This is a genomic window from Burkholderia sp. A2, assembly GCF_001729305.1.
Classification (GTDB): Bacteria; Pseudomonadota; Gammaproteobacteria; order Burkholderiales; family Burkholderiaceae; genus Burkholderia; species Burkholderia sola.
Map to the genome: position 1 here is coordinate 8,366 of NZ_LZXX01000138.1, position 113,640 is coordinate 122,005.

At 67.4% G+C, this 113,640-nt stretch carries 101 protein-coding genes, 2 tRNA genes and 1 pseudogene (1 of these 104 running past the window's edge); 72 read left to right on the forward strand and 32 right to left on the reverse strand.

The genetic code is table 11. From position 1 onward, the window contains the following. Positions 1-67: 67 nt before the first annotated feature. Positions 68-1,777: a glutamine--tRNA ligase/YqeY domain fusion protein gene (locus A9Z05_RS30265; RefSeq protein ID WP_069621293.1), complete on the reverse strand. Its 1,710-nt coding sequence runs from the start codon at positions 1,775-1,777 to the stop codon at positions 68-70. A gap of 252 nt (positions 1,778-2,029) precedes the next feature. On the opposite strand from A9Z05_RS30265, the gene A9Z05_RS30270 reads away from it, so the two are divergent. The 5 genes from A9Z05_RS30270 to A9Z05_RS30280 all read left to right on the forward strand — a co-directional run bounded on the left by A9Z05_RS30270 (position 2,030) and on the right by A9Z05_RS30280 (position 4,195). Next, a complete protein-coding gene (locus tag A9Z05_RS30270) occupies positions 2,030-2,239 on the forward strand; it encodes an ornithine acetyltransferase (protein WP_006497729.1) in 210 nt (69 codons plus the stop codon). A gap of 196 nt (positions 2,240-2,435) precedes the next feature. Beyond that, complete coding sequence (locus tag A9Z05_RS30275) at positions 2,436-2,990, forward strand: alpha/beta hydrolase (protein ID WP_069621294.1); 555 nt, start codon at positions 2,436-2,438, stop codon at positions 2,988-2,990. A 334-nt stretch (positions 2,991-3,324) separates the two neighbouring features. Beyond that, positions 3,325-3,495, forward strand: coding sequence for a L,D-transpeptidase (locus A9Z05_RS38135; protein WP_256122134.1), 171 nt, complete (start codon positions 3,325-3,327; stop codon positions 3,493-3,495). Between the two features lie 2 nt (positions 3,496-3,497). Beyond that, positions 3,498-3,617: a L,D-transpeptidase gene (locus A9Z05_RS38140; RefSeq protein ID WP_256122135.1), complete on the forward strand. Its 120-nt coding sequence runs from the start codon at positions 3,498-3,500 to the stop codon at positions 3,615-3,617. Positions 3,618-3,631: 14 nt separating this feature from the next. Further along, on the forward strand, positions 3,632-4,195 hold the full coding sequence (locus A9Z05_RS30280) for a hypothetical protein (RefSeq protein ID WP_249190328.1): 564 nt from the start codon (positions 3,632-3,634) through the stop codon (positions 4,193-4,195). A gap of 41 nt (positions 4,196-4,236) precedes the next feature. Here the strand turns inward: A9Z05_RS30280 and A9Z05_RS30285 are convergent, their stop codons facing one another. Next, entirely contained in the window at positions 4,237-5,457 is a 1,221-nt protein-coding gene (locus tag A9Z05_RS30285) for a CaiB/BaiF CoA-transferase family protein (protein ID WP_069621295.1), read from the reverse strand. Positions 5,458-5,710: 253 nt separating this feature from the next. Between A9Z05_RS30285 and alaS the strand changes: the two genes are divergently transcribed. Next, on the forward strand, positions 5,711-8,335 hold the full coding sequence (alaS, locus tag A9Z05_RS30290) for an alanine--tRNA ligase (protein WP_069621296.1): 2,625 nt from the start codon (positions 5,711-5,713) through the stop codon (positions 8,333-8,335). Positions 8,336-8,485: 150 nt separating this feature from the next. Here alaS and A9Z05_RS30295 read toward each other — a convergent pair whose 3' ends face one another. Next, positions 8,486-9,400 (reverse strand): LysR family transcriptional regulator, encoded by a 915-nt coding sequence (locus A9Z05_RS30295; RefSeq protein WP_069621297.1) that lies wholly within the window; start codon positions 9,398-9,400, stop codon positions 8,486-8,488. 125 nt (positions 9,401-9,525) lie between these two features. Between A9Z05_RS30295 and A9Z05_RS30300 the strand changes: the two genes are divergently transcribed. The 10 genes from A9Z05_RS30300 (at position 9,526) to A9Z05_RS30345 (ending at position 22,260) form a co-directional block, all read left to right on the forward strand. After that, positions 9,526-10,815: a YbfB/YjiJ family MFS transporter gene (locus tag A9Z05_RS30300; RefSeq protein WP_069621462.1), complete on the forward strand. Its 1,290-nt coding sequence runs from the start codon at positions 9,526-9,528 to the stop codon at positions 10,813-10,815. A gap of 281 nt (positions 10,816-11,096) precedes the next feature. Next, complete coding sequence (locus tag A9Z05_RS30305) at positions 11,097-12,788, forward strand: ShlB/FhaC/HecB family hemolysin secretion/activation protein (RefSeq protein WP_371090926.1); 1,692 nt, start codon at positions 11,097-11,099, stop codon at positions 12,786-12,788. Between the two features lie 61 nt (positions 12,789-12,849). Next, entirely contained in the window at positions 12,850-16,209 is a 3,360-nt protein-coding gene (locus tag A9Z05_RS30310) for a filamentous hemagglutinin N-terminal domain-containing protein (protein ID WP_069621298.1), read from the forward strand. A gap of 386 nt (positions 16,210-16,595) precedes the next feature. Beyond that, entirely contained in the window at positions 16,596-17,132 is a 537-nt protein-coding gene (locus tag A9Z05_RS30315) for an NUDIX domain-containing protein (RefSeq protein ID WP_069621299.1), read from the forward strand. A gap of 160 nt (positions 17,133-17,292) precedes the next feature. Beyond that, positions 17,293-17,730, forward strand: coding sequence for a thioesterase family protein (locus A9Z05_RS30320; protein ID WP_069621300.1), 438 nt, complete (start codon positions 17,293-17,295; stop codon positions 17,728-17,730). 9 nt (positions 17,731-17,739) lie between these two features. Further along, positions 17,740-18,675, forward strand: coding sequence for a branched-chain amino acid ABC transporter permease (locus A9Z05_RS30325; RefSeq protein WP_069621301.1), 936 nt, complete (start codon positions 17,740-17,742; stop codon positions 18,673-18,675). Next, on the forward strand, positions 18,668-19,897 hold the full coding sequence (locus A9Z05_RS30330; protein WP_069621302.1) for a branched-chain amino acid ABC transporter permease: 1,230 nt from the start codon (positions 18,668-18,670) through the stop codon (positions 19,895-19,897). Before A9Z05_RS30325 ends, A9Z05_RS30330 begins: the two co-directional genes overlap by 8 nt. Next, positions 19,894-20,646: an ABC transporter ATP-binding protein gene (locus A9Z05_RS30335; RefSeq protein WP_069621303.1), complete on the forward strand. Its 753-nt coding sequence runs from the start codon at positions 19,894-19,896 to the stop codon at positions 20,644-20,646. Before A9Z05_RS30330 ends, A9Z05_RS30335 begins: the two co-directional genes overlap by 4 nt. Beyond that, positions 20,643-21,347 (forward strand): ABC transporter ATP-binding protein, encoded by a 705-nt coding sequence (locus A9Z05_RS30340; RefSeq protein ID WP_069621304.1) that lies wholly within the window; start codon positions 20,643-20,645, stop codon positions 21,345-21,347. Before A9Z05_RS30335 ends, A9Z05_RS30340 begins: the two co-directional genes overlap by 4 nt. Positions 21,348-21,513: 166 nt before the next feature. Continuing rightward, positions 21,514-22,260, forward strand: a complete 747-nt coding sequence (locus A9Z05_RS30345; protein ID WP_069621305.1) for a glucose 1-dehydrogenase — start codon at positions 21,514-21,516, stop codon at positions 22,258-22,260. Positions 22,261-22,307: 47 nt separating this feature from the next. On the opposite strand, the gene A9Z05_RS30350 is transcribed toward A9Z05_RS30345, so the two are convergent. From A9Z05_RS30350 to iolC, 5 genes are all read right to left on the reverse strand, one after another. Beyond that, complete coding sequence (locus tag A9Z05_RS30350) at positions 22,308-22,802, reverse strand: heme-degrading domain-containing protein (protein ID WP_069621306.1); 495 nt, start codon at positions 22,800-22,802, stop codon at positions 22,308-22,310. A 114-nt stretch (positions 22,803-22,916) separates the two neighbouring features. Further along, positions 22,917-23,735 carry a 5-deoxy-glucuronate isomerase gene (gene iolB, locus A9Z05_RS30355; protein ID WP_069621307.1) on the reverse strand — a complete coding sequence of 273 codons (819 nt, stop codon included), beginning with the start codon at positions 23,733-23,735 and terminating at the stop codon, positions 22,917-22,919. Between the two features lie 56 nt (positions 23,736-23,791). After that, positions 23,792-24,721: a myo-inosose-2 dehydratase gene (gene iolE / locus A9Z05_RS30360; RefSeq protein ID WP_069621308.1), complete on the reverse strand. Its 930-nt coding sequence runs from the start codon at positions 24,719-24,721 to the stop codon at positions 23,792-23,794. Between the two features lie 60 nt (positions 24,722-24,781). Further along, a complete protein-coding gene (iolD, locus tag A9Z05_RS30365) occupies positions 24,782-26,665 on the reverse strand; it encodes a 3D-(3,5/4)-trihydroxycyclohexane-1,2-dione acylhydrolase (decyclizing) (protein WP_069621309.1) in 1,884 nt (627 codons plus the stop codon). A gap of 46 nt (positions 26,666-26,711) precedes the next feature. Beyond that, positions 26,712-28,667: a 5-dehydro-2-deoxygluconokinase gene (gene iolC / locus A9Z05_RS30370; protein ID WP_069621310.1), complete on the reverse strand. Its 1,956-nt coding sequence runs from the start codon at positions 28,665-28,667 to the stop codon at positions 26,712-26,714. Positions 28,668-28,982: 315 nt separating this feature from the next. Here iolC and A9Z05_RS30375 point away from each other — a divergent pair, with 315 nt between their 5' ends. From A9Z05_RS30375 to A9Z05_RS30410, 8 genes are all read left to right on the forward strand, one after another. Continuing rightward, positions 28,983-29,909, forward strand: coding sequence for a sugar ABC transporter substrate-binding protein (locus A9Z05_RS30375; protein ID WP_069621464.1), 927 nt, complete (start codon positions 28,983-28,985; stop codon positions 29,907-29,909). A 68-nt stretch (positions 29,910-29,977) separates the two neighbouring features. Continuing rightward, the gene (locus tag A9Z05_RS30380; protein ID WP_069621311.1) at positions 29,978-31,552 is read left to right on the forward strand and encodes a sugar ABC transporter ATP-binding protein; all 1,575 of its coding nucleotides are present in this window, start codon (positions 29,978-29,980) and stop codon (positions 31,550-31,552) included. 27 nt (positions 31,553-31,579) lie between these two features. Further along, positions 31,580-32,605 (forward strand): ABC transporter permease, encoded by a 1,026-nt coding sequence (locus tag A9Z05_RS30385; protein ID WP_069621312.1) that lies wholly within the window; start codon positions 31,580-31,582, stop codon positions 32,603-32,605. A gap of 43 nt (positions 32,606-32,648) precedes the next feature. Beyond that, positions 32,649-33,560, forward strand: a complete 912-nt coding sequence (locus tag A9Z05_RS30390; protein WP_069621313.1) for a sugar phosphate isomerase/epimerase family protein — start codon at positions 32,649-32,651, stop codon at positions 33,558-33,560. A 70-nt stretch (positions 33,561-33,630) separates the two neighbouring features. Next, positions 33,631-34,644 (forward strand): Gfo/Idh/MocA family protein, encoded by a 1,014-nt coding sequence (locus A9Z05_RS30395; RefSeq protein WP_069621314.1) that lies wholly within the window; start codon positions 33,631-33,633, stop codon positions 34,642-34,644. Between the two features lie 35 nt (positions 34,645-34,679). Continuing rightward, the gene (locus tag A9Z05_RS30400) at positions 34,680-35,606 is read left to right on the forward strand and encodes a TIM barrel protein (RefSeq protein ID WP_069621315.1); all 927 of its coding nucleotides are present in this window, start codon (positions 34,680-34,682) and stop codon (positions 35,604-35,606) included. A gap of 31 nt (positions 35,607-35,637) precedes the next feature. Next, the gene (locus tag A9Z05_RS30405) at positions 35,638-36,810 is read left to right on the forward strand and encodes a Gfo/Idh/MocA family protein (protein WP_069621316.1); all 1,173 of its coding nucleotides are present in this window, start codon (positions 35,638-35,640) and stop codon (positions 36,808-36,810) included. Between the two features lie 274 nt (positions 36,811-37,084). Then, positions 37,085-37,969, forward strand: a complete 885-nt coding sequence (locus A9Z05_RS30410; RefSeq protein WP_069621317.1) for a MurR/RpiR family transcriptional regulator — start codon at positions 37,085-37,087, stop codon at positions 37,967-37,969. Positions 37,970-38,026: 57 nt separating this feature from the next. Here A9Z05_RS30410 and A9Z05_RS30415 read toward each other — a convergent pair whose 3' ends face one another. Continuing rightward, entirely contained in the window at positions 38,027-39,547 is a 1,521-nt protein-coding gene (locus tag A9Z05_RS30415; RefSeq protein WP_069621318.1) for a CoA-acylating methylmalonate-semialdehyde dehydrogenase, read from the reverse strand. 110 nt (positions 39,548-39,657) lie between these two features. Between A9Z05_RS30415 and A9Z05_RS30420 the strand changes: the two genes are divergently transcribed. From A9Z05_RS30420 to A9Z05_RS30450, 7 genes are all read left to right on the forward strand, one after another. Next, on the forward strand, positions 39,658-40,593 hold the full coding sequence (locus A9Z05_RS30420) for a LysR family transcriptional regulator (protein WP_069621319.1): 936 nt from the start codon (positions 39,658-39,660) through the stop codon (positions 40,591-40,593). Between the two features lie 117 nt (positions 40,594-40,710). Continuing rightward, positions 40,711-40,938, forward strand: coding sequence for a sulfurtransferase TusA family protein (locus tag A9Z05_RS30425; RefSeq protein ID WP_006402122.1), 228 nt, complete (start codon positions 40,711-40,713; stop codon positions 40,936-40,938). 227 nt (positions 40,939-41,165) lie between these two features. Then, complete coding sequence (locus tag A9Z05_RS30430) at positions 41,166-41,591, forward strand: peptidase (RefSeq protein ID WP_069621320.1); 426 nt, start codon at positions 41,166-41,168, stop codon at positions 41,589-41,591. Between the two features lie 264 nt (positions 41,592-41,855). Beyond that, on the forward strand, positions 41,856-42,560 hold the full coding sequence (locus tag A9Z05_RS30435; RefSeq protein WP_006490421.1) for a response regulator transcription factor: 705 nt from the start codon (positions 41,856-41,858) through the stop codon (positions 42,558-42,560). Beyond that, positions 42,557-43,918 carry a FecR domain-containing protein gene (locus tag A9Z05_RS30440; protein ID WP_069621321.1) on the forward strand — a complete coding sequence of 454 codons (1,362 nt, stop codon included), beginning with the start codon at positions 42,557-42,559 and terminating at the stop codon, positions 43,916-43,918. The genes A9Z05_RS30435 and A9Z05_RS30440 overlap by 4 nt, the downstream gene beginning before the upstream one ends. Before the next feature lie 10 nt (positions 43,919-43,928). Further along, positions 43,929-46,316: a CHASE2 domain-containing protein gene (locus tag A9Z05_RS30445; RefSeq protein WP_069621322.1), complete on the forward strand. Its 2,388-nt coding sequence runs from the start codon at positions 43,929-43,931 to the stop codon at positions 46,314-46,316. A 37-nt stretch (positions 46,317-46,353) separates the two neighbouring features. After that, a complete protein-coding gene (locus A9Z05_RS30450; protein WP_069621323.1) occupies positions 46,354-46,968 on the forward strand; it encodes a DUF4136 domain-containing protein in 615 nt (204 codons plus the stop codon). Between the two features lie 53 nt (positions 46,969-47,021). On the opposite strand, the gene galU is transcribed toward A9Z05_RS30450, so the two are convergent. Beyond that, positions 47,022-47,906 (reverse strand): UTP--glucose-1-phosphate uridylyltransferase GalU, encoded by an 885-nt coding sequence (gene galU / locus A9Z05_RS30455; RefSeq protein ID WP_050017561.1) that lies wholly within the window; start codon positions 47,904-47,906, stop codon positions 47,022-47,024. Positions 47,907-47,993: 87 nt separating this feature from the next. Then, on the reverse strand, positions 47,994-50,861 hold the full coding sequence (locus A9Z05_RS30460; protein ID WP_069621324.1) for a valine--tRNA ligase: 2,868 nt from the start codon (positions 50,859-50,861) through the stop codon (positions 47,994-47,996). A gap of 299 nt (positions 50,862-51,160) precedes the next feature. On the opposite strand from A9Z05_RS30460, the gene A9Z05_RS35555 reads away from it, so the two are divergent. The 5 genes from A9Z05_RS35555 to A9Z05_RS30480 all read left to right on the forward strand — a co-directional run bounded on the left by A9Z05_RS35555 (position 51,161) and on the right by A9Z05_RS30480 (position 55,864). Beyond that, positions 51,161-51,571, forward strand: coding sequence for a type VI secretion system amidase effector protein Tae4 (locus A9Z05_RS35555; RefSeq protein WP_256122136.1), 411 nt, complete (start codon positions 51,161-51,163; stop codon positions 51,569-51,571). Then, positions 51,568-51,993, forward strand: a complete 426-nt coding sequence (locus A9Z05_RS35560) for a type VI secretion system amidase immunity protein Tai4 (RefSeq protein ID WP_141723516.1) — start codon at positions 51,568-51,570, stop codon at positions 51,991-51,993. Before A9Z05_RS35555 ends, A9Z05_RS35560 begins: the two co-directional genes overlap by 4 nt. A 26-nt stretch (positions 51,994-52,019) precedes the next feature. Further along, entirely contained in the window at positions 52,020-52,427 is a 408-nt protein-coding gene (locus A9Z05_RS30470; RefSeq protein ID WP_218077831.1) for a T6SS amidase immunity protein Tai4 family protein, read from the forward strand. Positions 52,428-52,706: 279 nt separating this feature from the next. After that, positions 52,707-55,070, forward strand: coding sequence for a UvrD-helicase domain-containing protein (locus tag A9Z05_RS30475; RefSeq protein WP_069621326.1), 2,364 nt, complete (start codon positions 52,707-52,709; stop codon positions 55,068-55,070). After that, positions 55,067-55,864: a 5'-methylthioadenosine/adenosylhomocysteine nucleosidase gene (locus A9Z05_RS30480; RefSeq protein ID WP_069621327.1), complete on the forward strand. Its 798-nt coding sequence runs from the start codon at positions 55,067-55,069 to the stop codon at positions 55,862-55,864. The genes A9Z05_RS30475 and A9Z05_RS30480 overlap by 4 nt, the downstream gene beginning before the upstream one ends. Before the next feature lie 81 nt (positions 55,865-55,945). Here the strand turns inward: A9Z05_RS30480 and A9Z05_RS30485 are convergent, their stop codons facing one another. After that, on the reverse strand, positions 55,946-57,181 hold the full coding sequence (locus A9Z05_RS30485) for an MFS transporter (RefSeq protein ID WP_069621328.1): 1,236 nt from the start codon (positions 57,179-57,181) through the stop codon (positions 55,946-55,948). A 407-nt stretch (positions 57,182-57,588) separates the two neighbouring features. Here A9Z05_RS30485 and A9Z05_RS30490 point away from each other — a divergent pair, with 407 nt between their 5' ends. Next, positions 57,589-59,262: a methyl-accepting chemotaxis protein gene (locus tag A9Z05_RS30490; RefSeq protein WP_069621329.1), complete on the forward strand. Its 1,674-nt coding sequence runs from the start codon at positions 57,589-57,591 to the stop codon at positions 59,260-59,262. Between the two features lie 21 nt (positions 59,263-59,283). On the opposite strand, the gene A9Z05_RS30495 is transcribed toward A9Z05_RS30490, so the two are convergent. The 4 genes from A9Z05_RS30495 to A9Z05_RS30510 are packed head-to-tail and all read right to left on the reverse strand — an operon-like array spanning position 59,284 to position 64,156. Then, positions 59,284-60,159, reverse strand: coding sequence for an HlyD family secretion protein (locus tag A9Z05_RS30495; protein WP_069621330.1), 876 nt, complete (start codon positions 60,157-60,159; stop codon positions 59,284-59,286). A gap of 12 nt (positions 60,160-60,171) precedes the next feature. Continuing rightward, positions 60,172-60,375, reverse strand: coding sequence for a DUF1656 domain-containing protein (locus A9Z05_RS30500; protein WP_006476212.1), 204 nt, complete (start codon positions 60,373-60,375; stop codon positions 60,172-60,174). Continuing rightward, on the reverse strand, positions 60,372-62,576 hold the full coding sequence (locus A9Z05_RS30505) for an FUSC family protein (protein WP_069621331.1): 2,205 nt from the start codon (positions 62,574-62,576) through the stop codon (positions 60,372-60,374). Before A9Z05_RS30505 ends, A9Z05_RS30500 begins: the two co-directional genes overlap by 4 nt. Positions 62,577-62,590: 14 nt before the next feature. Beyond that, positions 62,591-64,156 (reverse strand): efflux transporter outer membrane subunit, encoded by a 1,566-nt coding sequence (locus tag A9Z05_RS30510; protein WP_084044507.1) that lies wholly within the window; start codon positions 64,154-64,156, stop codon positions 62,591-62,593. Between the two features lie 157 nt (positions 64,157-64,313). Here A9Z05_RS30510 and A9Z05_RS30515 point away from each other — a divergent pair, with 157 nt between their 5' ends. Both A9Z05_RS30515 and A9Z05_RS37085 read left to right on the forward strand, forming a co-directional pair. After that, positions 64,314-65,255 carry a LysR family transcriptional regulator gene (locus tag A9Z05_RS30515; RefSeq protein ID WP_069621333.1) on the forward strand — a complete coding sequence of 314 codons (942 nt, stop codon included), beginning with the start codon at positions 64,314-64,316 and terminating at the stop codon, positions 65,253-65,255. A gap of 117 nt (positions 65,256-65,372) precedes the next feature. Further along, positions 65,373-65,525 carry a hypothetical protein gene (locus tag A9Z05_RS37085; RefSeq protein ID WP_162838134.1) on the forward strand — a complete coding sequence of 51 codons (153 nt, stop codon included), beginning with the start codon at positions 65,373-65,375 and terminating at the stop codon, positions 65,523-65,525. Positions 65,526-65,586: 61 nt separating this feature from the next. Here A9Z05_RS37085 and A9Z05_RS30520 read toward each other — a convergent pair whose 3' ends face one another. From A9Z05_RS30520 to wrbA, 4 genes are read right to left on the reverse strand one after another with little or no spacing between them, the layout of a single operon-like run. Then, a complete protein-coding gene (locus A9Z05_RS30520) occupies positions 65,587-66,417 on the reverse strand; it encodes a metallophosphoesterase (RefSeq protein ID WP_069621334.1) in 831 nt (276 codons plus the stop codon). Between the two features lie 25 nt (positions 66,418-66,442). Beyond that, positions 66,443-67,864, reverse strand: coding sequence for an FAD-binding oxidoreductase (locus tag A9Z05_RS30525; protein ID WP_069621335.1), 1,422 nt, complete (start codon positions 67,862-67,864; stop codon positions 66,443-66,445). 18 nt (positions 67,865-67,882) lie between these two features. Then, positions 67,883-68,275 carry a DUF2069 domain-containing protein gene (locus A9Z05_RS30530; RefSeq protein ID WP_069621336.1) on the reverse strand — a complete coding sequence of 131 codons (393 nt, stop codon included), beginning with the start codon at positions 68,273-68,275 and terminating at the stop codon, positions 67,883-67,885. Continuing rightward, positions 68,272-68,892, reverse strand: coding sequence for an NAD(P)H:quinone oxidoreductase (wrbA, locus tag A9Z05_RS30535; RefSeq protein WP_069621337.1), 621 nt, complete (start codon positions 68,890-68,892; stop codon positions 68,272-68,274). The genes A9Z05_RS30530 and wrbA overlap by 4 nt, the downstream gene beginning before the upstream one ends. 145 nt (positions 68,893-69,037) lie before the next feature. Between wrbA and A9Z05_RS30540 the strand changes: the two genes are divergently transcribed. Further along, positions 69,038-70,366, forward strand: coding sequence for a YihY family inner membrane protein (locus A9Z05_RS30540; protein WP_069621338.1), 1,329 nt, complete (start codon positions 69,038-69,040; stop codon positions 70,364-70,366). 18 nt (positions 70,367-70,384) lie between these two features. On the opposite strand, the gene A9Z05_RS30545 is transcribed toward A9Z05_RS30540, so the two are convergent. Then, complete coding sequence (locus tag A9Z05_RS30545; RefSeq protein WP_069621339.1) at positions 70,385-70,702, reverse strand: Mpo1-like protein; 318 nt, start codon at positions 70,700-70,702, stop codon at positions 70,385-70,387. Between the two features lie 157 nt (positions 70,703-70,859). On the opposite strand from A9Z05_RS30545, the gene A9Z05_RS30550 reads away from it, so the two are divergent. From A9Z05_RS30550 to aroC, 3 genes are all read left to right on the forward strand, one after another. Further along, complete coding sequence (locus tag A9Z05_RS30550; protein ID WP_006488504.1) at positions 70,860-71,315, forward strand: CBS domain-containing protein; 456 nt, start codon at positions 70,860-70,862, stop codon at positions 71,313-71,315. A gap of 139 nt (positions 71,316-71,454) precedes the next feature. Beyond that, positions 71,455-73,389, forward strand: a complete 1,935-nt coding sequence (locus A9Z05_RS30555; RefSeq protein WP_069621340.1) for an MFS transporter — start codon at positions 71,455-71,457, stop codon at positions 73,387-73,389. A gap of 292 nt (positions 73,390-73,681) precedes the next feature. After that, positions 73,682-74,782: a chorismate synthase gene (gene aroC, locus A9Z05_RS30560; RefSeq protein ID WP_069621341.1), complete on the forward strand. Its 1,101-nt coding sequence runs from the start codon at positions 73,682-73,684 to the stop codon at positions 74,780-74,782. A gap of 144 nt (positions 74,783-74,926) precedes the next feature. Here the strand turns inward: aroC and A9Z05_RS30565 are convergent, their stop codons facing one another. Continuing rightward, positions 74,927-76,600: an electron transfer flavoprotein-ubiquinone oxidoreductase gene (locus A9Z05_RS30565; RefSeq protein WP_069621342.1), complete on the reverse strand. Its 1,674-nt coding sequence runs from the start codon at positions 76,598-76,600 to the stop codon at positions 74,927-74,929. Between the two features lie 178 nt (positions 76,601-76,778). Between A9Z05_RS30565 and A9Z05_RS30570 the strand changes: the two genes are divergently transcribed. Together A9Z05_RS30570 and A9Z05_RS30575 are read left to right on the forward strand one after the other, a co-directional pair. Beyond that, positions 76,779-77,561, forward strand: coding sequence for an SDR family oxidoreductase (locus tag A9Z05_RS30570; protein WP_050012456.1), 783 nt, complete (start codon positions 76,779-76,781; stop codon positions 77,559-77,561). A 32-nt stretch (positions 77,562-77,593) separates the two neighbouring features. Further along, positions 77,594-78,034, forward strand: coding sequence for a thioesterase family protein (locus A9Z05_RS30575; protein WP_069621343.1), 441 nt, complete (start codon positions 77,594-77,596; stop codon positions 78,032-78,034). A gap of 120 nt (positions 78,035-78,154) precedes the next feature. On the opposite strand, the gene A9Z05_RS30580 is transcribed toward A9Z05_RS30575, so the two are convergent. Then, on the reverse strand, positions 78,155-78,700 hold the full coding sequence (locus A9Z05_RS30580; RefSeq protein ID WP_069621344.1) for a LuxR C-terminal-related transcriptional regulator: 546 nt from the start codon (positions 78,698-78,700) through the stop codon (positions 78,155-78,157). A 215-nt stretch (positions 78,701-78,915) separates the two neighbouring features. Here A9Z05_RS30580 and A9Z05_RS30585 point away from each other — a divergent pair, with 215 nt between their 5' ends. Further along, positions 78,916-79,620 (forward strand): CoA transferase subunit A, encoded by a 705-nt coding sequence (locus A9Z05_RS30585; RefSeq protein ID WP_069621345.1) that lies wholly within the window; start codon positions 78,916-78,918, stop codon positions 79,618-79,620. Between the two features lies 1 nt (position 79,621). Next, positions 79,622-80,263, forward strand: a complete 642-nt coding sequence (locus tag A9Z05_RS30590) for a CoA transferase subunit B (RefSeq protein ID WP_069621346.1) — start codon at positions 79,622-79,624, stop codon at positions 80,261-80,263. A 76-nt stretch (positions 80,264-80,339) separates the two neighbouring features. On the opposite strand, the gene A9Z05_RS30595 is transcribed toward A9Z05_RS30590, so the two are convergent. The 3 genes from A9Z05_RS30595 to A9Z05_RS30605 are packed head-to-tail and all read right to left on the reverse strand — an operon-like array spanning position 80,340 to position 82,671. Further along, a complete protein-coding gene (locus A9Z05_RS30595) occupies positions 80,340-81,053 on the reverse strand; it encodes an SDR family oxidoreductase (RefSeq protein WP_069621347.1) in 714 nt (237 codons plus the stop codon). A gap of 38 nt (positions 81,054-81,091) precedes the next feature. Then, positions 81,092-82,102, reverse strand: coding sequence for a polysaccharide deacetylase family protein (locus tag A9Z05_RS30600; RefSeq protein ID WP_069621348.1), 1,011 nt, complete (start codon positions 82,100-82,102; stop codon positions 81,092-81,094). Between the two features lie 11 nt (positions 82,103-82,113). Continuing rightward, positions 82,114-82,671, reverse strand: a complete 558-nt coding sequence (locus tag A9Z05_RS30605; protein WP_069621349.1) for an ester cyclase — start codon at positions 82,669-82,671, stop codon at positions 82,114-82,116. Positions 82,672-82,805: 134 nt separating this feature from the next. On the opposite strand from A9Z05_RS30605, the gene A9Z05_RS30610 reads away from it, so the two are divergent. The 13 genes from A9Z05_RS30610 to A9Z05_RS30670 all read left to right on the forward strand — a co-directional run bounded on the left by A9Z05_RS30610 (position 82,806) and on the right by A9Z05_RS30670 (position 95,746). Then, on the forward strand, positions 82,806-83,714 hold the full coding sequence (locus tag A9Z05_RS30610; RefSeq protein ID WP_069621350.1) for a LysR family transcriptional regulator: 909 nt from the start codon (positions 82,806-82,808) through the stop codon (positions 83,712-83,714). Between the two features lie 124 nt (positions 83,715-83,838). After that, on the forward strand, positions 83,839-84,735 hold the full coding sequence (locus tag A9Z05_RS30615) for an alpha/beta fold hydrolase (RefSeq protein WP_069621351.1): 897 nt from the start codon (positions 83,839-83,841) through the stop codon (positions 84,733-84,735). A gap of 79 nt (positions 84,736-84,814) precedes the next feature. Then, the gene (locus A9Z05_RS30620) at positions 84,815-85,168 is read left to right on the forward strand and encodes a RidA family protein (protein WP_069621352.1); all 354 of its coding nucleotides are present in this window, start codon (positions 84,815-84,817) and stop codon (positions 85,166-85,168) included. A gap of 39 nt (positions 85,169-85,207) precedes the next feature. Beyond that, the gene (locus tag A9Z05_RS30625; RefSeq protein WP_069621353.1) at positions 85,208-87,442 is read left to right on the forward strand and encodes a bifunctional (p)ppGpp synthetase/guanosine-3',5'-bis(diphosphate) 3'-pyrophosphohydrolase; all 2,235 of its coding nucleotides are present in this window, start codon (positions 85,208-85,210) and stop codon (positions 87,440-87,442) included. A gap of 84 nt (positions 87,443-87,526) precedes the next feature. Further along, positions 87,527-87,603, forward strand: a tRNA-Val gene (locus tag A9Z05_RS30630). 271 nt (positions 87,604-87,874) lie between these two features. Next, the gene (gene thrS / locus A9Z05_RS30635; protein ID WP_069621354.1) at positions 87,875-89,782 is read left to right on the forward strand and encodes a threonine--tRNA ligase; all 1,908 of its coding nucleotides are present in this window, start codon (positions 87,875-87,877) and stop codon (positions 89,780-89,782) included. Positions 89,783-89,831: 49 nt separating this feature from the next. Beyond that, positions 89,832-90,356 (forward strand): translation initiation factor IF-3, encoded by a 525-nt coding sequence (gene infC / locus A9Z05_RS30640; RefSeq protein ID WP_071734130.1) that lies wholly within the window; start codon positions 89,832-89,834, stop codon positions 90,354-90,356. 190 nt (positions 90,357-90,546) lie between these two features. Then, the gene (gene rpmI / locus A9Z05_RS30645) at positions 90,547-90,744 is read left to right on the forward strand and encodes a 50S ribosomal protein L35 (RefSeq protein ID WP_004191477.1); all 198 of its coding nucleotides are present in this window, start codon (positions 90,547-90,549) and stop codon (positions 90,742-90,744) included. Between the two features lie 30 nt (positions 90,745-90,774). Beyond that, positions 90,775-91,134: a 50S ribosomal protein L20 gene (gene rplT, locus A9Z05_RS30650; RefSeq protein ID WP_004192938.1), complete on the forward strand. Its 360-nt coding sequence runs from the start codon at positions 90,775-90,777 to the stop codon at positions 91,132-91,134. Between the two features lie 149 nt (positions 91,135-91,283). Then, positions 91,284-92,297, forward strand: coding sequence for a phenylalanine--tRNA ligase subunit alpha (gene pheS / locus A9Z05_RS30655; protein WP_006486107.1), 1,014 nt, complete (start codon positions 91,284-91,286; stop codon positions 92,295-92,297). A gap of 95 nt (positions 92,298-92,392) precedes the next feature. Further along, positions 92,393-94,822 carry a phenylalanine--tRNA ligase subunit beta gene (pheT, locus tag A9Z05_RS30660; RefSeq protein WP_069621355.1) on the forward strand — a complete coding sequence of 810 codons (2,430 nt, stop codon included), beginning with the start codon at positions 92,393-92,395 and terminating at the stop codon, positions 94,820-94,822. A 71-nt stretch (positions 94,823-94,893) separates the two neighbouring features. Continuing rightward, positions 94,894-95,280 (forward strand): integration host factor subunit alpha, encoded by a 387-nt coding sequence (locus tag A9Z05_RS30665; RefSeq protein ID WP_006486093.1) that lies wholly within the window; start codon positions 94,894-94,896, stop codon positions 95,278-95,280. Between the two features lie 52 nt (positions 95,281-95,332). Further along, positions 95,333-95,746, forward strand: coding sequence for a MerR family transcriptional regulator (locus A9Z05_RS30670; protein WP_069621356.1), 414 nt, complete (start codon positions 95,333-95,335; stop codon positions 95,744-95,746). Between the two features lie 83 nt (positions 95,747-95,829). On the opposite strand, the gene A9Z05_RS30675 is transcribed toward A9Z05_RS30670, so the two are convergent. After that, positions 95,830-98,040, reverse strand: a complete 2,211-nt coding sequence (locus A9Z05_RS30675) for a hypothetical protein (protein ID WP_069621357.1) — start codon at positions 98,038-98,040, stop codon at positions 95,830-95,832. Between the two features lie 392 nt (positions 98,041-98,432). Here A9Z05_RS30675 and A9Z05_RS30680 point away from each other — a divergent pair, with 392 nt between their 5' ends. From A9Z05_RS30680 to A9Z05_RS30695, 4 genes are all read left to right on the forward strand, one after another. Beyond that, a complete protein-coding gene (locus A9Z05_RS30680; RefSeq protein ID WP_069621358.1) occupies positions 98,433-99,146 on the forward strand; it encodes a bifunctional 2-polyprenyl-6-hydroxyphenol methylase/3-demethylubiquinol 3-O-methyltransferase UbiG in 714 nt (237 codons plus the stop codon). A 135-nt stretch (positions 99,147-99,281) separates the two neighbouring features. Next, positions 99,282-99,358: transfer RNA gene (locus A9Z05_RS30685), tRNA-Pro, on the forward strand. Between the two features lie 140 nt (positions 99,359-99,498). Further along, the gene (gene bamC, locus A9Z05_RS30690; RefSeq protein WP_069621359.1) at positions 99,499-100,707 is read left to right on the forward strand and encodes an outer membrane protein assembly factor BamC; all 1,209 of its coding nucleotides are present in this window, start codon (positions 99,499-99,501) and stop codon (positions 100,705-100,707) included. A 535-nt stretch (positions 100,708-101,242) separates the two neighbouring features. After that, positions 101,243-101,533 (forward strand): putative quinol monooxygenase, encoded by a 291-nt coding sequence (locus A9Z05_RS30695; RefSeq protein ID WP_069621360.1) that lies wholly within the window; start codon positions 101,243-101,245, stop codon positions 101,531-101,533. 47 nt (positions 101,534-101,580) lie between these two features. On the opposite strand, the gene A9Z05_RS30700 is transcribed toward A9Z05_RS30695, so the two are convergent. From A9Z05_RS30700 to A9Z05_RS30710, 3 genes are all read right to left on the reverse strand, one after another. Continuing rightward, positions 101,581-101,838, reverse strand: a complete 258-nt coding sequence (locus A9Z05_RS30700) for a hypothetical protein (protein ID WP_006476176.1) — start codon at positions 101,836-101,838, stop codon at positions 101,581-101,583. 139 nt (positions 101,839-101,977) lie between these two features. Beyond that, positions 101,978-102,250: a hypothetical protein gene (locus A9Z05_RS30705; protein ID WP_069621361.1), complete on the reverse strand. Its 273-nt coding sequence runs from the start codon at positions 102,248-102,250 to the stop codon at positions 101,978-101,980. Positions 102,251-102,471: 221 nt separating this feature from the next. Continuing rightward, the gene (locus A9Z05_RS30710; protein WP_069621362.1) at positions 102,472-103,188 is read right to left on the reverse strand and encodes a YdcF family protein; all 717 of its coding nucleotides are present in this window, start codon (positions 103,186-103,188) and stop codon (positions 102,472-102,474) included. Between the two features lie 160 nt (positions 103,189-103,348). On the opposite strand from A9Z05_RS30710, the gene A9Z05_RS30715 reads away from it, so the two are divergent. Beyond that, on the forward strand, positions 103,349-103,666 hold the full coding sequence (locus tag A9Z05_RS30715; RefSeq protein ID WP_069621363.1) for a hypothetical protein: 318 nt from the start codon (positions 103,349-103,351) through the stop codon (positions 103,664-103,666). Between the two features lie 193 nt (positions 103,667-103,859). Here the strand turns inward: A9Z05_RS30715 and A9Z05_RS38145 are convergent, their stop codons facing one another. Both A9Z05_RS38145 and A9Z05_RS30725 read right to left on the reverse strand, forming a co-directional pair. After that, the gene (locus tag A9Z05_RS38145; protein ID WP_069621364.1) at positions 103,860-104,111 is read right to left on the reverse strand and encodes a hypothetical protein; all 252 of its coding nucleotides are present in this window, start codon (positions 104,109-104,111) and stop codon (positions 103,860-103,862) included. Between the two features lie 202 nt (positions 104,112-104,313). Continuing rightward, a pseudogene (locus A9Z05_RS30725) lies at positions 104,314-104,709 on the reverse strand (transposase); the annotation flags it as partial. Positions 104,710-105,140: 431 nt separating this feature from the next. On the opposite strand from A9Z05_RS30725, the gene A9Z05_RS30730 reads away from it, so the two are divergent. The 7 genes from A9Z05_RS30730 to infB all read left to right on the forward strand — a co-directional run. Next, positions 105,141-106,043: a LysR family transcriptional regulator gene (locus tag A9Z05_RS30730; protein WP_069621365.1), complete on the forward strand. Its 903-nt coding sequence runs from the start codon at positions 105,141-105,143 to the stop codon at positions 106,041-106,043. Between the two features lie 74 nt (positions 106,044-106,117). Further along, positions 106,118-107,320, forward strand: a complete 1,203-nt coding sequence (locus A9Z05_RS30735; protein ID WP_069621466.1) for a pyridoxal phosphate-dependent aminotransferase — start codon at positions 106,118-106,120, stop codon at positions 107,318-107,320. Between the two features lie 272 nt (positions 107,321-107,592). Beyond that, on the forward strand, positions 107,593-108,606 hold the full coding sequence (gene scpB, locus A9Z05_RS30740; RefSeq protein ID WP_069621366.1) for an SMC-Scp complex subunit ScpB: 1,014 nt from the start codon (positions 107,593-107,595) through the stop codon (positions 108,604-108,606). A 60-nt stretch (positions 108,607-108,666) separates the two neighbouring features. Beyond that, entirely contained in the window at positions 108,667-110,418 is a 1,752-nt protein-coding gene (gene rluB / locus A9Z05_RS30745) for a 23S rRNA pseudouridine(2605) synthase RluB (RefSeq protein ID WP_069621367.1), read from the forward strand. A 435-nt stretch (positions 110,419-110,853) separates the two neighbouring features. Next, positions 110,854-111,312, forward strand: coding sequence for a ribosome maturation factor RimP (gene rimP, locus A9Z05_RS30750; RefSeq protein WP_011351796.1), 459 nt, complete (start codon positions 110,854-110,856; stop codon positions 111,310-111,312). Then, on the forward strand, positions 111,312-112,787 hold the full coding sequence (nusA, locus tag A9Z05_RS30755; protein ID WP_006476166.1) for a transcription termination factor NusA: 1,476 nt from the start codon (positions 111,312-111,314) through the stop codon (positions 112,785-112,787). Before rimP ends, nusA begins: the two co-directional genes overlap by 1 nt. 91 nt (positions 112,788-112,878) lie before the next feature. Next, positions 112,879-113,640, forward strand: the 5' portion of a protein-coding gene (gene infB, locus A9Z05_RS30760; RefSeq protein WP_069621368.1) for a translation initiation factor IF-2. The gene runs 2,160 nt beyond the window's last position; the window shows 762 of its 2,922 coding nt (coding positions 1-762); the start codon lies at positions 112,879-112,881; the stop codon falls past the right edge of the window.

Consider the following 113,640-nt stretch of genomic DNA (forward strand, 5'->3'; position numbering starts at 1 on the left):
CGGTTTTTTCATGGGCAGGCAGCGGGGGCGGCTTGCGAAGCCGCCCGCCGCCGCGCGGAGCCGGCCGTCAGGCAGGCTTGCCCCAGCTGTCGCGCAGCCCGACGATCCGGTTGAACACCGGCTTGCCCGGCTTCGAATCGACACGGTCTGCAACGAAGTAGCCGTGGCGCTCGAACTGCAGGCGCGTTTCCGGCGCGACGTCGCCGTTGCCCGGCTCGACGTACGCCTGCACGATCTTCTTCGAATCGGGGTTCAGCGCCTCGAGGAAGTTCGCGCCGCCCGCGTCCGGGTGCGGCTCCTTGAACAGGCGATCGTAGATCCGCACTTCGGCCGGCTGCGCGTGCTTCGCGCTGACCCAGTGGATGTTGCCCTTCACCTTGTACGTGTTCGCGCCTTCGGTGCCCGACTTGCTGTCCGGGAAGTAGTTGCAGTGCACGGCCGTCACGTTGCCGTCGGCGTCCTTGTCGAAGCCCGTGCACTCGATCACGTAGCCGTAGCGCAGGCGCACCTTGTTGCCCGGGAACAGCCGGAAATAGCCCTTCGGCGGATTCTCGACGAAATCCTCGCGCTCGATCCACAGTTCGCGCGAGATCGGGAACGTGCGCACGCCGCGGTCCGGATGGTGCGGATGCACGGGCGCCGTGCACGCTTCCTCGAGGTCTTCCGGATAGTTGTCGATCACGAGCTTCAGCGGATCGAGCACCGCGACCGTACGCGCGGCCTTGTCGTCGAGGTCGTCGCGCAGCGCGCCTTCGAAGATGCTCATGTCGATCCACGAATCGATCTTCGTCACGCCGATCCGCTCGCAGAACAGGTGGATGCTCTCCGGCGTGAAGCCGCGGCGGCGCACGCCGACGATCGTCGGCATCCGCGGGTCGTCCCAGCCGTCGACGTGGCCTTCGGTGACGAGCTGCAGCAGCTTGCGCTTGCTGGTAATCGCGTACGTGAGGTTCAGCCGCGAGAATTCGATCTGTTGCGGCAGCGGGCGCGTGAACACGCCGGCTTCCGCGAGTTCGTTCAGCACCCAGTCGTACAGCGGGCGGTGATCCTCGAACTCGAGCGTGCACAGCGAGTGCGTGATGCCTTCGAGCGCATCCGAGATGCAGTGCGTATAGTCGTACATCGGATACACGCACCAGGCGTCGCCGGTGCGGTAGTGGTGCGCATAGCGGATCCGGTAGATCACCGGGTCGCGCATGTTCATGTTCGGCGACGCCATGTCGATCTTCGCGCGCAGCACGTGCTCGCCTTCCTTGAACTCGCCGGCCTTCATGCGGCGGAACAGGTCGAGGTTTTCCTCGGGCGTGCGGTCGCGGAACGGCGACGGCTTGCCGCCTTCGGTCAGCGAGCCGCGGTTCGCGCGCATTTCGTCGGCGCTCTGGCTGTCGACGTATGCCTTGCCGCGCTGGATCAGCAGCTCGGCGAATTCGTACAGCTTGTCGTAGTAGTCGCTCGCGAAATACTGATGATCGACCGCGTCCTTGCGCCAGTCGAAACCGAGCCAGCGCACCGCGTCGACGATCGAGTCGACGTATTCGACGCTTTCCTTTTCCGGGTTCGTGTCGTCGAAGCGCAGGTGGCACACGCCGCCGTAGTCGCGCGCGATGCTGAAATTCAGGCAGATGCTCTTCGCGTGGCCGATGTGCAGATAGCCGTTCGGCTCGGGCGGGAAGCGCGTCTCGACGCGGCCGCCCCATTTGCCGGTGCGGTTGTCGTCGTCGATGATGTTGCGGATGAAATTGGAAGCCGCGGGGGCGTCGTTGCGTTCGGTGCTCATGCGGTTGGCGTCAGGGTTGTGTCGGCGCGTCGCGCCGGTTTAATCCTGTAATTCTACCTGACCGGGGTCCGTCCCGCGCGGCCTGCGGGTCGGGCGCCGTCCACTGGCATGCGTATCGCAATATATCGAGTGTGTGTCGGCTGTAACACGACGTAAATCGGATTGCGGGCGTCGTTCGGCTTTTCCTATGATGGCTTCACCGATTCAATGCCGCCGTTCGCGATTTTGCGGGGCGGGAGGAAGCCAACAATCATGATGAAGAAGACCACTTTTCTCGTTCGTACCGCGGTGATCGTCGCGGCCCTGTCGCAACTCGGCGCATGCGCGATGACGCATACGCAGCGTAACGCCGGTATCGGCGCGGCCGCGGGCGGTGCGCTCGGCTACCTGATCACGGGCGGCCCGGTCGGCACGGTGGCCGGCGCGGCGGCAGGCGGCCTGGTCGGCGCCGGCGTACGCTGATTCACGCCGGCGGGCGCCCGCGTCGCGGGCGCACCCGACCGCCGGCCCCCGGGTCGTGACGCCTGGCTGAGTGCGTCACCACCCGCTCGAAGGTCACGCACATCCCCCGGATTTTGACAGGCACCATCAGGGAGAGGCGGGTGTGCGACACTGCGTCGACGCTACAACACGACTCCATTCGTCGACGAACCCTTCCATGACCGACCCCGTCGTTTTCGTCTTGCCGGGCTACGCCAATTCGGGCCCGCTTCACTGGCAGAGCCGCTGGGAGCGCGCCGATGCGCGTTTCGTGCGGATCGCGATGCCGGACTGGGACCACGCGTTCCGCAACGGCTGGTGTCGCGCGCTCGACCGGGCGGTCGAAGCCGCGCGTGGGCCCGTGCTGATCGCCGGCCACAGCCTCGGTACGCTGACCACCGCATGGTGGGCGACCCGCTACGCGCGGCCGGCCGCGCTCGCGAAAGTGCGCGGTGCGCTGCTCGTCGCATTGCCCGATCCGGCCGGGCCGGCGTTTCCGGCCGACGCGCACGGCTTCGGCCCGGTCCCACGCGAACGGCTGCCGTTTCCGACCTGCGTGGTCGCGAGCAGCGACGATCCGTACGGTTCGCTCGCCTTCGCACGCGGCTGCGCGAACGCGTGGGGCAGCACGTTCCATGACCTCGGCCCGCGCGGCCACATCAACGCGGACAGCGGGCTCGGCGACTGGCCGCAAGCGCGTGGCTGGCTCGATGCGATGGGGACCACGGACTGACTGCCGGTCGTGGTTCACCGAATCGGACACCTTTTTTAACAAAGCGCGAATCTCATGCGATGCGTCGCGGCGCGCTGTGAGCCTTGCTGCCCGTGATTGGTTTGGGCGCGACGTGCATCGTGTGACGAACCCCATGACTTTGTGATCGGCCGGGCCGGTAACGTGACGGTCTATTCAATTCGATCGGAAGGAGCGGGCATGTCGAGCGGCGCAACGCGGAATCAGCAGACCGGCGGAAAAAAATCGTCGGCGGCGAAACGAATCGTCGTCGATCTCTCGAGTCAGAGCGTGGAGGCGTTTGAGGGGGGCAGCGAGGGTGTTCCGCTTCGACTGTGTGACGGGAGACAGCGAGCATCCGACCGATCGGGGTGCCTTCCGCATCATGCGGAAATACCCGACCTATCGCAGTCGTGCCTATAACGTGCAAATGGATTACGCGATGTTCTTCACGGGAGACGGCAAAGCGCTTCACCAGTACCACGGCCGATGCCGCTGTCGCTGGTGAGAATGGCGCGCAATACCGTCAGCGACTGGTTCGGATCGCACGGCTGCGTACGCCTGGCCGAGGCCGATGCGAAACGACTGTACGAGTGGGCTCCGAGGGGAACCGTGGTGCAGGTATCGTGAAGAGCGCATCGGCAATGCGATTCGCGATCCCGGGTCTGGCGATGCTGGTCGGTCTGCTCGCCGGTTTCGGCTGGCGCAGCGTCGCCGACTGGACCGACAGCCGCATACGGATCGATCCCGGCACTGAGCTGTTCGGCGTGCTGCCCGACGAGGTGATGTCGCTGACCTATACGACCGCCGCGCTGACGCTGACCGCGCAGCGCTCACAGCCCGCGGCGCGGTTCGCCGTGCAGGTGACTTATGCAGACGGCCGTGCCCCCCGGCAATGCATGGCGTCGGCGGATCTGGCCGCGCATCTTGGGCCCCTTTCGACGATCGTCGCGCAACGACAGGTCGATCTGGCCGACCTTGCGCGCGAATTTCCACGGCAGATCGGGCGGCTGGACATCCGTGATCGCATCGCGTCCGAGCCGCCGCCGTCGCTCGTCTTCCTGGCCGCGGCGGATTCGGACGCGGTCGCCGTTACCGTCGACAGTCTGTCCGCCGGGCACGGCGGTTACGCAGCCGTCGTGCGTTCGCCATTGCCCGCAGCGCTTGCGGCGCTGGCCGGCGGCTGCGATACGCTGGCCCGGCGCTGACCGGCCGGGGTGCCCCCCGTTCCGGCCCGCCGCCGCGCCGCTCAGATCGCCTGCTTCGCCTTCAACGCGGCGATCCGCACATCGTCGTAGCCGAGCATGTCGCGCAGCACGTCTTCCGTCTGCGCGCCGAGCAGCGGCGGGGCCGTGCGCGCGTCCGGCGGCGTCGCGCTCATCCGGATCGGGTTGCGCACGAGCTTCACGTCCGCGCCGCACGGATGCGGCAGCGAGACCTGCATCCCGCGCGCGATAACCTGCTCGTTGTCGAACACCTCGTCGAGATCGTTGATCGGCCCGCACGGCACGCCGGCCGCTTCGAGCGCGCCGATCCAGTCGGCCTTGTCGCGCGCCTTCACCATCTCCGCGAGGATCGGCACCAGCGTGTCGCGGTGACGCACGCGCGACGGGTTCGTCGCGAAGCGCTCGTCATCGGCCAGCCCGGGCCGGCCGCCCGCCTCGACGAACTTGCGGAACTGCCCGTCGTTGCCGACCGCGACGATGATCCAGCCGTCGCGCGTCTGGAACGTCTGGTACGGCACGATGTTCGGATGCGCGTTGCCCCACCGCACCGGCGGCTTGCCGCTCGCGAGGAAGTTGGTGTTCATGTTCGCGAGCAGCGCGACCTGCACGTCGAGCAGCGCCATGTCGATGTACTGGCCTTCGCCCGTGCGGTCGCGGTGCGCGAGCGCGGCGAGCACGGCGATCGTCGAATAGAGGCCGGTCGCGAGATCGGCGATCGCCACGCCGGCCTTCTGCGGGCCGCCGCCCGGCTCGCCGTCGCGTTCGCCGGTGATGCTCATGAAGCCGCCGATCCCCTGCACGATGAAGTCGTAGCCCGCGCGGTGCGCGTACGGGCCGGTCTGGCCGAAGCCGGTGACCGAGCAGTAGACGAGATCGGGCTTCACTGCGCGCAGCGAGTCGTAATCGAGCCCGTACTTCTTCAATTGCCCGACCTTGTAGTTCTCGAGCACGACGTCGCTCTGCGCGGCGAGCTCGCGCACGATCTGCTGGCCCTCGGGCGTGGCGATGTCGACCGTCACCGAGCGCTTGTTGCGGTTCGCCGCGAGGTAGTACGCGGCCTCGGCGGTATCCGCGCCGTCCGCGTCCTTCAGGTACGGCGGCCCCCAGTGGCGCGTGTCGTCGCCGGCGCCCGGGCGCTCGACCTTGATCACGTCCGCGCCGAAATCGGCAAGGGTCTGCGCGCACCACGGGCCCGCGAGCACGCGGGTCAGGTCCAGCACGCGGATATGGCTGAGGGCACCCATCGTCGAATCGTCTCCTTTCATGGCGGGCCTGCCGTGCCGGGCAAGGCCGATTGGCATGCCGAGCATCTTAAGGCGAATCGGCCATCCGGGTGGCCCAGCCGGGCCGTCCGGATGGCCGAGCCGCTTTGCCGGCGCTTTGCCCGGAAGCCGGCCCCGATCCCGTATAATCGATCGTTTCCGAATCCATGCCGCCGCGCGCCGCCCAAGGGCGCCGGCGTTTGAAGCCGTCTTTGCCAGACTGTCCCCGCACGCCATGAAAGCTGCCGAAATCCGCGAGAAATTCCTCAAATTCTTCGAATCGAAGGGCCACACGATCGTCCGCTCGTCGAGCCTCGTGCCCGGTAACGACCCCACGCTGATGTTCACGAACTCGGGCATGGTCCAGTTCAAGGACGTCTTCCTCGGCACGGACCCGCGCCCGTACTCGCGCGCCACGACGGCGCAGCGCAGCGTGCGCGCGGGCGGCAAGCACAACGACCTCGAGAACGTCGGCTACACGGCGCGCCACCACACGTTCTTCGAGATGCTCGGCAACTTCTCGTTCGGCGACTACTTCAAGCACGACGCGATCAAGTTCGCGTGGGAGCTGCTGACCACGGTCTACCAGCTGCCGAAGGACAAGTTGTGGGTGACCGTCTACCAGGAAGACGACGAGGCGTACGACATCTGGGCGAAGGAAGTCGGCGTGCCGACCGAGCGGATCATCCGGATCGGCGACAACAAGGGCGCGCGCTACGCGTCGGACAACTTCTGGACGATGGGCGACACCGGCCCGTGCGGCCCGTGTACCGAAATCTTCTACGACCACGGCCCGGACGTGTGGGGCGGCCCGCCGGGATCGCCCGAAGAAGACGGCGACCGCTACATCGAGATCTGGAACCTCGTGTTCATGCAGTTCAACCGCGATGCGCAGGGCAACATGACGCGCCTGCCGAAGCAGTCGGTCGACACCGGCATGGGCCTCGAGCGTCTCGCCGCGGTGCTGCAGCACGTGCACAGCAACTACGAGATCGACCTGTTCCAGAACCTGATCAAGGCCGCCGCGCGCGTGACCGAGATCAGCGACCTCACGAACAACTCGCTGAAGGTGATCGCCGATCACATCCGCGCGTGCTCGTTCCTGATCGTCGACGGCGTGATCCCCGGCAACGAAGGTCGCGGCTACGTGCTGCGCCGGATCGTGCGCCGCGCGATCCGCCACGGCTACAAGCTGGGCCGCAAGGGCGCGTTCTTCCACAAGCTGGTGGCCGACCTCGTCGCCGAGATGGGCACCGCCTATCCGGAGCTGAAGGAATCCGAACAGCGCGTGACGGACGTGCTGCGCCAGGAAGAAGAGCGCTTCTTCGAGACGATCGAGCACGGGATGTCGATCCTCGAAGCCGCGCTGGCCGACGTGGAGGCGAAGGGCGGCAAGGTGCTCGACGGCGAGCTCGCATTCAAGCTGCACGATACGTACGGCTTCCCGCTGGACCTGACGGCCGACGTGTGCCGCGAGCGCGGGATGACGGTCGACGAGCCGGCATTCGACGACGCGATGGCGCGCCAGCGCGAGCAGGCGCGCGCGGCCGGCAAGTTCAAGGCCACGCAGGGCCTCGAATACTCGGGCGCGAAAACCACGTTCCACGGTTACGAGGAAATCGCGTTCGACGACGCGAAGGTCGTCGCGCTGTACGTCGACGGTTCGGCCGTCAACGAAGTGAAGGCCGGCCAGGATGCGGTCGTCGTGCTCGACCATACGCCGTTCTATGCGGAATCGGGCGGCCAGGTCGGCGACCAGGGCGTGCTCGCGAACGCCGCGACGCGCTTCACGGTGGCCGACACGCTGAAGGTGCAGGCCGACGTGATCGGCCATCACGGCACGCTCGAGCAGGGCCTGCTTAAGGTCGGCGACGTGCTGCGCGCGGAGATCGACGCGCATCGCCGCGCGCGCACGCAGCGCAACCACTCGGCCACCCACTTGATGCACAAGGCGCTGCGCGAAGTGCTCGGCGCGCACGTGCAGCAGAAGGGTTCGCTCGTCGACGCGGAGAAAACCCGCTTCGACTTCGCGCACAACGCACCGATGACCGACGAAGAAATCCGTCGCGTCGAGCAGATCGTCAACAACGAAATCCTCGCGAACGCGCCGGGCATCGTGCGCGTGATGCCGTACGACGAAGCGGTGAAGGGCGGCGCGATGGCGCTGTTCGGCGAGAAGTACGGCGACGAAGTGCGCGTGCTCGACCTCGGTTTCTCGCGCGAACTCTGCGGCGGCACGCACGTGCACCGCACCGGCGACATCGGCCTGTTCAAGATCGTCGTCGAAGGCGGCGTCGCGGCCGGCATCCGCCGCGTCGAGGCGATCACCGGCGACAACGCGGTGCGCTACGTGCAGGAGCTCGACGCACGCGTGAACGAAGCCGCGGCCGCGCTGAAGGCGCAGCCGTCGGAACTCACGCAACGGATCGTGCAGGTGCAGGAGCAGGTGAAGTCGCTCGAGAAGGAGCTGGGCGCGCTGAAGTCGAAGCTCGCGTCGAGCCAGGGCGACGAGCTCGCGCAGCAGGCCGTCGAAATCGGCGGCGTGTACGTGCTGGCCGCGACGCTCGACGGCGCGGACGCGAAGACGCTGCGCGAAACGGTCGACAAGCTGAAGGACAAGCTGAAGAGCGCGGCGATCGTGCTGGCGGCCGTCGAAGGCGGCAAGGTCAGCCTGATCGCGGGCGTCACGCCGGACGCGAGCAAGAAGGTCAAGGCCGGCGAGCTCGTGAACTTCGTCGCGCAGCAGGTCGGCGGCAAGGGCGGTGGCCGTCCGGACATGGCGCAGGCGGGCGGCACCGAACCGGCGAACCTGCCGGGCGCGCTGGCCGGCGTGAAGGGCTGGGTCGAAGAACGGCTCTGATCCGTTGCACGACCGACGCGATGCCGTCGCATTGACGGCATCGCGTGAATCGAAAAACGACCCGATCGGCAGGCGCCGGTCGGGTCGTTTTGTTTGTGCAGGCTGTGCAGATCGTGCGCGTCGATCGCCACGGCGGCGCGCGAACCAGGGTCAGGCCGGCACGGTTGCGGCCGGCTTCGCCGCGTCGCCAGGCTGCCGCGTGGCTTCGGTGAGCGCATCGCGGAGGGCGGCGAGCGCCGCCGACGCATAACCGCGCCGCCACCCGAGCAGCGTGTCGATGCCTGCGAGTTCGGGAATCGTGTGCGCGGCGATGTTGCCGGTCTCGGGCTGCAGATCGAGCACCGAGCGCGGCGCGACCGCGATGCCCGCGCCGGCCGCGACGCACGCGACGATCGCGTGATACGAGCCGAGTTCGAGCACGCGCGCCGGCTTGACGCCGTGCGCGGCGTACCACTGCTCGACGTACTTGCGATACGCGCAGCCGCGCTCGAACGCGATCAGCGTCGGCAGGATCACGTCGCGCGGCGTGTGCACCGGCGGATGGCCGCGCGGCGTGAGCAGCACGAGATCCTCGCGGAAGATCGGCACCGTCTCGAACGTGTCGGGCAGCGCGTCCGGCTCGGGCGGGCGCGCGAACAACGCGGCGTCGATCTCGAAGTCGCGCACGCGGTCGATCAGGCAGCCCGTCGTGCCCGTCAGCAGTTCGAGCGACACGTCAGGCCATGCATGGTGGTAGCGCGCGAGGAGGGCCGGCAGCCGGCTCGCGGCCGTGCTTTCCATCGTGCCGAGCCGCAGCCGGCCGCGCGGCGTGTCCTCGCGCATCGCGTCGCGCGCCTCGTCGGCGAGCGCGAGCAGGCGCTCCGCATACGGCAGCAGCGTATGCCCGGCCGGCGTCAGCACGAGCCGGCGGCCGTCGCGCACGAACAGCGCCGCGCCGAGTTCTTCCTCCAGCTGCTTGATGCGCGTCGTGACGTTCGACTGCACGCGATTGAGCTTGGCCGCCGCGCGCGTCACGCCGTTCTCGCGCACGACCGCCCGGAAGATCGCCAGCGCCGCCAGATCCATGATTCTCTCCGAGGGATGGGTTGATTCTCAATTATTCATTTTTAGAGAACGGTTGGTCAAGCTAGAATCAACCCATTCCGATTTCCGATCCGGCCGGCATGCGCGAAGCGCCGGCCTTTGCCGCCATGTCCCGCTTCGATGCCCTGACCGCAGCCGCCCGCGTCCTTTCGTCCGACCAGGCCGACCGCCGTGCCCGCGCGGCCGCGCTCGCCTGCATGGTGGGCCTGGCCGTCGTGCTCGGCGTCGGTCGTTTCGCGTTCACGCCGCTGCTGCCGCTGATGCTCGCGGACGGCTCGATCGGCCTGAAAGCCGGCAGTTGGCTCGCGTCGGCGAACTATGCGGGGTACTTCGTCGGCGCGGTCAGTTGCGCGGCGCTGCGCGTCGCACCGGCGCGGATCGTGCGCTTCGGGCTCGCGGCGACCGTGCTGCTGACCGCCGCGATGGGCGTCGGTCACTGGCTGTCGGTGTGGCTCGTCGTGCGTTTCGTCGCGGGCGTCGTCAGCGCATGGACGTTCGTGTTCATGTCGCAATGGGGGCTGCGGCGGCTGGCCGAGCTGCATGCGCCCGAATGGAGCGGGGTGATCTACGCGGGGCCGGGCGTCGGCATCGTGGCGACCGGGCTGATCGGCAGTGCGCTGGCCGGCCAGCGTGCGGCGGTAGGCTGGCTGGGCTTCGCGGCGTTGTCGGCCGTGCTGTCGCTCGCGATCTGGCGCACGTTCGGTGCGGCGCAGGCCTCGATCCCGGCCCCGCGCGCGCAGGCAATGCCGCCGGCCGCCGTGCCGCATACGGCGGCTGGCGGGTCGGCCCCCCCGGCAGCACGGGCCGGCACGCGAGGCCACCGCGCGGACGCCGCGTGGCTCGTCGCGCTGTACGGCGCACCGGGCTTCGGCTACATCATCACCGCGACGTTCCTGCCGGTGATCGCACGGGCCGCGCTGCCGGCCGGTTCGCCGTGGCCCGACCTGTTCTGGCCGATGTTCGGCGCGGCGCTGATCGTCGGCGCGATCACCGCCGCGCGGCTGCCCGGGCACTGGGACAACCGGCTGCTGCTGGCGGCCGGCTGCGCGACGCAGGCGCTCGGCATCGCGGCGGGGATCGTGTGGCCGAACGCGGCCGGCTTTTCGATCGGCAGCGCGCTCCTCGGCCTGCCGTTTACCGCGATCACGCTGTTCGCGATGCGCGAGGCGCGGCGGTTGCAAGGCGAACGCGCGGCCGGGCTGATGGGCTATGCGACCGCGTCGTACGGGGTCGGGCAGATTCTCGGCCCGCTCGTCGCGGCGCCGCTGGTCGCGGCGCCGCTGGTCGCGCGGTACGCGTCGTTCACGCCGGTACTCTGGCTCGCGGCCGCGGTGCTGCTGGCCGGGGCGGCGGGCTTTGCGGCGATCGCCGTCGCACGCCGGCATCGAACGGGATAAATAAATAGGATTGCGATATTTATGTCCGCACCGGTTGATACGCGACTCTATTTGAACGAAAAATACTGCGCGAATTTCGTACCTGCTCTACATACATACGGACTCACGATCTGTAGGATGCCCCGGATTATTTGATTGTCGGAGCGTATCCGGCAGTTCGACTCGGGGTGCCGTGACGCATGTGGGTGTGGGTAGAACCAATCAGAATCGTCGTCCGTTGTCGTGACGACATCGGCCGTTTCCGGGTGGCAGGTCCTCGCGCTGCCGGCGAGTGTGCCACGGTGATCGAAGCCCGCGGCATGCGGCGGGCGGCCGTGGGCGCCGGTCGCGCGATGTGCCTGTCGCTGCTGTGGGGAACGGGCGCCGCGATTCTCTTCGGGCACGCGTATGCGCAGGTGCCGAACGCTGGCGCTGCGATGCGCGACATCGAAACGTCCCGGCCGGACCTGCCGCCGGAAGCCGCGCCCGACCTCGAGATCGCGCCGTCGGGCAGCGGCGCGCAGACGCCTGCTGAAACCGGGGCGCGTGTTTTTGTGCGCGGCTTCGAGATCGGCGGCAATACGGTATTCGACAGCGCGATGCTGGAGGCGCTCGTCTCCGATCTGGCCGGCGATGCGTTGAGCTTCGCCGATCTTCAGCGTGCGACCGAGCGGATCTCCGCCTTCTATCGCGCACGCGGCTACGTGCTCGCACGGGCCTATCTGCCGAAGCAGGAGATCGACGACGGCGTCGTGCGCATCGAAATCGCCGAAGGGCGCTACGGCCGCATCGAGATCCAGAACCATTCCCGCGTATTCGACGCCGTGGTGCGCCAGCCGCTCGCGGCACTGCGTGCGGGCGATGTCGTTCATGGCCCCGGTCTCGAGCGCAGCCTGCTGCTGCTCGACGATCTGGCCGGCGTCGGCGCGCGCGGCACGTTGCGTCCCGGCGACGCGCCCGGCACCACCGATCTCGTCGTCGAGGCCCGGCGAGTGTCGCCTGTTTCCGGGGCGCTCGAATTCGACAACTTCGGCGACACGTCGACGGGGCGTTACCGCGTCGGCGGCAGCGTCGATGTCAATGCGCCGCTGCGGCTCGGCGATCGCCTGAGCCTGCGCGGCCTCGTCACCCATGAACGGCAACGCTATTACCGCGCAGCCTATCAGGTACCGGTCGGACCGGCATCGACGCGGGTCGGGGTGGGGTATTCGTCGCTGCGCTACCGGCTCGCAGGCGGCTTTTCCGATCTCGACGCGAGCGGGCGCGCGAGCGTGCAGACCGTGTACGTCGCGCAGCCGATCGTGCGCACGCGCCACGCGGGCCTTACGGCCCAGATTCAGTACGAGAACAAGAACCTGCATGACAAATACGGCGTCTTTTCGTTGCACAACGACAAGAATGTCGGCCTGTGGACGTTCGGGCTCAGCGGGAACAGCCAGGACGGCTGGCTGGGCGGCGGCCGGAACGGCTTCTCGCTGATGTTCGGCGTCGGGCGCTTGCGCAGTACCGATGCGCTGGGAGCGAACGAGCTGACGCATGCGACCGGCAGCTTCACGAAGCTGAACCTGAACCTGCAGCGCGTTCAGGCTGTGGGCAGCCGGTTCCAGGTGTACGCGCAGGTGGGCGCCCAGCTTGCGTCGCGCAATCTCGATTCGTCGGAGAAATTCAGCCTGGGTGGCCCGTACGGCGTGCGCGCATATGCGCTCGGCGAAGGCAGCGGCGATCAGGGCTGGCAGGCAAGCGCGGAACTGCGTTATCTCGCCGCGCCCGGATGGCAGGTCAGCACGTTCGTCGATGCGGGCGCCGTCCAGCTCAACCGGCATCCGTGGACGCGCGAACGGAATACGCAGCACATGCAGTCGGTGGGCTTCGGCGCGAGCTGGTACGGCTCGACCCGACAGGTGTCGTTGACTGCCGCATTGCCGCTCGGCAGGGGGGGCGACTCGCCGAACCGCGCGCCGAGCGTATGGGTTCAGGCCGCTCAGTATTTCTGAGCGAGCGTGATCGTCGCCCGTCTCGTGCGGGCATTCAAAAACCAAATGAAGAGGATGCCGAATGAATAAGGCCTATTCACTCGTATGGAACGAAGTGCAACGGAGTTGGTGCCCGGTCGGGGAAACCGCGCGCCGACGCAGTAAATCGAGCGGAGGCGCGCGCCTGCTCGCCGCAGCCGGGGTATCGTTGCTCGGGCTGGCCGCGTCGAGTGCGTTTGCACTGCCGACGGGCGGCGTGATCGCGTCGGGGCAGGCGGACATCTCGACGTCGACGGATGGCAAGACGATGTCGATCAACCAGCACACGGACAAGCTGATCACGAACTGGCAGGACTTCAGCGTGGGCGGCGGCGAACGCGTGTCGTTCCACCAGCCGACGAATCGGTCGATCGCGCTGAACCGCGTGATCGGCGAAAACGGCAGCCAGATTCATGGCCAGCTCGACGCGAACGGCCGCGTGTTCCTGGTGAACCCGAACGGCGTGATGTTCGGCGCGGGGGCACAGGTGAACGTGGGTGGGCTGGTCGCGTCGACGCAGAACCTGTCGGACGCGGATTTCCTCGCGGGTCGCTATCGGTTCGCGGGCGCATCGGGGCAGTCGGTGGAGAACGCAGGGACGATCACGGCAGCGGACGAAGGCAGCGTGGCGCTGCTGGGTGCGCAGGTGTCGAACACGGGCGTGATCCGCGCGCGGATGGGCCGCGTGGCGCTGGGCGCGGGCAATGCGTTCAACGTGAACTTCGACGGCCAGGGGCTGCTGAGCCTGCAGGTGGAAGGCGGCGCGGTGGACGCGCAGGCGCACAACGGCGGGCTGCTGAAGGCGGACGGCGGTGAAGTGCTGATGACGGCGCGCGCGGCGGGCGATCTGCTGGGCTCGGTGGTGAAGAACAGCGGCACGATCGAGGCGAGGGGCCTGAGCAGCCGCGACGGGAAGATCACGCTGGATGGCGGCCAGGTTCATGTCGGCGGCAAGCTGGACGCGAGTGCGCAGGACGCATCGACGGCAGGCGGCACGGTGACGACGCGCGGCGAGCGGGTGACGGTGGCGCGCGATACGCAGGTGGATACGCGCGCGGCATCGGGCCGCGCGGGCCGGTGGGCGATCGAGGCGGCCAACGCGGGCGTCGGTTCCGGGGGCAGCGCGGTCGACGGACAGACGCTGTCGCGCAACCTCGACACGACGAACGTCGCGTTGACCAATACGTCGGGCGATCTGACGGTGGGCGACGCCGTGACCTGGACGAGCGACAACGCGCTGACGCTGACGTCGCAAAAGGGCGACGTCGACCTGAAGCAGTCGGTGACGGCGAGTGGTGCGAACGCCGGCGTGGCCGTGAATGCGGCGAAGCGCATCCGTATCGGCAACAAGTTGACGCTGACGGGTGAAAACGCGCACCTCGAGCTGAATTCGGGCAGCGGGCATACGCTGACAAACGACGATGCGGTGGTCACGCTGTCGGGGCGCCACGCATCGTTCTCGGCAAACGGCGAAGCATATCGCGTGATTCACGATCTCGCGGGGCTGCGTAGCGTCGACGGCAACCTGAACGGCCGTTACGTACTGGGCAATGCGATCAACGGCAACGGCGCGCAGTTCCGCAGCCTCGGCGGCAACAGCGCATTCGGCGGCGTGTTCGACGGCCTCGGCAATACCATCGGCAACCTGTCGGTCGTGAATCCCGGCGTAGCGGTCGTCGGGCTGTTTGCGTCCAACGCCGGCCGCATCGCCAACCTCACGCTGGAGAAAATCACGGCACGAACGTCGGGTCAGGCCTACGGCAGCCCCGTCAGCGTCGGCGCATTGGCCGGCTACAACACGGGCGACATCACGAACGTGAAGGCGAGGGACGTCATGGTGCGCGGCGACGGCCGGGCGATTGTCGGTGGTCTGGTCGGCAGCAACCTGAGCGGCCGGATCGATCGCGCATCCGTTTCGGGGCGTGTCGAAGGAGGCAAGGACGCGTTGGCGGTCGGCGGCCTGGCCGGCGAGAACATCACCGTCATCTGGCCGGATCGCGGTCAGGCGACCATCAGCAACAGCCATGCCGACGTACAGGTCAGCAGCCAGTCGGTCGGCGGCACCGGCGGTCTGGTCGGTGTCAACCGCGGCGTCATCACGGCCGCGACGGCCGCGGGCAGTGTCAGCTCGACCGCGACGGCCGACGGCAACGCCAACGGACTGTATGTCGGCGGCCTCGTTGGCGGCCTCGTCGGCTCCAACGAAGGCGGCAGCATCCGGGCGTCCTCGTCGTCCGCGAGCGTGCGCGGCGGTCGTTACGCGACGGCGGGCGGCCTCGTCGGCCGCAACAGTGCGTCGATCGAAGCGTCCGGCGCGACGGGCAGCGTGACCGTGGGCGACAACGCCAAGGCAGGCGGCCTGGTCGGGGAAAACCTCGGCGAGATCGCGTCGTCGACGGCCGGCGGCGACGTCGTGGCCGGCAAGTCGGCCATCGTCGGCGCGCTTGCCGGCGTCAACCGGCGGACGATCCTGGCGTCGACGGCGAACGGCAACGTCCGGGCCGGCAACCGCGCGGTGGCGGGCGGGCTCGTCGGGTATAACGCGGGCACGGTGAACGCATCCACGGCGAACGGCAACGTGTCGGCGGGCGACGACAGCGAACTCGGCGGCCTCGTCGGCCGCAACGGCGCCATCGGCCAGGTGATTGCATCGGACGCGCATGGCAAGGTGGAAGGGCGCGACGACGCGAAGGCCGGTGGCCTCGTCGGCTGGAACGACGGCACGGTCGACGGGTCGTCTGCCTATGGGGCGGTCAAGGTCGGTGTGCGGAGCAAGGCGGGCGGCCTGGTCGGTGTCAATACCGAGAGCGTGAGCGCATCTGATGCCTACGGGGCGGTCGTCGCCGACGCATCGAGCATCGCGGGCGGTGTCGTGGGCGAGAACCACGGCGACGTGGCAGGGTCCTCGGCGGCCGGCGACGTATCGGCTGGCGAGACCAGCATCGCAGGCGGGGCCGTCGGCCGGAACGCGGGCACGCTGACGGGCACCCGCGCGAGCGGCAACGTCGTCGCGGGCGCCGATAGCTACGTCGGCGGCCTGGTCGGCCTGAACTTCATGGGCGCATCGATCGTCGCGTCCAGCGCTTCCGGTTCGGCGAAGGGCGGCGATGACAGTTCGGTCGGCGGTCTCGTCGGCGAAAACGACGGCGGGATCGCGTCGTCGTCGTCGTCGGGTACGGTGTCCGGCGGGCGCAATGCATGGCTGGGCGGCATCGCGGGCGAGAACTTCGGCGACATCGAACATTCGAGTTCGAGCAGCCTCATCGCGCACATGGCCGGCTACGGGCAGCGCTACGGCGGGCTGGCCGGTCTCAACTTCGGCTCGATGCGTGGCAACAGCGTGACCGGAAGCGCCGCGGCGGTGCCGCTTGCGGGCCTCGACTTCGGCGTCATCGGCGAGTAACCGGCCGGTCTCGGTCCGGGAGGCGGCGTTCATTGCGGTGGCGCTTGCTTCCCGGGCACGTCGTGGCGCTTCGCGACCTTGACCCGGCGCCCGTCCGGCATCCGAGCCGGATAGGTCGGCCGGCCGGCGATGGCGGCACGCTTGCCCGTCGCCGGCTCGCCTTCGCCGCAACAGTGCTGTTCGCGGGGGCTTCGCGTGGCTACGCGATGCCCCTGTTTCTTTTGGCGGTCTGTCGGGCATGACCGGGCAATCGGCGCGGATCGGCGTGCATCGTGGGTGGGGGACGCCTGTCGTCGGCAAACTCGCTAAAATGAGGCCTTTCCCGCGCCGAGCGGGCGCGCGGGCCGCCCTGCGGGCGTCCGTCCGGCGTCCGCCATGTTCATTCGATGATCACCGCCGACTACCGTTTTTGCCCGCGCTGCGCGAGCCCGCTGACCGAGCGTGCCGATCCCGACCACGAGGGCGGCCGCATCCGCCGGGCCTGCCCCGACGACACCTGCGGCTACGTGCACTGGAACAACCCGCTGCCTGTCGTCGCCGCGATCGTCGAACTCGACGGCAAGATCCTGCTCGCGCGCAACGCCGCGTGGCCCGAAGGGATGTTCGCGCTGATCACCGGCTTCCTCGAAAACGGCGAAACGCCCGAGGACGGCATCGCGCGCGAGGTGTTCGAGGAAACCGCGCTGAAGGCCGAGCAGGTGTCGCTCGTCGGCGTGTATGAATTCATCCGCAAGAACGAACTGATCATCGCGTACCACGTGCGGGCGTCGGGGACGGTGTCGTTATCGCCGGAACTGCTCGAATACAAGCTCGTCGATCCGCCGCTGCTGCGCCCGTGGCGCGCCGGCACGGGCGTCGCGCTCGCCGACTGGATGCGCGCGCGCGGCCTCGATTTCGAATTCGTCGACCGGCCGGGCCAGTGACGGGCCGGTCTGCCCGCGGGGTATCGTCCGCCGTGCTGCGCATGATCGCGGCGCGGGGCTGCGTTGCCGGCCGCGCATCGCGTCATGCGGCCGCCGCGCGTCGTTCCGATCGTCTCCTTCGTACCCTTCGCCTCCATCGTCCTGAGTGAGCGCCATCGCCATGTCCGACAAGCCGCAGCCGCGTCCGCGCGACGCCTATCGCCACTTCCTGCCGATCACGACCCGCTGGATGGACAACGACGTCTACGGGCACGTGAACAACGTCGTCTACTACAGCTACTTCGACACCGTCGTGAACGCGTACCTGATCCGCGCGGGCGTGCTCGACGTCGAGCACGGGCAGACGATCGGGCTGGTCGTCGAGACGCAGTGCAACTACTTCGCGCCGCTCGTGTTCCCGCAATCGGTCGACGCGGGGCTGCGCGTCGTGAAGCTCGGCACGTCGAGCGTGCGCTATGAGGTCGGGCTGTTCGCGCAAGGCGATGCGTCGCCCGCCGCGCAGGGGCATTTCGTGCACGTGTACGTCGATCGCGGCACGCGCCGCCCGGTGCCGCTGCCCGACGCGCTGCGCGCCGCGCTCGAACCGCTCGCCGCCTGACGCGACGCGGTGCACGCGTTCGCGCTCCAGGCCTTCAACGGCCTCAGCTACGGCTTGTTGCTGTTCATGCTGTCGGCCGGCCTCACGTTGATCTTCAGCGTGCAAGGCGTGCTCAACTTCGCGCATGCGAGTTTCTACATGCTCGGTGCGTACGTCGGCTACAGCATCGCGGCTCATGCGGGCTTCGGCCTCGCGCTCGTGCTCGCGCCGCTCGCGGTCGGGCTGCTCGGCGCCGGCTGCGAACGCGCGCTGCTGCGCCGCGTGCAGGCGCGCGGCCATACGAGCGAGCTGCTGCTGACCTTCGGGCTCGCGTATCTGATCGGCGAGGGCGCGAAGCTCGTGTGGGGTCTCGCGCCGCTGCCGGCGCCCGTGCCGCCGCTGTTCGACGGCGCGCCCGCGACCGTGTTCGGTCTCGCGTTGCCGCGTTACCGGCTGTTCATGATGGCGATGTCCGCAACGATGCTGGTCGCGCTCGGCGTGCTGTTGCGTGCATCGCGCATCGGGCTCGTCGTGCGCGCGGCGCTCACGCATCGCGCGGCGGTCGAGGCGCTCGGCTACGACGTGCCGCGCATGATGACGGCGCTGTTCGGCGCGGGCACCGCGCTCGTGGCGCTGGCCGGCGTGATCGGTGCGCCGCTCGCGGTGATCGAACCGGCGCTGGCCGAAACCGTCGGGTCGATCGTGTTCGCGGTCGTTGTGATCGGCGGGCTCGGCTCGCTCGGCGGCGCGTTCGTCGCGTCGCTCGCGGTCGGCTTCGCGCAGACCTTCGCGGCCGCGAGCGACACGTCGCTGCGCGACCTCGCGCAATGGACGGGCATCGCGCTGCCCGACAGCGTGGCCGCGGTGTCGATCGCGCAACTGGCGCCGCTGGTGCCGTACCTGCTGCTCGTCGCGGTGCTGGTCGCGCGGCCGCGCGGATTGTTCGGCGAGCGTGTCGATGCATAGCCGCGCACTGGCCGGATGCGTGCGCTGGGCGCTGTTCGCCGCATGCTTCGCGTCGCCCGCGTGGCTGTGGCCGCATGGCGCGGTGCTCGGCTATCTCGCACAGACGGCCGCGCTCGTCGTGCTCGCGCTGTCGTACAACCTTCAACTCGGCACAACCGGGCTGCTGTCGTTCGGGCATGCGGCGTTCGCGGGCGTCGGCGCGTTCGCGGCCGCGCACTGGTTCAATCACATCGGCGGCCCGCTGCCGCTGTTGCCGCTCGTGGGCGGCATGGCCGGCGCGGGCTTCGGGTGCGTCGCCGGGCTGCTCGCGACGCGCCGTTCCGGCACCGCGTTCGCGATGATCACGCTCGGGCTCGGCGAATGCGTCGCGGCGGCCGCGTGGAGCGTGCCCGGGTGGTTCGGCGGGATCGGCGGCGTGCCGATCGATCGCGCGAGCGGCGCGCCGTGGGGCAACGCACATTTCGGCGCGCCGGCGCACGCGTATGCGCTGATCGCCACGTGGTGCGTCGTGTCGGCATGGGCGATGCATGCGCTGACCCGCACGCCGCTCGCGCGGCTCGCGAACGCGGTGCGCGACAACCCGGCGCGCGTCGCGGCGCTCGGTACCGATCCGCGCCGCGTGCGGCTCGCGATGGTCACCTGCGCATCGTTCTTCGCCGGCGTCGCCGGCACGCTGACGCTGATCGACGTCGAAATCGCGACGCCCGACAGCGTATCGATGGCGCGCTCGGCGACCGTGCTGATCGCCGCGGTGATCGGCGGCACCGGCGCATTCTTCGGGCCGGCGGCCGGCGCGGCCGTGCTGACCGCGCTGAGCATCGTCGTCGCGGGCGTGTCGCGCGCATGGGCGCTGTATCTCGGCGTGCTGTTCGTCGCGATCGTCGTCGCCGCGCCGGGCGGGATCGCGGGCATGGCGCAGGCGCTCGCGCAGGTGCTGCGGCGCGGCGCACCGGCGGTCGAGCGATGGCGCATGGTATGCGGCGTCGGCGCGTGCGCGTTCTGGGGCGTCGCGATCGTCTGCGCGGCCGAGCTCGGCTATGCGTGGCGCTTCGCGCAGGACGACGGCACGGGCGTCGCGTTCGGCGCATGGGGCATCGACGCCGATACGCCGGCCGGCTGGGCCGTCGCCTGTTCGGCGGCCGGCATCGGCATGCTGCTGTGGGGCTGGCGCGCGCGGCTCGGGCACGGCGCGGCGGCCGGCACGCGGGAGGACGCGCGATGAACGGCAACGCGATCGTGCTTCACGGCATCGTGCAGCGCTTCGGCGCGCAGACCGTGCTCGATGGTGTCGATCTGAGTGTCGCGGCCGGCGAGCGCCATGCGCTGATCGGGCCGAACGGCGCGGGCAAGTCGACGCTGTTCGGCGTGATTGCCGGCGCGACGCGACCGACGCGCGGGCGCGTCATGCTGCACGGCGTCGAGCTGCGCGGGCGCGGGCCGGTCGTCGCGAGCCGCCTCGGCATCGGCCGCAGTTTCCAGCAGACGAGCGCGTTCGCGCGCCTGAGCGTATTCGACAACCTGCGCTGCGCGGCGCTGCATGCGCCGGCCGAACGGCGGCGCTGGTGGAACCGGCTGCGCGAATCCTCGTCGGTCGATCTCGCGGCCGCGCGCGTGCTGCACGACATCGGCCTCGACGCGCGGCGCGACACGCCGGCCGGCGAATTGAGCTATGCGGAGCAGCGCGCGCTCGATCTGGGAATCGCGCTCGCGAGCGGCGCGCGTACGCTGCTGCTCGACGAGCCGACGGCCGGCATGAGCCGCGCGCAGGCCGCGCGGATGATCGCGCTGATCCGCGCGACGACGCAGGGCCGAACGGTGCTGATGATCGAGCACGACATGGACGCGGTGTTCGGTTTCGCCGAACGCATCACGGTGCTCGTACGCGGGACGGTGGTCGCGACCGGCGCGCCCGACGCGATCCGCGCCGATCCGCGCGTGCGTGCCGCGTACCTGGGCGAGGGCGCCGCATGAGCGCGGTGCTCGACATTCGCGGGCTGCGCGCGTGGTACGGGATGCAGCCCGTGCTCGACGGCGTCGATCTCGCGCTCGTGCCGGGCGAGACGCTCGCGCTGCTCGGCCGCAACGGCTCCGGGCGCTCGACGCTCGCGAAGGCCGTGATGGGGCTCGTGTGCACGGCCGGCTCGGTGCGCATCGCCGGCGCCGAGTGCGCGGGGGCGCGCACGTTCGAGATCGCGCGGCGCGGTATTGCTTACGTCGCTGAAAGCCGCGACGTGTTTCCGTTGCTGACCGTGCGCGACAACCTGCGGCTCGGTTTGCGCGGCGCGAGCGGCGCAGCCGAACGTGCGGCGCTCGACCGCCTGTTCGACCGTTTTCCGCTGCTGGCCGCACGCGCGGACGTGAGAGCCGGGCGACTGTCGGGCGGCGAGCAGCAGGTGCTCGCGCTGGTGCGCGCGCTCGCCGGCCGCCCGCGCGTGCTGATCGTCGACGAACCGGCCGAGGGGCTCGCGCCGCTCGCGGTCGACGAGGTCGGCGTGTGTCTCGCCGCGCTGCAGGCCGACGGCGTCGCGATCGTGCTGATCGAGCAGCGGCTGCAGCTCGCGCCGCGGCTCGCGCGACGGGTCGCGGTGATGGGGCGCGGACGGATCGTCTACGACGGCGGGCTCGACGGGCTGCACGGCGCGGTTGCCGACGCGTGGCTGAGCGCCGGCTGACCGCGCCCGGTCGATTGTTCGGCAAACTCCGCCAGTCAATTCGCGTCGAGCCGCTTTATCGCTGCGGCGCCGCAACGTAAATTTCCAGTCAGGCCGATTGCCGCGGCAACATCGTCGCGGCAACCGGCGCCATCCATCGAAGGTCTTCTGACTGAGGAATGAAATCATGAGCAAGCTGGCAGGCAAGGTAGCGGTCGTCACGGGCGCATCGAAGGGCATCGGCGCGGGCATCGCGAAGGCACTGGCCGACGAAGGTGCGGCGGTCGTCGTCAACTACGCGAGCAGCAAGGCGGGCGCGGATGCGGTCGTGAGCGCGATCACCGAGGCGGGCGGCCGCGCGGTCGCCGTCGGCGGCGACGTGTCGAAGGCCGCCGATGCGCAACGCATCATCGATACCGCGATCGACACGTACGGCCGTCTCGACGTGCTTGTCAACAACTCCGGCGTGTACGAATTCGCGCCGATCGAAGCGATCACCGAGGAACACTACCGTCGGCAGTTCGACACGAACGTGTTCGGCGTGCTGCTGACCACGCAGGCGGCCGCCAAGCATCTCGGCGAAGGCGCGAGCATCATCAACATCAGCTCGGTCGTGACCAGCATCACGCCGCCGGCCAGCGCCGTGTACAGCGGCACGAAGGGCGCGGTCGACGCGATCACCGGCGTGCTCGCGCTCGAGCTTGCCCCGCGCAAGATCCGCGTGAACGCGATCAACCCGGGGATGGTCGTGACCGAAGGCACGCACAGCGCGGGCATCATCGGTTCCGATCTCGAAGCGCAAGTGCTCGGCCAGACGCCGCTCGGGCGGCTCGGCGAGCCGAACGACATCGCGTCGGTCGCCGTGTTCCTCGCATCGGACGATGCACGCTGGCTGACCGGCGAGCGCCTCGTCGCGAGCGGCGGGCTGCGCTGAGCATCCGTGCAGTACGCGCGAACGGTGCGTGTGCGCCGTTCGCGCCGCTACGCGCTCATCGCCAGCGCATTCGCGCCGACGTGCCACCGCAGGCATTCGACGACGAGTGCGTGATTGTCTTCGGAGCCGAGCCCCGCGATCGTCATCGCGCCGACGATGCCGGCGCCGTCGAGCCGCAACGGCACGCCGCCGCCGTCGAGCGCGTAGTCGTCGTCCGACAGGCCGTGCGAGCGCAGCGACCAGCCGGCGCGTCGAAAGCACGCGCCGACCGCGAGTGAACTCTGGCCGAAACGCAGCACCGTGTTCTGTCGGCGGCGAATCGTATCGCTGTCGTGCGCGTCGCTGCCGTCAAGCGCGCAGTAGAACAGCGGCGCCTGCCCGCCGACGACGGCGACCGCGATCGGCAGCCCGCGGCGCGACGCGAGGTTGACCGCGATTTCTCCGATGCGGCGTGCGATGGCCGCATTGAAGTGCGGTAGCGCCGGGTTCGACGCATCGTCGTCGAAGGCGTGGGGTTCGAGGCGAAAGAGGGGCGTCACCATGGCGGCTCCGTGGCGTTGCCGGCGCGGTACGCGCGTGCCGGGCGTCGCATCGTCACGGGCCGCGCGCGGGCCCGTCTTCCGTTCAGTGCTTCGGCGTTTCAGCACGTCAACGCTTCAGCGTTTCGGCGCCGCGTCGAGCATCCACTCGTGCGCGGGATCGTTCTTGAATGCCCACGCGCGGCTTGGGCCCGCCATCACGTTCAGGTAGTACAGGTTGTAGCCGTGAGGCGCGACCACCGGGTGATAGCCGCGCGGCACCATCACGACGTCGTGGTTCTCGACCGCGCACGCCTCGTCGAGGCTGCGGTCGTCGGTGTACACGCGCTGGAACGCGAAGCCCTGCGGCGGATCGATCCGGTGGTAGTAGGTTTCCTCGAGCGACGTCTCGTCGGGCGCCGCGTCGCGGTCGTGCTTGTGCGGCGGATAGCTGCTCGAATGGCTGGCCGGCGTGACGACTTCGACGACGAGCAGCCGGTCGGCGGCCGCGTTGTCGCCCATCAGGATGTCGCACACGTAGCGCGTGTTGGTGCCTTGCCCGCGCACCGAGCGGCGCATCCGCTCGCCGTCGAGGCGCTGCACGCGCTTGTCGCCGCTCGCGTACGGCGCGGTGCACAGCGCGACTTCCGCATCGCGCGTCGCGACCAGCGTGACGGTTTTGCCGCCCGGCACGTACAGCGCGTCCGGCGACACGTCCTCGAACACGCTGTCGCGCTTGCCGAGTGCGTCGTAGGCTTCGCCGTCGACGTCCGCGCGTACCGTGCCCGTCAGCACGACCACGCACAATTCGCGCGTGCCGGTGTCGAGCGTTTCGGTGTCGCCGGCCTTCAGGCGCAGCGCGCGAAAGCCGACATGTTTCCAGCCGGCCGATTCGGGTGTGACGTTGCAGATTTCGCGGTCGGCGGATGCCTTGACCAGCAGGGGAGAAATCGTCATGAAGTGGGTCTCCGCAATAGGGTAGGGCTCGGACGCTCGGGTGCTGGCGCGCGAACTCACGCGCTCAATCGATCGACGATCGCGCGCAGCGACTCGTAGCCCTTCTTCGCATACGCATAGCTCGGCGCGACGGCCGGGTCCTGTTCGGCCTCGACGACGAGCCAGCCTTCGTAGCCGGCGTCCTTCAGCGTGCGCAGCGTCGCGTCGTAGTCGAGCGCGCCGTCGCCCGGCACCGTGAAAGTGCCGTTGATCACGCCGTTCAGGAAGCTCCAGCCGTCGTTGCGCGCCTTGTTCACGACCTGCGGCCGCACGTCCTTGCAATGTACGTGCGCGACGCGCGACACGTGCTTCTTCAGCAGCGCCACCGGGTCGGCCGCGCCGCCGAAATACGCGTGGCCGGTGTCGAACAGCAGGAACACCTTCGCGGGATCGGTCAGCGTCATCAGCCGGTCGACGTCGTCCGGCGACTCGACGTACGCGCCCATGTGGTGATGGTAGGCAAGCTTGATGCCGTACGTGTCGAGCAAGTGCGCGCCGAACGCGTCGAGGCGCGCCGCATAGCGTCGCCACGCTGCGTCGTCGACGAAACGCGGCCGCTTCGCGACCGGCGTGTCGATGTTGCCCTGGATCGTGCCCGCGCATTCGCCGTACACGACGACCTTCACGTCGTTGTACTGCAGCTTCGTCATGTGCGCGCGGCAGCGCTCGATCTCCGCCGCGACGGCATCGGCATCGGTCATGCCCGGCGCGACTTCCGCGAGGAAGCCCGAATACCAGCCCGACACGCACACGAGCCCGAACTCGGCGAGCTTCGCCTTCAGTTCGGGGCCCGTCTTCGGAAACTTGTTGCCGAGCTCGAAGCCCGCATAGCCGATTTCGGCGCCTTCCTTCAGCGCCGTTTCGAGCGGCGTCTCGCCGCCGAGCGACGGCAGGTCGTCGTTCATCCACGACAGGGGATTGATACCGATGCGGACGTTCCAGCTCATGACGTGTTTCCTGGGTTCGAATGTTGTTGTCTCGGCGCGGCCGATGGAAAGGGTCGCGGATCAGCGCCGCTGGCGGGTCTTCGCGTCGAGATACGCGCGGTGCGCCGCTTCGACGCCGGCGCGTTCGGACACCTGCGGCACCGCGACTTCCCACCACGCGCCGCCGTCGTCGGTCGTGCGGCGGTGCGTGGTGTCGATCACGAGCACCTGGCTTTTCGTCGCCGCCCGCGCGCGCTTCATTTCGTCGCGCAATTCACCGATGTCGCGCACGTGCACGGCTTCGGCGCCCATCGCGCGCGCATGCATCGCGAAGTCGATCGTCGAGCGTTCGCCGCCTTCGGGCACGCAGTCGTCGAGCATGTTGTTGAAGCTCGCGCCGCCGCAATTGAGTTGCAGCCGCTCGATGCAGCCGTAGCCGCGGTTGTCGAGGATCACGACGATGAGCTTGCGGCCGAGCATCACGGAGGTCGCGAGCTCGGCGTTGAGCATCATGTACGAGCCGTCGCCGACGATCACGATCACTTCGCGCTCCGGCCGCGCGAGCTTCGCGCCGAGGCCGCCCGCGACCTCGTAGCCCATGCACGAATACGCATAGTCCATGTGGTAGTTGCCCGGCACGCCGCTGCGCCACAGCTTGTGCAACTCGGCCGGCAGCGTGCCGGCCGCGCAGACGACGAGATCGTCGCGCGCGCTGTCGCGCCCCGCGTCGGCCGCGGAGTCGCGCACCGCGCCGATCACTTCCGCGTCGTACGGCAGCATGTCCTTCGGAATCCGCGTGGTCAGGTCCGTCACGCGCGCATTCCATGCGGCGGCCTGGTCGCGGTTCGCGGCGGTCCACGCCGGGTCGGCGCGCCAGCCGGCCAGCGCGGCCGACAGCTGGCCGAGGCCCGTGCGCGCATCGGCCACCAGTTGCCGGCCGCGTTTCTTGCCGGCGTCGAACGGCTGCACGTTCAGGCTCAGCAGCGTCGCGTCGCCGTAGAGCGCGTGCGAACCGGTCGTGAAATCCTGCAGCCGCGTGCCGACCGCGAACACGACGTCGGCCTGCGCGGCCGCGCGGTTCGCGGCGGGCGAGCCCGTCACGCCGATCGAGCCGAGGTTCAGCGGGTGGTCCCACGCGAGGCTGCCCTTGCCGGCCTGCGATTCGGCGACCGGCACGCCGTGCGTGTCGGCGAACGTGCGCAGCGCGTCCCACGCCTGGCTGTACAGTACGCCGCCGCCCGCGACGATCAGCGGCTTCTTCGCGGCCTTCAGCACGTCGAGCGCATCGGCGAGTTCGCGCGCATCCGCCGGCGAGCGGCGCATCCGGATCACCGGCGGCGCGAAGAAATCCTCGGGCCAGTCGTACGCGAAGGTTTGCACGTCCTGCGGCAGCGCGAGGCACACGGGCCCGCACTGCGCGGGATCGGTCATCACCTGGATCGCGCGCGGCAGCGCGACGAGCAATTGCTCCGGCGACGTGATGCGGTCGAAGTAGCGCGTCACGGGCCGGAAGCAGTCGTTCGCGCTGACGTCGCCCTGTTCGAAATCCTCGACCTGCTGCAGCACCGGGTCGGGCAGCCGCGACACGAACACGTCGCCGGGCAGCAGCAGCAGCGGCAGGCGGCCGACGTGCGCGAGCGCGGCGGAAGTGAGCATGTTGGTCGCGCCGGGGCCGATGCTCGACGTCGCGGCCATCATCCGCTGGCGGAAATTGGCTTTCGCGAACGCGACGGCCGCGTTGGCCATGCCTTGCTCGTTGTGCGCGCGAAACGTCGGCAGCCGGTCCTTCTCCGCGTGCAGCGCCTCGCCGAGCCCGGCCACGTTGCCGTGGCCGTAGATCGCGAACACGCCGCCGCAGTACGGCAGGATCTCGGTGCGGCCGTCGGGCTGGACGACTTCGGCGCGCAGGGCGGCCAGGTAGCGCACGAGCGCCTGGCTGACGGTCAGTCTTACGGTGGTGGTCATCGTCGGTCGATAGAGAGAAGTCGGGTGGTCGTCACGAACACGGGCATCAGGCCGCGGCGGCGCGCGCGGCGGCCCGGCGGCCCAGCCACGCGTCGACCAGTCGGGCGAAGTTGCCGGCCACTTCGTCGATCAGCGCCTGGTCGTCGATCCGGCCCGCGAACCAGTTCAGCGACGCATCGGCCCACAGCGTGCGCCCGACCATGAAGCCCTTGACGATCGGGTTGGTCGCCGAGCGGAAGCTGTCGACGAGGTATTGCAACGGCTGGTTCAACCCGAGGATCACCGCGCCGCGGCAATACGGGTCGCGCTCGGCGATCAGCGCGGCGAGCCGCGCCCAGCCGTCGGCGGTGAGCGGTGTGAGCTTCCACCATTCGGGTTTCACGCCGAGGTTGTAGAAGCGCGCGACCGTGCGCAGCACCGCGTCGTCCTCGGTGCCGGCCGGCGTGACCGCGCGCGGCGGAATCATTTCCAGCAGCAGTTCGTTGCCGCTCGCGCGCGTGGCTTCCCACAGTTCCAGCACGCGCTGCTCCTGCTCGACGCGCAGGTCGACGTGGTCGTCGGGGTGATAGTGGACAAGGCACTTCACGACCTGTTCGGTCGGCCAGTGCGTGAGCGACGAGCCGACCGAGCGCGTGTCGTCGAAGCGCAGCGGCCGCGAGCCGGGCAACTCGACCGGGCGGCCGACCCACCAGCCGCGCCCGGTGGCCGACGCGAGCGCGTCGCTGCCGTACGCACCGCCGTCAATCAGCACACCGACGTGGCCCGCGATGCCGCGATCGCGCTCGACCTGTTCGACCGCGCGCACGAGCAGGCGCTTCAGCGTCTTGATCCGCGCTTCGTCCGCGCCGGCCTGCACCGCGAGCTCGTAGAACTGGCTGCGATGGTCGAACGCCATCACGCAGAGATCGTCCCATTCGCGGCGCGGCACCGTCACGCGATGCAGGTGCGCGAGCGTGCGGTCTGCATCGACCACCGGGTTGCGACTGCCGTCGAACCAGTGCGCGAGTTCGGCCGGCGTCGGCATCGCGGCCGAGCATGCGTGGCGCGACACGACGATCGCGCCGCATGCGTTCGCGATACGCGTCGATTCGGCCCAGTCGCGCCCGCGCAGCAGCCCGGACAGCAGCCCCGACAGGAACGCGTCACCCGCGCCGAGCACGTTGAGCACTTCGACGCGCTCGCCGAGAAAGGTCGGCGCATCGTCGATGCGCGCGGGAACGTCGCCTTCGATCACGCAGCAGCCGAGCGCACCGCGCTTGACGACCAGCGTCGCGTTCGTGATCGCGCGCACCGCGTGCAACGACGCGATCAGATCATTTGGCACGCCGCCCGCGATCAGGAATTCCTCCTCGGTGCCGACCAGCAGGTCGAATTCGCCGAGCACCTGCTGCAACTGCCGCGTCACCTGCGCGTCGGGCACGTAGCGGTTTTCGCCGGCGCCTCGCGCGGTCAAGCCCCACAGCACTGGCCGGTAGTCGATGTCGAGGATCCGCACGGCGCCGTGGCGGCGCGCATACGTCAACGCGGTCAGCGACGCCTCGCGCGTGCCCGGCGTCGACAGATGCGTGCCGGTGATCGCCAGCGCGCGGCAACCGGCGATGAAGTCCTCGCTGATCTCGTCGGCGCGCACGGCCATGTCCGCGCAGTTCTCGCGCACGAACAGCAGCGGGAACGTATCGCGATCCTTCAGCCCGAGCAGCACCAGCGCGGTCAGGCGCTCGCGGTCGGTCTGCAGCTGGCTCGTGTCGCAGCCTTCGCGCTCGAGCGTCTCGCGCAGGAAGCGGCCCATCTGCTCGTCGCCGACGCGCGAAATCATCGCGGTCTTCAGCCCGAGCCGCGCGACGCCGAACGCGACGTTGCCCGACGAGCCGCCGAGATACATCTGGAAGCTGCGCGCGTCCTCGAGGCGGCTGCCGTACTGCTGCGCATAGAGATCCACGGCCACGCGGCCGAGGCAGGCGAGATCGATGGGGCGGTCACTCGGAAAGTTCAGCAGGCTCATATCACGTGTCACGCTCGCGGCCGGCGTTCGGCGCTGCCGGCAGATTAGGGGATCGATCCGGGGCGGCTGTCCGCAGCATGAGCTGCACGACATGGGGCTGCCTGTCGCCGGGATTCGGGCTACGGAACGGAGTCTAGACTTTTTGGAAATCCAGTTCTCTAGGTGAAATCACGTAGAAATAAATTTCCAAATTTTCGAGGAAGTGATCTACAGTTTCATCCGGATGCTTCAGTCCCGATCGGACCCGATCGGACTCGGCCCGGCGGCGCGCAACGCGCCGTCTTCCGCCCCCGGAGATGAGGAGACAGATTGATCATGAAGACCAAGCTGATGGCCGTCGCGGCCGCCGCGATCCTGGCTGCGCCGCTCGCGCATGCCGAGAAGATCGGCGTGACGATGGCATCGTTCGACGACACATTCCTGACCATCCTGCGCAACAGCATCGCCGATTCGGCGAAGAAGGACGGCGCGACGGCGCAGATCGAGGACGGCGGCAACGACGTCGGCAAGCAGTTGAGCCAGGTCCAGAACATGATCGCGCAGAAGGTCGACGCGATCATCGTGAACGCGGTCGATACCGACGCGACGCCGAAGATCACGAAGATGGTGACCGCCGCGAAGATCCCGCTCGTGTACGTGAACCGCAAGCCGGTCGATTTCGACAAGCTGCCGGCCGGCGTCGCGGTCGTCGCCTCCGACGAAAAGCAGTCGGGCACGCTGCAGGCGCGCCAGGTGTGCAAGCTGCTCGGCGGCAAGGGCGACATCCTCGTGCTGATGGGCGAACTGTCCAACGAATCGGCGCGCGCCCGCACGAAGGACATCGAGGACGTGATCGCGACGAAGGATTGCTCGGGCATGAAGATCGTCGACAAGCGCGAAGGCAAGTGGAGCCGCACGCAGGGGCAGGACATCACGATGAACTGGCTGAGCTCCGGGACGAAGTTCGACGCGATCGTGTCGAACAACGACGAAATGGCGATCGGCGCGATCAACGCGCTGAAGGCCGCGCGCAAGCTGACGCCGAAGACCGTCGTCGCGGGCATCGACGCGACGCCGGACGGCCTTGCGGCGATGAAGGCCGGCGAGCTGAAGGTGTCGGTCTACCAGAACGCGACCGGGCAGGGCGCGCAGGCGGTGGCCGCGGCGCTCAAGCTCGCGAAGAAGCAGCCGGTCGATCGCTACGTGAACGTGCCGTTCGAACTCGTGACGCCGGAGAACATGAACCAGTACGCGAAGCACTGACCGGTTTTTCCGCTGAACTGCGCGGGCCCGGCGCGGCCGGGTTCGCGCGCGATTTTCGAGGTACGTCCATGTTTACAGCCAGGATCGCGCGCTCGATGGCCAGCGAAAGCGCGCCGGCCGCGTCGTCCGCCGCGCCGGGTTCGTCCGGTGCGCCCATGGCCGACTGCGTGCTCGAGGTGCGCGGCGTCGGCAAGTCCTTTCCCGGCGTCGTCGCGCTCGACGGCGTGCAGTTCCGCGTGCGCCGCGGCACCGTGCATGCGCTGATGGGCGAGAACGGCGCCGGCAAGTCCACGCTGATGAAGATCATCGCGGGCGTCTACACGCCCGACCAAGGCGAAATCCTGATCAACGGCGAACCGGTCGTGCTGAACGGCCCGCTCGACGCGCTCGACCGCGGCATCGCGATGATCCATCAGGAACTCAACCTGATGCCGTACATGACGGTCGCGGAGAACATCTGGATCCGCCGCGAACCGAAGAACCGCTTCGGCCTGATCGATCACGCCGAGCTGCGCCGCCGCACGGCCGCGCTGTTCGAGCGGCTGTCGATCGACATCGATCCGGAAACCGACGTGCGCACGCTGACGGTCGCGAGCCGGCAGATGGTCGAGATCGCGAAGGCCGTGTCGTTCGACTCGGACGTGCTGATCATGGACGAGCCGACCTCCGCGCTGACCGACAAGGAAGTCACGCACCTGTTCCGGATCATTCGCCAGCTGCGCGAGCAGGGCAAGGGGATCGTCTACATCACGCACAAGATGAACGAGCTGTTCGAGATCGCCGACGAGTTCTCGGTGTTCCGCGACGGCAAGTACATCGGCACGCATGCGTCGAGCGACGTCACGCGCGACGACATCATCCGCATGATGGTCGGGCGCGAGATCACGCAGATGTTCCCGAAGGAGGCGGTGCCGATCGGCGACGTCGTGCTGTCGGTGAAGGATCTGTGCGTCGACGGCGTGTTCCGCGACGTGAGCTTCGAGCTGCGCGCGGGCGAGATCCTCGGCGTGGCGGGCCTCGTCGGCTCGGGGCGCTCGAACGTCGCGGAGGCGCTGTTCGGCGTCGTGCCGGCCACGTCGGGCGAGATCCGCATCGACGGCAAGCCGGTGCGGATCGCGACGCCCGCGCAGGCGATGAAGCACGGGATGGCGTTCCTCACCGAGGACCGCAAGGATTCCGGCTGCTTCCTGAATCTCGACCTGCTCGCGAACATGGAGGCGGCGGTGCTCAGCCGTCGCTACGTGAAGTTCAATTTCGTGCAGCAGGCGCAGTTGAAGCGCGACTGCGAGGAAATGAGCCGGATGCTGCGCGTGAAGTCGCCCGGGCTGCACGAGGAAATCCAGAACCTGTCGGGCGGCAACCAGCAGAAGGTGCTGATCGGCCGGTGGCTGCTCACGCAGCCGCGCATCCTGATCCTCGACGAACCGACCCGCGGCATCGACGTCGGCGCGAAGGCCGAGATCCACCGGCTCGTCAGCGCGCTCGCCGGCAAGGGCGTCGCGGTGCTGATGATCTCGTCGGAAATGCCGGAAGTGCTGGGGATGAGCGATCGCGTGATGGTGATGCACGAAGGACGCATGACCGGCATCGTCGATCGCAAGGACGCCGACCAGGTCCGCATCATGGATCTCGCGTCGCGCTGAGCCGAAACAAGATTGGAGACAACTGAAATGGGCAACCTGAACCCGGTCGCGGATGCGCAGACCATGACACTCAAGTCGCGGCATGCGAAGTGGCCGCCCGAACTGAGCATCTTCCTCGTGCTGGTCGGCATCAGCCTGTTCTTCGAGGTCGTCGGCTGGATCGTCGTCGGCCAGAGCTTCCTGTTCAATGCCGAGCGGCTCGAGATCATCGTGCTGCAGATGGCCGTGATCGGCATCATCGCCGTCGGCGTGAACCTCGTGATCATCACCAGCGGGATCGACCTGTCGTCCGGGTCGGTCGTCGCGGCGGCCGCCGTCGTGTCGGCGAGCCTCGCGCAGGTGTCCGACTTTCCGCGCGCGGTGTTTCCGCACCTCACCGACCTGCCGGTCATCTGGCCGGTGCTGGCCGGCGTGTGTGTCGGGCTGCTGGTCGGTCTCCTGAACGGCACGCTGATCGCGATGACGGGCATCCCGCCGTTCATCGCGACGCTCGGCACGATGGTCGCCGCGCGTGGTTTCGCGAAGTGGTTCACCAACGGGATGCCGGTGTCGATGCTGACCGATCCGTTCGCGGCGATCGGCGCGGGCGCCAATCCGGTGATCATCTTCGTCGTGATCGCCGCGATCTTCCACGTCGTGCTGCGCTATACGCGCTTCGGCAAGTACACCTATGCGATCGGCGCGAACCGCCATGCGGCCGTCGTGTCGGGCATCAACGTCACACGGCACCTGATCTTCGTCTATGCGATCGCGGGCCTCCTGAGCGGGATCGCCGGCACCGTGACGGCCGCACGCGCGATCTCCGGCCAGTCCGGCATGGGCGTGATGTACGAGCTCGATGCGATCGCGGCCGTCGTCATCGGCGGCACGTCGCTGTCGGGCGGCCTCGGCCGCGTGACGGGCACCGTGATCGGCGTGCTGATCCTCGGCGTGATGACGTCGGGCTTCACGTTCATCCGCATCGACGCGTATTACCAGGAGATGGTGAAGGGCGCGATCATCGTCGCGGCCGTGATCGCCGACCAGTACCGCAACAAGAAGTCGCGCCGCTGAACGCACGCGTGAGCCCCGAATCCGTATTCGCCAAGGAAGCCCGATGAAGATCGCGTTGGACCCCTACATGATTCGCCACCTGCCGCTCGACCGGCTGCCGCATGCGGTGGCCGAGCTCGGCTACGACCAGATCGAGCTGTCGCCGCGCAGCGACTTTCTCGACTGGTGGGTGATGCCGCGCGCGACGCGTGAGCGCATGGCCGCGTTCCGCCAGGCGATGCGCACGAGCGGCGTCGGCCTCGCGTCGCTGCAACCGATGTACCGCTGGGCGAGCCCGTTCGACGACGAGCGGCAATGGGCCGTGCGGTGCTGGAAGAAGGCGATCGAGGTGGCAGTGGAGATGGAATGCCCGCTGATGGTGTCCGAGTTCGGTCGTGGCGCGTCGCCCGAGCGCTCGGTCGGCGAGCGGCCGGGCGCGAACCCGAAGGAGCTGTGCGAGGCCGCGTGGTTCCGCTCGATGGACGAGCTGCTGCCGATCCTCGAGCGCGAACGCATCGTGCTGTCGGTCGAGCCGCATCCGGAGGACTGGATCGAGCAGCTTCAGCCGGCGATCGACATCGTGACCAATATCGATTCGCCGTCGCTGAAGCTGTCGTATATCGCGCCGCACACGTTCTACTACGGCGACGACATGGCCGCGATGATCGCGCAGGCCGCGCCGATCCTCGCGCACGTGCGCGTGGCCGATACGTTCGACCACCGCAAGAGCAGCCAGCTGCGCTACATCGTGAACCCGCCCGGCTCGAACCAGATCCGCGTGCACCAGCATCTCGACATCGGGCAGGGCGAGATCGACTGGGACGCGTTCTTCGGCGCGCTCGGCGCCGCCGGCTTCGACGGCGTGATGTCGTCGTGCGTGTTCGCGTGGGAGGACCGCGCGGAAGCGTCGTCGCGCTACATGCGCGACACGATCCAGCGCTACGTCGATCGCCATTTCGATCGCACCGCGCGCTGACTGATGACCGATTGCCCACCGGCGCGGCACGGGCCGCGCCGCTGATGAACGAACGACTGGAGACAACTGCATGACCTTGCAAATCGGCGTGATCGGCTGCGGCGCGATCGGCCAGGACCACATCCGCAGACTGACCCGCACGCTGTCCGGCGCGCGCGTCGTGGCCGTCAACGACATCGATCCGCAGCAGGCGCGCGACGCGGTGACGAAGTACGGGCTCGACGCCGAGATCTACGGCGACGGCCACGAAGTGGTCGCGGCCGCCGACGTGCAGGCCGTGCTCGTCACGTCGTGGGGGCCGACGCACGAGGCGTTCGTGCTCGACGCAATCGCGCACGGCAAGCCGGTGTTCTGCGAGAAACCGCTGGCCGTCACGGCCGACGGCTGCATGCGGATCGTCGAAGCCGAGGTCGCGCACGGCAAGCGGCTCGTGCAGGTCGGCTTCATGCGGCCGTACGACGAAGGCTATCGCGCGCTCAAGCGCGTGATCGACAGCGGCCAGATCGGCGCGCCGCTGATGCTGCATTGCGCGCACCGCAACCAGTCGGTCGGCGAGCGCTACACGACCGACATGGCGATCACCGACACGCTGATCCACGAACTCGACGTGCTGCGCTGGCTGCTCGGCGAGGATTACACGCGCGCGCAGGTCGTCTATCCGAAGAAGACGCGCCATGCGAGCGCGCATCTCGCCGATCCGCAGATCGTGCTGCTCGAAACCGCGAGCGGCGTGCGCATCGACGTCGAGATCTTCGTGAACTGCCGGTACGGCTACGACATCCAGTGCGAGGTGGTCGGCGAGCAGGGCATCGCGAAGCTGCCCGATCCGCCGGCCGTCGGGCTCAAGCATGCGGCGCGGCAATCGGTCGAGATCATGACCGACTGGAAGGAGCGCTTCATCGCGTCGTACGACGTCGAGCTGCAGGCGTTCATCGACGGCGTGCGTCAGGGCGCGCTGACCGGGCCGTCCGCGTGGGACGGCTACGCGGCAGCGGTCGCGGCCGACGCGTGCGTGCGCGCGCAGCAGAGCGGCGCGGTCGAGCCGATCGCGATGGCCGACCGTCCCGCGTTCTATCGCGGCTGACCGTGACCGCTTGCCATTTACCTGGACCGACCGACATGACGATGAAGATTGGCTGCGCGCCGTGCTGCTGGGGCGTCGACGACGTGAAGAACCCGCACCTGCCGCCGTGGCGGCAGGTGCTCGCCGAGGCCGCGCAGGCCGGCTACTCGGGCATCGAGCTCGGGCCGTACGGCTACATCCCGCTGGACCTCGGCGTGGTGAGCGCCGAGCTCGAACGCCAACGCCTGAGCATCACGGCCGGCACGATCTTCGACGATCTCGTGTCGCCGGAGAACCTGCCGAACCTGCTGCGCCAGACGCGCGACATCTGCGCGCTGATCACGCAGTTGCCGAAGCTGCCGACTCAGGACGGCCAGCGCCATGCGGCGCCGTACCTCGTCGTGATGGACTGGGGTCACGAGGAGCGCGACTACGCGGCCGGCCACGGCGATCGCGCGCCGCGGCTGTCCGACGCGCGCTGGGCGCGGATGGTCGACCATATCCGGCAGATCGCGACGATCGCGCGCGACGAATTCGGCGTGCGCGCGGTGATCCATCCGCATGCGGGCGGTTATATCGAGTTCGCGGACGAGATCGACCGGATCGTTGCCGATATGCCGGCCGAGACGGCGGGCCTGTGTCTCGACACGGGCCATCTGCATTACTCGGGCATGGACCCGGAAACGTGGCTGCGCCGCCATGCGGCACGGCTCGACTACGTGCATTTCAAGGATATCGACGCGGCCGTATACGACGCGGTGATGGGCGAGCACATTGCGTTTTTCGCGGCCTGCGCACGCGGCGTGATGTGTCCGATCGGCACCGGCGTGCTCGACTACCCGGCGATCCGCCGCGCGCTCGTCGACATCGGCTATGCCGGCTACATCACGATCGAACAGGAACGCGACCCGCGCAACGCCGGCACGAGCTTGCGCGACGTCGCCGCGAGCCGCGCGTTTCTCGCGTCGGCCGGTTTTGCATGACCCCCTGAACACGCACCAGGAACACACCATCATGATTGACGGACAGATTCTGCTTGGACATTCGATTCGCTGGGGCATGGTCGGCGGCGGGCTCGGCAGCCAGATCGGCTACAGCCATCGGTCGGCCGCGCTGCGCGACGGCAGCTTCCAGCTGGTCGCGGGCGCATTCGACATCGATCCCGAGCGCGGCCGCCAGTTCGGCGTGAAGCTCGGCGTCGCGGCCGAGCGCTGCTATCCCGACTACGCGACGATGTTCGACGCCGAGGCGCGGCGCCCGGACGGCATCCGCGCGGTGTCGATCGCGACGCCGAACAACACGCACTTCGAGATCTGTCGCGCCGCGCTGAACGCGGGGCTGCACGTGGTCTGCGAGAAGCCGCTGTGTTTCACGACCGAGGAGGCCGAGGCGCTGCAGCGCCTGTCGGTCGAGAAGAACCGGATCGTCGGCGTCGCGTACGGCTACTCGGGGCACCAGATGATCGAGCAGGCGCGCGAGATGATCGCGCGCGGCGATCTCGGCGAGATCCGCATCGTGCAGATGCAGTTCGCGCACGGCTTCCACAGCGAAGGCGTCGAGGCTGCCAGCGCGGCCGCGCGCTGGCGCGTCGATCCGAAGTTCGCGGGCCCGAGCTACGTGCTCGGCGACATCGGCACGCATCCGCTGTACATCTCGGAAGTGATGGCGCCGGAACTGAAGATCAAGCGGCTGATGTGTTCGCGGCAAAGCTTCGTGAAGAGCCGCGCGCCGCTCGAGGACAACGCGTTCACGATCATGGAATACGACACCGGCGCGATCGGCTACGTGTGGTCGAGCGCGGTGAACGCCGGCTCGATGCACGGGCAGAAGGTGCGCGTGATCGGTTCGAAGGCGAGTATCGAATGGTGGGATGAACATCCGAACCAGTTGCGCTACGAAATCCAGGGGCAGCCCGCGCAGGTGCTCGATCGCGGGATGCCGTACCTGCATCCGCACGCATTGCGCGAAGACCGCATCGGCGCCGGCCATCCGGAAGGACTGTTCGAAGCATGGTCGAACCTCTACGCGCGCTTCGCGCTCGCGATGGACGCGGCCGATCGCGGCGATGCCGCGGCGGCGAAGGCGATCCGCATTCCGGACGTGCATGCGGGCGTCGAGGGCGTGCGCTGGGTCGAGAATTGCGTGCGGTCGGCCGACGCGGGCAGCGTGTGGGTCGACTATCGCTGAACGGAGGCGGGCCGGCTGCGTCGCGCTTCGTCGCGACGGCCGGCCTCGTCGGTACACACCCCGATCTTTACGCCGCCGCGAGCGCGTTGGACAATCGCTTCCAGTCTTGCCGTGGAGCGTATGCAAGTGATGATCGAGCGCGTGGGAGCGAGCGGGCGGCGCGGGCCGTGCCGCAAACGTGATTAAATTCGCCCTTCATGCATGTATCCAGTCGAGCCCCGGGCCGCGCCGGCCAGCCACGCGCGCATCGGGGCCGTCAACTTCGCGCTATCCGATGAGCTCATCCGAGAAACCGCCCGCCACCGTCGAGGCGTTCCTGCAGCACCTGACGCAGGAGTACGACGGCCTCAGCAATCGCCTGAAGGTGATTGCGCGCCACGTGGAAACACATCGGGACCAGCTTGGGCTGGAGGGCATCCAGTCGCTCGCGGAGGCCTGCGGCGTCCAGCCGTCGGCGGTCGTGCGCTTCGCGAAGCACTTCGGCTTCTCCGGGTTCTCCGAGATGCAGCGGCTGTTCCGCGAGGGGCTCGCGCAGCAGATCGCGCCGGGGCGCGCATACAACCTGCGTGTGCGCGACGTGATCGAATCGGGTTCGTCGAGCCTGCAGCCCGAACAGATCGCCGACGAGTTCATCAAGGGCAGCATTGCCGGTATGCAGCAGTTGCGGCAGACGCTCGATTCGCACGCGCTCGCGCAGGCTGTCGACCTGCTGGCCGATACGCAGGCGATCTGGATCGCCGGGTCGCGGCGCGCGTTTCCGATCGCCGTGTATCTCGACTATGCGCTGCAGCATACCGACAAGCGCATCGGGCTGTTCAGCGCGCTCGGCAGCATGCATCTCGGCCAGATTCGCTCGGTGCGCGAAGGCGACGTGATGATCGTGATCTCGTTCATGCCGTACGCCGACGAGACCGTGCAGGTCGCGCAGCAGGCCGCGCAGCGCGGCGCGCGGCTGATCGCGATCACCGACAGCCGGATGAGCCCGCTCGCGCGGGAGGCGGAAGTGACGCTGATGGTGCAGGACAGCGCGACGTTCGGCTTCCGCGCGCTGACGGCCACGATGGGCCTCGCGCAGAGCCTGTTCGTCGCGCTTGCGTACCGGCTCGAGCTGTCGTACCTGCCGACCGCCGACGGCGCGCACGGCACGAAGGCCGGTTGACCTCGACGACCGGTGCGTCGCCCGCCGAACGGATCGGCCGACGGCGCACCGGTCGGCTTACTTCGCGGTCGGCATCGCGAATTCGGCGCCCTTGCCGATGCTCGACGACCAGCGCTGCATCACCGACTTCTGGCGCGTGTAGAATCGCACGCCTTCCTCGCCGTACGCGTGCATGTCGCCGAACAGGCTCTTCTTCCAGCCGCCGAAGCCGTGCCACGCCATCGGCACCGGGATCGGCACGTTGATGCCGACCATCCCGACCTGGATGCGCCGCGCGAATTCGCGGGCGATGCCGCCGTCGCTCGTGAAGCACGACACGCCGTTGCCGAACTCGTGCGCGTTGATCAGGTCGACCGCTTCGCCGAAATCCTTCACACGCACGCAGCCGAGCACCGGCCCGAAGATTTCTTCCTTGTAGATCCGCATGTCGGGCCGCACGTGATCGAACAGCGTGCCGCCGGTGAAGAAGCCGGCCTCGCGGCCCGGCACGCGCAGCCCGCGGCCGTCGACCACCAGTTGCGCGCCTTCGTTCACGCCTTGCTCGATATAGCCTTCGATGCGCTTGAGCGCTTCGCCGGTGACGATCGGGCCCATCTCGACTTCCGGCGACATCCCGTCGCCGATCACCAGCTTGCGCGCGCGCTCGGCCACGGCCGGCACGATCTTGTCGGCCACGTCGCCGACCAGCACCGCGATGCTGATCGCCATGCAGCGCTCGCCGGCCGAGCCGTACGCGGCGCCGATCAGCGCATCGACCGCCTGCTCGATGTTCGCATCGGGCATCACGACGAGGTGGTTCTTCGCGCCGCCGAGCGCCTGCACGCGCTTGCCCGACTGCACCGCGCGCTGCTGCACGTAGGCCGCGATCGGCGTCGAGCCGACGAAGCTGACGGCCTGCACGTCCGGGTGGTCGAGGAGGGCGTCGACCGCGCCCTTGTCGCCCTGCACGACGTTGAACACGCCGGCCGGCAGGCCGGCCTGCGTAAGCAGGTCGGCGATGAACAGCGCGGCCGACGGGTCGCGCTCGCTCGGCTTCAGCACGAACGTGTTGCCCGTCGCGAGCGCGACCGGAAACATCCAGCACGGCACCATGCACGGGAAGTTGAACGGCGTGATGCCCGCGACGACGCCGAGCGGCTGGCGCATCGTCCAGTTGTCGATGCCGGTGCTGACCTGGTCGGTGAAGTCACCCTTCAGCAGTTGCGGCACGCCGCACGCGAATTCGACGATGTCGATGCCGCGCGCGACTTCGCCCTGTGCGTCGGAGAACACCTTGCCGTGCTCGGCCGTGATGATCGCCGCCAGCGTGTCGCGGTGCTCGTTCATCAGTTGCAGGAAGCGGTGCAGGACGCGCGCGCGGCGGATCGGCGGCGTATCGGCCCAGGCCGGGAACGCGGCGTGGGCGGACGCGACCGCCCGGTCGACTTCGTCGTTGCCGGCGAGTGCGACGCGGCGCACCGCGCGGCCGAGCGACGGGTTGAGGACGTCCTGGAAGCGGCCGCTGCGGCCGGCGACGGGCGCGCCGTCGATGTAGTGGCCGACGTCGGCGTCGGACGTATATGCGGGAACCGTGGTCATGCGCGTCTCCTGGAATGGGGGGATGGACCGCACCTAGTCTAGGCAAAGCGGCCAGGCGCGAGAAGGCCGCGCAGCTTGATTCACTGTTCAGAATTCTGAATAATCACTGGATGAATCAGCAAAATGTCCAGGCGCTCTGGCCGCATATCCATTCGCTGACGGTGCTGGCCGCGGCCGGCAGCTTCACGGCTGCCGCGCAGCGGCTCGGCATCAGCAAGGCCGCGATGAGCCAGCGCATCGCCGATCTCGAAAAGGCGGCCGGCGTGCCGCTCGTGCGCCGCACCACGCGCAGCGTGCGGCTCACCGATGCGGGCCAGACGCTCGTCGACAGCACGCGCGACGCGTTCGAGTCGATCGGCCAGCACTTCGCGCGCGTGAAGGATCTCGCCGGCGAGCCGCGCGGGCTGCTGCGCGTCACGGCGCCGGTCGCGCTCGGGCGCCAGCAGGTCGTGCCGCACTTGCCGGATTTCCTGCGCCAGCATCCGGGCGTACAAATCGAGCTCGACCTGTCGGACCGCCTGCATTCGCTGACGCAGGAGGGCTTCGATCTCGCGATCCGCCATACGACCACCGCGCCGCAGACCCACGTCGCGTGGAAGCTGTGCGACACGCGTTCGCTGCTGGTCGCGAGCCGCGACTATCTCGACACGCGCGGCGCGCCGCGCCACCCGAGCGAGCTCGTCGATCACAGCTGCCTGTGCTACCTGCGCGAGCACGAGCCGGCCGCGTGGAGCTTCGAGCCGGACGGCCGACGGCGTGAGCGCGTGAGCGTGCCGGTGCGCGGCAGTTTCGCGGCGAACAACAGCGAGGCGATGCGCGAGGCCGCGCTCGGCGGGCTCGGCATCGCGCTGCTGCCCGATTTCAGCGCGCGGCGCGATCTCGACGCCGGCCGGCTCGTCGCGCTGCTCGACGGCTGGCGGCCGTCGGGCGCGTTCGGCGATCACATTTTTGCGATCCGTCCGTACAGCCCGGTCGTGCCGAGTGCGGTGCGCGCGCTCGTGCGGCACCTGCGCGAACGGCTCGCGGGCGGCTTCTCCGGCGCGTGAGCCGGGTGCCGGCGGGCGTCTGGCCGTGGGCGGCCCGGGCGCGCGCGGCGGCGCTGCGGTAAAATCGCGGCTTCCTCCCGCGCCATGTGTGGCGCGTCATTCGAAGGTCGACAGCCGATGCAGATTCACAAGGAAGTGGATGCGCGCGGGCTCAATTGCCCGTTGCCGATCCTGCGTGCCAAGAAAGCGCTTGCCGATATGGAAAGCGGGCAGATCCTCAAGGTGCTCGCGACCGATCCGGGCTCGCAGCGCGATTTCGCCGCGTTCGCGAAGCAGACGGGCAACGAGATCGTCGAATCGACGACCCAGGACAAGACCTTCGTGTTCCTGATGCGCCGCCGCTGAAGGCGCGCATCACGTGTCCCGCGGCGCCAGGCGCCTCGCCCAGGCTCCTGTTCCACTGGAAAGCGCTAGCCGCGCTTCTCTGACAATTCTTAAACCTCGTTGCGTGACCGGCTGCGTATACTGACCCGGCCGGTCGTCCGCTCCCAGCGGAGGCGCCGGCCACGGTACGTCGCACGGCGGGCTCGGGGGCCATGCCTGACGCTACCGTCGTACAACGGGGAGAGGACATGTCCTTCAGACCAGGGACCCTTCGAAGTCCGTCCGGAGCGGATAGCATTGCGCCCGTGCGCACCTCGGAATTGAGCCGGATCGAGCTCGATCCGCAACAGGACCGCCACGCGCGTGCCGCGCTGGAGGCCTATGCGGATTCGGCCGCGGCCGAGATGCCGTGGCTGTCCGAGTGGCTGGACGAACGGCTGCGCGACGCCGCGCGAGACGACGGCTCGGGCCCGACCTACTGCGGGGCGACGATCGAACGCGTGTTCGATTTGGCGCAGGCATGGGCGGCGGGCCAGCCCGACTACGCGGCCGGCGCGTGGGAGCGCGTGCGCGACCAGCTGCAGCGGATGCTGGCGCAACCGCCGCTGCCGCGGCGGCCGTCGCCGACGGATGATTTCGCCGAGCCGGTGGCCGGCATCGCGGGCGCCGAATAGGCGTCCGGTTGCGCAAGAGAAAGGATTATTCGAAGAAAGGGCGATAGTCCGCGCAATTTCTTGGCGAATTTCATACTACTATGATGAAATCGCCGGTTCGTCCGTGCCCCGTTTTTGAGATATTTAGCCGGGTCGCCGGCTTGCGCAGGTGGCGCGAGCGGCGAACGACGGCTCGCAGGCCGGTATCCGGACGCGCACGCACGCTGCGCGACCGGGCAGGCGCGGGAGCCGAATGGACGAATCGACTTCGATTTGCGGGGTGCTATGAGAATTGCTGTACTGGATGACGATCCGGCCCAGACGGATTTCGTCAGTCAAACGCTGACGGCCGTCGGCCATACGTGTTATGCGTTCAAGGAAGGCAAGGCCCTGAAGAAGCGCCTGCAGCGCGAGACGTTCGACCTGCTGGTGCTCGACTGGAACGTGCCCGACATGTCCGGCGAGGAAGTGCTCAAGTGGGTGCGGGCGAACCAGACCGAGCACAGCCTACCGATCATCTTCATGACGAGCCGCGACGACGAGGCCGGGATCACGCAGATCCTCAACGCCGGCGCCGACGATTACGTGGTCAAGCCCGTGTCGGGTCCGATCCTGCGCGCACGTATCGGTTCGCTGCTGCGCCGCGCGTATCCGGTCAATGCCGAGGCGACCGTCCGCGAGTTCGACCAGTTCCGTTTCGACGTGAACCTGAAGCAGGCGTACGTCGGCGACAAGGCCGTGAGCCTCACGCAAAAGGAATTCGAGCTCGCGCTGCTGCTGTTCCAGCATCTCGACCGGCCGCTGTCGCGCGCGCACATTCTCGACCTCGTATGGAAGCAGGCGACCGACATTCCGTCGCGCACGATGGATACGCACATTTCGATGCTGCGCACCAAGCTCGGCCTGCGGCCCGAAAACGGCTACCGTCTCGCGCCGATCTACGGGTACGGCTACCGACTCGAACGGGTCGGCCAGGGGGAACCGGAGTGACCGCGCGCATCACGCAGCGCACGGCGCGCCTGTGCACGGCGGCGCTGCGCGCGGCCTGCGCGGTCGCATTCGCGTTCGCCGCGCAGCAGGCCGCGGCGCAGCCGCCCGCCGCCGCGGGCAAGACGGTCGTCTATCGCACGCAGGCGGGCGACACGCTGTACGACGTCGCCGCGCGCTACCTGCAGGGCGCGGACGACTGGCAACTGCTCCAGCAGATCAACGGCGTGCCGGCGCCGAAGCGCCTGCAGCCCGGCATCGCGCTGAAGCTGCCGGTCGCGCGCCTGCGCAAGGAAAAGCTCACCGCGCGCGTGATCGCGGTGCAGGGCACGGCCGAGCGCGCGTCCGGCGATGCTTTCGCGCCGCTCGCGAACGATGCGACGCTCGCCGAAGGCGACCGCGTGCGCACCGGCCCGAACGGCTTCGTGACGATCGAGCTGACCGACGGCACGCACATGAGCCTGCCGCCCGACAGTCAGCTCGACCTGAAGTCGCTGCGCCGCACCGTGCTGACCGGCACGCTCGATCGCGAATTCGAACTGACGCGCGGCTCGGTCGACAGCGAAGTCACCCACCTGAAGAAACGCGACGACCGCTTCCAGATCCGCTCGCCGTCGGTCGTCGCCGGCGTACGCGGCACGCGCTTTCGCGTGAACTACGACGCGGCCGGCACGGCGGCGACGCGCGTCGAAGTGCTCGACGGCACGGTCGGCGTCGCGGGCGGCCGCAAGCCGGCCGGCGCAACGCTCGTGCATGCGAACTTCGGCAGCGTCGCGACGTCGTCGGGCGCGGTCGGCGCGCCGGTCGAGCTGCTCGGCGCGCCCACGCTCGAGCATCCGGACAAGGTGCAGGACGAGCCCGACGTCGCGTTCGACGTCGTGCCGCTCGCGCACGCGCAAGCGTATCGCGTGCAGCTCGCGCACGACGCGGGGCTGCTCGACCTGTTCCGCGAAACGCGCACCGATTCGCCGCGCGCGGTGTTTCGCGACGTGCCGAACGGCAACTACTTCGTGCGGATCGCCGCGATCGATACGAACGGCCTCGAGGGGCTGCCGCGCACCTATACGTTCGAACGCCGGGCGATGGGGCTCGACGCGAGCGCGTCGCAGGGCGCCGGCGGTTACGAGTTCCGCTGGTCGCCGAACGGGGCGGGCAAGAACGCGCGTTACCGGTTCGTGCTGTCGCGCTCGAAGGACCTGAGCGCGCCGGTCGTCGACCAGGTCGGCCTGCACGCGCGCCAGATCACCGTCGCGCACCTGCCGCCGGGCGACTATTTCTGGGCCGTGATCGTCGAGGAATTCGAAGGCGGCAAGTTCTACGAGAAGACCAGTCCGGTCGGCGCGTTCACGTTGTCGCGCTGACCCGCGGCGCATGAAACCGGACTCCGTTTCTCCGCGGCGGCGCCTCGGCCGCCGTTTCCTGATCGAATGGATCGCGATCGGCTGCCTCGGCGTCGCGGTGATCCTCGCGTGCGCGCTCGGCCGTCTGTCGTCGAGCGTCGACGGGTTGATCTACGACCGGCTGCTGATGCTGCGCAGCCTGCCGCTGTCACCCGACGTGGTGGTCGTCGACATCGACAACCAGAGCGTGTCCGCGCTCGGCCGCTGGCCGTGGCCGCGCGACGTGCACGCGCGGCTGCTCGACACGCTCGCGCGCGCGCAGCCGGCCGCCGTCGTCTACGACGTCCTGTTTACCGAGCCGTCGCCAGAGGATCGCGCGTTCGCGGACGCGATGAGCCGCGTGCCGACCTTCTTGCCGGTGCTGCTGAGCCCCGAGCAGGCGGACGGCACGCGCTCCGTCGATCCGCCGGTCGCCGCGCTCGCGGCGCGTGCGACGGGGCTCGGCCATATCAATCTCGAAGTCGATCGCGACGGCATCGTGCGCAGCGTCGCGCTGTTCGAAAGCGACGGCCGCGTGCGCTGGCCGCAATTGATGGTGCCCGTCTATCGTGCGATCCAGGCCGGCCGGCTACACCCGGTCGGCGGCGTGCCCGGCCCGAACGCGCACGACCTGTCGCGCGATGCGGCGGGCGAGGGCCGCTACCTGATTCCGTTCAGCCGCAACACGCCCGCGTATCCGACGCTATCGTTCGACGACGTGCTCGAAGGGCGCGTGAAGCCCGACGCACTGCGCGGCAAGGTCGTCGTCGTCGGCGTGACGGCGTCCGGGCTGTACGATCGCTTCGCGACGCCGGTGTCCGGCGAGTTCGGCCCGCTCGCCGGCGTATACATCCATGCGAACGTGCTCGACATGCTGGCGACCGGCAGTGCGATCTCGCCCGCGTCGCGCGCGGGGCTGTTCGTCGCGTCGCTGCTGCCGCTCGCCGTGTTGCTGGGCGGCTTCCTGATGCTGTCGCCGTGGCGCGCGTTGCTGCTGACGCTGAGCCTTGCCGCGCTCGCCGTCGTCGCGAGTCTGGCGCTGCTGTTCGAGGCGCGCATCTGGCTGACGCCGGCGCCCGCGATCTTCGGGCTGATCGCCGTCTACCCGATCTGGAACTGGCGGCGGCTGGAAATGACGATGTCGTACCTGCGCCGCGAGCTGCAGAAGCTCGCGGACGAGCCGCACCTGCTGCCCGAGGCGCCGCGCACGCGCAACGTCGGCGGCGACGTGCTGGAGCGGCAGATGGCGCTGATGGCGCAGGCTGCGCAGCGCGTGCAGGACATGAAGCGCTTCGTGTGGGACAGCCTCGACAGCATGCCCGAGCCGATCTTCGTGACCGACCTCGCCGGCACCGTGCTGATCGCGAACCACGCGGCGAAACGCTACGGGTCGCGGCTCGCGCTGCCGCTGCCGGAAGGGCGGCCGCTGCGCATCGCGCTCGGCGAACTGACGTTCATGAAGACCGTCGACGGCAACGCCGAGCACGACGCGACGATCCGCGAGCACTGGCCGGCGGCGCTCGATCCGACGCTCGAGGCCGAGCACGACGCGATGGCGCGCGGCATCGAGGTGCGCGACCGCGACGGGCTCGACCATCTGCTACGCTACGCGGCGTGTACGAACGCGCAGGGCCGCGTGACCGGCTGGATCGCCGGCCTCGTCGACGTGACCGAGCTGCACGCGGCCGAGCGGCAGCGCGAGGAAGCGCTGCATCTGCTGTCGCACGACATGCGCTCGCCGCAGTCGTCGATTCTCGCGCTGGTCGAGATCGAGCGCGACCGCGTCGAGAGCGACGCGATGCGCGGGCTGCTCGCGCGGATCGAGCGCTATGCGCACCGCGCGCTGTCGCTGGCCGACGAGTTCGTGCAACTGGCGCGCGCGGAGTCGCAGGCGTACCAGCTCGAGGTGACGAGCCTTGTCGACGTGCTGATCGACGCGAGCGACGAGGTATGGCCGCAGGCGCAGGCGAAGCACATCCGTGTCGAGACCGACGTGGGCGCCGACATGTGCTGGGTGCGCGCGGACCGCTCGCTGATCACGCGCGCATTCGTGAACCTGCTGAACAACGCGGTCAAATACAGTCCGTCCGACACGGTGATCACGTGTACGCTGACGGTCGAGCACGCATCGAAGCGGATGTTCTGTACGATTCGCGATCAGGGATACGGCATCGCGCCGGAAGATCAGCGGCATCTGTTCGAGCGTTTCAAGCGATTCCATGCCGGCGAGCGGCCCGAAATCTCGGGTTCCGGGCTCGGCATGGCGTTCGTGAAGACGGTCGTCACGCGCCATGGGGGCAGCGTGTCGGTCGACAGCGAAGTCGGGGTCGGCACCGCGGTGACGGTGTCGCTGCCCGCGATCGACGAGCCGTCCGCCTGACAGGGCCGGGCGCGACGGCAGGTATTTGGGGAAAGCCATGAGAAAGCAATGGGCGGCGACCGCGCTGGCGGCGTCGCTGTTGACGGGTTGCGCCGGCGTGACGAGCGGCGTGAGTGCGGTCGGTCAGCCGAATGCATTTGCCTCGGGGGCGCACGGCTACGATTTCGTGCGGACGGCCGCGCAGGCGAGCGACGCCGAGTACCGGCAGATCGAGACGCTCGTGCGCGACGAACTCGCGCGCCGCGGCTTCGATGCGCAGCCGCTCAAGGATGCGCGCTACCGGTTGTCGGTCGCGTACGCGACGCAGCCGGCGGCGGTCGCGGCGAGCGCCGACGGCTGCGGCGCGGCGAGCAGCGCATGCGTGACGGTCGACGGGCCCGCGCCGCTCGCGCTGCCGTTCATGGGCCGCGTGTACCGCCACGTGTTGACGCTGCGCTTCGTCGATGCGAAATCGGGCGCCGACGTCTATCGCGTGTCGGCGTCGCTGCGCGACCGCGATCCGGGCACGCAGCAGGCCGCGCCGGCGCTCGTGAAGAGCGCGCTGGCGAAGGTGCCGTTCGGCGACGGTAACGGCTGGCTCGTCAAGACGAAAAAAGACGACGCGGGCGGCATGCCGGGCGTCGTCTCGGTGAAGCCGGCCGACGCGCGCTGAAAGCGCTGGCCGCGAGATGAGGGTGGGCCCGCCGGGGCGGGCCCGTGCCGCGTTCAGACGGTCGGTTGTCCGCCGTCGCGCGTGCGCAGGTACGTTTCGAACTCCGCACCGACTTCCGGGTGGCGCAGCGCGAATTCGACCGTCGCCTTCAGGTAGCCGAGCTTGCTGCCGCAGTCGTAGCGCGTGCCCTGATACTTGTAGGCCAGTACCTGCTCGTCGGCGAGCAGCGCCTGGATCGCGTCGGTGAGCTGCAGTTCGCCGCCCGCGCCCGGTTTCAGCGCGCGCAGGTGCTCGAAGATCCGCGGCTTCAGGATGTAGCGGCCGACCACGCCGAGGTTCGACGGCGCGACTTCCGGCGCCGGCTTCTCGACGATCGCCGACATCTTGACGATCGACTCTTCCCATTCCTTGCCGTCGACGATCCCGTACGACTTCGTCTCCGACGGCGGAATCTCTTCGACGCCGATCACCGAGCTGTGATAGTGGTCGAACACGTCCACCATCTGCTTCATCACCGGCGGGTTGCCGTCGAGCAGGTCGTCCGCGAGGATCACCGCGAACGGGTTGTCGGCAACCAGCTTTTCCGCGCACAGCACCGCGTGGCCGAGGCCCAGCGCTTCCGGCTGGCGCACGTAGAAGCAGTCGACATGACTCGGCTTGATGCTGCGCACGAGCTCGAGCAGCTTTTCCTTGCCGCGCGCCTCGAGCTCGGCCTCGACTTCGTACGACTTGTCGAAGTGGTCCTCGATCGCGCGCTTGCTGCGCCCGGTCACGAAGATCATCTCGGTGATGCCCGCGGCGATCGCTTCCTCGACCGCGTACTGGATCAGCGGCTTGTCGACGACGGGCAGCATTTCCTTCGGGCTCGCCTTCGTTGCCGGCAGGAACCGCGTGCCGAGGCCGGCCACGGGGAATACCGCCTTGGTGACTTTCAACATGATCGAACCTTTATTCCTGTAATCGACTTGTCAGACGGTCTATGTTCACGTTCCGATTATAGTGAACGCAAACGACCTTACCGTTTGTTACGCAGGCAACCGATCGAGCTGCGCGCGCAGTTTTTCGAGCGTGCTCTGGAATTCCGCGACGCGTTTCTGCTCCTGCTCGACCACGGCCGGCGGCGCTTTCGCGACGAACGCCTCGTTGCCGAGCTTCGCGTTGCATTTCGCGATCTCGCCCGTCAGGCGCGCGATTTCCTTCGACAGGCGCTCGCGCTCGGCCGCGACGTCGATCTCCACCTTCAGCACCAGCTTGTTCGGGCCGACGATCGCGATCGGCGCGCCGTGCGCTTGCTGGTCGAGCGCCGCTTCGTCCGCGAGGATCTGCACTTCCGACAGGCGCGCGAGGGCCTGGACGTACGGCGCGAACGAGCGCAGGCGCTCGGCGTCGCCGGCTGCCAGCAGCGGCACCTTGGTGGCCGGCGACAGGTTCATCTCGCCGCGCAGGTTGCGGCACGCGTCGACGATCGCCTTCAGGTCGGCCGCCCACTGTTCGGACGCCTCGTCGAGCTTCTGCAGGTTCGCGACCGGATACGCCTGCGTCATCAGCGACGCTTCGCCCTCGGCCTTACCTTGCGGATAGCGGCCGGCGAGCGGCGCGACCTTCTGCCAGAGCGCTTCGGTGATGAACGGGATGACCGGGTGCGCAAGGCGCAGCACCGTTTCCAGCACGCGCAGCAGCGTGCGGCGCGTCGCGCGCTGCTGTTCCGGCGTGCCGTTCTGGATCTGCACCTTCGCGAGTTCGAGATACCAGTCGCAGTACTCGTCCCACACGAACTTGTAGATGCTGCTCGCGACGTTGTCGAAGCGGTAATCGGCGAAACCCTTCGCGATGTCGGCTTCGGTGCGCTGCAGCAGCGACACGATCCAGCGGTCGGCCGCCGAGAAGTCGAGGTAGCCGCCGGGGCCGCAGTCGCCCGCGCCGCACACGTCCGGCTTGTCGGCGCCGCAGTCGTGGCCTTCGCAGTTCATCAGCACGAAGCGCGTCGCGTTCCACAGCTTGTTGCAGAAGTTGCGATAGCCTTCGCAGCGCGCGAGGTCGAAGTTCACGTTGCGGCCGAGCGTCGCCATCGACGCCATCGTGAAGCGCAGCGCGTCGGTGCCGAACGCGGGGATGCCGTCCGGGAATTCCTTGCGGGTCTTCTTCTCGATCGTCGCGGCCTGCTTCGGGTTCATCAGGCCCGTCGTGCGCTTCGCGACCAGCGTGTCGAGATCGATGCCGTCGACGATGTCGATCGGGTCGAGCGTGTTGCCCTTGCTCTTCGACATCTTCTGGCCTTCCGCGTCGCGCACGAGACCGTGCACGTAGACGGTGTGGAACGGCACCTTGCCGGTGAAGTGCGTGGTCATCATCACCATCCGGGCGACCCAGAAGAAGATGATGTCGAAGCCGGTGACGAGCACCGACGACGGCAGGAAGTGCTGCAGTTCGGGCGTTTCGTTCGGCCAGCCGAGCGACGAGAACGGCACGAGCGCCGACGAGAACCACGTGTCGAGCACGTCCTCGTCGCGCTTGAGCGCGCCCGTATAACCCTTCGCGGCGGCCTGCGCGCGTGCGTCTTCCTCGTCGCGCGCGACGAACACCTCGCCGTTCTCGCCGTACCATGCGGGAATCTGGTGCCCCCACCACAGCTGACGCGAGATGCACCAGTCCTGGATGTTCTCGAGCCACTGGTAGTAGGTGGTCGTCCAGTTTTCCGGCACGAACCTGATCTGGCCGCTGCGCACGACGTCGAGCGACGTTTCGGTGATCGACTTGCCCGGGTTGAACGTGCCTTCCGGCGCCGGCTTCGTCATCGCGACGAACCACTGGTCGGTCAGCATCGGCTCGATCACGACGCCCGTGCGGTCGCCGCGCGGCACCATCAGCTTGTGCGGCTTCACCGAATCGAGGAAGCCCTGCGCATCGAGGTCGGCGACGATCGCACGGCGCGCGTCGAAGCGGTCGAGGCCGCGATACTGCTCGGGGCCGTTGTCGTTGATCTTCGCGTCGAGCGTCAGGATCTCGATCGGCGCGAGCTTGTGGCGCAGGCCGACCTGATAGTCGTTGAAGTCGTGCGCGGGCGTGACCTTCACGACGCCGGTGCCGAACTCGCGATCGACGTAGTCGTCGGCGATGACCGGGATCTCGCGGCCCGTCAGCGGCAGCGTGACGAGCTTGCCGATCAGGTGCGCGTAGCGCTCGTCTTCCGGGTGAACCATCAGCGCGACGTCGCCGAGCATCGTCTCGGGACGCGTGGTGGCGACCGTCAACGAGCCCGAGCCGTCGACGAGCGGGTAGCGGATGTGCCACAGGTGGCCGTTTTCTTCCTCGCTCACGACTTCGAGATCCGACACGGCGGTCAGCAGCACCGGATCCCAGTTGACGAGGCGCTTGCCGCGATAGATCAGGCCCTGTTCATACAGCGTGACGAACACGTCGCGCACGGCGGCCGACATCTTGTCGTCCATCGTGAAGTACTCGCGCGACCAGTCGGTCGACGCGCCGAGGCGGCGCACCTGGCCGGTGATCGTCGAGCCGGACTTCTGCTTCCACTCCCACACGCGCTCGACGAATTTCTCGCGGCCGAGGTCGTGGCGCGACACACCCTGCGCGTCGAGCTGGCGCTCGACGACGATCTGGGTCGCGATCCCTGCGTGGTCGGTGCCGGGCACCCACAGCGTGTTCTCGCCGAGCATCCGGTGATAGCGGGCGAGGCCGTCCATGATCGTCTGGTTGAACGCGTGGCCCATGTGCAGCGTGCCCGTCACGTTCGGCGGCGGCAACTGGATCGCGAAATCGGGGCGGGACGGATCGAATGCCGGGGCGGCATAGCCGCGTTTTTCCCACTCCGGCCCCCATTGGGCCTCGATGGTGTGGGGTTCGAAGCTCTTCGCCAGCGTGTTGTCGCTCATGGTTGGAAATTTGCCGAAAAATGCTTGTTGGAGACTTGAACCGCACATTATAAGTCGCCAGGCGTCGAGTGAGCCGTTCGCGGCTTGCAGTCAGGTTCGTACGTGTCCAATTGCCGACGCGTGTCGGGACGGCTAACTTGCGGGTCTGGCTGCGGGTTTGAGTCGGCGAGGGCTCGCTGCCGCATCGGTCCGCCGTCGTCACCAAGGAGAGTGGAGTGATACGACCGACATTTGCCGCCGCGTGGGCGGCGTCAACGAAGATTTACGATCCGGCCCGTTCGGGCGAGAGAGTGGCCCAGGTGATAGGGGGCAGCGTCGCTGCGCATATCCGGGATAAAAAGAACCCTTGGCGGAACACATGCGCGGTTCGTATGAGCTATATCCTGAACGAAGCTGGCGTAATCGTCCCGTTCATGTCGGGCAAGACCAGGGAAGGAGCCGATCGCCGGCACTATTTCTATCGTGTCAGAGATGTTGTCTCGTTTCTGAAAGTCGTTTGGGGCGCGCCTCAACTCATTGCCTATCCACCGAGTGGCGGGGGCTCACTGGCGGGGAAATGTGGTCTTATCCTTTTCGAGGTGCATGGATGGAGTGACGCCAGCGGGCATGCGACACTTTTCAATGGACGCAAGTGCTACGACGCTTGCTATTTCAACGAGCCGGAGGCGAACTATCGCACTAGCCGCGCTTATTTCTGGGCGCTCAAATGAACATTTTTCGGGTGGTCTGCGCCGTCGCGCTATGTTCGGCACTGTCTGCCGAAGCAGCCGATTCGGTCATGGCCGTGCGGCGCACCAATGCGGAGAATTACAAGGACAGGGCGTTGGCGGCGTGCCTGTCGCTCGCTTACCGGGGATCGCCGGCAGGCGAGGATGCCGATGTCACCAAGAGTGCGTTCCTGGAATGGACTTATTACGATGAAGAACAGGGCGATCGGGCGGTCGAGCGGCTTGCAGAGCGCTATTTGCGCCGCGATTACGGCAATCCCGTGGAAGGTTACGCCGGGGCAAAATTTGCTCTGCTGAAATGCCTGGACCTGTATCACGGCCCCGAACTCGCCGAACAAGTTCGCCGGTATGTCCCTCATCCCGACTGGATCGGTGACAAACCGGCCGGGCGGCGCGGAAAATAACGTGCTCGCTTAGGGCGCGCATCGATATGGGCACTACGCTGAAAAGCCTGCTGCTAGCTCTCTGCATGGCGCTGCCGACCCGTTCGGCCACGGCGGTGACCCAAGTCACGGTCGCGGCTCCGGATGCTCGGTCCCCTGTCGCGCGGTACTCGCAAAAAACCTTGCTGAAAAATTGGGCACTGAGCGTCTGCCTTGCGCAAGTCGCGCACAGCGTCCGCGACCGGGAGGCTGCGAATGCGGCCGCGAGCGCATATCTGGAGTTCGGCCACCAGCCGATCGAAGCCTACGACGCGCTCCGCGCGCTCGCGCGGCGGTATGCCGCCCGGACATACCGCGGTTCGATTCCGGCGTCGTTCAATACGATGAAGTGCATCGACCTGTTCCACAGTCGGGAGCTCGACACGCTCGTCGATCGGCTGGCAAAAGCGCGCTAGTGCCGAGAAGAGTGCCGTCCCGGCTTTGAAATGCCTGGACCTGCATCACCGTCCCGAACTCGACGAACAAGTCCGTCGGTATGTCCCTCATCCCGACTGGATTGGCGACAAACCTGCTGCCCCGCGCAGGAAATAACGCTGGTCACGCGTGCCGAAGCCGTCGCCGGCGGGGCAGGCGGCCTTGTTGGGCCGCGATGCCACATCGGTCGGCCACGGTATCGCACACGACGGACTTATAATGTCGGGTCCGCATTTTTCTCGCCCGTTAGCTGCCGCTCCATGCCCGATCTGCTCGCCAATCTGAACCCCGAACAACTCGCCGCCGTCACGTTGCCGAACGAACCGGCGCTGATCCTCGCAGGGGCGGGCAGCGGCAAGACCCGCGTGCTGATCACGCGCATCGCGTGGCTGATCCAGCAGGGCTATGCATCGCCGCCCACCGTGCTCGCCGTCACCTTCACGAACAAGGCCGCGCGCGAAATGATGGCGCGCCTGTCGGCGATGATGCCGATCGACACGCGCGGAATGTGGATCGGCACGTTCCACGGCCTGTGCAACCGGATGCTGCGCACGCATTGGCGCGACGCGGGCCTGCCGCAGACCTTCCAGATCCTCGATACGGCCGACCAGCTGTCCGCGATCAAGCGACTGATGAAGGCGGCGAACGTCGACGACGAAAAGTACCCGCCGAAGAACGTCCAGTACTTCATCAACAACGCGAAGGAGCAGGGGCTGCGCCCGGACAAGGTCGACGCGACCGACAACTTCAACCGCAAGTTCGTCGAGCTGTACCAGGCGTACGACCAGCAGTGCCAGCGCGAAGGCGTCGTCGATTTTCCCGAGCTGCTGCTGCGCTGCTACGAATTGCTCGCGTACAACGCGCCGCTGCGCGCGCACTACCAGGCGCGCTTCCGGCACATCCTCGTCGACGAGTTCCAGGACACGAACAAGCTGCAGTACGCGTGGCTCAAGATGCTCGCGGGCGGCGAAAACGCGATTTTCGCGGTCGGCGACGACGATCAGTCAATCTACGCGTTCCGCGGCGCGAACGTCGGCAACATGCGCGACTTCGAAGACGAATTCCGCGTGCGCAACCTGATCAAGCTCGAGCAGAACTACCGTTCGCACGGCAACATCCTCGACGCGGCGAACCAGCTGATCTCGAACAACGCGCACCGTCTCGGCAAGAACCTGCGTACCGATGCCGGTCACGGCGAGCCCGTGCGCGTGTACGAAGCCAGCACCGATTCGCAGGAAGCCGGCTGGATCGTCGAGGAGATCCGCTCGCTGATCAATACCGGCATGGCGCGCAGCGAAGTGGCCGTTCTGTACCGCAGCAACGCGCAGTCGCGCTCGATCGAGCACACGCTGATGTCGTCGGGCATTCCGTACCGCGTGTACGGCGGCCTGCGCTTTTTCGAGCGGCAGGAAGTGAAGCATGCGCTCGCATACCTGCGCCTGATCGACAACCCGAACGACGACACGGCATTCGCGCGCGTCGTGAACTTCCCGACCCGCGGGATCGGCGCGCGCTCGGTCGAGCAGTTGGCCGACGCCGCGCGCCTGTACGGATGCTCGATGGCCGCGGCGATTCCGTACGTGACCGGCAAGGCCGGCACGAGCCTCGGCGGGTTCGCGAACCTGATCGCGAAGATGCGCGCCGACACGCAGCACATGAACCTGCCCGACACCGTCGAGCACATCGTGCGCGCGAGCGGCCTCGCCGATTTCTACCAGGGCGAGCGTGAAGGCCAGGATCGTCTCGAAAACCTGCAGGAACTCGTGAACGCGGCCACCGCGTTCATCGCCGAGGAAGGCTACGGGCTCGACACGCCGGCCCGCTCGATCCCGCTGCGCGCGGGCGCGATCGCCGCGCCCGAGCTCGGTGCCGCGACCGACGATCCCGCGGTCGACGTGCTCGATCCGGCATCGCCCGCCGATCCCGCCCAGAACCCCGACACGATGACGCCGCTCGCCGGTTTCCTGTCGCACGCGTCGCTGGAGGCCGGCGACAACCAGGCGCAGGCTGGCCAGGACGCGGTGCAGCTGATGACCGTGCACGCGGCGAAGGGCCTCGAGTTCTCGGCCGTATTCATCACCGGGCTCGAGGAGGGGCTGTTCCCGCACGAGAACAGCGTGCTCGAATCGGACGGCCTCGAGGAAGAGCGCCGGCTGATGTACGTCGCGATCACGCGCGCGAAGGAGCGGCTCTACCTGTCGTTCGCGCAAAGCCGGATGCTGCACGGCCAGACCCGCTACAACGTGCGCTCGCGCTTCTTCGACGAGCTGCCGGAGCATGTGCTGAAGTGGCTCACGCCGAAGGTCGAGGCCGGGTCGCGCTGGGGCGGACGTTCGGACAACGCCGGCTACGGGCGCGACTGGTTCGCGCGGCCGGGCGGCGGCAGCCGAGAGCAGATCGTCGATGCGGCCGTGTCTGCGCCGCTGCCCGCGTTCGCGGACAAGCAGCGCGCGGCCGACGCCGGCTTCCGGGTCGGCCAGCAGGTGTTCCATACCAAGTTCGGCGAAGGCACGGTCACCGCGCTCGAAGGCAACGGCACTGACGCGAAGGCGCAGGTGAAGTTCAAGCGCCACGGCGAGAAATGGCTCGCGCTCGCGGTCGCGAAACTGCAGGCGGTGGAATGATGGACATCGACGTGGTCGCGGCGCCCGCCACGCGTCCGCTCGGCATTCTGGCCGCGCTGCCGGAGGAACTCGGCGACCTGATCGCCGCGATGCGCGCCGACGGCGCGATGAAGACGGTCACGCTCGGGCGCCGCGACTATCACGTCGGCACCGTGCACGGCGCGGCCTGCGTCGTCACGCTCGCGCGGGTCGGCAAGGTCGCGGCCGCCGCGACGGTCAGCGCGCTGATCCACGTGTTCGGCGTATCGGGCGTGGTGTTTACCGGCGTCGCGGGCGGCGTGTCGCGCACGGTGCGGGTCGGCGACGTCGTCGTGGCCGATATGCTGCTGCAGCACGATCTCGACGCATCGCCGCTCTTTCCGCGCTACGAAGTGCCGCTGCTCGGCATCACGCGTTTCGCGACCGACGCGGCGTTGACGGCCCGCTTGCGGGCTGCGTGCACGCTGTTCGTCGAGGAAGAGGCCGCGCGGTTCGCCGAACGTTTCGGGCTCGCCGGCGCGGCGCTGCACGCGGGGCTCGTCATCAGCGGCGACCGCTTCGTGTCGAGCGAGCGCGAAGTCGTCGCGCTGCGCGACGCGCTGCCGGACGCGCTCGCGGTCGAAATGGAAGGCGCCGCGATCGCGCAGGTGTGCGCCGAACACGACGTGCCGTTCGCGCTCGTGCGCACGATCTCCGATACGGCCGACGATCACGCGACGCAGTCGTTCTCGCACTTCCTGTCGGCGATCGCGAGCAGCTATTCGTCGGGCATCCTCAAGCGTTTCCTGACGCTGCATGCGACGACGGCGGCCTGAAGCCGCCGTCGAGCTATTCCCCATTCGGACCAGACGAACCAGACGACAGGCCGCGGCGCGCACGCCGCGGCCTGTCGTTCGTCACGCCTTTTTGCGCCCGCTGCCTTCGAGGTTCGGCAGGAACACCGTCAGCACGCCGATCAGCGGCAGGAACGAGCACACCTTGTAGACGAACGGAATGCTCGTCGCGTCCGCGAGCTGGCCGAGCACGGCCGCGCCGACACCGCCCAGCCCGAATGCGAAGCCGAAAAACAGGCCCGCGACCATCCCGACCTTGCCGGGCATCAGCTCCGTCGCATAGACGAGGATCGCGGCGAACGCCGATGCCAGCACGACGCCGATGATCACGGTCAGCACGCTGGTCCAGAACAGGTTCGCGTACGGCAGCAGCATCGTGAACGGCGCGACGCCGAGGATCGACACCCAGATCACGTACTTGCGGCCGATCCGGTCGCCGACGGGCCCGCCGATCAGCGTGCCGGCGGCGACCGCCGCGAGGAACACGAACAGGTGGATCTGCGCGGCCTGCACCGACAGGTGGAACTTGTCGATCAGGTAGAACGTGAAATAGCTGTTGATGCTCGCGAGGTAGAAGTATTTCGAGAACACGAGCAGCACCAGCACGCCGATCGCGCCCATCACGCGGCCGCGCGACAGCGTCGGGTGGCCGGCCGGTGCGGCCTTCTTCTTCATCGACGGATGCTTCTTGTACCAGTGGCCGATCTGCGTGAGCACGATCATCGCGACGAGCGCGGCCGCGGAGAACCACGCGATGCTGTGCTGGCCGTGCGGAATGATCACGAGCGCGGCGAGCAGCGGCCCGAGCGCGGAGCCTGCGTTGCCGCCGACCTGGAACACCGACTGCGCGAGCCCGTGCTGGCCGCCCGACGCCATCCGCGCGACTCGCGACGATTCGGGATGGAACACCGACGAGCCGCAGCCGACGAGCGCCGCGGCCACCAGCAGCATCGGGAAATTCGACGCGATCGACATCAGCAGCAGCCCCGCGAGCGTGAAGCCCATGCCGACCGGCAGCGAATACGGCTTCGGACGCTTGTCGGTATAGAGGCCGATGAGCGGCTGCAGCAGCGACGCGGTGATCTGGTAAGTGAGCGTGATCAGGCCGATCTGCGCGAACGACAGCGCGAACTGGCTCTTGAGCATCGGGTAGATCGCGAGGATCAACGACTGGATCATGTCGTTGAGCATGTGCGAGAAGCTGATCGCGCCGAGTACCGGGTAGACGGTGCGGGCAACGGGCGGTGCGGACGGCTGGGCGACGGCTGCGCCGGCGCCGGAGTCGAGGCTGGTTTCCATGTGAGCTGAACGAGTTGAGGTGGCTGGCGCGCTCTGTTGGGGATCGGCGCGTGATTGATTCGTTGATGCGTCAAAGAAGTGTAATGTGGCGTGTCACGAATGTCAGGCCAAGTTTTATCGCGAATCGGACATTCGTCGGACGGATCGGCCGCTGCGTGCTTTTTTGGACGGGTATAACCGCTGGCGGCGCGTCCGCCCTTCAGCGAGGCCGTGCCCGGGGCCCGGCGGGTGTTTTTCCGGACTCAAGAAACGGCGGTGGCGGCCGTAGAACGACCCAATGACAACACGCGCGCCGCGCCTGGCACCGGCTACCCGCCGGGCGGGCGCTGGACGCGCGGCATGGCCTGCCATCGCGGGACCGCCGGGACCGACCTTTCCGGCAGCGTGATCCATACGGGGATAGTTCGATGAAAGCAGCATCTTTGCATCCACAGCCCGGTGCGGCGCCCGCCGCACCCGACGTTGCCGCCGGTCGTGTCGCACGGCGTGCGCGCGCGGCGCGTCGCGAGCGCCGGCCGTGGACCGTCAAGGCGACGTTGCGCGCCGCATTCGCGATCCTGCTGGCCGGCACGCTCGCGATCGGCGTGTTTTCGCTGTGGCAGATCAGCCGGCTGAACGCGTCGATCGCGTCGGTCTACGAGCAGGGTCACGTCGCGAGCCGGGCGGCGGCGGAGGTGCGGGCCGAGGTGCTGCGCGCGAGCCGCGCGCAAAAGATGCTGCTGACCGCGACCACCGCGAAGGAGCGCGACGAACTCGGCGCCGAGGTGAGTGCAGGGCTCGCGTCGATCGGCCAGGCGCTCGGCACGCTGCAGCGCTATGCGGATCCGGCCGATACCGGCGATTCGGCGCGGCTGCACGCGTTCTCGACGGCGGTCGGCACGTGGAGCACGCATCTGCGCGATTTCGTCACGCTGGTGCGCGCGCAGCCGCTCGACCTGTCCCAGATGAACTGGCAGGTCGGCACGCAGGACGTGTCGCTGCTGGTCGAAACCGGCAAGCTCGAAAAACTCGTCGCCGAACTCGTGAAGACGCGCGGCGAGAAGTCGAAGGCGACGCTCGATGCGTCCGCGACCATTTTTTCGTCTTCGTTCGCGATGATCGCGGCGATGACGGCCGCCTTGATCGTGCTGGCCGTCGTGATCGCCGAGCGCGTCGTGCGGCGCCTCGCGTCGCAGCTCGGCGGCGAGCCCGCGCTCGCGAAGGAGATCGCCGCGGACATCGCGCGCGGCGACCTGACGCGGCCGATCGCGCTCGGCCGCCACGACCGCGGCAGCATGGTGCGCGCGCTGGCCGAGATGCAGACGGGGCTCGCGGCGACCGTCGGCGAGATCGCCGTGAGCGCCGAGGCCATCGCGGCCGCGTCCGGCGAAATCTCGACCGGCAACCTCGACCTGTCACGCCGCACCGAGCAGCAGGCCGTCGCGCTCGAGCGCACCGCGGCCAGCATGGAGCAGCTCACGTCGACCGTGCGGCAGAACGCCGAGAACGCGCGGCAGGCGAGCACGCTCGCGGCCAATGCGTCGGCGGTGGCGGAGACGGGCGGGGAGGTCGTCGGGCGCGTGGTCGCGACGATGAGCGAGATCGACGACAGCGCGAAGAACATTCGCGACATCATCGGCACGATCGAAGGGATCGCGTTCCAGACCAACATTCTCGCGTTGAACGCGGCGGTCGAGGCCGCGCGCGCCGGCGAACAGGGGCGCGGTTTCTCGGTGGTCGCCGGAGAGGTGCGGCTGCTCGCGCAACGCTCGGCGACCGCGGCCAAGGAGATTCGGGAGCTGATCGGCGCGTCGGTCGAGCGCGTGGCCAACGGCGCGGCGCTCGCGCACGACGCGGGCCGCACGATGGGCGACGTGGTGCGCGCGGTCAAGCGCGTGACCGACATCATCGGCGAGATTTCGGCGGCGTCGGACGAGCAGAGCGCGGGGATCGACGAGATCGGCCGCGCGGTCACGCAGATGGATGCCGGCACCCAGCAGAACGCGGCGCTCGTCGAACAGGCGGCCGCTGCCGCGAACGCGCTCGACGAGCAGGCTCAGGCGCTGAAGGCGCTGGTCGGGCGTTTCCGCATCGCACACTGAGCGTGCGGCGCGCCCTGGCGCTTACGATTTCTTCTGCTTGTCCGGATCGATGATCACCGTGCAGGTCGTGCCCGCCGACAGCACCACGTCGGCCGGCACTTCGTCGATCCGGATGCGCACCGGCACGCGCTGCGCGAGGCGCACCCAGTTGAAGGTCGGGTTCACGTCCGCGACGAGGTCGCGGCTTTGCGGGTTGTCGCGATCGTAGATGCCGCGCGAGATGCTTTCCACATGGCCCTTCATCACGCCGCCGCTCATCAGCCGCATTTCGGCCGGCGCGCCGATCTTCACGCGCGGCAGCTTGGTTTCCTCGAAGTAGCCGTAGACCCAGAACGAGTGGCTGTCGACGATCGCGAGCTTCGCCTGGCCGGCCACCGCATAGTTGCCCTTGAACGTCTGCAGGTTCGTGATGTAGCCGTCGACCGGCGCGACGACGCGCGTGCGTTCGAGGTTGAGCTTCGCGGCGTCGAGCGCGGCGAGCGCCTGCTGGTACTGCGCATCGGCGCTCGACGCGCTGTGCGCCGCGTTCTCGCGGTTTTCCTTCGACACGACGAGCGCATCGAGATCCGCGCGGCGGGCCGCATCGTCGCGGCGCATCTGCAGTTCCGCGCGGCGGGCGGCCACGGCCGCCTGCGCCTGCTCGACCGCGATCCGGTAGTGCGACGGGTCGATCTGCATGATCAGGTCGCCTTTCTTCACGAGCTGGTTGTCATGCACCGGCAACTCGACGATCGCGCCCGACACGTCCGGCGCGACGTTGACGATTTCGGCGCGCACGCGTCCGTCGCGCGTCCACGGATCGTCCATGTAGTGCACCCACAGCGAGCGCCCGATCAGGATCGCGACGAGAAGGATGACGGCGGTCGCGACGAAGCCGAAGAGTTTTCTGAGCATCATGATGGTTCGGAATCAACGGTAAACGGCAAGACTCAGTCCGCCGCAAATGCAGACGAGAAGGCAGGCCCGGAACAGCGACGGGTGCCAGACGAGACGGTAGAGGCCCGTATAGGCGAGCAGGCGGTCGACGGCCCAGGTCGCGATCGCGCCGAGGACGAACATCAGCACCACCGTCGGCATGTAGGCATCGAGAATGGCGATTTCACGCGGCATCATGACGAGGCTCCTGGTTGGGGACGCACGGGGTGGTCGCGGTTGAGCGGCTCGAGCGGCGATTCCGGGTCGAGCAGCGCGGTCCGCACGAAATGCAGATGGCTCAGGATGCGCTGCAGCCGGTGGCGCTCTTCGCGCGACGGCTCGACCGCATCGAGCGTCTGCCGGGTCGCGTCGATCGCCGCGTTGGTCGCGGCGAGCGTCGCGTCGAAACGCGCGGCGCTCGGCTTCGAGAACAGCGCCGACAGCGCGGTGCGCATCGCCTCGATCGCGCGCCGCCACGGCATCGCGGGCGCATAGCGCGGGTCGGACGGCAGCGTCGCGAGCTCCTGGCGCAGGTCGATCGTCGCGTTGCCGGCTTCGAGCACCGCGAACATCCAGCGCAGCGCGTCGCGCTGCACGTCGGGCTGGTCGGCCGACAGCGTGTGCGCCTGGTACATCAGGTCGCGCGCGCCGCTTTCGAAGCGCGTGCGCAGGCCCGCGAGCCGCGCGTGGCCGGCCGCGACCACCTGGTGGCGCAGGTCGGCGAACAGCCGCTTCTTGTGCCACGGCGCGGTGGGCGGGAACAGCACCGCGAACGCGATCGCCGACGCCAGCATCGCCAGCACGAGCGCGAGCGAATCGTTCATGAAGCCGGTCGGATCGTAGTGCGTGATGTTGTCCGGGCCGGCGAGGAAGCTGAAGAAGATCAGGTAGCCCATCCCGTAGCCGGCGAGCTTCGGCTTCAGCGTCATGAAGATGCCGATCGCGAGCAGCGGCGCGAGCGCGACGCACAGCAGCGGGAAGCCGTCGATGTGCGGATAGATGCCGAACGTCAGCAGGAAGCCCGTGCAGACGGCGAGCGCGGTGCCCATGCCCATCTGCGCCGACATCGCGGTCGGGCGCGGCGTCGACGACGCGAGCGCGCAGGTGGCCGCCGCCGTCAGCGTCATCGTCACGCCGCTCGGCCACGCGGTCTCGATCCAGAACCAGCCGAGCAGCAGGATCACGCTTGCCGTGCGGATCGCCGCGATCACCATCGCCGTCGCATTGGTGCGCGGCTCGTAGCGCTCGATCCAGCGTTCGCGCTCGTGCGTCGCGCTTGACAGCGACGCGTAGGTGGCCGCGTACTCGTGCAGGTCGGTGATGAAGCGGTACAGCAGTTCGGCGGCCGTGTCGAAGTCGAGCAGCGGAAAGTCCGGCTGCGTTTCGAGCGCCGCGCGCGTCGCGCGGATGCGGCGCGGCAGCGCGTCGCGCCATGCGAGCAGTTGCGCGGCCGCGTGGCCGGCGTCGGCCGACGTGCGCACCGGTTCGCCGGCGGGCGTCAGCAGCAGCGGCGCGATCTCGCGGAAGTACGGCTCGATCGCGTCGATCGCGGCCTGCGCGCCGGCCGCATGCAGCCGGTTCATCAACTGATGCAGCGCATGGAAGCGGCTCGACGCGCTCATGAACTCGCTGTTCAGCCGCGCGAGGCGGCCGCTGCGCATCCGCGTGTCCGGATCCTCGAACACGGCCATGCTGCGCGCGGCCTCGAACCCGACCACGTCCGCGACGAAGCGCGTATGGATGGTTTCGATATGCGCGCGGTCGAGCTTGCCCGACAGCGCCGCCGCGACGTAGTCGACGAAGCTGCCGAAACGCTTGCGCACCGTCGTGCGCATCTGCTCGCCGGTGGTCCGCGGAAACACGAGTGCGCTGACCACGCCGGCCGACACGATTCCGACCATGATTTCGGCCACGCGCGTCATCGCGCTCATGAACGCGCCGTCCGGGTGCTGCGACGCGGGCAGCCCGATCAGTGCGGTCGTGTAGCCGGCCAGCAGGAAGCCGTAGCTGCGGAAGTTGCGGTTGCGCGCGGCACCGGCCGTGCACAGCGCGACCCACAGCGCGACCGCCAGCAGGAACAGTTCCGGCTGCTGCGGGAACAGCCCGACGAAGGTGAGCGTCGCGATCAGCCCGAAGATCGTGCCGGCGACCCGGTAGAAGCTTTTCGCGAGCACCGCGCCGCTTTGCGGCTGCATCACGATGAATACGGTCGTCATCGCCGTTTTCGGCGCGGGCAGGTCGAGCCGCATCGACACGCCGGTCGCGATGAACGCGGCGAGCAGCGCCTTGAACAGGTAGAGCCACGCGGCGCCGTCGGTGCGGGCCCAGTCGCCGAACGCGGCGGTCCAGGCCGCGAACGGGCCGTCGACGCGCGGGGAAGCGGGGGAGGAAGCTGACATGGCGACGCTCCGCGTTACCGTGCGACCGGCGCGGCGGCCGGCGCAGCGGCGCCGCCGGCGGTTGCGACCTGCGCGGGCCGGGCGACGGCTGCCGCGGGCTTCGTGGTCGACGAGGCGGTCTCGTCTTTCGGCACGTCCGCACCCGTCTCGACCCCGCCCCCGAGCGCGGCCATCAACTGCGCGTGCGCGGCGAGGCGTTCCGCGTCGATGCGGGCGGCCGTCTCCTGCGCGCGCAGCAGTTGCTGTTGCGCGACCAGCACGTTCACGTAATCGGTCAGCCCGCGGCGGAAGCCTTCGCGCGACAGTTGATAGCTGCGATTGTTGGCCGCCACCGATCGCGCGGCGTCCTTCTTCTGCGTATCGAGCGAGCGGATCCGCACGACCTGGTCGGCGATGTCCTTGAGCGCGCCGACGATCGTCTGGTTGTAGCGCTCGACCGCCTGGTCGTAGCCGGCATTCGCGGCGCCGAGCTGCGCACGCAGCCGGCCGCCTTCGAAGATCGGCAGCGACAGCGCGGGGCCGGCCGTCCAGCCGCCGTTCATCGCGCGCAGGAAGTCGGTGAACGGCGCGGTCACGCCGAAGCCGCCGACCGTCGCGAGCAGGTCGATGTTCGGGTAGAACGACGCCTTCGCGACGTCGATGCCGCGCGCCTGCGCGTCGACCGTCCAGCGCGCCGCGACGACGTCCGGGCGGCGGCCGAGCAGATCGGCCGGCAGCGCCGACGGCAGGCCGGCCGGCGCATCGAGCGCCAGCTGCGGCCGCTTGATCGCGTCGCCCGCGCCCGGGCCCTTGCCGGCCAGTGCGGCGAGCTGGTGGCGCGCGAGCTGGATCGCTTCCTCATAGCTGTCGATCTGCCGCTCGTAGTCGGGCAGCGTCGATTCCGCCTGGCTCACGTCGAGCTGCGTGCCGAGGCCGGCCTGCAGCCGCTTGCGCGCGAGATCGGCAAGCGAGCGCTGGCGTTCGTACGTTTCGTGCGCGAGGTCGAGCAGCGCGTAGTTCATCGACATGCCGACATACGCGCGCACGACGTTGACCTCGAGTTCGAGCTTTGCCGCCCGCGCGTCGGCGGCGGTCGCATGCGCGGTGTCGAGCGCACGCTCGGTCGCGTTCTTGTCCTTGCCCCACAGATCGAGGTGGTACGACAGGCCGAGCGTGCCGGTATTGTTCCAGGTGTCGGTATCGGCGAGCGGCCCCGGGCCATAGTACACGTTGTCCGGCCAATGCTGACGCATCAGCGACAGGTTGCCGTTGATCTGCGGCAGCTCGGCCGAACGGGCGACGCGAGCCATCGCTTGCGCTTCGCGCACGCGGGCCTCGGCGGCAGCGAGGGTCGGGTTGCCGGCCTGGGCCGCGGCGATCCATGCGTCGAGCTGCGGGTCGCGGTACGCGCGCCACCAGTCGGCGGCGGGCCAGCCCGCGTCGCGGTCGGCCGCGCGGATGGCCGCGCCGGCGTCGAGCGCATTCGCTTCGATGCGAGTGGACTGGGTGTGGTTGTCGCCCATGCTCGCGCAACCGGCCATTATTAATGAGACTGCAAGAACCGCCAGTGCGAGCGTCCCTTTTGTCGCCGGAGACTGCACGATTTTCTCCCTTTCGGATATAGATGAGTCGGAGGCGATTATATTTTTCAGTGATTCCTGAATAAACGGACAACGGTGCAAGTCATTTTTACGGATCCTGAGATAATATTTGTTGGACCCTGTGCAACAATCCCTCCGGATTCACACGGGTAATCGGATGGATACGTTACAAAACATGCGGGTATTCGTCCGCGTGGTGGACGCGGGCAGCTTTACCGCGGCCGCCCAGCAGATGAATTCGACCACCGCCTACGCATCGCGCGCGGTCTCGGATCTCGAGGCCCATCTGCGCACGCGTCTCCTGAATCGCACGACGCGCCGGATCGCGCTGACCGAAGCCGGCGAGCGCTATCTGCAACGCTGCGAACAGATCCTGGCTTATGTCGACCAGGCCGAAGCCGAGGCCGGCGACGCGCATGCGCGCCCGTCCGGCAAGCTGAAGGTCCATTGCTTCACGAGCCTCGGCCAGCACTACCTGGTGCCGGCCATCGCGCGCTACCGCGCGCGCTATCCGGACGTGCACGTCGAGCTGACGCTCGCGCAGCGGATGCCCGACCTGCTCGACGAGGGGTACGACGTCGCGATCGTCGTTGGCCGCGATCTGCCGGATTCGGGGCTCGTGTCGCAACGGCTCGGCGAGAGCTACAGCGTCGTGTGCGCGTCGCCGGGCTATATCGAGTCGCACGGCGTGCCGCAACGGCCGGCCGATCTCGCGCAGCACGTGTGCCTCGGGATGGTCGCGCCGGGCTTTCACTTCGACGAATGGGCGCTGGCGGGGCCGAACGGCGAGGAGGTCGTGTCGATCACGGCGCCGCCGTTCCGCGTGAACGTCGCCGAGGCGCTCGCGGTGGCCGTGCGGGAGGGGATGGGCGTCGGCGGGCTGCCGCTCTATTCGGCGATCGGCTGGCTGCGCAGCGGACACATCGTGCGCGTGATGCCCGAGTACCGGTCGCACGTGATGAACATCTACGCGCTGTATCCGTCGCGCCAGTACCTCGACGCGAAAATCCGGACCTGGGTCGATTTCCTGCGCGAAGAGCTGCCGCTCACGCTCGAAGCCGACGAAGCCGCGCTCGAACAGTTCACGCGTGCGACATGACGGCGCGGTCGGCCGCAATCTGACGAGATTTGTCCTTCACGCAACATTTTTTTACGAACGTGTGTCAGACAGTTTGATACTGTTGGAATTAACGAGATACACCACACCGGAGTAGCGATGGATACGCACCTGATGATCGGCCTTGGCGTCCTGCTGGGCGCGGCTGCCGCCGCGGCGGCGACCCGCGACCTGTTGCGTGCGATGAAGGCGAAGGCGCAGCTGAAGCCCGTGCCGGTCCGGGTGCGCGAGCCGCGCCGCCCCGGCCGCTGATCCCGCCGCCGTCACGCTTCAGGCCGGGAAGGCCGCGTCAGGCGGCCGCCCGGGCCGACGCTCAGCCGAGCTCGACGACCTTGTCCCACGCGAACGCGGGGTTTTCCCATTCGCCGGTGCGCCGGTGAAAGTAGCCGCGCGGATTGCATACCACCCGCGTGCCGCCGTCCGCAACGTAGTCGAATGACGTATGCGTGTGGCCGTGCAGCCACAGATCCACCGGCGGCCGGACCAGTTCCGCCATGTCCGTGACGAATCCCGCAGAAGCCAGATCCTCCGCATAGCGTTCCGCCAGCGAGCGTCGGTGCGGCGCATGATGGGTGACGACGATCGTCTTGCCCGCGAACGGCGCCGCCAGCTGCGCTTCCAGCCATGCGCGGCCTCGCCGGTGCAGGGCGATCGCGTCGGCCGGCGCGAAATCCCGTTCCGGCGCGTCTGCTGTCGTATGCACCGCCGCGTCGTGCGGCCAGGTCACCTGAATCAATCCCTTGAAATCGAGCATCACGCGCAGCGCGGCCTCGGTCGCGCGCGCGACGCTGGCTTCGTCCCGGCCGAACAGCGAAAAATCGGCCCAGAGCGTCGTGCCCAGCACGCGGAAGCGTTGGGCGGGATCGACGTAGACGCCGTTGTTCAGGTAATGCACGTTGTCGAGCGCATGCGCCGCGTCGCGCATCGCCGTCTCCAGCGCGCCGAATTCCCCGTCGTAATACTCGTGGTTGCCGGGCACGTAGATCACCGGCACCGCCGGGTCGAACGTCTCGGCGGCCCAGCGCAGGCCTTCCGCGTGATTGTGGATGTCGCCGGCCAGCACGACGAGATCCGCGTCGGCATGCGGGATCGCGTCGGGCAGGTCGTTTTCGAGATGCAGGTCGGACAGGACGCGGACTTTCACGGGCGTGGCTCCGGAGTGGGCGGCTTCAGCGCAGGACCTTGCCGGGATTCATCAGGCCGCGCGGGTCGAGCGCGGTCTTCAGCATGCGCATCAGCGTCGTTTCGACCGGCGACTTGTAGCGCTGCGCGTCGTCGATCTTCAGCTGGCCGATGCCATGCTCCGCGCTGATGGTGCCGTGGTGGCGGTGCACGTTGTCGTAGACGATCCGGTTGATCGGCGCCTGGAACGCCGCGAGGAACGCCTTCGGATCGCCGCCTTCGGGCATCTGCACGTTGTAGTGCAGGTTGCCGTCGCCGAGGTGGCCGAACGTGACCATGCGCGCGCCGGGCGCGGCCTGCTGGATCGCCGCGTCGGTCTCGTCGATGAAACGGGCGATCGACGAGATCGGCACCGCGATGTCGTGCTTGATGTTGAGCCCTTCGTCGGCCTGCGCGAGCGGGATGTGCTCGCGCAGGTCCCAGAACGCACGCGATTGCGCGAGGTTCTCCGCGACCACCGCGTCGACCACGAGCCCGGCCTCGAACGCTTCTTCCATCAGCTTCTCGAACAGCGCGCGCGCATGCGCTTCGCTTTCGTTGTCGGACAGCTCGAGCAGCACCGTTTGCGCATGCGTCTGCGCGAACGGGTAACGCAGTTGCGGGTAGTGCTTGCCGACCAGCTGCATGCAGAAATCCGACATCAGCTCGAAGCCGGTCAACAGCGGCCCGGCCGCGCGCTGCGCGAGCGCGAGGAAATCGAGCGCCGCGTGCGGCGATTCGAGCGCGGCCAGCGCCGTGACCTGCGCGGCCGGCAGCGGATGGAGCTTCATCACGGCTGCGGTGATGATCCCGAGCGTGCCTTCGGCGCCGATGAACAGGTCGCGCAGGTCGTAGCCGGTGTTGTCCTTGCGCAGGCCGCGCAGCCCGTCCCAGATCTCGCCCTGCGGCGTCACGACCTCGAGCCCGAGGCACAGCTCGCGCGCGTTGCCGTAGCGCAGCACCGCGGTGCCGCCCGCATTCGTCGACAGGTTGCCGCCGATCGTGCAGCTGCCTTCGGCCGCGAGGCTCAGCGCGAACAGCCGGCCGCCTTCGCGGGCGCGCGCCTGCACGTCGGCGAGGATCACGCCGGCTTCGACGGTGATCGTGTTGTTGTGCGGATCGAGCGCCCGCACGCGGTTCAGGCGCGCGACGCTCAGCACGGCCTGGCTGCCGCTCCCGTCGGGCGTCGCGCCGCCGGCGAGGCCCGTGTTGCCGCCCTGTGGCACGAGCGCGACGCCGTGCGCGTTGGCGAGCTTCACCAGCGCGGCGACTTCGGCCGTGTTCGCGGGCCTCAGCACCGCGCACGCCGTGCCCTTGTAGCGGCGCCGCCAGTCGGTCAGGAATGGTTCGGTATCGTGCGGGTCGGTCAGCACATGGTCGGCGCCGATCGCGTCGCGGCACGCGGAAACGAAAGCTTCGGAGGACATCATCACCTTGTCGCGTAAGGGTCAGGACGTGGCGCGCGGTTTTTTCGCCGCGCGCTTGAACGGCGCGACGTAAGCCAGCGCCGTCACGAAGAAGCCGACGGCAAGCGCGGTCTCGCACCAGCCGAGCGTCGCGGACAGCCCGCGATCGGACATCCCGCGCACGATGCCTTCGGCAAGATAGACGAGGATCAGCATGCTCGCCCACTGCATCGTATAGATGTTACGCCGCCACACGCCGGGCAGCGCGAGCGCGAGCGGCACGGCCTTGAGCATCAGCGCGGAGCCGCCGGGGCGCAGCGGCGCGAGCCACAGCTCCCATGCGAGCGACAGCGCGATCAGTGCGACGAGACACGCGGCGGCGGCCAGCGCGTAGCGCGGCCGGGCCGCGACGGCGGGGCGGGCAGGGGCGTTCATGCGGCCTCGGCGGCCTGGGCAGCGGAAAGGGCCGCGGCGGCGCGCGCGAGCCGTACGCCGAGCGCGGCCGCGAGCGCCTTCTCGTCCGCCGACAGTCCGCCGGGCGCCGCGCGGTCGTGCTGCGCGACGTGCGACGCGCCGTACGGCGTGCCGCCGGTACGCGTCGTGCTGAGGGCGGATTCGGTGTACGGGATCCCGACGATCATCATCCCGTGATGCAGCAGCGGCAGCATCATCGACAGCAGCGTCGACTCCTGGCCGCCGTGGAGGCTGCCCGTCGACGTGAACACGCTCGCGGGCTTGCCGGTCAGTGCGCCCGACAGCCATTGCGGCGTCGTGCCGTCGAGGAAATACTTGAGCGATGCGGCCATGTTGCCGAAGCGGGTGGGCGAGCCGAGCGCGAGGCCCGCGCATTCCTCGAGATCGCGCAGCTCCGCGTACGGCGGGCCGTCGGCCGGGATGTCGGAGGCGGTGGCTTCGCAGACGGCCGACACGGGCGGCACGGTGCGGATGCGGGCCTGCATGCCCGGCACGCTGTCGATGCCGTTCGCGATCGCGAGCGCGAGATCGCGCGTGGCGCCGTGACGGCTGTAATAGAGGACGAGAATGTCTTTCATGGGCGACGGAGCCGCGTGCGGCCGCGCGCGTGCCCGGTGCAGTCGGCCCCTGCTGGAATCGAGCGGCTATTATAGGGGCTGAAGCCGTCGCGCAGCGCGGCGGCGGCGCGCCGTGACGCGCACAGCCTCGAGAAGGAGAAGCCGTTTGCCGAAGTTGAGCGTCGATCTCGACACCATCAAGCGCCTCGCGCAGTTCGCGGCCCGGCGCAGCGCCGAGGACCGCATTCCGCAGGTGGCGGGGAGCCTGACCTTCACGACGATGCTGGCGCTCGTGCCGCTGCTGACGGTCGCGTTCGCGCTGTTCACCGCGTTCCCGATGTTCGCGTCGTTCCAGATCTCGCTGCAAGGATTCCTCGCGGATCACCTGATGCCCGCGCAGTTCAACATCCAGATCTTCAAGTACCTGAACCAGTTCGCGTCGAAGGCCAAGGGGCTGACGACGGCCGGCCTGATCGTGCTCGTCGTCACGTCGGTGATGACCATGATGACGATCGAATCGGCGTTCAACCTGATCTGGCGCGTGCGCAAGCCGCGGCCGTTCGCGCAGCGCGTGCTCGCGTACTGGGCGCTGATCACGCTCGGGCCGTTGCTGTTCGGCGTGAGCCTGTCGATTTCGTCGTACCTGTTCACCCAATCGCTCGCGTTCACCGGCGCGGGCGCGTCGACATCGATCGTCGAGTGGCTGCTCGCGCTTGCGTCGCTGCCGTTGACGGTGCTCGCGTTCACGCTGCTGTACGTGTACCTGCCGAATTGCGCGGTCGCATGGCGCGACGCGGTGATCGGCGGGCTGTTCGCGGCCATCGCGTTCGAACTCGCGAAGCGCGGCTTCGGCTATTACGTGCGGCGCATTCCGACCTATACGGCCGTCTATGGCGCGTTCGCGGCATTGCCGGTGTTCCTGCTGTGGGTGTATTTGAGCTGGTTCATCGCGCTGCTCGGCGCGATGGTCGCGTCGGCGCTGCCGGCGATCCGCGTCGGCCAGTTCCATCGGATCCACTATCCGGGCAGCGACCTGCTCGACGCGCTCGAACTGCTCGCGCGGCTGGCGGAGGCGCGCGCGGCCGGCAAGCGCGGCTACACGGCGCTGCGGCTCGCGACGATGCTGCGCTGCGACATGGAAACCGCGCAGCGGCTGCTGACGACGATGGAGGAGCGGGAATGGGTCGCGCGGCTCGACGGCGGCGACGAGATCACGCCGCGCTATATCCTGCTCGCGAACCCGGAGCAGCTGACGCTCGCGCAACTGTTCGACGTGCTGGTGATCGACCGCACGGAGCTGACCTATCAGCTGGAGCGGCGCCGCAGCCACGTCGAGGGTGCGGCGCTGCTCGACGTGCTGTCGAGCGACCGGTTCGACGTGACGCTCGCGTCGCTGATCGCCGCGCACCGGCTCGCGGGTGGGCAGCCGGCCGGCAGCACCGGCCAGGCGCCGGGTGCGGCCGATCCGCACGCGCGGCCGCCGCGGCCCGCCTGACGGCAGAGGCCAGACGGGCTACAGCGGGATCTTGCCGGTGCAGATGTCCTTGAACATCACCCAGTCGCCCATCAGGCTGTATATCGGGTGCCGGAACGTGGCCGGGCGGTTCTTCTCGAAGAAGAAGTGGCCGACCCACGCGAACGCGTAGCCGCAGACGATCGCCGCCGGCAGCCACAGCCAGTGCCCGGTCGCGACCGCCATCGCGACGCATCCGATCACGCCGAGCGAGCCGATGAAGTGCAGCCGTCGCGACGTCAGGTTCTGGTGCTCGTTCAGGTAATACGGGTAGAAGTCAGCGAAGCTGGCGAATTGCTCCGTATGCGTATGCGCCATGGCCGTCTCCTCGGGCCGCTGTTCATGCGGTCATTGTGCGGCCGGCGGCCCGCGTCCGCAAGCGCCGGCGGGCCGCTGCGCCGGCCCGTGCTTTCCTTTTGACAGGCTTTCCGATAGGATCGAAAGAGATTTTGCATTCAAGCATGAGGGGACTACGATGCGCGTCAGCGATATTCTGAAAGTGAAGGGCAACACGCTGTTTACGGTGACGCCCGATAAGCCGCTGCGCGAAGCGGTCGATACGATGGCCGAGCACGACATCGGTTCGCTCGTCGTGATGGAGTACGGCGATCTCGTCGGGATGCTGACGTTTCGCGAGATCATCCTGCGTCTGCACGTGAACGGCGGCGCGATCGGCGACGTTCAGGTGCGCAAGGTGATGGACGAGCCGCTCACGTGCACGCCGGAAACGGACGTCAACGAGGTGCGCCGGATGATGCTCGAGCGCCACGCACGCTACATGCCGGTGCTCGACAAGAAGGTGCTGATGGGCGTCATTTCGTTCTACGACGTCGCGAAGACGGTCGTCGAGGCGCAGAGCTTCGAGAACCGGATGCTGAAGGCGTACATTCGCGACTGGCCGGAATCGGAAGCCGAAGCGCACAAGCCGTGAATCGCGCCGCGCCCGGCACGTCGGTGCATGGGCGCCGCCATCCGGCACGCGGCGGCGCAGGCATGTCCTGCGCCGCCGTTTTTTCAACAACCATACAAGGCCCGCGCAGCATTGCCCAGACGATGCGCGCGTATTCCGAATGAGCGATCACACGCAAGCCACTTCCGAACGGCGCGGCGAACGGCACGCGCACGCATCCCAGTTCGACCTGCTGCGCGAGCGCCGCTTTGCGCCGTTCTTCACGACCCAGTTCCTCGGCGCGCTGAACGACAACGTCTTCAAGATCGGTTTCACGTCGCTCGTCACGTATCACACCGCGCGGTTCTCCGGCGTCGATGCGAAGACGGCCGCGTTCCTGATTTCCGCGATCTTCATCTTGCCGTTCGTGCTGTTCTCGGCCACCTCGGGCCAGATCGCCGACAAATACGACAAGGCGACTCTCACGCGTTTCGTGAAATCGTTCGAGATCGTGCTGATGCTGGTCGGCGCGGCCGGCTTCGTCACGCACAGCGCGACGCTGCTGTATCTGTGCACGTTCATGATGGGGATGCACTCGACGCTGTTCGGGCCCGTCAAGTATTCGTACCTGCCGCAGCATCTCGGCGAACATGAGCTGGTCGGCGGCAACGGGCTCGTCGAGATGGGCACGTTCATCGCGATCCTGATCGGCACGATCATCGGCGGCGCGGCGGCCGGCATCGAAGGCAGCGGCGAGCGCGTGCTCGCGGTGAGCGTCGTCGTCATCGCGCTGGCCGGGCGGCTCGTCGCGCAGCGCGTGCCGCCCACGCCCGCGCCGCAGCCCGACCTCGTGATCAACTGGAACCCGGTCAGCGAGACCTGGCGCAACCTCGGGCTCGCGCGCCAGAACCGCACGGTGTTCCTGAGCCTGCTCGGCATCTCGTGGCTGTGGTTCGTCGGCGCGACGTTTCTCACGTCGTTCTTCAATTTCGCGAAGGACGTGCTGTCCGCGAGCCCCGACGTCGTCACGATTCTGCTCGCGACGTTCTCGGTCGGCATCGGCCTCGGTTCGCTGCTGTGCGAGCGCCTGTCGCAGCGGCGCGTCGAGATCGGCCTCGTGCCGCTCGGCTCGATCGGCATCAGCGTGTTCGCGATCGAGCTGTATTTCGCGAGCCACGCGCTGCCGTCCCCCGGCCATCTGCTGTCGGTCGGCGAATTCCTCGCCGGTGCGCGCCACTGGCGCATCCTGGCCGACCTGTTCCTGCTCGCGATGTTCGGCGGCTTCTACAGCGTGCCGCTGTATGCGCTGATCCAGAGCCGCAGCGCGCCGACGCACCGCGCGCGGATCATCGCCGCGAACAACATCCTGAACGCGCTGTTCATGATCCTGTCGGCCGTGATGGCGATGGGGTTGACCAAGGCCGGCGTCGACATCCCGGGGCTGTTCCTCGTCACCGCGCTGTTGAACGTCGTGGTCGCGACGTATATCTACCTGCTCGTGCCCGAGTTCCTGCTGCGCTTCGTCGCGTGGGTGCTCGTGCATACGTTCTATCGGATCCGCCTCGTGCACGCGGAGCGGATTCCGGCCGAAGGGGCGGCAGTACTCGTGTGCAATCACGTCAGCTATGTCGATGCGCTCGTGCTGGCCGCCGCGAGCCCGCGTCCGATCCGTTTCGTGATGGATCACCGGATCTTCAAGACGCGTTTCGCGAGCTGGGTATTCCGGCATGCGAAGGCGATTCCGATCGCGCCGCGCCACGAGGATCCCGCGATGCTCGCGCGTGCGTACGACCTGTGCGAGGCCGCGCTGAAGGACGGCGAACTCGTGTGCATCTTCCCCGAGGGCAAGCTGACGAAGACAGGGGACATCAACACGTTCCATCACGGCATCACCGAGATCCTGAACCGCACGCCGGCGCCGGTGATCCCGATGGCGCTGCGCGGGCTGTGGGGCAGCTATTTTTCGCGGCATACCGATGCGCGAATGCCGCGCCCGATCAAGCGCGGCGTGATGAGCCGGCTGACGCTGGCGGTCGGCGAGCCGATTCCGGCGTCGGTGGCGACGCCCGAGGTGCTGCAGGCGGCGGTGACCGAGCTGCGCGGCGCGCGGAAGTAGGCGGGCGGGCGTCGGCTCCGGCGCGGGATGATCGATTCGCGCACCTGGCCGGGATGGCGGCCCGGCTCGGCGGGTCTCCAGCGCAACGCCGAGGGCCTGCGGTCGCCACACCTGCGTCGCATCCGCCCTTATCCGCGGCCGGCCCGTGTGGTCTGAACGGTTCACCCGGCACGCAGGCCCCGGGACCGCTGGCATAATAGCGGTTTACCTCTTTCTCGACCGGCAAACGATCGACCTGCCTGCGGCTCCGGCAGCGCATCGGTTTGACCATTTCTCTTTGGGCGGTTCCATCATGTCCGGCAATACCCTCGGCACGCTTTTCACTGTCACGACCTTCGGCGAATCGCACGGTCCCGCGATCGGCTGCGTGATCGACGGCTGCCCGCCGGGGATGGGGCTGACCGAAGCCGACATCCAGATCGAGCTCGATCGCCGCAAGCCCGGCACGTCGCGGCACGTGACGCAACGGCAGGAGGCCGACGAGGTCGAGATCCTGTCGGGCGTGTTCGAAGGCGTGACGACCGGCACGCCGATCGCGCTGCTGATCCGCAACACCGACCAGCGCAGCAAGGACTACGGCAACATCGTCGAGACGTTTCGTCCCGGCCACGCCGACTACACCTACTGGCAGAAATACGGCATCCGCGACTACCGCGGCGGCGGTCGCTCGTCCGCGCGTCTCACCGCGCCGATCGTCGGCGCGGGCGCGGTCGCGAAGAAGTGGCTGCGCGAGCGCTTCGGGGTCGAGGTGCGCGGCTACATGAGCGGCCTCGGCGACATCGACGTGCCGTTCGTCGACTGGTCATACGTGCACGAGAACCCGTTCTTCTCGCCGAACGCGGCCGTCGTGCCGGAACTCGAGGCGTACATGGATGCGTTGCGCAAGGACGGCGATTCGATCGGCGCGCGCATCGACGTCGTCGCGTCGGGCGTGCCGGTCGGTTGGGGCGAACCGGTGTTCGACCGGCTCGATGCCGATATCGCGAAGGCGATGATGAGCATCAACGCGGTGAAGGGCGTCGAGATCGGCGCGGGCTTCGACAGCGTCGCGCAGCGCGGCTCGGTGCACGGCGACGAACTGACGCCGGCCGGCTTCGTCGGCAACCACGCGGGCGGCGTGCTCGGCGGGATTTCGACGGGGCAGGACATCACCGTGTCGATCGCGATCAAGCCGACGTCGAGCATCCGCACGCCGCGCCGCTCGATCACGAAGTCCGGCGAAGAGGCGACGGTGGAAACCTTCGGTCGCCACGATCCGTGCGTCGGTATTCGCGCGACGCCGATCGCCGAATCGATGCTCGCGCTGGTGCTGATCGACCATGCGCTGCGCCATCGCGCGCAGTGCGGCGACGTCGAGACCGCCACGCCGAAGATCGCCGGCAGCGCGACCTGACAGAAGCGGGCGGGGCGCGTCGCGTCGGCCGTCGAACGATGAATGCAAACGGGGCGCTGCGTGATGCAGCGCCCCGTTTTGTTTGCGGCGGTGGTGTGCCGCGACCAAAAAAACGCGCCGCTCGCGGCGGCGCGTTCCGGCAGCTTACATGTTCGGGTAATTCGGCCCGCCGCCGCCTTCGGGCGTGACCCACACGATGTTCTGCGTCGGGTCCTTGATGTCGCAGGTCTTGCAGTGCACGCAGTTCTGCGCGTTGATCACGAGGCGATCGCCGCCGTCGTCGTTCTTCACGAACTCGTACACCGCCGCCGGGCAGAAACGCGCCTCCGGCCCCGCGTACGTGCGCAAGTTCACGTTCACCGGCACGTTCGCATCCTTCAGCGTCAGGTGCGCCGGCTGGTTCTCCTCATGGTTCGTATTCGAGATGAACACCGACGACAGCCGGTCGAACGTCAGCTTGCCGTCCGGCTTCGGATACGCGATCGGCTCGCACTGCGACGCCGGCTTCAGCATCTCGTGGTCCGCATGCTGGTGATGCAGCGTCCACGGCACGTTGCCGCCCATCACCTTCTGCTCCAGCCCAACCATCAGCGTGCCCAGGTACAGGCCCTTCGCCATCCACTGCTTGAAGTTGCGCGCGCGGTACAGCTCCGTGTACAGCCACGATTGCTTGAACGCATCGGGGTACGCGTTCAGCTCGTCCGACTGGCGGCCGGCCTGCACCGCGTCGAACGCGGCGTCGGCCGCCAGCATGCCGGTCTTGATCGCCGCATGGCTGCCCTTGATCCGCGATGCGTTCAGGAAACCCGCGTCGTCGCCGATCAGCGCGCCGCCCGGGAACACCGTCTTCGGCAGCGACAGCAGGCCGCCGGCCGTGATCGCGCGCGCGCCGTACGACACGCGCTTGCCGCCTTCGAGGAACGCGCGGATCGACGGGTGCGTCTTGTAGCGCTGGAACTCCTCGAACGGCGACAGGTACGGGTTCGTGTAGCCGAGGCCCACCACGAAGCCGACCACGACCTGGTTGTTGTCCATGTGATACAGGAACGAGCCGCCGTACGTATCGGACTTCAGCGGCCAGCCGGCCGTGTGGATCACCAGGCCCGGCTTGTGCTTCGCGGGATCGATTTCCCACAGTTCCTTGATGCCGATCCCGTACGCCTGCGGATCGGCGTTCGCGTCGAGCTTGTACTTCGCGATCAGTTGCCGCCCCAGATGGCCGCGGCAGCCTTCGGCGAACAGCGTGTACTTCGCGTGCAGCTCCATGCCGAGCTGGAAGTTCTCGGTCGGCTCGCCGTCCTTGCCCACGCCCATGTTGCCGGTGGCGACGCCTTTCACGGAGCCGTCGTCGTTGTAGAGAATCTCCGCGGCCGGGAAGCCGGGGAAGATTTCCACGCCGAGCGCCTCGGCCTGCTGGCCGAGCCAGCGGGTCACGTTGCCCAGCGAAATCACGTAGTTGCCGTGATTCTTGAAATTGTCGGGCAGCGCCCAGTTCGGCGTGGTCACCGCGCTCTTCTCGGACAGGAACAGGAAGCGGTCTTCGCTCACCTCGACATCGAGCGGCGCGCCGCGTTCCTTCCAGTCGGGAAACAGCTCGGTGATCGCGCGCGGGTCCATCACCGCGCCCGACAGGATGTGCGCGCCGATCTCGGAACCCTTCTCGAGCACGCACACGCCGATCTCGGTGCCTTTCTCGGCGGCCAGCTGCTTGAGCCGGATCGCCGCCGACAGCCCGGCGGGGCCGCCGCCGACGATCACGACGTCGTATTCCATCGATTCGCGCGGGCCGTATTGCTCGATGAGGCTTGCGGGGGTCATTGGCGTTCCTCTAACCGTTAGAATGCTTTTATTCGGGAGCGTATTGTCTGCGAAACGAAACGCTTGCCGCAACAGCATGCAGGTAGATTAGCACGATCGTTCTATTTTTGTGCTAGGGTAATGCCGCCTGGGCTGTGCCGCCCGGGCTGGCGCAACGATATCGAAAGGGGATGGGCAAATGGGTCGATCGATCAATCTGGAAGGCAAGGTTGCGCTGGTCACGGGCGCGTCGAGCGGCCTCGGGCAGCGTTTTGCGCAGGTGCTGTCGCAGGCCGGCGCGAAGGTCGTGCTCGCGAGCCGCCGCGTCGAGCGTCTGAAGGAGCTGCGCGCGGAGATCGAGGCGGCGGGCGGCGCCGCGCACGTCGTGTCGCTCGACGTGACGGACGTCCAGAGCATCAAGGCGGCCGTCGCGCATGCGGAGACGGAAGCCGGCACGATCGACATCCTCGTGAACAATTCGGGCGTGTCGACGATGCAGAAGCTCGTCGACGTGACGCCGGCGGATTTCGAGTTCGTGTTCGATACGAACACGCGCGGCGCATTTTTCGTCGCGCAGGAAGTCGCGAAGCGGATGATCATGCGCGCGAACGGCGGCGGCAACGGCAAGCCGCCGTGCCGGATCATCAACATCGCGTCGGTGGCCGGGCTGCGCGTGTTCCCGCAAATCGGGTTGTACGCGATGAGCAAGGCCGCGGTCGTGCAGATGACGCGCGCGATGGCGCTGGAATGGGGTCGCCACGGGATCAACGTGAATGCGATCTGTCCGGGCTATATCGATACCGAAATCAATCATTACCTGTGGGAAACCGAGCAGGGCCAGAAGCTGCAGTCGATACTGCCGCGCCGGCGCGTCGGCAAGCCGCAGGATCTCGACGGGCTGTTGTTGCTGCTCGCGGCCGACGAGTCGCAGTTCATCAATGGCTCGATCATCTCCGCGGACGACGGCTTCGGCCTTGCCTGAGCGGATGACATTTCGCAACAAAGAAGACAGCAATGAGCGCAACGAGCGTTTACTCCCCCGTTTTTGAGATGTCGATGCCGATCCGCTGGGGCGACATGGACGCATTCGGCCATGTGAACAACACGGTCTATTTCCGCTACATGGAGCAGGCGCGAATCTCGTGGTTCGAGCAGCTTGGCATTGCGGGCGGCAACGGCGAGGGGCAGGGGCCCGTCATCGTCACTGCGTCGATGGAGTTCCTCAAGCAGCTGCACTATCCGGGCGACGTGATCGCGAGGATGTCGGCCGCGAAGCCCGGCCGAAGCAGCTTCGACACCGGCTTCGAGCTCACGCGCGCGGACGATCCGCAGCATGTCTATGCACGCGGCAACGCGCGCTGCGTGTGGGTCGATTACGCGCTCGGCAAGTCGGTGCCGCTGCCGCCGCTGCTGCGCGACACGATCGAGCACGCGCTGGCGACGAAAGTCGGCTGAGCGCGTATATCGGCACGCCGCGCGCATCGGGTCGTCGGTGGCGCGCCGTGCCCGTCGTTTCCGTCAATCGGCCGCCATGTGCGGCCGATCGTCATTCGCGCGCCACCATCCGCTGCGCGTTCACTGCCCGAGCAGGCGCTGCAGCAGCTCCGGCGTATTGTTCGTCCCGTATTTGCGCATCAGTCGCGCGCGATAGATATCGACCGTGCGCGAGCTGATGTCGAGCACGCGCCCGATCTGCTTGCTGGTCTTGCCGGTCGCGAGCTGCGCGGCGATCTCGCGTTCACGCGGGGTCAGTTCGACCGCGACGCGGCGCGTCGCGCTCAGATCCTCGAAGGTCCAGATGCCGGCCGCGAGCGGCGCGGTGCGGTCGAGCGCGCGGCCCGTCACGTGGCACCAGAACAGTTCGCCGTCCGCGCGCTTCATGATTCTGTCATCCGAGTAGACGCCGTTCGCGACCATCACGCGTGCGATGCGCTCGCCGATTCGCTGGAATTCGTCCGTGGACGGGTAGAGCACCGCATACGATTTTCCGATCAGGTCGGCCCGCGCGCAGCGGAAGATCGACGCGAGCGCGTCGTTGCAGTCCTCGACCACGCGGTCGCGCGACAGCACGAGGCCGAGCGGCGCGAGGTGGAAGGCGGTCTGGTAATCGAGATCGGGCATGGCGCGGGGGCGGAGGGAAATGCTTATGTATTTTTGCGTATTGTGCCGCATCCGCGCCGCATCGTACCCTTTCAGGCATCTCGCGGCGTTCGTCGCGACATAAAAAGCGTGCCTCGACGCAGGCATCGCCGCGCATGCATAGAATGATGCGGCGGGCTTGCGCCACGTGGCGCGTGAACCGGTTTTGCTGGTTTCCATAGAGGAAGGGACAACTGATGAACAAAGTCTATCCAAGCGCGGCTGCCGCGCTGGAGGGGATCGTCCGCGACGGGCAGACCTTCGCGGTGGGCGGCTTCGGCCTGTGCGGCATTCCCGAGGCGCTGATCGCGGCGTTGCGCGATTCGGGCGTCAAGGGCATCACCTGCATCAGCAACAACGCGGGCGTCGACGGTTTCGGCCTCGGCTTGCTGCTGGAAACGCGCCAGATCAAGAAGATGATCTCGTCGTACGTAGGCGAGAACAAGGAGTTCGAGCGCCAGTACCTGGCCGGCGAACTCGAACTCGAATTCACGCCGCAGGGCACGCTCGCCGAGAAGCTGCGCGCGGGCGGCGCGGGCATCCCCGCGTTCTTCACGAATACCGGCTACGGCACGGTGATCGCGGAAGGCAAGGAAACGCGCCAGTTCGGCGATCGCCATTACGTGCTCGAGCCGTCGCTGACGGCGGACGTCGCGCTCGTGAAGGCGTGGAAGGCCGACAAGTCCGGCAACCTGATCTATCGCCGCACCGCGCGCAACTTCAACCCGATGTGCGCGATGGCCGGCAAGATCACCGTGGTGGAGGTCGAGGAGATCGTCGAGAACGGCGCGCTCGATCCGGATCAGGTTCATACGCCGGGGATCTTCGTGCAGCGCATCGTGCTGAACGCGACGCCGGAAAAACGCATCGAACAACGCGTCGTACGCGCGAAAGGAGACTGACATGGCCTGGAATCGTGACCAGATGGCCGCGCGCGCGGCGAAGGAACTGCAGGACGGCTTCTACGTGAACCTCGGCATCGGCCTGCCGACGCTCGTCGCGAACCACGTGCCGGAAGGCGTCGAGGTGTGGCTGCAGTCGGAGAACGGCCTGCTCGGCATCGGCCCGTCGCCGACCGAAGACGAAGTCGACGCCGATCTGATCAACGCCGGCAAGCAGACCGTCACGACGCTGCCCGGTTCGTCGATCTTTTCGTCGGCCGATTCGTTCGCGATGATCCGCGGCGGCCACATCAACCTGGCGATTCTCGGCGCGATGCAGGTCAGCAAGCAGGGCGACCTCGCGAACTGGATGATCCCCGGCAAGATGATCAAGGGGATGGGCGGCGCGATGGACCTCGTCGCGGGCGTGAAGCGCGTCGTCGTACTGATGGAGCACGTCGCGAAGGGCGATCAGCACAAGATCCTCGACGAATGCAATCTGCCGCTCACGGGTGTCGGGGTGGTCGACCTGATCATCACCGATCTCGGCGTGATCGAAGTGACGCCGTCCGGGCTGAAGGTGCTCGAACTCGCCGACGGCGTGAGCGTCGACGAGATCCAGGCGAAGACGGGCGCACCGCTCGACGTCAGCGCCGTGGCCTGAGCATTACCCTGGTGCGTGATCCTCGACGCCCCGCGTTCCCGACGGAACGCGGGGCGTTTTGTCACGCGCGCACGCGTCACGCAATCGCGCCGCCGCCGTCGATCAGTACCGTCGAGCCGGTTGCATAAGGCGTGGCCGCCAGATACAGGATCGCATTCGCGACATCCTCCGGCTGGCCGACCCTGCGCGCCGGAAGCCGCTGGGCGGCGCCTGCGTACATCGCGTCGCGTGCGTCGGGGGCGAGCTTGTCCCACAGCGGCGTCGCGATCAGGCCCGGCGACACGGTATTCACGCGAACCGGCGCCAGTTCGAGCGCCAGCCCGCGGGCGAGGGCCTCGAGCGCCGCGTTGATCGCGCCTTGCAGCACCGACGACGCGCTCGGCCGCACGCTGAGGTAGCCCGACACGAACGTCAGCGAGCCGCCTGGCGCGATATCGATCGCGCGGGCGATGCGATAGGCGCCCCAGAACTTGCTGTCCATCGCTGCCTGCGCGTCGGCGAGCGGCAGCGCACGGACCGGGCCCGTGGCCGTCTTCGCGGCTGAAATCACGACGTGGTCGAACCGGCCGGCGCGTGCGCAGAACGCATCGACGGCCGCCGTATCGGTAATGTCGAGCGCTTCGGTCCGCACCTGCGCGCCCGCTATGGCGTCGATGTCGAACCTGGCCGGGTCGCGCGACGCGATCGTCAGATGCGCGCCGCGCCGCGCGAATGCCGTCGCGGTGGCGGCGCCGATGCCGGAGCTTCCGCCGACGACGAGTACGTGCTTTCCGTGGAGCGGATCATTCATGAAAGTCTCTCCTGGGTGATGAGTTGAGCGGAATCCGGTCAGATGGTTTCGGTCTCGCGCAGCGTCGACGGGCTGTGCAGCGCGAAGCGCGCGATGTCGTCCTTGCGCATGAAAGCGACCCCGGGGTGTGATCGAGCGTAGTGCAGGAAGGCGTCCCACGCGCGGACCATCTGCGGCGTGCCGCTGATCCGGTCGTGCGCGCTGATCGACATCAGTCTGCGCTGCTGTCCGGCTTCCGCGTACAACTGGTCGAAATCGAGCTTGATCTGCTCGACGAACATCGTCGGCGAGTAGTTGCGGCCTTCGATCAGCAGGATGTCGTTGTTGCGCAGCGTGTACGGAACCACCGCGAAATCGCGACCGCCGACGGTCTCGATGAACGGTTCGTCGCGACTGACGTCGTCGATGTGATACATGTAGCCGAGCTCCTGCAGCAGCGGCAACGTATGCGGTCCGCGCCGCAGCCAGTTGCAGTTGTAGCCGGTCGGGCGCTGGCCGGTCACCGCTTCGACCATGTCGCGCGCTTCGGTCAGGAAGCGGCGCTCGTCGTCGCGGCTCATCGCGAATTGCGCGCGCCACGTCGGGCCGTGCGCGGCGGCTTCGTGGCCGCGCGACACGATCTCGCGCGCCAGTTCGGGGTGCCGGCGCGCGGCTTCCCCGATCATGTGCGACGTCACTTTCACGCCGTGCCGGTCCCACAGATCGAGCAGGCGCGGAATGCCTTCCCGGTAGCCGTATGCAAACCAGGTGGCCGATGCGAGATCGACCGGCACCGACGGCGGGAACGCGACGGCCGGAAACGGGCTGTCCGCGCCCGTGGGCGGTTGGCCGCCCGCCTCGAACTGCATCGAGATCGAGATCACGAGCCGCGCGCCGTCCGGCCAGAACGGCGCGGCGCCCGGCGTCGCGGGCGCCGGTGACGGCGCGGCGGTGGCCGGCAGGGACGTGCCTGCGGCCAGCGCGACGCCGGCCGCGAGCCCGGCGCCGGCCCGGGCCAGGAACCTGCGGCGCGGCGAAGGCGTCGCGGAAGTGTCGTTATCGTGAGTCATCGCCCCCTCCGTCAACCGACGAGCCCGAGCTGGCGCATCAGCGTCAGGTTGTCCTCGATGTGCCAGTTTTCCGCGATCCGGCCGTGGTCGATCCGATAGATATCGGTCGCGATGAAGTCGATCGCCTGTCCGCGCCCGGCCGTTCCGTTGAACGTACCGGTGAAATGCCCGCGGAAATGCAGGTGCACGACGACCCGGTCGCCGGCGACGATCATCTGTTCGATGTCGCAGCGCAGATCCGGGATCGCGCCGCGCATCGTGCCGGAGGCCGCGAGCGGTCCCGGTAGGCCCTGTTCGCGGCCGGGCGGCAGCGTGCGGTCGGTGAAGTCGTCGGCGAGCGCCGCGCGGGCGAGCGCGGGGTCGCCGGTATTCCAGAAGCTGCCGTAGCGGCGCGCGGCCAGAACTTGCGCGCGGGCCTGCGCGGCCGGCAAGCCTGCCGCGACGATCAGGGCGTGCGGCTCGACGAGATCGGCGGCATGGGCGGCGGCGGGCCAGAGCGCGACGACGCAAGCGGCTGTCGCGAATGCATGCGCGACGGGGCGGGTGGCCGAACGAAGGCGGATCGACATGGTTTCGAGAGTCCTGTGAAAGCGTCAGGCGACGACGCGGAACAGGTATGGTAGGTTTCTGTTTTGCATGTAAATACGGGCAAAAGGCGAATGGATTATTCGAAAAAAGGAAAGGTTGGGGTGAGGCAGGCGCCATGACGCTGATCGACGATTTTCCGGCGCTCGATACCTTCGCGCGGATCGTGTCGGCCGGCAGCCTGTCGGCGGCGGCGCGCGAGCTCGACCTGTCGTTGTCCGTCGTCAGCAAGCGGCTCGCGCATCTCGAGTCGCGGCTCGGCGTGCGCCTGCTGCACCGGACGACACGGCAGCAAACGCTCACCGACGACGGCGCGCAGTTTCACGCGCAGGTGCTGCGCATCCTCGCCGAGGTCGAGCATGCGGAAACGCTGATGCGCGATCGCCGCGGCACGGTCAGCGGCGTGCTGCGCGTGACGGCGCCCGGCGAACTCGGCCGCCTGCGAATCGCGCCGCTTATAGCGGCCTTTCAGCAGCGACACCCGCAACTGACCGTGCAGCTGATGCTGACCGATACGGTCGTCGATCTGCTCGCGTCCGACATCGACGTCGCCGTGCGGATCGGCAATCTTGCCGATTCGACGATGATCGCGCGCGAGCTGGCGCCGAATCATCGCGTGCTGTGCGCGTCGCCGGGCTATCTCGCGGCGCACGGGTCGCCGGCCCATCCGGCCGAGCTTCGTGCGCATCGATGCATCGTGATGGGCGACCAGCCGCGGACCGAATGGCGGTTCGACGGCGTGCAAGGCGGCGTGGCGGTCGAGGTGACGGCCGCGCTGCTGACCAACGACGGCGGCGCGGCGCGCACGCTGGCGCTCGAGGGCGCGGGCATTGCGCTGAAGTCGATTTGGGACGTCGGCGCCGATCTCGACGCCGGTCGGCTCGTACGCGTGCTGCCGGCCTTCGCGGCGTCCGCCGCGCCGCTGCATGCCGTCTATCCCGGCGGTCGTCACGTGCCGTTGCGCGTGCGGACGTTCGTCGATTTCCTGCGCGAGCAGTGGCGTCACGCGTGGCGCCGCCACGACTGAACCCGTCCCGGGTGGCGGGCCGGGCGCGTGCCGACCCGTCATTCCGAAGCGGTTTACAATCGTTTGCATCGGGCGTCGCAAGCGTTGCCCCGCGCGTCGCCCCCCGTTCGACAGGATGCCAACGATGCCAACGACCCCAGCGAATCCCCTGGTTCCCCGCCAGCGGCGCGTGCAGTGTGCAAGCACGGCCGGCCTTCACCATGTCGCCTATACCGAGTGGGGCGACCCCGCGAATTCGCGCGTGCTCGTCTGCGTGCACGGTCTGACCCGCTCCGGCCGCGATTTCGACCGGCTTGCCGCCGCGCTGTCCGATACGTATCGCGTCGTCTGCCCCGATGTCGCGGGGCGTGGCCGGTCGGACCGGCTGGCCGATCCGCGGCTCTATGCGATTCCGCAATACGTGGCCGACATGGTGACGCTGATTGCGCGGCTCGACGTCGAATCGGTCGACTGGTTCGGCACGTCGATGGGCGGCCTGATCGGCATGGCGCTCGCCGGGCTGCCCGGTTCGCCGTTGCGCCGGATGATCGTCAACGACGTCGGCCCGCGCATCGAACCCGATTCGCTGACGCGCATCGGCGAATACCTCGGCGTGCAGCCGCGCTTCGCGACCGAGCAGGAGGGGATCGACTATCTGACTTCGCTGTCGCTGCCGTTCGGTGCGCTGAGCGCCGACGAGTGGCGCGAGATCAACGGGCCGCTGCTGCACGAACTGCCCGAAGGTGGCTGGACGATGCGCTACGATCCGCGCATCGCCGAGCCGTTCAAGGCGACGACGCCCGAACTGGCCGCGCTCGGCGAGGCCGCGCTGTGGCGTGCGATCGAGACGACGGACGCGACGCTGCTCGTCGTGCGCGGCGAGACGTCCGACCTGCTGTCGCGCGAGACGGCGGCCGAAATGGTTCGTCGCGGCCGGCATGTGACGCAGGTCGAGATTCCGGGTGCGGGGCACGCGCCGGCGTTCGTCAGCGCGGACCAGATTGCGCTCGCGCGGCGGTTTTTCGTCGAAGGCGACGCATAAACGCGTCATAATATGCGGTTCGGCGGCACGCGGGCCGTGCCGCCGCCCGAATCCCTACCCATCACGACCGGAACATTTCATGGCAGTCATTCGTCACCACGTCGGGGCCCGTCTCTCCGAAACCGCGATCCACAACGGTACCGTGTATCTGGCGGGCCAGATCGCCGAAGACACCACGCAGGACATCCGCGGCCAGACGCGCGAAGTGCTCGGCCACATCGACCGCCTGCTCGCCGAAGCGAACAGCGACAAGGCGCATCTGCTGTCGGTGCAGATCTACATCTCGGATCTCGCGAACTTCGAAGGCATGAATGCGGAGTGGGACGCATGGGTTGCGGAAGGCAACACGCCGCCGCGCGCGACCGTCGAGGCGAAGCTCGCGGATCCGGCGCTGCTCGTCGAGATCGTGGTTGTCGCCGCGCAGCGGAGCTGAGCGTCAGCCGACGATGACCGTATTCCGGCAGGCCGTGCAATGACCGAATCCGTTTCCGCTTCTCCCGTCGCGGCGCCGTCGTTCGACGACGTGCTCGCGTTCGTGCGCGAGCGGGCCGGCGACGCGCGCCTGTCGTCGGGCGAGCTGCTCGCCGATCACTCGGCCGGCACGGCGGCGATCATGCGCACGCTGAACGTCGATCCGTCCGCGATGCAGGCCGCCGCGCTGTTCGTGCTGACGCCGCACCTGAGCGACCCCGAACGCGAGCTGACCGAGCGTTTCGGCGACGAAGTCGCGCGGCTCGTGGCCGACGTGCGCAAGCTGCTGCGGCTCGGCACCGTCAGCCTGCGCGCCGCGCAGAACGCGAGGCCCGACTCCGGGCGCGACGCGGCGGAAGAGCGGCGTACGCAGATCGAAGCGCTGCGCAAGATGCTGCTCGCGTTCGCGCAGGACATCCGCGTGGTGCTGATCCGGCTCGCGTCGCGGTTGCAGTCGCTGCGCTACTACGCGGCCGCGAAGCTCGATCCGCCGCCCGACGTCGCGCGCGAGACGCTCGAGATCTATGCGCCGCTCGCGAACCGTCTCGGTATCTGGCAACTGAAGTGGGAGCTCGAGGATCTCGCGTTCCGCTTCGAGGATCCCGTCACCTACAAGCGGATCGCGAAGCTGCTCGACGAGAAGCGCATCGAGCGAGAGGCGTACGTCACGCAGGCGATCGCGCGGCTGCAGCACGAGCTCGCGCAAGCGCACATCCAGGCCGACGTCAGCGGCCGGCCGAAGCATATCTACAGCATCTGGCGCAAGATGCGCGGCAAGGAGCTCGATTTTTCCGAGCTGTACGACGTGCGCGCGTTTCGCGTGATCGTGCCCGACATCAAGGATTGCTACGCGGTGCTCGGCATCGTGCATCACCTGTGGCAGCCGGTGCCGAAGGAATTCGACGACTACATCTCGCGGCCGAAGCCGAACGGCTACAAGTCGCTGCATACGGTCGTGATCGGCGACGACGGCCGCGCGTTCGAAGTGCAGATCCGCACGCAGGAGATGCATCGTTTCGCCGAGTACGGCGTCGCCGCGCACTGGCGCTACAAGGAGGCCGGCGCGCGTGGCTATGGCGGCCAGTTCTCGGCGAGCGACAAGTACGACGAGAAGATCGCGTGGCTGCGTCAGTTGCTCGCGTGGAAGGACGACGTCGAGGACGGCACCGAGGTGTCGGGCGACCAGGCGTGGGCGCAACTGCGCGAGACGTCGCTCGACGACGACCACATCTACGTACTGACGCCGCAGGCGCGCGTGATCGCGCTGCCGCAGGGCGCGACGCCGGTCGATTTCGCGTACCACCTGCACAGCGAGCTCGGCCATCGCTGCCGCGGCGCGCGCGTCGACGGCGTAATGGTGCCGCTGAACACGCCGCTCGCGAACGGTCAGACGGTCGAGATCGTCGCGGTGAAGGAGGGCGGGCCGTCGCGCGACTGGCTCAATCTGCAGCTCGGTTACCTGAAGAGTCCGCGCGCACGGCAGAAGGTGCGTGCATGGTTCAACTCGATCGAGCAGGAAGAAAACATCGCGCACGGCCGCGCGCTCGTCGAAAAGACGTTGCAGCGCGAGGGCAAGACGTCGGTCAGCCTGGACAACCTCGCCGCGAAGCTCGGCTTCAAGTCGCCCGAGGAGCTGTTCTCGGTCGTCGGCAAGGAAGAATTCAGCCTGCGCAACGTCGAGCACGCGCTGTCCGATGCGCCGCCGCCGGAACCGGCGCCCGAGGCCCCGGCCGATTTCGAGAAGCGCAGCAGCGGCGCGAGCGTCGCGCACGGCGCGTCGACCGGTGTGCTGGTGGTGGGCGTCGACGCGCTGCTGACGCAACTGGCGCGCTGCTGCCGGCCGGCGCCGCCCGATCCGATCAGCGGTTTCGTCACGCGCGGCAAGGGGATGTCGATCCACCGCAGCGACTGCCCGACGTTTCGCCGGATGGTCGAGCGCGCGCCGGAACGCGTGCTGCAGACGACCTGGTCGGCCGATGTGCTGGGCGGGCGCGGCGCATCCGTCTATCCGGTCGACCTGATGATCGAGGCAAGCGACCGGCAAGGGCTGCTGCGCGATATCTCCGAAGTATTCGCGCGCGAAAAGATCAACGTCGTGGGCGTGAAGACGCAAAGCCGCCGCAATGCGGCCTTCATGCAGTTCACGGTCGAGGTATCGAATTCGGCGCAGGTGCAGCGCGCGTGCACGCTGCTCGGCGAGGTGCAGGGCGTCGTGCGGGCAGGGCGAAAATCCTGATGGGGTTGGATCCGCGTGGTTTTGCTGCGACCGCATAAAACACTTGCCAAGCTGGTGGCCGCCCCATATAATCTTAGCTTCTCTAGGCTCGTAGCTCAGTTGGTTAGAGCACCACCTTGACATGGTGGGGGTCGTTGGTTCGAATCCAATCGAGCCTACCAACGAATTGAGAATGCCCGGTCTCCGGGTGTTCGATGCAGTACACAACTCAACGCGAACAAGGCGAATACGGTTATGACACCGCGAACGTTGACCGAAACCACTTCGGAGCGACGCTAGTCGAGGAACGTTTTCGCCCTTTCAGTTTGAGTGAAGTATCGAATGCGGCCCCTCGAAAGCGGGGCCGCATTTTTTTTGTCGCGAAATTTTCACGCGAGAGTTTGATCTCGCGTACCTGGTCTGCCGCCCACTGTCGGCATCACGGAGAGTGCTATGGTTTCGATACGCTTGCCTGACGGCTCAGTTCGACAATACGAGCATCCGGTGACAGTTGCCGAGGTTGCGGCCTCGATCGGTCCCGGCTTGGCGAAGGCTGCGCTGGGTGGCAAGCTCGATGGCGAGCTCGTGGATACGTCGACGGTGATCGACCGCGACGCGTCGCTCGCGATCGTCACGGACAAGGATGCCGACGGCCTCGACATCATCCGCCACTCGACCGCCCACTTGCTCGCGTATGCGGTAAAGGAGCTGTATCCGGACGCGCAGGTGACGATCGGCCCGGTGATCGACAACGGTTTCTATTACGACTTCTCGTACAACCGCCCGTTTACGCCGGAAGATCTGGAAAAGATCGAAAAGCGCATGCAGGAACTCGCGAAGAAGGACGAGCCGGTTACGCGCCGTGTCGTGTCGCGCGACGAGGCGGCCGGTTACTTCCGCAGCATCGGCGAGAAGTACAAGGCCGAGATCATCGAATCGATTCCGCAAAGCGACGAAATCAAGCTGTACTCGCACGGCGGCTTCACCGATCTGTGCCGCGGCCCGCACGTGCCGTCCACCGGCAAGCTGAAGGTCTTCAAGCTGATGAAGGTCGCGGGCGCGTACTGGCGCGGCGACTCGAAGAACGAGCAGCTGCAGCGCATCTACGGGACGGCCTGGACGAAGAAGGAAGACCAGGACCAGTACCTGCACATGCTCGAGGAAGCGGAAAAGCGCGACCACCGCAAGCTCGGCAAGCAGCTCGACCTGTTCCACATGCAGGAAGAGTCGCCGGGCATGGTGTTCTGGCATCCGAAGGGCTGGGCGCTGTGGCAGCAGGTCGAGCAGTACATGCGCCGCCGCGTGAACGACGCCGGCTATCTCGAGATCAAGACGCCGATGATCATGGACCGGTCGCTGTGGGAAGCGTCGGGCCACTGGCAGAACTATCGCGAGAACATGTTCACGACGGAGTCGGAGAAGCGCGACTACGCGATCAAGCCGATGAACTGCCCGGGCCACGTCCAGGTGTTCAAGCACGGCCTGCGCTCGTACCGCGACCTGCCGCTGCGTTACGCGGAATTCGGCTCGTGCCACCGCAACGAGGCGTCGGGCGCGCTGCACGGCCTGATGCGCGTGCGCGGCTTCGTGCAGGACGATGCGCACATCTTCTGTACGGAAGACCAGTTCATCTCGGAATCGATCGCGTTCAACACGCTGGCCATGAGCGTGTACAAGGATTTCGGTTTCGATCACATCGACATCAAGCTGTCGCTGCGTCCCGATCAGCGTGCCGGTACGGACGAGACGTGGGATCGCGCCGAGCAGGGCCTGCGCGATGCGCTGACCGCCTGCGGCCTCACGTGGGAAGAGTTGCCGGGCGAGGGTGCGTTCTACGGCCCGAAGATCGAGTACCACATCAAGGACGCGCTCGGCCGCTCGTGGCAGTGCGGCACGCTGCAGCTCGACATGGTGCTGCCGGAGCGCCTCGGCGCCGAGTACGTGGCGGAAGACAACAGCCGCCGCCGGCCGGTGATGCTGCACCGTGCGATCGTCGGTTCGATGGAGCGTTTCCTCGGCATTTTGATCGAGCACCACGCTGGTGCAATGCCGGTCTGGCTCGCGCCGTACCAGGCAATTGTGCTCAATATCGCCGAAAGTCAAGCCGAATATGCGCAGGCTCTGACCCAATCGTTGCAAAAACAAGGGGTTAGAGTGGCGGCCGATTTGCGCAACGAGAAGATTAGCTATAAAATACGCGAGCACACGCTGGAAAAGGTGCCTTATCTCCTCGTCGTGGGCGATAAGGAGCGTGATGCGCAAACGGTAGCCGTGCGTGCCCGTGGCGGCGTCGACCTTGGCGTAATGCCGGTCGAAGCCTTCGTTGAGCGTCTGCAGGAAGACCTGCGCTCGTTCAAGTAACCGCCCTGGCAGCGCGGCTCGTTTTTTTAATTTTTAGAGGAAACGTAACATCGCTACTGATAAGTCGTCGCACCGCATCAACGGTGAAATCACTGCGCCGGAAGTGCGCCTGGTCGGGATCGAGAACGAACCGCTCGGTATCGTAAAACTCGCTGACGCTTTCCGTAAATCGGAAGAACTGGATGTTGACCTGGTGGAAATCGCGCCGCAAGCGGTGCCGCCGGTTTGCCGTCTGATGGATTACGGCAAGTTCAAGTACCAGGAATCGAAGAAGCAGCACGAAGCGAAGCTGAAGCAGAAGGTCATCCAGGTCAAGGAAGTCAAGTTCCGCCCGGGTACCGATGACGGGGATTACAACGTCAAGCTCCGCAATCTCGTGCGCTTCCTCGAAGAGGGCGACAAGACGAAGATCACGTTGCGTTTCCGCGGCCGCGAAATGGCTCACCAGGAAATCGGTATGCGGATGCTGGAGCGTCTGCGCACGGATCTTGAGGAAGTCGGCCAGGTCGAGCAGATGCCGAAGATGGAAGGGCGCCAGATGATCATGGTGCTCTCGCCGAAGAAAAAGAAATAACGGGCCCGCGCGCGTCGCGCGCAGGTTCGACAGTGGTTCGGCGCGTTGCCCGGTCAGGGCGGCGCGCCAACGATGACGGCGGCTGCGCAAGCGGTGCGCCGTACACAAGTGGACTGGGTTTCGAAGGGCGGGTCAAGGGCGCAAGCCAACCGCACACCCATCGCCATCTAATAAACTGGAGTTGTTCGTCATGCCTAAGATGAAGACCAAGAAGAGCGCTGCAAAGCGCTTCGTGGTGCGTCCGGGCGGTACCGTCAAGCGCGGTCAAGCCTTCAAGCGTCACATCCTGACCAAGAAAACCACGAAGAACAAGCGCCATCTGCGCGGCGCAACGGCAGTTCATGATTCCGATCTGAACTCCGTCCGCGCGATGCTCCCGTTCGCGTAACCCCTCAACTGATACTCCAAGGAGAGAAACATGCCTCGAGTCAAACGTGGGGTAACCGCACGGGCCCGCCACAAGAAGATCATCAACCTGGCCAAGGGTTATCGCGGCCGCCGCAATAACGTCTACCGCATCGCCAAGCAGGCGGTGATGCGCGCTGGTCAGTACGCGTACCGCGATCGCCGCAACAAGAAGCGTGTGTTCCGCGCACTGTGGATCACGCGTATCAACGCGGCAGTTCGCCAGCACGACATGACCTACAGCGTGTTCATCAACGGCCTGAAGAAGGCGTCGATCGAACTCGACCGTAAGGTGCTGGCCGACATGGCGGTGTTCGACAAGGCTGCTTTTGCTGCGATCGTCAAGCAGGTGAAAGCCGCCGTTGCAGCCTAATTGCGAAATTAGCACTGCGTGGTTAGTTGCAGCGAGGTTCCGGTAGTCTCGGCCGCTGCAGCGAAAACGGGGCTCTTCCGAGCCCCTTTTTTGTTTGGCGAGGCCATTTCGCTCGCCAAGACCGAATGACGTTGGAAATGATGGGATCTATGGATCTGGACCAGATTGTCGCCGACGCGCAGCAGTCCTTCGAACAGGCTGCCGACATCACCACGCTCGAAAACGAGAAAGCGCGATTTCTCGGCAAATCGGGTGCGCTGACCGAGTTGCTGAAGGGCCTCGGCAAGCTCGATCCCGAAGCACGCAAGACCGAAGGCGCACGCATCAACGTCGCGAAGCAGCAGGTCGAAGCCGCGCTCACCGCCCGTCGCCAGGCCCTGGCCGACGCGCTGCTGAATCAGCGCCTCACCGCCGAAGCGATCGACGTGACGTTGCCGGGCCGTGGCGCCGGTGCAGGCAGCCTGCACCCGGTGATGCGCACGTGGGAGCGTGTCGAACAGATTTTCGGCTCGATCGGTTTCGACGTGGCCGACGGCCCCGAAATCGAGACCGACTGGTACAACTTCACGTCGTTGAACAGCCCGGAGAACCATCCGGCGCGTTCGATGCAGGACACCTTCTACGTCGAAGGCAAGGACGCCGACGGCCGGCAGCTGCTGCTGCGCACGCACACGAGCCCGATGCAGGTGCGTTATGCGCGCATGAACCGTCCGCCGATCAAGGTGATCGCGCCGGGCCGCACGTATCGCGTCGACAGCGATGCGACCCACTCGCCGATGTTCAATCAGGTCGAGGGGCTGTGGATCGACGAAAACATCAGCTTCGCCGACCTCAAGGGCGTCTATACCGACTTCCTGAAAAAATTCTTCGAGCGCGACGACATCCTCGTGCGCTTCCGTCCGTCGTATTTCCCGTTCACGGAACCGTCGGCCGAGATCGACATGATGTTCGAGCAAGGCAAGAACGCCGGCAAGTGGCTCGAAATTTCCGGCTCGGGGCAGGTGCATCCGACCGTGATCCGCAACATGGGCCTCGACCCCGAGCGCTACATCGGTTTCGCGTTCGGCAGCGGCCTCGAGCGCCTGACGATGCTGCGCTACGGCGTCCAGGATCTGCGGCTGTTCTTCGAGAACGACCTGCGTTTCCTGCGCCAGTTCGCATAACGCCGCTCGCCGCGCCGACCTGTGCCCGCGCACGCCCGACGGATGTTTCCGACGGGGCCGGGCGTCGATCTAACCTGTTTCGAACGTAGACATCCATGCAATTCCCTGAATCCTGGTTGAGAACCTTTGTCGACCCGCAGCTGACGACCGACGCCCTGTCGCACGCGCTGACGATGGCGGGGCTCGAAGTCGAATCGCTGAGCAAGGCTGCGCCGCCGACGTCGAAGATCGTCGTCGGCCGCGTGCTCGAAGTCGTCAAGCATCCGGATGCGGACAAGCTCAATGTCTGCCAGGTCGACGCCGGCACCGGCGCGACGCTGAACATCGTCTGCGGCGCGCCGAACGTGGCGCCCGGCATCAAGGTGCCTGTCGCGCTGGTGGGGGCGGAACTGCCGCCGGCGGAAGAGGGTGGCAAGCCGTTCGCGATCAAGCTGTCGAAGCTGCGCGGCGTGGAGAGCCAGGGGATGCTGTGCTCGGCGCGCGAGCTGAAATTGTCCGAGGATCACAGCGGGCTGCTGATCCTGCCGGAAGACACGCCGGTCGGCCAGGACATCCGCGAAACCCTCAATCTCGACGACACGATCTTCGAAATCAAGCTGACGCCGAACAAGGCCGACTGCCTGTCGGTGTTCGGCATCGCGCGCGAGACGGCCGCGATCACCGGCGCACCGCTGACGCCGGTCGACATCCGCCCGGTGAACGTCGAGCTCGACGAAACGCTGCCGGTGCGGATCGCCGCCCCCGATCTGTGCGGCCGCTTCTCGGGCCGCGTGATCCGCGGCGTGAACGCGCATGCGAAGACGCCGCAGTGGATGGTCGAGCGCCTCGAGCGCTCGGGCCAGCGCAGCGTGTCCGCGCTCGTCGACATCTCGAACTACGTGATGTTCGAACTCGGCCGCCCGTCGCACGTGTTCGATCTCGACAAGATCCACGGCGGCATCGAAGTGCGCTGGGGCAAGCGCGGCGAATCGCTGAAGCTGCTCAATGGCAACACGGTCGAACTCGACGAAACGGTCGGCGTGATCGCGGACGACCGGCAGGTCGAAAGCCTGGCCGGCATCATGGGCGGCGACAGCACGGCCGTCACGCTCGATACGACCAACATCTACCTGGAAGCCGCGTTCTGGTGGCCGGACAGCATCCGCGGCCGCGCGCGCAAGTACAACTTCTCGACCGATGCGGCCCATCGCTTCGAGCGCGGCGTCGATTACGCGACGACCGTCGAGCACGTCGAGCGCATCACGCAACTGATCCTCGAGATCTGCGGCGGCAAGGCTGGCCCGGTCGACGATCAGGCGGTGAACCTGCCGCAGCGCGCGCCGGTGAAGATGCGTGTATCGCGCGCGAACCGCATCATCGGCGTGAAGATCGACGCCGACGAGATCGCGAACATCTTCACGCGCCTCGGCCTGCCGTTCGAGCGTGAGGACGACGCGTTCCTCGTCACGCCGCCGTCGCACCGCTTCGACATCGAGATCGAGGAAGACCTGATCGAGGAAGTGGCGCGCATCTACGGCTTCGAGAAGATTCCGGCGCGGCCGCCGGTCGCGACGAGCGAAATGCGCGCGACCCACGAGGCGCGGCGTTCGATCCACGACATCCGTCACGCGCTCGCCGCGCGCGACTATGCGGAAACGGTCAACTTCAGCTTCGTCGATGCGGAGTGGGAGCAGGATTTCGCGGGCAACGACAACCCGATCCGGCTGCTGAACCCGATCGCGAGCCAGCTTTCGGTCATGCGCACGACGCTGTTCGGGAGCCTGATCTCGGTGCTGCGCCACAACCTGAACCGCCGCGCCGATCGCGTGCGCGTGTTCGAATCGGGGCGCGTGTTCATTGCCGATCCGTCGGTGAAGGCCGGCGAGTTGGCGGTCGAAGGTCATGCGCAGCCGAAGCGCGTCGGCGCGCTGGCGTACGGTCCGGCATTCGACGAGCAGTGGGGCATCACGACCCGCGCGGTCGATTTCTTCGACGTGAAGGGCGATCTCGAGGCGCTGCTCGCGCCGGCGGTCGCGCGTTTCGTGAAGGCCGAGCATCCGGCCCTTCATCCGGGCCGCAGCGCACGCATCGAAGTCGATGGCCGCGCGGTCGGCTGGATCGGCGAACTGCATCCGCGCCTGATGCAGAAGTACGAGCTGCCGCACGCGCCGGTGATGTTCGAAATCGACGCGGATGCGCTGACTGCACGTGCACTGCCCGCGCCGACCGACGTGTCGAAATTCCCGCCGGTCCGTCGCGATATCGCGGTTGTCGTCGATCAGGCGGTCGAGGTTCAGGCACTTTTCGACGAAATGAAGAAGGCGCTTGCCGAAGACGCCTGCCGATTCGTTCAGAAGGTTGTACTCTTCGACGAATTTCGTGCAAAATCAAATACTTCCGGCGGTCTTGCCGCGAACGAGAAGAGCCTTGCCTTCCGCGTGACGCTGCAGGACGCGGCGGGCACGCTGCAGGACGAGGTCGTCGATCAGGCGATCCAGACGCTGGTCGAGCGAATGGCTCGTGCCGGTGCGCGCCTGCGCGGCTAAGGAGAGGGCCCGCCCGTTCGCGGGCGGCTTTTTCCATCGTAAGTTTTGATTCAACGCGCTGTATGGCAGATATGAACGACATGACCTCGAGTGAATTCGAAGCCCTCCTGACGGCGCAACGCAGTGCCATGAACCGCGACGCTTCGGCGCCGGCGTCCACCGAGACGCCGACGCTGACGAAGGCGGAACTGGCGGAGCTGCTGTTCGACAGCGTCGGGCTGAACAAGCGTGAAGCGAAGGACATGGTCGAGGCGTTTTTCGAAGTGATCCGCGATGCGCTCGAAAACGGCGAAAGCGTCAAGCTGTCGGGGTTCGGCAATTTCCAGCTGCGCGACAAGCCGCAGCGTCCGGGCCGCAACCCGAAGACGGGCGAGGCGATTCCGATCGCGGCCCGCCGGGTGGTAACCTTCCACGCGAGCCAGAAGCTGAAGGCGCTGGTCGAAAACGGCGCGGAGTAATACGCGCCCACGCCCCGCGCGACCACCGCGCATCCTTACCGACGGTTAACCGATGACCACCACGGTTGAGAAAGTCGTCTTGCCTCCGATTCCCGCGAAGCGCTACTTCACGATCGGCGAAGTCAGCGAACTGTGCGGGGTCAAACCACATGTGCTGCGTTACTGGGAACAGGAGTTCACTCAGCTGCGGCCGGTGAAGCGGCGTGGCAACCGGCGGTATTACCAGCATCACGAAGTGCTGCTGATCCGGCGGATTCGCGAGTTGCTGTACGAGCAGGGCTTCACGATCAACGGCGCGCGCAACCGGCTCGATTCGCCCGGCGGCGAGCGGGCCGCGGCGGAGCCGGTCGAATCCGATGTGCAGGCCGCCGATGCGCGCGGGGCGGCCAAGGCGGGCGCAAACGTCGATGTGGCCGCGTTGCGGCAGGCGTTGCTGGACGTGATCGACGGACTGAAACACGACTGAGCGTACGGCGCGCAGGATGCATGGGAAAGCCCGGTTGGCGACCGCCACAGGGCTTTTTTCATGCGGGTCGCGTCTTCTGCGGATCAGCGCGACGCGAGCGGATTCTTCTGGCCCATGTCGACGACCAGCGTGCCGTCCGGCAGCATCCGCACCGAGCCCTGCGCGACCTGGTTGCGGTACCCGTACAGGTCGAACCGCATCGGTCCGGCCTCGGCCGAATTCCGGATCAGCGCGCGCACGTTCAGTTCGAGCACGTTGAACATCTTCATGTCGCCGCCTTCCATCCACATGTAGCTCGGCGCATCGATCTGCGGCCGCTTCGGCGCGGGCGCGCCCGGTGCACGCCGGAACGTGAGACGCAAGCCGTCGCGCTCGACCGTCGCCTGCGCGAGCCTGCCGTTCAGCACGGGCGGCGGGAACACGGTGTACTGGTCGAGCACGAGCGTGTCGCCGCGCAGTTCCGCGCCGCGCCGCTGCAGCGGCGTCAGCGACGAGAGCTCGATGCCGAGCGAGCGCAGCAGCGTCGCCTGCGGGATACCGAGCACCGACACCTGCGACGGCTTGAATGCGAGGTGGCGGTCGTCGAGCACCGTCAGCGAGCCCGTCATGTCGGTCGGCAGCCAGACGCCCGGCACGTGATTCCACAGCTTGATGCCGCCCTGGACGCGCAGGTTCTGCCCGTCCGCGCTCAGTTGCAGGTCGTTCAGCGAACGCGGCGAATAGTCGAGCAGGTAGTCGTTGAACAGCGCCGACATCGCCTTCCACGACTCGACGACCGTGCCGCCGAGAATGCGGATGTCGTACTGGTTCGGGTCGTCGAGATCGACCGGTTCGCCGGCGCGCTTCGATACGAGTTCGACGTCGAGATCCTCGACATGAAAGCCGATATCGCCGGACAGGTTGAAGTCGACGTTGCGCAGATGGATCGTCGGGTTGCGGTTCGACACGTGCCGTTCGTTGAACGGCGCCGTCGACGTGCGCCGCATCGCGACCTTCTGCATGCCGGGCCGCGCGGCGTCCGCCGCGAGCGCATACGCTTCCCAGTGCTGGCGCACGTCGCGCAGCGCATTCTGCTGCGCGGCGAGGAAGCTGTCGTTCAGGCGCGCGGCCGCGTTGCCGAGCAGCGCGCCGCTGACCGGGCCCGTATACGAAGGCATCCGGATCGCCATCGCGCCGCTTTCGTCGAAGTTGAAGTAGCCGGCCGATACCTGGTCGCGATAGTGATACAGGTCGAACACGAACGTCTGGTCGCGCTTCGACGCATCGAGCGGGCCGATCAGGATGTCCGCGTTCATCGGCATCGAGCGCATGAATTTCACGTCACCGCCGCGGATATACATCGCCTGCTGCGGCGCGTTCGCGGGCATTGCGAAGCCGGCATGCGTGCCGTCGTCGAGCTTCAGGTCGAGGCCCGCCGGCGTCACGCGCAGCGCGGTGATCGTGAGCTTCAGGCGCGGCGGCGGCATCAGCTTGTCGACCGCCATCACGAGATCGTCGCCGGCGAGTTGCGCGATCGGCGTCTGCACCTTCAGCAGGTCGGCCATTTTCACGTTGGCCGCGCGCATCACCGGCTGCGCGTCGAGGCCCGACACGCGTACGCCGGTCGGGTGGAACACGAGCTGGCTGCCGTCGCGGATCGCGAGCGTGCCGGTCAGCGAGAACGGTACCCAGCCGTCGCGCTGCATCTCGCCTTGCAGATGGATCACGCCGTCGCCGGCCGATACCGCGAGCTTGCGCAGCGGCGCGTTGCGATAACCGAAGATATAAGTGTTGAAGAGGGCGGTCAGCTTCGCGTTGTCGAGCGTCACCGTGCCTGCGTGCACGTCGATCTCGAAGCTCGTCGGATCGTCGAATACGATCGGCGCGCCGGCCTGCGTGGGCACGAGCGTGGCCGATAACTGATGGATGAAGAAGCCGAGATTGTTGACGACGCGGAAATCGACGTCGCGCAGGAACGTCATCGCGCCGTTCTGGCCCGAATCGCGCAGCGTGAACGCACGCGGCTGCGTGAGGCTGATCGATGCGAGCGACGGCACGGTGCGTGCGATTTGCTGCTCGCGCGCGAGGCGCTCGGCCTTCGTGCGTTCGATCTTCGTCGATGCGATGGACGTGTTGCTGTCGCGCTGCGCGGCCGATTCCGCGCAGCCGGCGCACAGCAGCGCGAGCGCCAGCGCGCCGCAGCCGAACACGCGGGAGGGCATATGCGCCCCCCGGGCGGCCGTGCGCCGCAGGCCGGCAACCCGGCCGAAAATTGCCAAAGGCGAGCGATGGCCGCGCCGGAACGCATTCCGCATCGTCTGTCTCCATGTCTTGTCTTGATCGACGGCGGCGCGCGCCACTGCACGGCGCGAGCGTCGATGCCGTGCAGTGTGTCATAGCGTGCTAGAGCGGCGTTACCAAACAACGGGCGCCCGGGCACGGCGCGCCGGCGGGCTGCCGGACAATGGTTTCGCGGTGGATGGGCGAGCGGATCAAACGGTCGTTTGGTTCGTCCGGACCGCCGGCCGGCGTCTTTCGACGCGCCCCTGAAAACCCGCGGTCGACCATGGCCGGCGCGGGTTTCACCGGATACCGAAGCGGCGCTGCCCCGGGCATCGACGGATACGATCGCGGAGGGCGGCGAGGTAAGATCGGCATCAGTGGCGAATTCGACATCACAACACGGCAGCCATCACGGGGAAGCGTCATGGACCTGAAGGAAGTCGACGTACTGGGTGCGGGGGTGGGCGATCACTGGTACTACGCGTCGAAGGCGAGCGCCATTCACCGGTTCCTGGGCGAGTCGGGCGCGAACCGGATACTCGACGTCGGTGCGGGCTCCGGCTTTTTCTCGAAGCATCTGCTCGAGCGCACGCAGGCGACGGAAGCATGGTGTGTCGACACGAGCTACGCCGACGACAGCGACGGCGAGGCCGCCGGCAAGCCCATCCACTATCGGCGCTCCGTCGATCGATTCGACGCCGATCTCGTGTTGCTGATGGACGTGCTCGAGCATGTCGACGACGACGTCGGGTTGCTGACGCAGTATGTGAAGGGCGCGCCTCCGGGCAGCCGGTTCCTGATCACGGTTCCCGCCTTCCAGTTCCTGTGGAGCGGCCACGACGATTTTCTCGAGCACAAGCGCAGATACACGCTCGGCGGCCTGGAGGACGTGGTCCGGCGCGCAGGGCTCGACGTCGAGCACGGCGCCTATTATTTCGGCCTCACGTTTCCGCTCGCGGCCGCACTGCGGCTGGGCGAGCGCGCGCGTTCGCATCCACGTGAGCCTGCGTCGCAATTGCGCCGTCATCATCCGTTCGTCAACGGTTTGCTCAAGACGATCTGCCGCATCGAGTTGCCGATGTTCCGCTTCAATCGCGTCGCCGGCCTGACGGTCATCTGCGTCGCGCGCAAGCGATGATGGTGACGGATGCGGGATCGGTGCCGCAGATTGCTTGCATCGGCGCGATCGCGCCAAAAAATTTCACGAGAACATGCACAAAATGCATGTGCCCCGTTCTAAATCGGGAAACTGTCTGTTATAATTTTTTTCTTTCGGGGCGTAGCGCAGCCTGGTAGCGTACCTGCATGGGGTGCAGGTGGTCGGAGGTTCAAATCCTCTCGCCCCGACCAGACAAGAACCCGCGTCAGTTCAAGCTGACGCGGGTTTTTTCTTGGCCGTCGCTTTTTTGCACATCGCAGCGCGGCCCCGGTAAAATGCAAGGTTGATCCACGGAAAGCGCCGTGATTTAGCGGAAGAGGATTCCCCGAACATGACTGATCTTCGTCTTACCATGCGGTTCGCTGCAGTGCTCGCCACCGGCGCGCTCGTCGCCGGTTGCGGTACGTCGTCGCCCACGAAAGTGGACTACAAGAGCGATTCGAAATCGAAGGAAGCGTCGCTCGCAGTGCCGCCCAACATGCTCGACGAGACGGCCGATCAGCGTTCGCTGCCGCCCCAGGGCGGCGCGACTTCCCTGTCCGCGCTCAAGCAGGTCCAGCAGGCCGCGCCCGCGCTGGATACCGTCGCACCGGCCGTGGCCGGCATGCATATCCAGCGCGACGGCACCGAAAGCTGGCTCGTGATCGACGGCAAGCAACCGGCCGCGATCTGGCCGCAGGTTCGCCGTTTCTGGCAGGAGCAAGGCTTCCTGCTCGTCGTCGACCAGCGCGACAAGGGCGTGATGGAAACCGACTGGAACGAAACTCATCCGCAGATCAACGACGGCCTGATTCGCAGCGTGATCTCGAAGGCGATGGGCAATTCGTACGTGACGGCCGAGCGCAACAAGTACCGTACGCGTCTCGATTCGGCGCCGAACGGCGGCACCTACGTGTTCATCAGCCAGAAGGGGATGCGCGAGGCGATCACCGGCGCGAACAACGATTCGAGCAAGTGGGAACCGAAGCCGAACGATCCGGCGCTCGAGACGGAATACCTGAAGCGGCTGATGGCCGTGCTCGCGCAGAACGAGCAACGTGCGAAGAACGGCGAGCCGCCGATCGCGAACATCAAGGACAACGCGGTACCGAAGGACAAGAAGGCCGATGCCGACGCGTCGTCGAAGGCTGCTGCGGCAATCGCCGCGCAGAACGTATCGCGCACGTCGGCGCAAGGCAGCGACGCGGCCGAAGCGGCCGTGCCGTCCGAAGTCACGCTCGGCGAGCCGTACGACCGGTCGTGGCTGCACGTCGGTCTTGCGCTCGATCGCGCGAACTTCACGGTCGACGATCGCGATCGCTCGAAGGGCCTGTATTTCGTGCGCTATGTCGATCCGAAGGATCTGAGCTCGGCCGAGCAGGGCTTCTGGAGCCAGTTGTTCCACGGCAAGAAGGAAAAGCAGGCGAAGCAGTATCGCGTCAACGTGAAGGCGCTCACGGCCGATCAGACGCGCGTCGCGGTCGTCGACGATGCGGGCGCGATCGATACGTCGTCGCCGGCTCGGCAGATCATGGGGTTGCTCGTGAATCAGCTCCGCTGACCCCGGCGTTTTCTCGCACTCCTGAAAAGCCCGCCATTCGGCGGGCTTTTTTCATGGCCGCTCGCTGGCGCGTGCGATTGTTCTAGTGGTTCGGCCTGCCTCGTGACGTTACGTAACATCCGGGCGTTACGACGACAGAACACGTGTCACATTGTCGCCAATCCAAAAAATTGTCCTTACAAATCAAAGGAGTGTCGCGCATTTCATGCTTGGCACGCAACCTGCTTTATAGGTTTGAATCGTTAGAAGAGGGAGGCTGGGCGTCAGCGTCCGGAGCGTGCGCCGCGTGCGCCGAACAATGGTCTCGACGCCTTCACATGCCGACGCGACAAGCGTCCGCACAACAGATGACGATCCGCGCCCGCGTGCGGATCTCGATGGCCCCGTCGCCTATCCTCGTAGGGCGACGGTTTCGCCCGCGCTTCTCTGAAGCGCGGGCTATTTTTTTTGTGCCGTCGTCATGCCGTATCGGCGTAGCCGATGCGCGCTGCGGGATTCGCGTATTCTCGGACTTTTTCGGACGAAGGAGGCGGGAATGGCGGAAATCGCAGTCGTGGCGCTGATCGTGGCGAAGCCGGGCGCGGAGGAACAACTGCGCGCCGTGCTCGAGGGAATCGTCGAGCCGACCCGCAACGAAGCCGGCGCATTGCAGTACGACCTGCACCGGGATCTGAAGGAGCCCGCGCGGTTCGTATTCGTCGAGCGTTGGGAGAGCGAGGAGGCGTTGGCTGCTCATGCGCGTTCCGCGCATATTCTCGCTTATCGCGAAGCGGCCGCGGAGTGGATCGAGCGTTCCGAAATCCGCGTGCTGTCGAAGCTCGTCTGAACGTGAGCCGGGCGCGGCGACCGGACGGGTCCGGTCGCGGCGGCGCGTCAGTGCGACGCGCTGGGTACGTCCAGGATCAGGATGATCGTCCAGTCGGCGTCGCCGTCATGGTGATACTGGCGCTCGGCCACGATGAACGGTTGCTGCTTGCCTTGCGGGCCGAGGAACAGCACGTCGCCCTCCATCGGCAGGCACTCGATCGGCGGCAGCGCGAGAAACGCGTCGTCCGAGCCGCGGGGCATCAGTTGCTTGATCTGGCGAGTGGCGGCTTCGGTCCACTCGATGTCGAGTTGAATGTTGCTCATGCTGTCCTCCGCACCGGGGTGCGCACGGGTGGAAAATTTCGGTGCGCGACTTTAGCACAGCGCGCAGGCGCCGCAACCAAAAAAGCCGAACCCGGTTGCCCGGATTCGGCTTTTCGCTGCTGGTGCGGTGCCGCCGAACTTACTGGCTGGCAGCGTCCGCAGCCTTCGCCTTCTTGGCGGCCTTCTTCGCTGCCTTGTGATGCGCGCCCTTCTTGCCGTGGTGGTGCTCTTCCTGCGCCGCCGGCTGAGCCGCTTCGGCCGCTTGTTGCTGTTGCAGCGCTTGCGCGCGCTGCTCGATCTCGGCGATCTTGGCCGGATCGGTGATGGTTTGAATCTGCGTGCTCTCTTGCGCATACGCTGCGCCAGTCAGCGCCGACATCGCTACCAGGATAGCCAGGGACGTCTTCTTCATTGCTTTACCTCCGCTAAGTGGTGATGAACCCGAGTGTTGCCGTTTTGTCTGGCGACTGCAGTCGAGTGCGTGTCGAGTGTAACAAAAGTGACGGATCAATGTGCACCGGATCGTCGCGCGACGCAAGGCCCCGTTGAAGTCGCGCAACACTTCGCGTACTTCGTCACGCGTCTGCCAGTCGGGGTGGCGCCCTGATTTTGTCGCCGGTTTTCGTGGTGTCGTCAAAACCAGCCGAGCCAGCGATACACGTGGAATTGCGCGATTCCCACCAGCTCGTGCAGCGCGTGCTCGGCGTTGACCACATTGCGCCAGCGCGGCAGCCAGCCCGTCTGCGCGCGGCGGAGATTCGCATAAACGGGTTGCGGATCGATGCCGAAGCGGCGGAAATCGAGCAGGGCGCGGCGCATCTGATACGACGACGTGACGAGAATGCGCGCGTCGTCATACTGTGAGCGTAGTATAGATGCAGTGAATTTCGCGTTTTCGTAGGTCGTGCGGCTGTTCGGTTCGAGCAGGAGGTCGGCGGGCGCCACGCCTTGTGCGACGAGCTGGCGTCCGTAGACGGCCGCCTCCGTGTCGCCGTGATGTTGCGGGTCGCCGCCCGACATCACGACGGTACAGCGCTCGGCCTGCTGCCGGCACGTGCGATAGAGCGCCGCAATCTTGCGGATGCGCGCGATGCCGTCGGGCGGCGGCTGCAATCCGGCGTCGGTGCGGCGCGTGCCGGCGCCGATGAGGATCAGCGTAGTGCGCCCGTGCATGTCGGGGTGCTCGACCGGCGTGACGCCGGCCTCGGTCCAGGCGATCAGCGGCGCCGCGAGCCAGCCCGTCGCGAGCAGCCAGAACAGCGCGGCGGCGGCGATCGAAAGGGTTCGACGCTGCTTGCGGCAGAGCATGAAACCGATGAAGAGAAGTACAAATGAATCGAACAGAATCAATTTGATTGGGGTATGGTGTCTTTTTATGGACGGCTGACGATACGGCCCTGACGCGACGCCGAACAACGTTGGCCTCCAGAATCGGTGGCGGTTTCGGCGGGCGGAGACCCCGCCCGGTGCGCCGCTTCGCATTGTCGCTGCACTTTAAGAAAGAATCGAGATGGCCACGTATTCCAACGAAGCGGTGCTCGACGCATTGAGACGAGTGCAGTACCGCCAGGTACCGTGGGCACGCCGCCCGGGCGTGTTCGAGTATCTCCGATCGCTCGGGCTGATGGACACGGTCAGGCAGAAGACCGTTGCCCCCGCACCGGGCTTTCATGCACCGGTTGACATTGCCGTACTGACCGAAAGCGGTCGAGCCGAATTCTCGCGCCTCGAGCGTGCCGAGAAATTACTTTCCTGGACTGATCGCCGCATGGACGACTACGCATTGAGCGAAGCGGGCGCCGTGGCGATTCTCGAAAGCCGCCTGTAGCAGGCTTCATCCCGCCCCGTGCGTCGCCGCGCAGGCCGGCGATGCAAAAAAAAGCCCGTATCGCGAGGATACGGGCGTACCGGATACTTTTGCTGCTGCCACGCTGTGCTCATGGCAACGTTGTGACTCGCCGCAGGCGGTGCAGTTCCCGGATCCGGGCATTTTCTTTGGCGAAATCTCGAAATCGGCAGGACTACGGATGACGCGACATGCCGGGCGGCTGTGAGCCGATCCGCGCCCGAGCATTGCTCGCGATGTCGCCGCGCAAGTCGCCGCGCGGCACGGTTTGCCGGCTCGATGGATTCGCGGCCGGCGGCTGACGGAGGGTGTTGCGGTGATCCTGCTGGCGATGGGGCGGCTTCATGCGATCGTCGGCATGGACAGGGGCGGCCAGCGCCACGGAAACGACAATGCCGCATGCAACGAGCAGTGACATTGTTTTCATGGCGGGGCTCCCTCTCAAGCCGTCCGTGCGGCCTGTTGATATGACGCTAAGGTAAGCGTGGGAGTGCAGGCTTGCTGTAAATATTGGTAAATAGATGTTTCGCGGCACGACAACGGGAATCGACGACAACGCATGCGTTGCAATGAGGTCGCATCGCAGAAAGACACCGGGCGGCCGTAGCCGCCCGATCGAGCATTCGTTACGCCATCTTGACGGGCGCGCGCCAGGATTCCGGGTTGGTCCAGAAGGCGCCGCGCAGCCGGTCGCGGCTCGGCGGCGCGGGCGGCTTCGCCGCGCTTGCGCCGATGCGTCCGCGCAGCGAGATTTGCCGGCCGCTCGTGCCGAGTCGTTTCACGATTTCGGCGAGCGTACCGTCCGCCTGCCATTCGTCGAAGCGGCGGCGGCAGGTCGGCGGGGACGGATAGCGGCCCGGCAGTTTCGACCAGCCTTCACCCGTCGACAGCACCCACAGCACGGCGTTGACCACCGACCGGGCTTCCACGCGGGGACGGCCGCGCCGCTCGCTCCGCGCGGGCTCCGAGCAAAACAGACCCTCGACCAGCGCCCACTCGTTATCTCTCAAATCGTCGAACAGCATCATGTCCTCACCTCAGCGAAGCTAACTCCGGTGCGCTGCCCTGCGCCGCGCACTCTTCAAGCACTCGATCCTCGAGTGCCGGGTGGGGGCGTCCGGTTGGCCGGCAGCGGCGTTTCTGCTCTTCCGTCCGACGAAACCTGCACCCTGTGCGCAAGGTAATGCACGAAGCGTGCCATGTCGGAGGTGAATCCCTCGAGAGCCGCTTGGCAGCGAGCTAACGGCTAAGTCAGCTAGGGGCGTATAAGACGCCAAAATAACCCGTCAGCAAATCGGGACAATCACCAATCTTGTGCAATTCGCCCATGTCACGTGCGTTTGCGAATGTATTGCACCGCAGCGAAACATGGACGAAGGGGGCCGGATTCGCTCACCGTAGACGGCTTCGCACATTAGAATCACGCATCGATATCGGCGATTGATGAGGTCGGGACATGAACGTTACGCTGCGCCAGCTTCGCGTGTTCATCGAGGTCGCGCGGCTCAAGAGCTTCAGTCGGGCGGGTGACGAGATCGGGCTCACGCAGTCCGCGGTCAGCCGTTGCGTGCGTGAGCTCGAGGCCGAACTCGGGTTGAAACTGATCGACCGCACGACGCGCGACGTGCAACTGACGGACGTCGGCGGAAACCTGATCGCAAGCGTGTCGCGCCTGCTCGACGATCTCGACGACACGCTGCGCGAGATTCGCGAGATTGGGGAGCAGCGTCGCGGGCGCGTGATCGTCGCGGCAAGCCCGACGATCGCATGCAGGCTGATGCCTCGCGTGGTGGCGTCGTGCGAACGCCAGTTCCCGTTCGTGACGCTCGGCCTGCGCGACGACGTGCAGAGCGACGTGCTGCGCAAGGTGAAGTCGAGCGAAGTCGACTTCGGCGTCGTGATCGGGCCGCTGACGGTCGCCGATATCGTCTGCGAGCCGCTGATGACCGATTCGTTCTGCCTCGTCGCGCGCGCCGACCATCCGCTTGCGGCGCGGGCCGAGGTGCCGTGGACGGCGCTGGACGGCGAGCGCCTCGTGCTGCTCGATCATGCGTCGGGCAGCCGGCCGCTGATCGACGCGGCGCTGGCCGCGCATCGCGTCAACGCGACAGTCATGCAGGAGCTCGGGCATTCGGCGACCGTGTTCGGGCTGGTCGAGGCCGGTATCGGCGTGAGCGTGCAGCCGTGGCTGTCGCTGCCGCTGCCTGCCGGCTCCACGTTGGTCGCACGGCCGCTCACGCCGCGCACCGAACGGACCGTCGAGCTGGTGCGCCGCCGTGACCGGTCGTTGTCGCCCGCCGCGCAGGCGATTTGGGAGCTCGTGCGGCAGATGCCGGCGAGGGCCGAGGATCTCGACTGACGTGCGCCGCCGTGCGCCGGTCCGGCTTGCCGGCCGGTACACTACGCGGATCGTGTTTCTCCGCGGTGTTCTCGATGACGCATTCCGCAGGTTTTTTCCCGGCGAACGACGAGCCGGCGGCGCGCACCGCGGTGCACGCGCTGCGGCCGTCGCTGATTCGCGAGGTCGCGAACGCCGGCTTCGGCGTGCCGGACATGCTGCCGTTCTGGTTCGGCGAATCCGATCGCGTGACGCCGGACTTCATCCGCGACGCCGCGGCGGCGGCGCTGCGCGACGGGGCGACCTTCTACACCCACAATCTCGGCACGGCGCCGCTGCGCAACGCGATCGCGGCCTACGTCAGCGCGCGCCACGGTGCGACGGCGGCCGACACGGTCGCCGTGACGAGTTCGGGCGTGAGCGCGCTGATGCTGGCTGCCCAGATGCTGGTCGGGCCGGGCGAGCGTGTCGTCGCGGTCACGCCGCTGTGGCCGAATCTCGTCGAGATTCCGAAGATTCTGGGAGCCCAGGTCGATTGCGTGCCGCTCGGCTACGGCGACGCGGGCTGGCAGCTCGATGTCGGCCGGCTGCTCGCGGCGCTGACGCCCGATACGCGGATGCTGCTGATCAACTCGCCGAACAATCCGACCGGCTGGACGATGTCCCGCGACGATCAGCAGGCCGTGCTCGCCCATTGCCGTCGTCACGGCATCTGGCTGGTCGCCGACGAGGTGTACGAGCGGCTTGCCTTCGACGACGGCGGCGCGCCGTCGTTCCTCGATATCGCGTCGCGCGACGAGCGCGTCGTGGTCGTGAATTCATTTTCGAAGGCGTGGGCGATGACGGGCTGGCGGCTCGGATGGCTGATTGCGCCGGCGTCGGTGATGGGCGACCTGTCGAAGCTCGTCGAATACAACACGTCGTGCGCGCCGGGCTTCGTGCAGGCCGCGGCCGAGGTCGCGTTGCGCGACGGCGAGCCGTTCGTGCGGTCGTTCGTCACGGCGCTGCGCGACGCGCGCGACCACCTGGTCGCCGCGCTGCGGACACTGCCGGGCGTCGAGGTGCCGCCTCCTCCAGGCGCGATGTACCTGTTCCTGCGGCTGCCGGGCGCGACCGACAGCCTGACGTTCTGCAAGACGCTGGTGCGCGACGCGGGGCTCGGCGTGGCGCCCGGGCGCGCGTTCGGCCCGGAGGGGGAAGGGTTCGTGCGCTGGTGTTATGCGTGCGATCCGGCGCGGCTCGACGCGGGCGTCGAGCGGCTGCGCCGGTTCCTCGCGCATGGCGCGGGCGCTCGCTGAAGCGGGGGCGGAGCGGGTGTGCCGCCCGGGCGGCGGCCTGTTCCGCTCATCTTTACGCACCGGGCAATTTTGCGTAATATGGCGTTCAGTCACGCGGTTCCGTCGTTGAGCCGTGCTGTTCCGTCCGGTTTGGGCCTGGTCTGAAGTTGGTTCGCCGCCCCCGGTTCGTGCTCCCATCAATATGACCGATCAGAATCGGGCGAGCGCGTCTTCCGTTCCTTTCGTCTGTTTGTTGATCCGGTTCGTTTGACCACAGGGTCTGGCCTAGCTGCATGAATACCCAAGAGGCGAAGATCGTCCTCGAGACTGCTTTGATCTGTGCGCAGGAACCGCTGAAGCTCGGCGATTTGCGCAAGCTCTTTGCCGACGGCGTGTCGGCTGACACGGTCCGCACGTTGCTCGAAGATCTGAAACAGGATTGGTCCGGTCGCGGTGTCGAACTGGTGGCGCTGGCGACCGGGTGGCGCTTTCAGAGCAAGCCGGCGATGCGTCATTATCTGGATCGCCTGCATCCCGAGAAGCCGCCGAAATATTCGCGCGCGGTGCTCGAAACGCTCGCAATCATCGCGTACCGGCAGCCCGTCACGCGCGGCGACATCGAAGAGATTCGCGGCGTCACGGTCAATACGCAGGTGGTCAAGCAACTCGAGGATCGCGGCTGGATCGAGGTGATCGGTCATCGCGACGTGCCGGGGCGTCCGGCGCTGTACGCGACGACCAAGCAGTTCCTCGACGATCTCGGCCTGAAGGCGCTCGACGACCTGCCCGCGCTCGAGGAGCCGGCCGCGAACATCGAGGCCGCGCTGCTCGCGCAGCAGGCGATGGATTTCGACGGCGACATGCCGTCGGCCGACGCGCCGCCGCAGGCGCTGGCGGATGAAGCACCCGCCGACGGGGCCGGCGATGCCGCGGCCCGCGTCGCGTCGACGCAGGAAATTCCGAGTCGCGATACGCTCGATGCTGATCGCGGGCAAACGGAACAGACGGAACAGGTTGGCGCCGAAGCAGTGCCGACCGATGTGCAGCCCGAGCCGCAGCGTGCGGATTGGAGCGAGGAAGATCGCAAGCCGGCCGCCGAAGCGGCTGCCGGAGACGGAGCGGAAGGGGCCGGCGACATGCCCGGCGAGGCCGATCAGGCCGACGCATTTCGCTCCCGTCCTGCGGACGACGAGACGCTGGACGACACGTCCGACAGTCTCGCGGATGCCGTGCGAAGCGCGAGTGCGCCCATCGGCGCCGACGCGCTGCCGGACGACGAAGCAGAACCCGAACAGCGTCGCGCCTGATCGCGGCCAACTTCTTGCCGCGCCCGCGCCGGGCGCGAGACCTGACATTTTGAGGTTGTTTTGACAGATATCCACGATATTGAATCGTCCGCGCCTGCCGTGCAGGCAGCGCGTGCCGACGATGCGCCGGAGCAGGATGCTTCGGCCGCGGGTGGCGACGAGCGTCCTCGCCGCGGTCTGCGGCGCGGCCCGCGCAGCCTGATCGCGCGGCGTCGCGCGGCGGCCAAGTCGAAGGGCGCCGAAGGCGAGCAGCCGGGTGCCGAGGGCGCGGATGCGCAGCCGGCCGACGCTGCCGACGCGCAGCCGGCGCGTGCGCCGCGCAAGGAAGGCGCGGCCAAGGGCGGTCGCAAGCCGGCCGCCAAGCGCGAAGGCGCGCCCAAGGGCGGCCAGGGTGGGCAGGGCCGTCGCGGTGCGGCGAAGGCTGAAGGCGGCCCGGCGAAGGCAGCGGAAGGCGATGCGTCCCAGGACGAACTGTTCGCCTACGTGACGTCGCCTGCCTTCGACGCGGACAACTCCGCGGGCGGCAGTGGCGTGCGTGCGCCGATGCTGCGCCGCGGCCGCAGTCAGCCGGCGAACAAGCGCGTGCTGTCGCCGGACGACGACGCGCCGAAGCTCCACAAGGTGCTGGCGGAGGCGGGCATGGGTTCGCGCCGCGAAATGGAAGAGCTGATCGTCGCCGGCCGCGTGTCGGTGAACGGCGAGCCCGCACACATCGGCCAGCGGATCATGCCGACCGACCAGGTGCGGATCAACGGCAAGCCGGTCAAGCGCAAGCTGCCGAACAAGCCGCCGCGCGTGCTGCTGTATCACAAGCCGACGGGCGAGATCGTCAGCCACGCGGATCCGGAAGGCCGTCCGTCGGTGTTCGACCGTCTGCCGCCGATGAAGACGGCGAAATGGCTTGCAGTGGGCCGCCTCGACTTCAATACGGAAGGTCTGCTGATGCTGACGACTTCCGGTGATCTCGCGAACCGCTTCATGCATCCGCGTTACAGCGTCGAGCGCGAGTACGCGGTACGCGTCGTCGGCGAGCTGGCCGAAGGCATGCGGCAGAAGCTGCTGCACGGCGTCGAGCTCGACGACGGTCCGGCGAATTTCCTGCGCATCCGCGATGGCGGCGGCGAAGGCACGAACCACTGGTATCACGTCGCGCTGGCCGAAGGCCGCAACCGCGAAGTGCGCCGGATGTTCGAGGCGGTCGGCCTGATGGTGAGCCGGCTGATCCGTACGCGTCACGGCCCGATTCCGCTGCCGCGCGGCCTGAAGCGTGGCCGTTGGGAAGAGCTCGACGACGCGCAGGTGCGCAAGCTGATGGCGACCGTCGGCCTGAAGGCGCCGGCCGAGGAGAAGGGCAAGCGCGGGGCTGCCGGTCCGGCCGAGCGTCGCCAGCCTGATCCGATGCAGACGTCGATGGGCTTCATCAGCCGCGAGCCGGTGCTGACGACGCACGGGCAACTCGACCAGCCGCGTCGCGGCGGCGGCCGACGCGGCGGGCCGGGCCTGCCGGGCCTGAGCGGCTACGGCAGCCTGCCGGTCGCGCCGTCGGGTTACGGCAACCGCGCGGGCGGCGGCCGTGATGGCAACCGCACGGGCGGCGGCCGCGACGGCAACCGCGCAGGCGGCGGCCGCGACGTCGACGGCAATCGCGCGTCGTATGGCGCGGGTCCGAAGCGCGATGGCGCGGGCGGCAAGCGCGGCGGCAGCAAGGGCGGCGGCAATCGCACCCCGAACGGCAATCGTGCCGAAGGCGCCGGCAACGGCGGCCCGCGCGGCGGTCAGCGTCCGCAGCGCAGTCGTACGCGCGGCCGCTGAGCGCTATTGGATTGGCGTTCGGCGGCGCTGCGCCGCCGGTTCGCCGGCCGGTTGGGGCGACACGGCGGATCGCGTTGACGGGTTTCGGCTGCCGCCATGTCGGGTGCCGCGACAGCGACGATCACAGGTGCGGTAAGGTGGCGCCGGTCGATCGGGCAGCCCGATTTCGCATTTTCGGCCCGTAAAGGCAGTCGACGCGCTGCTTTTACCGGCTGGCTTGGCGTTTGCGCCAAAAATCGCTATAATCGCGGAGTCGCTGGGCGTACGGATTCAATGTGCGGCTCAGGTGCGACCACCAGTAAGAGAAGATGGGCGTTCCGCCCATTTTTTTTTGCTGAAACGGTTAGGCATCTCGGGTAGCGCTTCCTGCGCCGGCTAAGGCGCGCGCCCGCGGGTGAATCGCGAGCGGCGGGCGCGAACACCTGAGAGGACACTGTGCAACTGACGGAACTGATAGAAACCACGGTCACCGGGCTCGGCTACGAGTTGGTGGATCTCGAGCGCACCGGGCGCGGCATGCTTTGCATCTATATCGATCAGCCTGCCGGCATCTCGCTCGAAGATTGCGAAAAGGTCACGCGTCAGCTCCAGCACGTCTTGACGGTCGAAAACATCGATTACGAACGGCTCGAAGTCTCGTCCCCGGGGCTCGACCGCCCGTTGAAGAAGCTGGCCGACTTCGAGCGCTTCGCCGGCAGCGAAGTTTCCGTGACCTTGAAAAAGCCGCTGGACGGGCGCAAGACGTACCGGGGCATTCTGCACGCGCCGAATGGCGAAACGATCGGTTTGGAATTTGAGGGGAAGAAGGGCGAGGCAGCCATGCTGGATTTCACGCTGGCCGATATCGACAAAGCCCGCCTGATTCCGCAAGTTGACTTTAGGAGCCGCAAATAATGAGTCGCGAAGTGTTGATGCTGGTGGATGCGCTGGCGCGCGAGAAAAACGTCGACAAGGATGTGGTGCTGGGCGCCCTCGAGGCTGCGCTTGCGTCCGCTTCCAAGAAGCTGTTCGACGAAGGCGCCGAAATCCGCGTCCATATCGATCGCGAAAGCGGCGAGCACGAAACCTTCCGTCGCTGGCTCGTCGTACCCGACGAGGCAGGCTTGCAGGAGCCGGATCGCGAGATCCTGCTGTTCGAAGCACGTGAGCAGAAGCCCGACGTCGAAGTCGGCGAGTATGTCGAGGAACCCGTTCCGTCGATCGAATTCGGTCGCATCGGCGCGCAGGCCGCGAAGCAGGTGATCCTGCAGAAGGTGCGCGACGCGGAGCGCGAGCAGATCCTGAACGACTACCTCGAGCGTGGCGAAAAGATCATGACGGGTACGGTGAAGCGCCTCGACAAGGGCAACTTCATCGTCGAATCGGGCCGGGTCGAGGCGCTGCTGCGCCGCGATCAGCTGATCCCGAAGGAAAACCTCCGCGTCGGCGACCGCGTGCGGGCGTACATCGCGAAGGTCGACCGCACCGCGCGCGGCCCGCAGATCGAGCTGTCGCGCACGGCGCCCGAGTTCCTGATGAAGCTGTTCGAGATGGAAGTGCCGGAAATCGAGCAGGGCCTGCTCGAGATCAAGGCGGCCGCCCGCGACCCGGGCGTGCGCGCGAAGATCGGCGTGATCGCGTACGACAAGCGGATCGATCCGATCGGCACCTGCGTCGGTATCCGCGGTTCCCGCGTGCAGGCCGTGCGCAACGAGCTCGGTGGCGAAAACATCGACATCGTGCTATGGTCGGAAGATCCCGCCCAGTTCGTGATCGGCGCGCTCGCGCCGGCAGCCGTCCAGTCAATCGTCGTCGATGAAGAAAAGCATTCGATGGACGTCGTCGTCGACGAGAACGAACTGGCTGTCGCGATCGGCCGCAGCGGTCAGAACGTGCGCCTTGCCGGCGAACTGACCGGCTGGCAGATCAACATCATGACGCCGGACGAATCCGCGCTGAAGCAGGGCGAAGAGCGCGACCGGCTGCGTGCGCTGTTCATGGCGCGTCTCGACGTCGACGAAGAAGTTGCCGACATCCTGATCGACGAAGGCTTCACGAGCCTCGAAGAAATCGCGTACGTGCCGCTCAACGAAATGCTCGAAATCGAAGCGTTCGACGAGGACACCGTGCACGAACTGCGCAATCGCGCACGCGACGCGCTGTTGACGATGGCCATCGCGAACGAAGAAAAGGTCGAGAACGCAGCGCTGGATCTCAAGAGCCTCGACGGCATCACGCCGGAGCTGCTCGCGAAGCTGGCCGAACACGGCGTGCAGACGCGCGACGATCTCGCCGAGCTGGCTGTAGATGAACTGGTCGACATGACCGGAATGGAAGAGGATGCCGCTAAGGCGTTGATCATGAAAGCACGTGAACATTGGTTCCAGTGAGAAATGACCATGGCGCACTGATTTGATGGCGGCCGTATGGCCTGACCCGATGCTAACCGCAAGGAATCGGTCCTTGCACTAAGAGGAATGAATGGCGAGTAACAACGTAGCCCAATTTGCCGCGGAACTGAAAATGCCTGCTGGTGTGCTGCTCGAACAGCTGCAGGCAGCGGGCGTCCAGAAAGCGAGTGAAGACGATGCGCTGTCCGAAACGGACAAGGCGCGTCTGCTCGATCATTTGCGCAAGTCGCACGGCGCAACCGACGGCGACAAGCGCAAGATCACGCTGACCCGCAAGCATACGTCGGAGATCAAGCAATCTGACGCGACGGGCAAGGCTCGCACCATTCAGGTCGAGGTCCGCAAGAAGCGTACGTTCGTCAAGCGCGACGACGTGGCCGATGGTGCGGAACAGGGTCAGGCGCAGGTCGCCGAAGCGGACGACGATGCAGAACTGAAGCGTCGCGAGGAAGAGGCGCGCCGCGAGGCCGAGCTGCTCGAGAAGCAGGCGCAGGAGTTGCGCGAGCGTCAGGAACGCCTCGAACGCGAGGAAGCCGAACGTCGCGCCCGCGAGGAAGCGGCCGAGGCCGAGCGCCGTCGCGCCGAGGAAGAAGCGGCGGCGAAGCGTGCCGCGGCGGAAGCCGCCGCAGCCCAGCAGCAGGCGGCAGCGCAGCAGGCTGCTGCTGCCGAGCAGGAAGCGACGCCGACGCAGTCCGCGCAGGACGAAGCACGCGCAGCCGCCGAACGCGCGGCCCAGCGCGAAGCGGCGAAGAAGGCCGAGGACGCTGCCCGCGAGGCAGCCGACAAGGCGCGCGCCGAGCAGGAAGAGATCAGCAAGCGTCGCGCGGCGGCA

What these genes read in the sequence shown, in the direction of transcription:
- A9Z05_RS30680 (WP_069621358.1), top strand. Translation starts at nt 98,433, where the DNA reads ATGGACCTGAAGGAAGTCGACGTACTGGGTGCGGGGGTGGGCGATCAC.
- A9Z05_RS30585 (WP_069621345.1), top strand. Translation starts at nt 78,916, where the DNA reads ATGAACAAAGTCTATCCAAGCGCGGCTGCCGCGCTGGAGGGGATCGTC.
- A9Z05_RS30300 (WP_069621462.1), top strand. Translation starts at nt 9,526, where the DNA reads ATGTCCCGCTTCGATGCCCTGACCGCAGCCGCCCGCGTCCTTTCGTCC.
- A9Z05_RS30450 (WP_069621323.1), top strand. Translation starts at nt 46,354, where the DNA reads ATGAGAAAGCAATGGGCGGCGACCGCGCTGGCGGCGTCGCTGTTGACG.
- A9Z05_RS30430 (WP_069621320.1), top strand. Translation starts at nt 41,166, where the DNA reads ATGTCCTTCAGACCAGGGACCCTTCGAAGTCCGTCCGGAGCGGATAGC.
- A9Z05_RS30490 (WP_069621329.1), top strand. Translation starts at nt 57,589, where the DNA reads ATGAAAGCAGCATCTTTGCATCCACAGCCCGGTGCGGCGCCCGCCGCA.
- pheS (WP_006486107.1), top strand. Translation starts at nt 91,284, where the DNA reads ATGGATCTGGACCAGATTGTCGCCGACGCGCAGCAGTCCTTCGAACAG.
- iolE (WP_069621308.1), bottom strand. Translation starts at nt 24,721, where the DNA reads ATGAGCTGGAACGTCCGCATCGGTATCAATCCCCTGTCGTGGATGAAC.
- A9Z05_RS30735 (WP_069621466.1), top strand. Translation starts at nt 106,118, where the DNA reads ATGACGCATTCCGCAGGTTTTTTCCCGGCGAACGACGAGCCGGCGGCG.
- A9Z05_RS30345 (WP_069621305.1), top strand. Translation starts at nt 21,514, where the DNA reads ATGAGCAAGCTGGCAGGCAAGGTAGCGGTCGTCACGGGCGCATCGAAG.
- A9Z05_RS30340 (WP_069621304.1), top strand. Translation starts at nt 20,643, where the DNA reads ATGAGCGCGGTGCTCGACATTCGCGGGCTGCGCGCGTGGTACGGGATG.
- A9Z05_RS38140 (WP_256122135.1), top strand. Translation starts at nt 3,498, where the DNA reads ATGGCGCGCAATACCGTCAGCGACTGGTTCGGATCGCACGGCTGCGTA.
- A9Z05_RS30570 (WP_050012456.1), top strand. Translation starts at nt 76,779, where the DNA reads ATGGGTCGATCGATCAATCTGGAAGGCAAGGTTGCGCTGGTCACGGGC.
- bamC (WP_069621359.1), top strand. Translation starts at nt 99,499, where the DNA reads ATGACTGATCTTCGTCTTACCATGCGGTTCGCTGCAGTGCTCGCCACC.
- A9Z05_RS30380 (WP_069621311.1), top strand. Translation starts at nt 29,978, where the DNA reads ATGTTTACAGCCAGGATCGCGCGCTCGATGGCCAGCGAAAGCGCGCCG.
- A9Z05_RS30550 (WP_006488504.1), top strand. Translation starts at nt 70,860, where the DNA reads ATGCGCGTCAGCGATATTCTGAAAGTGAAGGGCAACACGCTGTTTACG.
- A9Z05_RS30505 (WP_069621331.1), bottom strand. Translation starts at nt 62,576, where the DNA reads ATGTCAGCTTCCTCCCCCGCTTCCCCGCGCGTCGACGGCCCGTTCGCG.
- alaS (WP_069621296.1), top strand. Translation starts at nt 5,711, where the DNA reads ATGAAAGCTGCCGAAATCCGCGAGAAATTCCTCAAATTCTTCGAATCG.
- A9Z05_RS30375 (WP_069621464.1), top strand. Translation starts at nt 28,983, where the DNA reads ATGAAGACCAAGCTGATGGCCGTCGCGGCCGCCGCGATCCTGGCTGCG.
- A9Z05_RS30670 (WP_069621356.1), top strand. Translation starts at nt 95,333, where the DNA reads ATGACCACCACGGTTGAGAAAGTCGTCTTGCCTCCGATTCCCGCGAAG.
- A9Z05_RS30315 (WP_069621299.1), top strand. Translation starts at nt 16,596, where the DNA reads ATGATCACCGCCGACTACCGTTTTTGCCCGCGCTGCGCGAGCCCGCTG.
- A9Z05_RS30385 (WP_069621312.1), top strand. Translation starts at nt 31,580, where the DNA reads ATGGGCAACCTGAACCCGGTCGCGGATGCGCAGACCATGACACTCAAG.
- A9Z05_RS30545 (WP_069621339.1), bottom strand. Translation starts at nt 70,702, where the DNA reads ATGGCGCATACGCATACGGAGCAATTCGCCAGCTTCGCTGACTTCTAC.
- A9Z05_RS30605 (WP_069621349.1), bottom strand. Translation starts at nt 82,671, where the DNA reads ATGTCGATCCGCCTTCGTTCGGCCACCCGCCCCGTCGCGCATGCATTC.
- A9Z05_RS30335 (WP_069621303.1), top strand. Translation starts at nt 19,894, where the DNA reads ATGAACGGCAACGCGATCGTGCTTCACGGCATCGTGCAGCGCTTCGGC.
- A9Z05_RS30525 (WP_069621335.1), bottom strand. Translation starts at nt 67,864, where the DNA reads ATGATGTCCTCCGAAGCTTTCGTTTCCGCGTGCCGCGACGCGATCGGC.
- A9Z05_RS30275 (WP_069621294.1), top strand. Translation starts at nt 2,436, where the DNA reads ATGACCGACCCCGTCGTTTTCGTCTTGCCGGGCTACGCCAATTCGGGC.
- A9Z05_RS30400 (WP_069621315.1), top strand. Translation starts at nt 34,680, where the DNA reads ATGACGATGAAGATTGGCTGCGCGCCGTGCTGCTGGGGCGTCGACGAC.
- A9Z05_RS30580 (WP_069621344.1), bottom strand. Translation starts at nt 78,700, where the DNA reads ATGCCCGATCTCGATTACCAGACCGCCTTCCACCTCGCGCCGCTCGGC.
- A9Z05_RS35560 (WP_141723516.1), top strand. Translation starts at nt 51,568, where the DNA reads ATGAACATTTTTCGGGTGGTCTGCGCCGTCGCGCTATGTTCGGCACTG.
- A9Z05_RS30555 (WP_069621340.1), top strand. Translation starts at nt 71,455, where the DNA reads ATGAGCGATCACACGCAAGCCACTTCCGAACGGCGCGGCGAACGGCAC.
- A9Z05_RS30270 (WP_006497729.1), top strand. Translation starts at nt 2,030, where the DNA reads ATGATGAAGAAGACCACTTTTCTCGTTCGTACCGCGGTGATCGTCGCG.
- A9Z05_RS30500 (WP_006476212.1), bottom strand. Translation starts at nt 60,375, where the DNA reads ATGATGCCGCGTGAAATCGCCATTCTCGATGCCTACATGCCGACGGTG.
- A9Z05_RS30445 (WP_069621322.1), top strand. Translation starts at nt 43,929, where the DNA reads ATGAAACCGGACTCCGTTTCTCCGCGGCGGCGCCTCGGCCGCCGTTTC.
- A9Z05_RS30675 (WP_069621357.1), bottom strand. Translation starts at nt 98,040, where the DNA reads ATGCGGAATGCGTTCCGGCGCGGCCATCGCTCGCCTTTGGCAATTTTC.
- A9Z05_RS30530 (WP_069621336.1), bottom strand. Translation starts at nt 68,275, where the DNA reads ATGAACGCCCCTGCCCGCCCCGCCGTCGCGGCCCGGCCGCGCTACGCG.
- A9Z05_RS30320 (WP_069621300.1), top strand. Translation starts at nt 17,293, where the DNA reads ATGTCCGACAAGCCGCAGCCGCGTCCGCGCGACGCCTATCGCCACTTC.
- A9Z05_RS30590 (WP_069621346.1), top strand. Translation starts at nt 79,622, where the DNA reads ATGGCCTGGAATCGTGACCAGATGGCCGCGCGCGCGGCGAAGGAACTG.
- iolB (WP_069621307.1), bottom strand. Translation starts at nt 23,735, where the DNA reads ATGACGATTTCTCCCCTGCTGGTCAAGGCATCCGCCGACCGCGAAATC.
- pheT (WP_069621355.1), top strand. Translation starts at nt 92,393, where the DNA reads ATGCAATTCCCTGAATCCTGGTTGAGAACCTTTGTCGACCCGCAGCTG.
- rplT (WP_004192938.1), top strand. Translation starts at nt 90,775, where the DNA reads ATGCCTCGAGTCAAACGTGGGGTAACCGCACGGGCCCGCCACAAGAAG.
- A9Z05_RS30420 (WP_069621319.1), top strand. Translation starts at nt 39,658, where the DNA reads ATGAATCAGCAAAATGTCCAGGCGCTCTGGCCGCATATCCATTCGCTG.
- galU (WP_050017561.1), bottom strand. Translation starts at nt 47,906, where the DNA reads ATGTTGAAAGTCACCAAGGCGGTATTCCCCGTGGCCGGCCTCGGCACG.
- A9Z05_RS30565 (WP_069621342.1), bottom strand. Translation starts at nt 76,600, where the DNA reads ATGACCCCCGCAAGCCTCATCGAGCAATACGGCCCGCGCGAATCGATG.
- A9Z05_RS30395 (WP_069621314.1), top strand. Translation starts at nt 33,631, where the DNA reads ATGACCTTGCAAATCGGCGTGATCGGCTGCGGCGCGATCGGCCAGGAC.
- rpmI (WP_004191477.1), top strand. Translation starts at nt 90,547, where the DNA reads ATGCCTAAGATGAAGACCAAGAAGAGCGCTGCAAAGCGCTTCGTGGTG.
- A9Z05_RS30695 (WP_069621360.1), top strand. Translation starts at nt 101,243, where the DNA reads ATGGCGGAAATCGCAGTCGTGGCGCTGATCGTGGCGAAGCCGGGCGCG.
- A9Z05_RS30485 (WP_069621328.1), bottom strand. Translation starts at nt 57,181, where the DNA reads ATGGAAACCAGCCTCGACTCCGGCGCCGGCGCAGCCGTCGCCCAGCCG.
- A9Z05_RS30705 (WP_069621361.1), bottom strand. Translation starts at nt 102,250, where the DNA reads ATGAAGAAGACGTCCCTGGCTATCCTGGTAGCGATGTCGGCGCTGACT.
- A9Z05_RS30470 (WP_218077831.1), top strand. Translation starts at nt 52,020, where the DNA reads ATGGGCACTACGCTGAAAAGCCTGCTGCTAGCTCTCTGCATGGCGCTG.
- A9Z05_RS30665 (WP_006486093.1), top strand. Translation starts at nt 94,894, where the DNA reads ATGAACGACATGACCTCGAGTGAATTCGAAGCCCTCCTGACGGCGCAA.
- iolC (WP_069621310.1), bottom strand. Translation starts at nt 28,667, where the DNA reads ATGAGCCTGCTGAACTTTCCGAGTGACCGCCCCATCGATCTCGCCTGC.
- A9Z05_RS30435 (WP_006490421.1), top strand. Translation starts at nt 41,856, where the DNA reads ATGAGAATTGCTGTACTGGATGACGATCCGGCCCAGACGGATTTCGTC.
- A9Z05_RS30415 (WP_069621318.1), bottom strand. Translation starts at nt 39,547, where the DNA reads ATGACCACGGTTCCCGCATATACGTCCGACGCCGACGTCGGCCACTAC.
- A9Z05_RS30700 (WP_006476176.1), bottom strand. Translation starts at nt 101,838, where the DNA reads ATGAGCAACATTCAACTCGACATCGAGTGGACCGAAGCCGCCACTCGC.
- A9Z05_RS30495 (WP_069621330.1), bottom strand. Translation starts at nt 60,159, where the DNA reads ATGATGCTCAGAAAACTCTTCGGCTTCGTCGCGACCGCCGTCATCCTT.
- A9Z05_RS30475 (WP_069621326.1), top strand. Translation starts at nt 52,707, where the DNA reads ATGCCCGATCTGCTCGCCAATCTGAACCCCGAACAACTCGCCGCCGTC.
- A9Z05_RS30615 (WP_069621351.1), top strand. Translation starts at nt 83,839, where the DNA reads ATGCCAACGACCCCAGCGAATCCCCTGGTTCCCCGCCAGCGGCGCGTG.
- aroC (WP_069621341.1), top strand. Translation starts at nt 73,682, where the DNA reads ATGTCCGGCAATACCCTCGGCACGCTTTTCACTGTCACGACCTTCGGC.
- A9Z05_RS30715 (WP_069621363.1), top strand. Translation starts at nt 103,349, where the DNA reads ATGGCCACGTATTCCAACGAAGCGGTGCTCGACGCATTGAGACGAGTG.
- A9Z05_RS30295 (WP_069621297.1), bottom strand. Translation starts at nt 9,400, where the DNA reads ATGGATCTGGCGGCGCTGGCGATCTTCCGGGCGGTCGTGCGCGAGAAC.
- A9Z05_RS30265 (WP_069621293.1), bottom strand. Translation starts at nt 1,777, where the DNA reads ATGAGCACCGAACGCAACGACGCCCCCGCGGCTTCCAATTTCATCCGC.
- A9Z05_RS37085 (WP_162838134.1), top strand. Translation starts at nt 65,373, where the DNA reads ATGGATACGCACCTGATGATCGGCCTTGGCGTCCTGCTGGGCGCGGCT.
- A9Z05_RS30285 (WP_069621295.1), bottom strand. Translation starts at nt 5,457, where the DNA reads ATGGGTGCCCTCAGCCATATCCGCGTGCTGGACCTGACCCGCGTGCTC.
- A9Z05_RS30410 (WP_069621317.1), top strand. Translation starts at nt 37,085, where the DNA reads ATGAGCTCATCCGAGAAACCGCCCGCCACCGTCGAGGCGTTCCTGCAG.
- A9Z05_RS30330 (WP_069621302.1), top strand. Translation starts at nt 18,668, where the DNA reads ATGCATAGCCGCGCACTGGCCGGATGCGTGCGCTGGGCGCTGTTCGCC.
- A9Z05_RS30575 (WP_069621343.1), top strand. Translation starts at nt 77,594, where the DNA reads ATGAGCGCAACGAGCGTTTACTCCCCCGTTTTTGAGATGTCGATGCCG.
- A9Z05_RS38145 (WP_069621364.1), bottom strand. Translation starts at nt 104,111, where the DNA reads ATGAAAACAATGTCACTGCTCGTTGCATGCGGCATTGTCGTTTCCGTG.
- A9Z05_RS30515 (WP_069621333.1), top strand. Translation starts at nt 64,314, where the DNA reads ATGGATACGTTACAAAACATGCGGGTATTCGTCCGCGTGGTGGACGCG.
- A9Z05_RS30595 (WP_069621347.1), bottom strand. Translation starts at nt 81,053, where the DNA reads ATGAATGATCCGCTCCACGGAAAGCACGTACTCGTCGTCGGCGGAAGC.
- wrbA (WP_069621337.1), bottom strand. Translation starts at nt 68,892, where the DNA reads ATGAAAGACATTCTCGTCCTCTATTACAGCCGTCACGGCGCCACGCGC.
- nusA (WP_006476166.1), top strand. Translation starts at nt 111,312, where the DNA reads ATGAGTCGCGAAGTGTTGATGCTGGTGGATGCGCTGGCGCGCGAGAAA.
- A9Z05_RS30480 (WP_069621327.1), top strand. Translation starts at nt 55,067, where the DNA reads ATGATGGACATCGACGTGGTCGCGGCGCCCGCCACGCGTCCGCTCGGC.
- scpB (WP_069621366.1), top strand. Translation starts at nt 107,593, where the DNA reads ATGAATACCCAAGAGGCGAAGATCGTCCTCGAGACTGCTTTGATCTGT.
- A9Z05_RS30625 (WP_069621353.1), top strand. Translation starts at nt 85,208, where the DNA reads ATGACCGAATCCGTTTCCGCTTCTCCCGTCGCGGCGCCGTCGTTCGAC.
- iolD (WP_069621309.1), bottom strand. Translation starts at nt 26,665, where the DNA reads ATGACCACCACCGTAAGACTGACCGTCAGCCAGGCGCTCGTGCGCTAC.
- A9Z05_RS30600 (WP_069621348.1), bottom strand. Translation starts at nt 82,102, where the DNA reads ATGACTCACGATAACGACACTTCCGCGACGCCTTCGCCGCGCCGCAGG.
- A9Z05_RS30610 (WP_069621350.1), top strand. Translation starts at nt 82,806, where the DNA reads ATGACGCTGATCGACGATTTTCCGGCGCTCGATACCTTCGCGCGGATC.
- A9Z05_RS30390 (WP_069621313.1), top strand. Translation starts at nt 32,649, where the DNA reads ATGAAGATCGCGTTGGACCCCTACATGATTCGCCACCTGCCGCTCGAC.
- thrS (WP_069621354.1), top strand. Translation starts at nt 87,875, where the DNA reads ATGGTTTCGATACGCTTGCCTGACGGCTCAGTTCGACAATACGAGCAT.
- A9Z05_RS30425 (WP_006402122.1), top strand. Translation starts at nt 40,711, where the DNA reads ATGCAGATTCACAAGGAAGTGGATGCGCGCGGGCTCAATTGCCCGTTG.
- A9Z05_RS30730 (WP_069621365.1), top strand. Translation starts at nt 105,141, where the DNA reads ATGAACGTTACGCTGCGCCAGCTTCGCGTGTTCATCGAGGTCGCGCGG.
- A9Z05_RS30405 (WP_069621316.1), top strand. Translation starts at nt 35,638, where the DNA reads ATGATTGACGGACAGATTCTGCTTGGACATTCGATTCGCTGGGGCATG.
- A9Z05_RS30350 (WP_069621306.1), bottom strand. Translation starts at nt 22,802, where the DNA reads ATGGTGACGCCCCTCTTTCGCCTCGAACCCCACGCCTTCGACGACGAT.
- A9Z05_RS30310 (WP_069621298.1), top strand. Translation starts at nt 12,850, where the DNA reads ATGAATAAGGCCTATTCACTCGTATGGAACGAAGTGCAACGGAGTTGG.
- A9Z05_RS30280 (WP_249190328.1), top strand. Translation starts at nt 3,632, where the DNA reads ATGCGATTCGCGATCCCGGGTCTGGCGATGCTGGTCGGTCTGCTCGCC.
- A9Z05_RS30620 (WP_069621352.1), top strand. Translation starts at nt 84,815, where the DNA reads ATGGCAGTCATTCGTCACCACGTCGGGGCCCGTCTCTCCGAAACCGCG.
- A9Z05_RS30460 (WP_069621324.1), bottom strand. Translation starts at nt 50,861, where the DNA reads ATGAGCGACAACACGCTGGCGAAGAGCTTCGAACCCCACACCATCGAG.